The organism is Algoriphagus aquimarinus, assembly GCF_900112005.1.
Taxonomy (GTDB): Bacteria; Bacteroidota; Bacteroidia; order Cytophagales; family Cyclobacteriaceae; genus Algoriphagus; species Algoriphagus aquimarinus.
On record NZ_FOKK01000006.1, the window covers coordinates 1 to 115,343 of the forward strand.

The following is a 115,343-nucleotide window of genomic DNA, read 5'->3' on the forward strand; positions in this document are numbered from 1 at the left end:
TCAAGCCTTACTGGAAAAGTATCAAATCAGCTGTAGCATGACAGAAAGCTATGATCCATACCAAAATGCGGTGGCAGAAAGAGTCAACGGAATACTGAAACATGAATTTATTCTGGGGATCATAATCCATGATTTAGAACTGATGGACAAACTGATAAAAGAGTCTATTTATATTTACAATAATGAAAGACCACATTGGAGTTGTCGGATGGAAACACCAACCAAAATGCACCTGCAAGACAGCATAAAGATTAGAACCTACAAAAAGAAAAATAGCACCGTGTCGAAACCCGATGCTATCTAAATTATCCTTTAAAACTGTAACGCCTATTCAGGACTAGTCACAAAATGAAGTGATTAAAGCTTCTTAATCATTACATTCTTGAAGTACACTAGATCACCGTGATCTTGAAGTGTGATTTGCCCTTTTTTGAAGGTACCCCAATTAGGCATGTTTTTGAATTTACTATCTGCAACCAAAGCTTCCCACTCTGGAGTCCAAAGTGTAGTGCTCACCACAGTAGTACCATTAAGGATAAGGTCAAGTTTTCCATTGTTAGAGATGATCTCAGCAGAATTCCACTCACCATAAGGCTTTACAGTCTCTTCACTACTTACGATCAGGTCATATAGATCTCCAGCTCTATGGCTGATGATTTTAGCGTCCGGATGTCCCTCGTTGTCCAGTACTTGCATTTCTAGGCCTGTATGGTAAGAGCGCTCGTATTCTGGTGCTTCGTGAGTATAGAAAATCAATCCGCTATTTCCATTCTGAGAGATTTTCCAGTCGTATTTCAAATGGAAATTCTCGAACTCCTCGTTGGTAGTGATGTCTCCACCATCTCCCTCTTCCCAGTTGTCTTTGTTGGTAGCATCAAGATAAACTTCGCCGTTCTCGATTTTCCAAGCTTTGCCTACTTCAGCTCCACCGTATTTGTGCCAGTTAGAGAAATCATTGTTCGCAAATAGGTCCGTCCATTCTTCTGCTGGAGCGGCTGCTACTTCTTCCGTTTCCGTTTCGGTTGCTTTTTCACCAGAGCACGAAGCAAGTATACCTGCCAAGGCTGCGATGAGGATATAATTTTTTTTCATCTTACTTATTTTTTCAAAAGGAGTACATAACTCACCATGTCTTTAGCATCTTCCATACTCAATGCTGTATGTGGAGGCATTGGGATCTCGCCCCATACACCAACACCGCCATTGATTACTTTCTCAGCTAGCATAGTGATATTCTCATCTGTAGCTTCGTATTTAGCAGCTACATCTGCATAAGAAGGACCTACTATTTTTCTTTCTACCATGTGGCATGAAGTACAATCAGAGGTTTTAAGTTTTGCAAGACCTTTGATGTAGATAGGATCGTCTTGATACTTTTCTTCAAGACTTATTTCTTTTTCTGGAGCTGCTGGAGTTTCTACAGCTGGAGTTGAAGTGGTTTCGGAAGTTTTATCTCCTCCACCGCAAGCGAATGTAAATCCTGCCAGAGCTACTAAGGCAAGGTTTAAAGGTTTTGTGATTTTCATTAAGTTGGATATTAAAATTGAGTAGTTAGATTCCTAGAATTCTTTTATTGAATTCTTCGTCAGCCCCTCTGCCGGCGAAGTCGTCAAATGCTTTTTCGGTTACATTGATGATGTGAGAAGCAATGAATGGAGCACCTTCTGCAGCTCCTTGCTCAGGATGCTTGATCGCACATTCCCATTCTAAAACGGCCCAGCCATCGTAATCGTACTGCGAAAGTTTGCTAAAAATTCCGCTAAAATCAACTTGGCCATCTCCTAAAGATCTGAAGCGACCAGCTCTCTCGACCCATCCTTGGTATCCGCCATAGACACCTTGCTTTCCTGTTGGATTGAATTCAGCGTCTTTTACGTGGAACATTTTGATTCTTTCGTGGTAAAAATCAATGAATTGCAAGTAATCTAAGCATTGTAATACAAAGTGACTTGGGTCATAAAGGATATTCGCACGCTTGTGGTTATTCACTTTATCTAGAAACATTTCAAATGTCACTCCATCATGCAAATCTTCTCCTGGATGAAGCTCATAACACACGTCTACACCATAATTATCAAATTCGTCTAGAATAGGAGTCCATCTTTTGGCTAATTCAGTAAATCCAGTTTCCACCAAACCTGCTGGTCTTTGTGGCCAAGGATAAACGGTGTGCCACATCAATGCGCCGGAGAAAGTAGCATGTGCAGTTAGTCCCATATTATGGGAAGCTTTTGCCGCATATTTCAACTGCTGCACTGCCCATTCTGTTTTGCCCTGAAGATTTCCTTTTAGGTTATCTGGTGCGAATCCGTCAAATAATTCATTGTATGCAGGATGCACAGCCACTAGTTGGCCTTGGAGGTGAGTGGAAAGTTCAGTGATTTGTAAACCTGCTTCTTCTACAGTGCCCTTGATCTCATCTGCGTAAGTTTTGCTTTCTGCAGCTTTTTGTAAATCAATCATTCGAGCATCCCAAGAAGGGATTTGCACGCCTGCATAGCCAAGATCAGCCATGTAGTTACAAATGTTCTTCAGGTTATTGAAGGGTTCTGTGTCGTCAATAAATTGGGCGAGAAATATCGCCGGTCCTTTAATTGTCTTCATTTTACTTAGGTTAATTTATTAGGTTCAAGAATTTATTTTTCTACTTCGAATGGAGTCCATTTGATATCGGACTCATTACTTTTCAATACATGATCTATGAAAGCCATTCCTCGGATTCCATCTTCTATGCCAGGATAGTCTTCCCATTCTGGCTTTGGCGTCTCACCGGCACGATCTGCATATATACATCTTGCAAAATTTCTATACAAGTTCGCAAATGCTTCTACATATCCCTCAGGATGTCCTGCTGGAGTTCTAGTGTTTTCATTTGCAAGAGAGCCTAAGTAGGCTGAACCGGCTCTGAATATCTGGTCGGGTGCCTCCGGCCAGCGCGCGATAAGTGTGTTATTCAATTCTTGCTGCCATTCCAAACCTCCTTTTTCTCCATAAATCCGGATCCTCAGGTTGTTTTCTGCTCCAGTGTCAGTCTGCGAGGCAGTAAGCACGCCGGAAGCACCATTTTCAAATCGCATCAAGACTACTCCATCATCGTCTATCGGTCTTCCGTCAAGCTTTATATACAGGTCTGCGCAGATAGCAGCCACCTTTTCTCCAGAAACATACTCTGCCAAATGGAATGCATGTGTGCCAATATCTCCCATGCATCCTGCCAAGCCATTTCTCTTTGGGTCAGTTCTCCATTCTGCTTGCTTGTTGTTTTCTGATTCCAAGAGTTTCCAAAGCCAACCCTGAGGATATTCTACATAGACTTTTCTCACTTTTCCGATTTGCCCTTCAGTGATCATTTGCTTGGCTTGCTTGATCATCGGATAGCCAGAGTACGTGTGAGTCAAGAGGAATCTTCTGTCAGAAGCTTTTACGACATGATAAAGCTCTTTTGCCTCAGTGTAATTCAGGGTAAGCGGCTTGTCCAGTGCTACATGAAATCCAGCGTTGAGCGCTTTTACTGTAGGGTCAAAATGCAAATTGTTTGGCGTCACGATCACGACTACGTCCATCCGCTCAGATTCTGGAAGTCCCAGTTCTTTGGCAAACATATCATCGTAATTGGCATAAACTCGAGTAGGATCGAGCATAAGCTCTTTGCCACGTTGTATTGATTTTTCTGGATTTGAACTAAATGCGCCAGCGACCAGCTCAAACATCCCGTCCATCAATGCGCCATTTAAATGGATGGCACCTATAAAAGATCCTGGACCGCCACCAATAAGTCCGATTTTTAGTTTTTGTGTTGCTGACATAGGTTAAAAGACTAGTTACTCAGGAATTAATGCTTGAAATAATTGAAACCAAGCGGAAAATCCTCCGCTCATTGAACGAATAAGAAGAATAATTGATCAACAGCAACATCAAGGTATGAATGGCTAGGTCTATTCTAATTAGAATCCCTTACTTGGTATTCAATTGAACAGCCTAAAATAGGTCAATTTGGCTAAACTTTAAACTTTGGCTACCTCTTAAAAACGAACTCTGCCTTAATCTGATTTTAAATCGATGAATATCAATACCAAGCTCCGACTTTCCTTCATGATGTTTTTAGAGTTTTTTATTTGGAGCTCTTGGTTTGTGACTTTAGGCACTTTTTTAGGAGCTAATCTTATGGCCAACGGACAAGAGGTAGCCTTGGCATTTTCTACACAATCATTTGGGGCAATCATTGCACCCTTTGTCGTTGGACTAATCGCTGATCGCTATTTTCACGCACAGCGAATCTTGGGGGTTATTCATCTCTTGGGAGCTGGGTTGATGTACTTGCTATATACAGCAACAGATTTCGCGGGCTTTTTCCCGATTCTATTAGGGTACATGATTTTATTTATGCCCACACTGGCTTTGGTGAATTCTGTTTCTTTCAATCAAATGACCAATCCAGCTAAAGAGTTTTCTGTCATTCGTGTTTGGGGGACAATTGGCTGGATCACTGCTGGGGTTATAATTAGTTACTTCGCTTGGGATAGTCAAGCGGGGATCAAAGAAGGTTTATTGGAAAACACCTGGATTATGGCAGGTGTAAGTTCTCTGATTTTGGGGCTATATAGTTTTACCCTCCCTGCTACACCTCCTCAAGCCAAATCGTCTGATAAAATCAAGTTGTCCGAAATTCTGGGTTTAGATGCTTTATCCTTACTAAAGCATAAGAATTTCGCGATTTTCTTTATCTCATCTATTTTGATCTGCATTCCTCTGGCTTTTTACTACCAAAATGCCAGCCCGTTTCTAACTGAAATCGGCCTCGAAAAATCAACTGGAAAAATGGCCTTGGGTCAGGTGTCTGAAGTAGTTTTTATGCTTGCTTTGCCTGTATTCTTTTCCAGATTTGGCATCAAAAAGACCTTGATTGTAGCCATGATAGCTTGGGCAGTTCGATATATTTTCTTTGCTTTCGGAGATGCGAATGAAGGAGTATGGATGCTTCTAGTTGGAATAGCACTTCATGGTATCTGTTATGATTTCTTCTTTGTGAGCGGGCAGATCTATACAGACGCACATGCTGGAGCAAAATATAAATCTTCAGCTCAGGGTTTAATTACCTTGGCTACTTATGGCGTAGGAATGCTAATTGGCTTCTGGGCGGCAGGATTAATCTCAGATTATTACACAAATGAAGCTGGCGCCCATCTTTGGAAATCAATTTGGTTGATTCCTTCTGGTATTTCCGTTTTGGTTTTGCTATTTTTCATTTCTCTTTTCAAAAGAGAACAAATAAATTAACCTCAATAACCCCCTCATGACCAAACCTATTGACACTGGAAGAAGAGATTCTTTCAAAAAAGTTTTACTTGGCGGTGCCGCTTTTAGCACGTTATCCTCCTTTGATTTGAAGCAAGAGAAACCATATGCATTGAAAGGGAATATCAATCATGGTGTATGCCACTGGTGTTTTCGTGATTATAGCCTTGAAGATTTCTGTGTAGAAGCTAAGAAGATTGGTATCAAAGGCATTGACCTGATCGGACCAAGTAATTGGCACATTCTGAAAAAGCACGGACTAGACTCCTCTATGTGTAATGGGGCTGAGATCAGTCTTACAGAAGGTTTTGGAGAGGTGAAGTATCATGAGCAATTGATCAAAAATTATACAGAGATGATTCCTAAGGTAGCAGAAGCTGGCTACAAAAACTTGATATGTTTCTCTGGAAACAGAAGAGGAATGGATGATGAGACAGGATTGAAAAACTGTGTGATCGGCCTTGAGAAAATCATTCCTATAGCTGAAAAGCACGGTGTAATCATTCAAATGGAACTTCTTAATAGTCGAGTAAATCACAAAGATTATTTATGTGATATGTCTGCTTTTGGTATTGAGTTGTGTAAGCGCTTGGGGAGTGAGAATTTCAAATTGCTTTACGATATTTATCACATGCAGATCGACGAAGGAGATCTAATCAGAAGTGTACAGGATAATCATCAGTACTTTGGACATTATCACACTGCAGGCAATCCAGGTAGAAATGAGTTGGATGATACACAGGAGATTTATTACCCTGCCTTGATGAAAGCGATTGTCGCTACTGGGTACAAAGGTTATGTTTCACATGAATTCCTACCAAAGTCTGACGATAAAATGGCTGCATTGGCCCAAGGAGTTCAGATCTGTGATGTCTAACTAATTCAAAAACTTAAAAACCATATTTATGGCAAATGAATCATATGACGCAATTGTAGTTGGGTCAGGAATAAGCGGCGGTTGGGCTGCAAAAGAACTAACCGAAAAGGGGCTCAAAGTATTGATGCTGGAAAGAGGCCCTGATGTAAAACACATCAAAGACTATAAAACGGCTACCACCCCTCCATGGGAAGTTCCTCACAGAGGAAGAGATACACAGCAGCAGATTGCTGATCACCCAAATCTAAAAAGAGATTATGTGCTTAATGAGTTGAACCTTGATTGGTGGGCACATGAAGATGAGTCTCCATATGTAGAGGAGAAGCCATTTACATGGTTTAGAGGGTATCAGGTAGGTGGACGTTCTCTACTTTGGGGAAGACAGTCTTACCGCTGGTCTGATATAGATTTCGAAGGAAATGCTAAAGAAGGCGTAGCTGTAGATTGGCCAATCCGCTACAAAGATATTGCTCCTTGGTATTCTTATGTAGAGAAATTCATTGGAGTTTCAGGTTCCAAAGATGGTTTGGATGTACTTCCAGATGGCGAATTTATGCCTCCTATGCCGATGAACTGTGTAGAGGAAGACGGAGCAGCCAAAATCAAAGAACATTATAAAGGTGCTAGAACTTGGACTATTGGTCGTCCGGCAAATATCACTGAGCCACTTCCAGGTAGACCAGGTTGTCAGTACAGAAGCAAGTGTTCCTTGGGTTGCCCATTCGGTGGGTATTTCAGTACGCAAGCGTCTACCTTACCAGCAGCTGAGGCTACAGGTAATTTGACTTTGAGACCTTGGTCTATTGTGAGGAGATTGATTTACGATAAAGACACCAAGAAAGCTACAGGCGTAGAAGTAGTGGATGGGCAAACGAATGAAACGATTGAGTACAATGCGAAAATCGTATTCCTTTGTGCTTCTGCATTTAACTCTACTGCTATTCTGATGCGTACCGCTACAGATGTGTGGCCGGGTGGATTGGGCAGTAGCTCAGGAGAACTTGGACACAACGTAATGGATCACCATTTCCGCTTGGGAGCAAGAGGATCTATGGAAGGTTACGAAGACAAATATTACTTTGGTCGAAGACCAACTGGACTATATATCCCAAGATTCCGAAATGTACACGGAGATAAGAGAGATTACCTACGCGGCTTTGGATATCAAGGTGGAGCTAGTCGTAGTGGCTGGACTCGTGATGTCGCCGAATTGAATTTTGGTGCTCCGATGAAAGATGCACTTACCCAGCCAGGACCATGGGGAATGGGGATAACTGCCTTTGGAGAAATACTTCCTTACCACGAAAATACGATCAAGTTTAGTGATACCGTGGTTGATAAGTGGGGGATGGAAGCATTGGTAATGAATGCTGAGATCAAAGACAATGAAATCAAGATGCGTAAGGATATGATGTCAGATGCAGCAGAGATGTTGGAAGTGGCAGGATTTAAAGATATTCAAGAATACGATGCAGGTTATACTTTCGGACAGGGTATCCACGAAATGGGAACAGCAAGAATGGGTCGCGATCCAAAGACATCTGTTTTGAACGGGAATAACCAAGTCTGGGAAGCGAAAAACGTATTCGTAACTGATGGAGCATGTATGACATCTGCATCGGCTGTGAACCCTTCACTTACTTACATGGCGTTGACGGCAAGAGCAGCAGCTTTTGCAGTAGATGAATTGAATAAGCAAAATCTCTAATCGTAAAAGACAAGACTATGACTATGAATAGAAGAGACGCTTTGAAGAGCGTCATGGTAATGATGGGAGGCACGATGATCGGCGCTACGGCGATTATGACAGGTTGTACTCCCGAAAACCAAATTGAGGGATTAGATTTTGATCCGGATGATATAGCTTTCTTAGACGAATTGGGTGACACGATCATTCCAGAAACTGACACTCCTGGCGCGAAAGCAACCGGTATTGGATCTTTTATGGTAATGATGGTGAAAGACACTTACGACGGAGATAACCAGAAGGAGTTTGTTGATGGCTTGAATAAATTGAGAAAAGACTTCAAATCAGCTAATGGTAAAGACTTCGTAGGTGCGCCTGCTGAAGAGAGATTAGCGTATTTGAATAAGATGAATGAGGAGTTCAAAGCAAGTGGAAAAGACAGAAGTCCTAAGGTGATTAATATGCTAAGAGACTTAACTGTCTTGGGCTATTTCTCATCTGAAATTGGTGCTACTCAAGCATTGAATTATGTGGAAACTCCAGGGAAATTTGACCCTTGTATGCCATACAATAAAGGCGATAAAGCTTACGCGATTTAAGTAACACAACCTATAAAAATAGCCTGCTCCTCCTAGGGGCAGGCTTACCTATTTATGAACAATCAAAGAAGAAAATTTCTCCAGGTAGGAAGTATGCTTGGACTTGGAGCAGCATTGTTTCCTTATGAACTAGCTGCTAGATCTCTTGATAGAGCTAAGCTTTCCAAGTTTGGTTTACAGCTTTACTCAGTAAAAGAGGAAATGGCTAAGGATGCTGCCGGAACGATGCGCAAACTTGCAGGGTTTGGTTACAAGCAATTTGAAGGATTTGATGGTGGAAAAGGTATCCTTTGGGGGATGCAACCAGCAGAATGCAAGAGTTTATTGAGTGAAATCGGAGTTGATTTCATTTCATCTCATGCTAATGTGTTTAAAGATCTGGATGCACAGGCAGAGCAAGCTGCGGCAGTAGGTATGAAATACTTAATCTGTCCGTACATCGGAGCGCAGAAATCTGTGGATGAATGGAAAAAAGTTGCAGATAAATTTAACGCAGCTGGTGAAACATTGAAGTCTCACGGGGTAAAGTTTGCTTACCATAATCACGATTACACCTTCAAGATGCTAGACGGGCAATTGCCTCAGGATATTTTGATGGAAAATACAGATGCTGACTTAGTAGATTTCGAATTGGATATGTATTGGGCATTTGTGGCTGGATACGATCCACTGGAATATATAGCTAGATTCCCAGGTAGATTCAAGCTTTGCCATGTAAAGGATGCTGAAGCTGCTGGATCTAATGCACATGACCGTGGCGTATTACTAGGTTCCGGCGAAATGGCCTATGCTGATATTATCAAGAAGTCTAAGAAATACGGAATGAAGTATTTCGTGGTAGAACAAGAACGATTTGTGGGAACCAACCCTATGGAAGCCGCTGAAAAAAATGCAGCTTACCTAGCTAAATTAAAGGTCTGATTTAAGAATAAGATTTCTTATTTCTGAATAGGATAAAGTACAATGAAAGTGCTAGAATAATCAACAAGGCCACTTCAAATTGAGACCAGATCTGGGAGCGATTAATGATGATATTGGCTTTGTTGATTAATTTTTCGCCTTCTTCCAGCTGTATTTTACTCAAGTTGTCGAGATCTTTTTGAGCAATGCTGATTTTTTGATCATACAGCATAACTTGGCTATTATTAATGCCTGAGGAGTCAGAGTAAAGCAATCCGTAGTTTTTTATCTGAAGGTCATTATCTATGATTGAACTGAAATCGGCTAAAAACTCTGCCTCTTGGTCAGTCAAGTTTGTCTTTTCAAAAGCTCTAACTATTTCAGTAATATTTTTTTCATGTTCAGCGATTTCTTCAATCACTTTGGAGTAATCGTAGTTGATGTTACAATGGTCGACTAACTTTTGAATCCTAAATAGATTCTCTGAAATCCTGAAGATATAGCCCTCTACCACCAAGCGGTCATTGTATACTTCTTTGAAGGTATTGCTTATGTTTTTGAAGGCTTGACGTTCCGTTAGGTTTTTGCCATAAAACAAAAGCAGTAATAGCCCTATAATTACAAGTGCGGTTATTTTCTTTCGTCTCGCTTTGTTGGTATTCATGGAAGTCGTATTAGGGTCTATTTATTTTTATCATTTTAATAATATCTTTTCTACTTCCCAAGAAATCCTCAAACTAAACATGGAAGTTCACGACCAAATGCAATGTATACATGGAAATGTTATCTGTTTTTAATTTTGATAGGGCTTTTTGTCATATACCCTAACGTAGTCCACCTCCATGCGTTGAGGCCAAATGTCTGTGGCTACGCCTTGCAGTCCTCCCCACCCACCTCCGACGGCGATGTTTAGAATCAAATGGAACGGTTGATCAAATGGCCACTCTTTGTAGTCATTTCCTGTGTTTTCAAATGTGAAATAAATGACTCCATCAATTAAGAAGTCGATTTTTTCTTCAGTCCAATCAATTGCATAGGTATGGAACTCCAAGTTGAAATCTGGGACTTGTCTAAAGCCTCCTTTTTGTGTGCCCGCGGTGTGATTGAAGGCTTCCGTATGGACTGTTCCATGGACTTTGCCGGGATCGTATCCCACGTGCTCCATTATGTCTATTTCACCATTTTTCGGCCAACCTCCGTGGAGGTTTTCTTCGGACAGCATCCAGATCGCTGGCCAGGTTCCTCGGCCTTGTGGTAATTTTGCGTTGACTTCTATGTATCCATATTGCCAAGCTGCCTTTCCTCTTGTTAGTAATCGTGCAGAAGTATATCCTTTAGGGTGTGATGCATCAGCATGTGCTTCAATGATTAGTTTACCATTTTCAATTCGGGCATTTTTAAGGTCATTTTGTGAATAATATTCCAATTCATCATTGCCCCAGCCATGGTCACCTACATCGTATGTCCATTTTTCTGGATCAGGTAGACCATCAATTTTGAACTCATCAGACCAGACTAATCGGGCTTCCTGAGCTTTTGAGCAAAGATTTAGGCAAAAGATGAGTAAGGGAATGGCTAGAAATGTCTTCATATTTAGTTCGACTTGGTATATGCTTTGCAAACTACTAGATAGTTAATGTTTAAACTTAAACCACTATTTATTATGGCTAGTAATTTAAAATTAAAAGGAAACTGGAATATCTTGAAAGGAAAGATAAAGGAGAAATATGGAGATCTCACTGATGATGATTTAACATATGTTGAAGGTCAAGAAGATCAACTGCTCGGCAGAATCCAAAAACGAACAGGTGAAGCAGAAGATGCAATCAAGAAAGAGTTCTTTGAGGAGAATTAATTCAGGCATATCAGAATGACATAAAAAAACGGCGCTAGCCGTTTTTTTATGTCTCATTTTTTTAAGATAGGCAAAGTCCTTTTGATAGAATGTTTAAATTTAAGCAAAGAAATAAACCCAATAATAATGGCATATTATCACAGAATGGGAGCTATCCCGCCCAAAAGGCACACACAGTTCCGTCAGCCCGATGACAGTCTTTACAAGGAAGAGGTGGTGAGTTCCAAAGGTTTTTCTGGTATCTACTCCACACTTTATCATATCTATAATCCGAACGAAGTAAAGTCCATAGGTACGCCTAAGCCATTTTCATGGAAGGCTGCCACTGAACATGGATTGAATCAGACACATTTGAAGACTTCCAATGTGGAATTCACTGGGGAAGATTATCTGGCAGCAAGGAGGAATCTCATGATGAATTCTGATGTGATGATGGGGATTTGCTCTCCCAAAAAGCGGAAGATGGATTATTACTTCAAAAATGCTGATGGTGATGAATTGATCTATGTGCACGATGGAGAGGGAGTGATGTATTCTCAATTTGGAAAACTGGAAGTTCATAAGGGTGACTATATCGTGATACCTCGTACGACGATTTACCGTTTTGAATTTGAGGAAGAAGGTCCACTGAGGCTCCTGATAATAGAATCTGTAGGAGCTATAGAGACGGTGAAACGCTATAGAAATGAAGTAGGGCAATTATTGGAGCACTCGCCGTATTGTGAACGGGATATTCGCCCGCCATCTGAGCTACACATAGAAAAAGAAAAGGCTGATTACCTCGTGCAGATCAAAAAACAGGGAATGTTACATCAGTATTCCTATGGCCATAGCCCGCTGGATATTGTAGGTTGGGATGGGTACTTATACCCTTATGCACTTTCGATTTATGATTTTGAGCCGATTACAGGTAGGATTCATCAGCCACCGCCAGTTCATCAGACCTTCCAGGCTTGGGGATTTGTGATTTGTTCATTTGTTCCGAGGCTCTTTGACTACCACCCGCTTTCTATCCCCGCTCCATATAATCATTCCAATATTGATTCGGATGAGGTCTTATACTATGCTGAAGGAGAATTTATGAGCAGAAAAGGGATAGATCGAGGTTCGTTTACGCTTCACATGGGAGGCTTGCCGCATGGTCCGCATCCTGGGACGGTAGAGAAGTCTATTGGTGCCAAAGCAACGGATGAGTATGCAGTCATGTTGGATACCTTCAAGTCACTTCAAATTACGACTGACGCGCTTGAGTACGTGGATGAAAAGTATCCAATGAGTTGGACGGAGTAGCATATATGAATTACGATTTGCGGTGTTATCGAAGGGAAGGTGTGTACTAGTTACTTCCTAGTGATTGGAAATAGAAGCAGTCATAAATGAGATAAAAGCTGTGTTAGTCAAAAGAAAAAGTGAATAAGCGAAAGCACAAAAGCCTCAATCTGTGAAGATCGAGGCTTTTTATTGTTAGGATTAGGATCTTACTTCTTATCAGTAATCTCTAAAATCGGTTGACCAGTAGCTCCACTTGGCAATTTGATGTCAAGCATCATGGAGATCGTAGGTGCTATGTCAGTGACCGTAGCGTATCTTGAGCTAGAGCCTTGAGGCACATGCCATCCGAAGAATACAATTGGAACATTGGTATCATAAGTAAAGCCTGTGCCGTGAGAAGTACCACGAGAGCCTCCACTTAACCAGTTTGGTTCCAGAACAATCAAGACGTTTCCAGAAGCTTTTTGATTGTAGCCCATCTGTAATAACTGTGCCCTTCCTTGTGTGAAATCATTGTTTCGCATTGAAGTCGCAGTGTAGGCTTCTTTGATCCCATTGAATTTCAATAAGAAATGTGCAAGATCATTTTCTAGTGAAACTAGATCTACACCTTTTTCAGTAACTAGTTTTTCGTTGATGAAAATTTGACCGTTTGATACATTTTCTATCCAGTCGCCTTCGCCATATTTCTGAGAAGTATAGCCTTTCAGTTGACCAGTGATATAGCTCATGTTCACATTACCAGCTGGTACATTTTGACTTTCCATATATGTAGCAATATCTGCTACAGCGTGATCGGCAGATAAAAACACCAAGTACTCATCCTTGCCATATTTGTTGTCTAGGAAATCAAGCAATCTTTTGAAATCCTGATCTAGTCTAAGGTACGTGTCCTCAAGTTCTTTGGAAGTTGGTCCAAATCTGTGACCAACGTAATCCGTGGAGGAGAAGCTAAGTGCGAGAAAGTCCGTCTCTCCATTTTCACCTAAGTGCTCACCTTCTATAGCTGCTAGCGCAAAATCTAAAGTCAGTGTATTGCCAAAAGGAGTGGAAGAAATCATCCCCAATCCGCCATTAGTCTCTTGCAATTTGGCAAGGTCATAAGGGAAAGTTGGTGTGTCCTTTCCGGAGAAAGGAGCTTCAAAGTCATTGTTGTCGTCGATGCTTTGAATGTATGAGTCTATTGGATAAAGTGTTTCCCAAGTTTGGTTTAGGTAGGATGCAGCTAGTTTTTTAGCATTGAATTCCTTTGCCCAATCAGGTAGAGATTCGTAGTAATAGGTAGAAGTCATGAACTCTCCATTATCCCCATCATACCAATAGGCATCTCCAAGGTGACCAGCAGGTAAAGCAGCGCCTCTATCTTTAATAGCAACTCCAACTACTTTAGATCTCTGATTGTTAGACATTCTAAGCTCATCTGTGATCGTTGTAGTAAGAAGATTTCTTGGGCTGATTTGACCAGAGTTAACTGTCCCGCCTACGTTGGTCACTGTACTGTCTTCTGCGCAGTATACCGAACCATTCAATTTTCGCACATACCAATCATTTCCAATAATTCCATGTGTGGCTGGGGTAGTGCCAGTATAAACAGACGCATGTCCAGGTCCCGTATAAGTTGGGATATAATTGTAATGACCGTTTTTCATCACAAAACCCTCGTTCATCAAGCGCTTAAACCCACCATCTGTATAGCGGTCATAAAACTTGTTCAGGTACTCATGACGCATTTGATCGACTACAATTCCGACGATTAATTTTGGCTTGTCTTCGTTCTTTTGCGCAAAAAGGTTTCCGAAGGTCAGCAAAAAAAGCAAGGTTATTATTCCAGTTCTCTTCATTATTCTGATAGATTTTTCAGCCCAAATATAAGGATATGCCGCTACCTGTGGATTAAGACTTTGTTAAATGGTCAAAAGAATAGACATTAGATTTCTTGACCTAAAGTTAATTTTATGAAAAAGACAATCTGGACTTTGTTATTGGTGATGTTTTCAATGAGCACATTTGCTCAGTCTTATTTTGAAGATGGACTTTCTTCTGAATGGCATAGCGAAAGAAGAGCCGAATTGAGAAAGCTGATGCCAGCCAATTCTGCTGCTGTATTTTTCAATAATCCTGTGAAAAATCGAACCAATGACGTCGATTTCATCTATCATCCGAACACAGATTTTTTCTACTTCACAGGATTTCGCGAGCCAAATGCTGTGCTGGTCATTTTTAGTGAAAAGAGAGAGGTTAATGGTGGTTTAGCTGATGAACTGATTTTTGTCCAAAACAGAGATCCACGGGCCGAAATGTGGAATGGCAAAAGATTAGGTACAGAAGGAATGGTGGCCAATTTAGGTTTTCAGGAAGCCTTACTCAATTCTGATTTTGCGGCTAAATCAGGCATTAATCTTAAGGATTTCGATAAAATTTTGACGTTTAGCCTTTCAGAAGACATTGAGGGAAGTAGCTCAAATGAGCCGTTGATTCAGATGGTGAATGAATTCAAAACTGCAACAGCCTACCCAGATGCACTCACTGAAGTAAGTGCGCAAGTGTATGAAATGATCAAAAATTCAGATTTGAAATCCTCTGATCGAGTTGTACAAATGTTGAAAAGGTATGAGCGTCAATATCCTGATATGATGGAAGACCCTCTGATAAGTTCTTTTATGAATGCAGCATCACCAGAAAAGAGAATGGTGGTGAAGGAGGAAATTCCAGAACAAAAATTGGATATATCTTCACTTGGAGAAATGATGGGGGTTTTACGTGAGATTAAGACTCCAGAAGAAATCACTTTGCTGAAAAAAGCGGTGAAGATCTCTGCAGTAGGTCAGGTAGAAGTGATGAAAGCGGCAAAAGTTGGGATGACAGAGAGAGAAATACAAGGAGTGCATGAGTTTATCTACAAGCGCTATGGAGCAGAGGAATTAGGCTATCCATCCATAGTAGGTGGTGGAAACAATGGTTGTATTCTTCATTACATAGAGAATGACAAGCGGGATTTGAGTGATCGGTTATTGCTGATGGACTTGGGGGCCGAATGGAGAGGGTACACTGCTGATGTGACCCGTACTATTCCCATCAATGGTAAATTCAATGAAGAAGAAAAGGCTATCTATGATCTAGTCTATCAAGCTCAGGAAGCTGGAATTGCCATTTCAAAACCAGGGACAACTTTCCAGGAGATAGATGCTGCTGGTCGTCAGATAATAAATGATGGACTTGCCAAACTGGGAATTATCAAAAAAGGAGAGGGACATCAGTATTTCCCACATGGCACAAGCCATCATATAGGATTGGATGTACATGATAGAGGAACTCGCAATCCAATACAAGTAGGAATGGTTTTTACGATTGAGCCAGGGATATATATTCCAATTGGATCAGATTGTGATGAAAAATGGTGGGGAATTGCCGTGCGAATTGAGGATGATATTTTGATCACCGAAGAAGGTGCTGTGAATCTCTCAGGAGACGCGCCAAGAACAGTTGCGGCGATCGAGGAAATGATGCGTCTACCGAGTGTGTTGGAGGAGTGGGTGCTGCCTGAGATTGATTAAAAGCGACATGAATTATATGAATTGTTCTCGCGGCGACACGGCGGCGCAGCGTGTTTTTGTTTTGAATATGGAAAAGATTGAGAATGATATTGCTACTTTAATTCTGGATAAAGCATTTCTAATTCATCGGGAATTGGGGCCAGGCTTGCTGGAATCTATTTATGAGCGAGTGTTATTCCATGAATTGAAAAAGTCTGGACTTAATGTTGCAAGTCAAGTATTCATCCCTTTCAAGTGGGATGATATCACTTTTGAAAATGGATTTAGAGCTGATTTAATAGTTGATGATAAGGTGATTGTAGAAATTAAATCAGTTCAAATCATAGCTCCTGTCCATTCTAAGCAATTAATGACCTACTTGCGCCTAACCAAGTTAAAATTAGGTCTCTTGTTGAATTTCAATGAGGCCTTATTAAAAGATGGGATTAAAAGAGTAGCGAACAACTTATAGCATATTCGCAATTATTCGTTGCGCCGCCGCGCCGCCGCGAGATGAAAGATGAAAAAAACATAAAGCTAAGTCTAATCCTTCTTCTTCAAATCACCCCGCTTAATAGACCGAATAAACTGTCCCCATGCGAATGGATCTAGGAGTCTAAGTGTTCTTGGGCCGTAGAGATCCTGGTTTTGGATGGCTTGCCCTTGTTGGAAATATCGGAAGTTTTCATTGCCAGAGGCTGGCATAGATTCAGCCCAGCGAAGAAGCATCTCAGGGCTCATGTTAGCACTTGAGACAGACATTGGATCGGTTACATTCAGCGCAATTACTGCCCGCTTGAATTCCTCTTCAGTTGGATAAGGCATTACTTCGATTTCTGCCAAAGCAATTTCATCCACTTGCATGGTAAGGATTAGGCTAATTCTGTCACTTTCAACTGTATCAGGTATCTTGAACGTTTGTCTTTTCAAGCCTATAAAGCTGAAAACAACGGAATCTCCTTCAAGGACAGGCATGGAGAAATATCCAAATCGCCCAGAACTAGTGCCCCGCCCTTTCGTGGGAACGTAAATATTTACCCCAGCCACAGCATCAGTGCTGTCTGCATTAAGGATAATCCCAGAAAGTTGGATTACTTTTTTTTCTTGCACATCTTGAGCTTTCACTTCAAGAGAGTTAAAAAATATTCCTATTATGAAAAGGAACGAGGCGCTAAGGAGTAATGAATTCTTCACAAATTAAAGGTCTTTACAGAACTGCGGATAAGATTATTTCTGATGCGATATTACCCTAATTTCGGATGATTTTTTATTTTACCCTCATAAACTCCGTTAAAACTTACTAATGCGGCTAAAAAATATCAGTTTAAACTACGGACTTAGAATCTTCAAAGCGTTGTCGGAGGAACCTCGTGTGCGTATTTTTCATTTGCTCATGCTGAATAAAGAGTTGTCGATTTCTGACTTTGAGTTGATACTTGATTTTACCCAGACAAAAACCAGCAGACACTTGATTTACCTTAAAAATGCGGGTTTACTGGGTAGTAGACGGGTGGATCAATGGGTGTTTTACTACATCTTAGAGGAATATCTTGAGATCATCCAGCAGATTTTTAAGTTTATCCAAAAAGACCCAAGTCTTATCAAAGATCAGGTCACTTTCGAAATTCTAAAATCCAATCGCGAACTTGCGATCAATAAAATTCAGAACAATCAGTACCGACGTTAATTTCCCTTGAAAACTTACCAACACCTTTTCTTCGATCTTGATCACACACTTTGGGATTACGATCGAAATGTCCAAGAATCCTTATCCGAACTCTTCCTTCATTATAAGCTTGAAGAGCTCGGAGTTTTATCCTCTCAGCACTTTATAGACTCTTTTTATGCAGTGAATTTCAAGCTTTGGTCTGCTTATGACAAAGGTGAAATGCACAAAGATGAACTTCGGGGAACTCGGTTTCCAAGGATATTTGCCCATGCAGGAATAGTTGATGCAGTAATTCCTGAGGAATTCGAAGGGGATTTTATGCACCGAACTTCAAGCAAACCACATCTTTTTCCACATACCATTGAGATATTGGATTACCTCAAACCAAAATATAAACTCTATGTGATTACAAATGGATTTGATGAAAGTCAGGCAAGGAAAATGTCTTCTTCTGGATTGAGCGATTACTTTGAGTTAGTCGTGACCTCAGAGACCACAGGCCATAAAAAACCTGATCCGAGGATATTTCAGTATGCTATGGAGCAAGCAGGTGCAAGCAAGGAATATAGCTTGATGATAGGGGATAATCCTATCTCTGACATTCAGGGCGCGCACGGAGCTGGCATCGATCAGGTCTTTTTTAATCCGCTCGAAAAAGCAATTGAAATGACACCGACTTATACTATTTCACATTTGAGAGAACTAGAAGACATACTTTAGGGTTCTTTTACTTCATATTCACCTGCCAATAAAACCTTCTGGTTATCTTTGGCCAATACAGAAAATCATAACCCCAGATATTATGCTCAAAGGTTTTTTTAATGTCCCAGCTCCGGTAAATGAGCCGGTGAAAGCTTACGCTCCCGGAAGCTCCGAGAGAAAAGAATTGCAAGCAGCGCTCAAGGAAGCTAGATCTCAGCAAGTTGACGTGCCGATGTATATTGGTTCGGATGAAGTCAGAACTGGCAATACACATAACATGTCTCCTCCGCACGATCATCAGCATGTGCTGGGTCATTTCCACGAAGGTGATGCTTCTCATGTAGAGCAAGCGATTGATGCTGCTATGGGCGCGAAAGAAGCTTGGGAAAACTTAGGTTGGGAGCAAAGAGCAGCGATTTTCTTGAAAGCAGCTGATCTTTTGGCAGGTCCATATCGTGCCAAAATCAATGCGGCAACCATGCTTGGGCAGTCCAAAAATGCGATGCAGGCAGAGATAGATGCGGCATGTGAGTTCATCGATTTCTTGCGCTTTAATGTGCAATACATGACTGAAATCTATGCCCAACAGCCTCCGGTTTCGGGGAACGGCGTTTGGAATAGATTGGAGCAGAGACCACTTGAAGGATTTGTGTTCGCTTTGACTCCGTTCAACTTTACGGCGATCGCAGGTAATCTTCCTACTTCTGCTGCGATGATGGGAAATACCATCGTGTGGAAGCCAGCTTACACGCAGATTTATTCTGCAAATGTGCTGATGCAAGTGTTTAAGGAAGCTGGCGTACCAGCTGGTGTGATCAACTTGATTTACGTAGACGGCCCAACGGCAGGAGACGTGATATTCAAGCATAGAGATTTCGCTGGAATTCACTTTACAGGTTCGACGGGCGTATTTCAGCATATCTGGAAAACAATCGGAACGAACATTCATCAGTACAAATCTTATCCGAGAATCGTCGGTGAGACAGGTGGAAAAGACTTCGTGATCGCTCACAAATCTGCCATTCCTAAAGCTGTAGCGGTAGGACTTTCCCGTGGAGCTTTTGAGTTCCAAGGGCAAAAATGCTCTGCTGCTTCTCGTGCTTATATCCCTTCCAACATTTGGGATGAAGTAAAGGAAGGTTTAGTCGCTGATCTCGCTGATATGAAAATGGGCGGAACGGAAGATTTCACCAATTTCATCAATGCGGTGATTGACGAGAAATCTTTTGATAAAATCGCCAAGTACATAGACAATGCGAAAGCAAATCCTGCGGTGGAAATTATCGCTGGAGGTAATTATGATAAGTCGAAAGGCTACTTCATCGAGCCAACAGTAATCGTGACCCAAGATCCGATGTACACTACCATGTGTGAAGAGATCTTCGGTCCGGTCTTGACAATATATGTGTATGATTCAGAGCGATTCGAAGAGGCGTTGGAATTGGTCGATCAGACTTCTCCGTATGCCTTGACAGGAGCGATATTCTCTCAGGATCGTTATGCTGTGGAATTGGCTACTATAAAGTTAAAAAATGCTGCTGGTAACTTTTATATCAATGATAAGCCAACTGGAGCAGTAGTAGGTCAGCAGCCATTCGGTGGAGCGAGAGCTTCAGGGACGAATGACAAAGCTGGTTCTATGATCAACTTGCTACGTTGGGTTTCTCCACGTACGATCAAAGAAACCTTCGTTTCTCCAGTGGATTACAAATATCCTTTCTTGGAAAGCGACAAGTAATACGAGTGACCTTTGAGGTGTCATTCCGACGACGAAGGAGTAGGGATCTCCTCGAAGGTCTGAAGTAGATACTTAATGAAATAAAACCTTCGAGGAGATTGTTCGCTACTTCGTAGCTCACAAACGCACTTAGAGGTTTTCAAGAGCCTCGGATTTTAATTCGAGGCTCTTTCTTTTTAGCTGTTTGCCAAAGAGAGTTGCCTACATGAACAGAGACTTTTTTCAAAATCTATTCTTAGTATTAAATAAAAAATGCCCCTAATAAGCGTCAAGCTATTGGGGGCATTTTAGTTATTACTGCTTTGTGATTAATATTCTATCCGGCCTTGTATTGTACTCATGCCTTGACCGTTACTTGGGTTGAAGTACCCGCTGACAGTTGCAGTTCCAGTTGCGTTTTCAAACTTCCCAGTTCCACCTACTATTTCCACCTCAGCTTCAAAATTGCTTCTTTCTTCAGAGAAAGAAACCTTGTTTTGTATGTTTTTGAACCATACCGAATTTCCTTTTCCATCTGTAGTAACCGAACTTACCTCATCATTATCTACAATAATGCCTAACGCTTCTAATTGTTCAGAATAAAATTGAGTAACAGAAGCGCCAACAGTTCCTAAACCGTACTCTCCATATGATGCAAATTGGTTTATGAAAGTAGAAGCTTTACCCATATGGCTAGAATTACCGGTTCCGGTACCTGGGAGATAAGCTGGAAAATCATTAGTTGGATTTCCATTTTCATCTACTTGAGCCAATTGATTTGCAAACCGTTCGAAATAATTTTTTTCTACTGATTTTCTGGCATTTAGGTCTGTAGAAGAAGTGGTGTTGACAAGTGCTTCAGACTCTGTGACTTGTTGAATTTGTGCGGGCTCTTCCATAGTGGGTACGCAAGAAGCCATTAAAACTGATCCAGCTAGAGTCATCATGCCTAGCTTTGCGCGCATTGATTTTTTCATATTTTTTTGGGGTTGGGTGTTGATAAAAACATATTGATTTTTAGAATTTACAAGCGTTAATTAGGGTGAACTCAAAACTTATAAATAGTAATTTGCATTTAATACCAATAAAAATGCCAAAAATCAATTAAATGTAATAAAAAATTTGCCTTAGGATCTTTACTTAATAATTACCTATCTTACTTGGTATTCTCAGAATAGTACTATTTTTTTGAAGTTGATGTTTCTTCCATTTCCAATATGAAAAAACCAACTCAATTCCATTCTTTTCCTACACATGTTTAGCATTGCTCTGAAAAATAAGATTGCCAATCTAGGCAGCGATTTATTGTGGATAAGGTTATCTGCAGCGAGAGAAAGTCGAGTTTTTTATTTAGTTTTAGTTATCCTTCTAAAATCTCGTAAATGAAAAATCTGGCGATTGGGAGCCAAAAGGTAAATACTTTTTTGACTTCGAAACAGAGATCGAAGTTGAAAATTGGTTCCTTACTTCCGATGGCCTTTTCATCAACAAACCCGAGCAAAAGTCAGAAGATGCATACGAGTTTTATAAGATTGATTTGAGTGGGTTTGGGGATTGACCTAGATGGTTTTCTTCAACACCATCTATTTAATCTAATAATATCAAATTTCTTGATGAAAAGTAAAAGGCCAGCATTTGCTGGCCTTTTCTTCATTAGCTACTAGCTTATACAGCTCAGTTTACCTGTCCTCTCAATTCACCACCGGGGAATTTGTCTGAATGGACGTTCACATAGGCATTACCTGTTCTGAATGCCTCTCTAAGTATAAACAAATCACCACCGAGTAGTTGTCCAGAGAATTTTATTGGCATGATATCACCTTGTGCATAAAGTCCAGAAACTGGGCCATTCACTTTATCCATTCTGAGCGTAAATACTACGCCACCATTTGCGCCAGCTTTTGCAAAGTGGATATGAGCAAATCTAACGTCAGCAATCCCATCTACATTGACATGGAAAGAGGCTGATCCGCCGTCATTTGAAAAGTTGAATTTAGCAATTCCAGTTCCTGCGGACATTGCTGAAGGCACCTCGTTTGATCCATCAAGTTTAGCTCCATAATTTTTATTGTCATTTGACTGCACCATACTTACTTGACCGCGAAGCTCTCCGCCCGGATTGGTGGAAGTGTGAACGTTTACATAGATCCTACCATCTTCCATTTCTTTAACCAAATCTGAAATTGACATTCCTGCCAATGCTCCAGACAAGTTGGAGGCATCTATCATGCCTTGTGCTATTACGCCATTCTGAATGCCTGTCTGACTTTGTAAATTGACTATCACTCCGCCATTAACTCCCATGGGAGCATTGTGAAGATGGGCAGCGGTTATTCCTGTAGTATTGGCAACTCGAATTTCAAATTTCAATGTGTTTCCATCTATTTGAGTGATCCGAGCAGCTCCTGACCCCGGTGAACTGACCGAAGGATTTTCTTCCGTTCCAATTAGGAATGCGCCAAATTCAGCAAGCTGACCTTTACGCGCATTGGGGTCGGAATCTGCTGCTGCAGTAAAAGTGTTATCATCTGCTGATTGGTTCATCACAGGTGATACGTCTTGCAAGTTCTGGCAGCTGAATGCAACAAAGGCCAAAAAGGCAAGGGACATCAATTTTTGAAAGGAGTTTTTCATAGTATGAAGGTTAAAATTTGTTAATTATTTTAAACACATACGTAATCTCTTACCGTGCTGGATGCTTTTGATTTCCAATTAATTAAAAGTCGAATCAGTCGATTTGAAAGGCCCTAGGAGTTTAAATAAATTGAAATCTTAAATGCTCAGATTTCTCATGTATATGTTGTATTTTTTTTGAAAAAGCAAAGGTTTTAGACTGTGACAGAATGGACTGCCTTTGAGCTAGCCGGAGTTTAAATAAGTAGAGTACTTTTTTGACTTCGAAACAGAGATCGAAGTTGAAAATTGGTTCCTTTCTTCCGATGGGCTTTTCATCAACAAACCCGAGCAAGAATCTGAGGATGAATACGAGTTTTATAAGATTGATTTGAGTGGGTTTGTGGATTGACCTTTGAGATACTATTCCGACGACTAAGGAGAAGGAATCTCCTCGAAGTTCTTGATTTCAGGGGTGTTGGATATAAAAGAAATTAGGTGATATAAAGCCTTTAAAGGCTAATTACGATTCCTAAAGGAAGAACTCAAAGGTTCGCTTTATTTAAAAAAAAAAACTTCGTGGAGATTGTTCGCTACCTTTTAACTCACAATAACACCACAAAGGTTAGAACACAAAAAACGGCTGAATCTCTCCAGCCGCTCGTAAATCGTAAATCAAAAATCTAAGATCATCTAGGTGTGCATCGCGCCATTCACTTGAAGCACTTGTCCAGAGATATAGCTACTCATCTCAGATCCTAGGAACACACATGCATCAGCCACTTCTTCTGGTCGGCCACCACGCTTCATAGGAATTCCGTCTCTCCAGCTTTGTACAGTTTTTTCGTCCAGCACTGCAGTCATCTCAGTTTCGATGAATCCCGGAGCTACAGCATTACATCTGATGTTTCTAGAGCCTAGCTCCAGCGCCACAGATTTGGTGAATCCAATGATCCCTGCTTTGGAAGCTGCGTAGTTTGCCTGGCCGGCATTTCCTTTCACTCCGACTACAGAGGTGATATTGATGATAGAACCAGACTTAGCTTTCATCATGGTTCTGTTCACCGCTTTTACGGTATTGAAGCAGGATTTTAGGTTGATTCCGATTACTTCGTCCCAAGCTTCCTCGGTCATTCTCATCAATAGGTTGTCGCGGGTGATGCCGGCATTATTGATCAAAACATCTAATCCACCAAATTCCGCTACCACAGCAGCGACTAATTCTTCGGCAGCTTTGAAATCCGAAGCATCAGATCTATAGCCCTTGGCTTTGATGCCAAATTCTGCCAATTCAGCTTCTAGCGCTTGGCCTTTTTCCACACTTGACAAAAAAGTAAAAGCGACATTTGCGCCCTCTTGTGCATATCTGATAGCAATTGCTCTTCCGATGCCCTTAGATGCGCCGGTGATCAATGCCGTTTTTCCTGAAAGTAATCCCATGGAGTTTAAAATTTTGTTTGGCCAAAAATAGAAAAAAACCCAAAACTTTTGATTCTAAAATTGATTTCACTTGTCTTTAGATTCCGTGCTTAGTAAATCATTGGTTAAATATTACTTATCTAAAATATAATTTGATGTTTCTGTAAAATTGTAAAATATTGATTGGAATTCACGTGCTCTGATTGCCTAAATCAGGTTTTTAACCTGAAATAGTGATTGAAACCAAATTTTTTTCTGAAGTCAAAAGGCCTATTTTTGCGTTAATCAATTCGTTCTAAAAAACAAGTAATAGATATGTCTTCGACCAAATTTGACGTGATCGTGGTGGGCAGTGGACCAGGTGGCTATGTAGCTGCTATTCGCGCTTCCCAACTCGGCCTAAAGACTGCCGTAGTAGAAGCTGCGGAATTGGGTGGTATTTGTCTTAACTGGGGTTGTATTCCCACCAAAGCTTTATTGAAAAGTGCTCAGGTTTTTGAGTACATCAATCATGCAGCGGACTACGGCATTACCGTTAAGGATGCTAGCGCTGATTTTACCGGCATCGTCAAAAGAAGCCGTGGCGTTGCTGACGGAATGAGTAAGGGGGTTACCTTCCTAATGAAGAAAAATAAGATCGAAGTGATCAAAGGTTGGGGCAAAATCCAGCCAGGTAAAAAAGTAGAAGTTGAAGATGCTGAGGGAAAGAAAACCGTCTATGCTGCCGATAATGTAATTATCGCAACGGGCGCTAGATCTCGTGAACTTCCTTCTATGAAGATCGATAAGAAGAAAATCATCGGTTACCGTGATGCGATGACTTTGGATAAAATGCCTAAGAAAATGGTGGTTGTAGGTTCTGGAGCAATCGGAATCGAGTTCGCCTATTTCTATGCTACCATGGGGACAGAAGTGACTATCGTAGAATTTTTGGATAGAATCGTACCGGTGGAGGACGCTGAAGTTTCCAAGACTTTGGAGAAACTCTACAAAAAAGCAGGTATGACTATCATGACTTCTTCGGAAGTGACTGCGGTAGATACCAAAGGAACAGGTTGCAAAGTGACTGTGAAAACTGCCAAAGGCGAAGAGACTTTAACATGTGATATTGTGCTTTCTGCTGCTGGTGTTGTTTCAAACTTGGAGAATGTAGGATTGGAAGACGTTGGAATCTTAGTAGATAAAGGCAAAATCAAAGTTGACGAGTTTTACAAGACAAACATGCCAGGCTATTATGCTATCGGTGATGTGATTCCTGGTCCAGCTTTGGCTCACGTAGCTTCTGCTGAAGGAATTATCTGTGTGGAGAAAATCGCTGGTAAGAATCCAGATCCTTTGGATTATGGAAATATTCCAGGCTGTACCTATTGCTCTCCTGAGATTGCCTCTGTGGGTATGACAGAAGCAAAAGCTAAGGAAGCAGGCTATGAGTTGAGAATCGGTAAGTTCCCATTCTCTGCATCAGGAAAAGCATCTGCTGCTGGCGCAAAAGACGGTTTTGTGAAACTGGTATTTGATAAGAAATACGGGGAATTGCTAGGTGCGCACATGATAGGAGCCAATGTGACGGAGATGATCGCTGAGATCGTAGCTATCCGCAAACTGGAAACTACTGGTCACGAAATAATCAAAACCGTGCATCCACACCCAACCATGTCAGAAGCGATTATGGAGGCTGCGGCCGCTGCTTATGACGAGGTGATCCACCTTTGATATAAATATTTTGAAAATAAAAGACACAAGACCTAAAACAATTGGTCTTGTGTTTTACTTTTAAGGAAGAATTTTTCAAACCACCGATTTTTGCAGGAAGAACAAATCATCGCCGGACTAAGGGCAAAAGACAGAAAGACCACTGAGTATTTGTACGACAAATACTCCAGAGCTCTCTATGCGGTGATCTCGAGAATCGTATTTGACAAGGATATAGCAGAGGAGGTTTTTCACGATGCCTTTGTTAAAATCACTAAAAAAATAGATCGTTACGATGAGTCAAAAGGCCGTTTATATACATGGATGGCCAATATCTGTCGTAATTCAGCCATTGATAAACTTCGCTCCAAAGAAATTTCACAATCCGGTAAGACCAACACAATAGATGACTTCGTATATGGAATGGAGAGCCAATCAGGCACCCAAGAACATATAGACGGTATCGGAGTGAAGGAACTGATGATCGAACTTAACGAAGATCAAAAGTTCATTGTTGAGTATATCTACTTCAAAGGATATACGCATTCTGAGGTATCGGAGGAATTCGATATTCCTCTTGGTACCGTCAAGTCTAGGGTGAGAGCGGCCATACAAGTGTTGAAAAAAAATGTAGCAAGAATCTAGTGGATATTCAATCATACATATCGTCAGGTAAACTGGAGCTTTTCCTTCTCGGAGAGCTTACAGAGAGGGAGCGCGAGGAAGTCATAGACTTTGCCAAGCGTTATCCTGAAATCCAGCAGGAGTTGGATGATCTGCAGGAGACTATGTTCGCCTTTGATAATATGACTGGTGTAGCGCCATCTCAGGAAGTGAAGGAGAAGATTTTCTCTACCTTAGAAAGTGACTTCATTCTAAAAGAGGCTCCTAAACCAACAGCTATACCAGCTGAGGCTAAAGTAGTGCCGATAAGTAGTCCTTGGAAGCCATTTGCTATCGCAGCGTCTATCGCGGCAATTGTGGCCTCGGGAGCAGCATTTTATTATGCTGGGAAATATGAGGAGAGAAACAATCAGTTTACTGCCTTGCTTCAAGATCAAAGTGTATTGGCTGATAACCTGAATCAGGTGAATCAAGCGTACGATGAAAAAGATTCTCAGCTAAATGAATTTGTAGCTGGAAACTTTAAGCGAGTGGAGATGAGAGGCGAAGGTTTTGATATGCAAAAGGATGCAAAAGTCGATGTGCTGTGGGATCAGAATGCAAGTAAAGTCTATGTAGCTTCCAATAACTTACATGACTTGAGTGAAGAGTTTGATTATCAATTGTGGGCTATTGGAGACAATGGGCCAGTAGGAATTGGTCTGGTGAATTCGGGTGAAAAACTGACGTTGCAGCAAATGGAAGCTGTAGCCCAAGCTGGAGCATTTGCCATCACTATAGAACCTAAAGGCGGATCAAAAGCTCCTACAATGGAGAAATTGGTTGTGCTAGGAGAAGTGGCTTAGAAATTTAAAATGCTATAATTTGTAATGCCTGTTCTGAAAAGAGCAGGCTTTTTTTCGTTTAGTTACTTTAGTATTTTTGAAAACATGATAGGTACATTAAGTAGGATTTGGATTCTAGGGTTTCTAGTTATTTTTAGCTGTAGTCAGGAAGAGAAAAACGATATAGACTTTGCTTTCCAGCTTGAAACTATTTCATTTGAATTGGGTTCTTCAGCTTTTTCGAGTCAGACATCTTTCTTTCTCAATGTTGATTATGAGAGAAATGTACTATTAGTTCTAAATCCTTATTTATATAGTATAGACACTCTAGATTTCAACACGAGTAGTTATAAACTTGGTAACGAGATTGACAGAGATGGCCCGAGTGCTATAATTGGGATAAATTCATTTTTGAATTATTATGACTCAATAGCCTTTTATATGGGCTCTAATTCATTCTATATCGATAGTAAAAGTGAAGGATTGTCTAGTAAGAAATTTTCTCAAGTTGAAGGAGTCGAAGGTAGTTTGCAGAGGATTACTCAAGGTTCTGAATTTGGAAATTGCCTGAGATGTGCTGATAATGAGCAAGTTTTATTGTTTAATTCAATAGAGAAACAGGGAGATTATTATTTTTTGCAAGCAGAAAAACTAGGTCAGATCAACGATGAATTGATCGATTTTGGTTTGTCTGGTGAGTTTGCATCTAATAAAATAGAATTTGCAATCTCAGCGAAAAACAAAGTAGTGAAGGGTCCAGTATCCTATATTCAAAAAATTGGGAATAGATATTTAGTCAGCTGGGACTTTCAAAGCTCTATCCAGTTTTTAAATTTCTCTGGTGAAAATGAATTAGCCATAGCGTTTAATTCAGATTTTTTCCCTAATCGAAAAGGATTTTCTCCAAGAGATCAAAGGATAACAGATCACCAAGACTTTACTGCGAAATCTACTGAGTGGAACAATGATGTCTCATTTGGGCCTATCTATAGAGTCCCTGAATCAGAGAATTATTTCAGGCTTGTCAAAGGAAAAACATCTCATAGAAGTAAACTAGATGGTGGGATTTTTATAGTAATATTTGATTCAGAGTTCAATTTTCTAGCTGAAAAATTAATTAATGCTGATACTCCAGAAATGGGTCTTGAGTATTTTGTTTTAAAGTCGGGTATATATATTAAGAGAGTTACGGATTCAGAAGATTTGTTGAGATATTACAGGTTGATATTTTAGTTTTGAGCATTTCCTGTTAAGTTTCGAATTCAAGCCTGTTCTGAAAAGAGCAGGCTTTTCTCGTTTAAAGAACTATCTATTCTCTGTCAAAAGAAATAGTAGGAAGGAAGAAACCCTAAGTAGAAACTTAGAGTTAAACTTTTTTTAAGCTGCTTTTGAATCTTTATTTTAAAGTGGCAATCCCCAAAATTTAATAGGTTGTATGCCCTTCAGCAACAAAAATCAAAGAATCAAGCATTATGAAGAAACTAGTATTCAGTATTTTATTCTCTTTTTTATCATTGTTTTCCTTTGCTCAATCAGGCCCAGATGAAGATCAATTGGGTGCTTGGTACATGTATTTTTTCAACAAATCCTTCAACAATTCTCAATTTGGGATTCAAGGTGATGTACAATTTAGGCTATGGAGTCCAGTAAGTGATTTGGAACAGTTACTTATCAGGTCTGGTCTTACCTACAGCCCAAAAAACGCTGATATTTTATTCACCTTAGGTTATGCCAATATCACAACTGGGGCATTTGGGGAAGATGATGCGACTGTAATGGAGAATAGGGTTTATCAAGAAGCGCTTTTTCCCACTAAAGTAGGTCGCAATTTTCTCTTCACTCATCGGTTTAGGTATGAGCAAAGATGGGTAGAGTCCCAAGATTTGCGAACCAGGTACAGGTATAATCTTTTTCTTAATGTCCCTTTAAATGGAACTACGTTGGATAAGGGAATTGTCTACCTGGCGATGTATAACGAGATTTTCTTGAATGGTCAACGTGATATTGGTGAGGGAAGGACAGTTGAGATTTTTGATAGAAATAGACTCTATCTCGGTGGAGGCTATGGTTTGCTGTCCAATTTAAGGATACAAGGTGGCTGGATGTTGCAGACTACTGATAACTGGAGCAAAGGCCAATTGCAATTTAGTTTACATCATAAATTATGATCGTGATTTGATCTCAATTTAGTCTGTTCTGAAAAGGGCAGGCTTTTTTCATTTTCAGGAAATAGAGGCATCTTTAGCGCATGGAACTCCAACTCTCAACGCCTGCCTTACTTTTTTCGGCTATTACCCTTTTGATGCTTGCTTTTACCAATCGATTTTTGGCCATAGCAAGCCTGATCCGAGGGTTGCACAAGTCATATTTGGAAGCTCAGGATAAGGAGTCTATCGTCAAGCAAATACATAACCTTCGCATTAGACTTCGTCTGATTAAAAACATGCAACTCTCAGGAGTTTTCAGTTTTTTGCTCTGTGTGATTTGCATGTATTTACTCTTTCATGGCTTTACGGAAGCTGCCAACTGGGTTTTTGTGGGAAGTATGGCCTCTTTGCTGATTGCCTTGGCATTGTCCATGATTGAGATTCAAATATCAACCAGAGCATTGAATCTAGAATTGGGCGACATGGAGCAGATTTACAAAAAGGGGAGTTCTAGCCTCGATTTTATATTCAAAAAAGACTCAAAGAAAGATGAAGAATAAGTTTTTGTGGATTCCGTTTCTACTTTTATTTTTTGGTTCATGTAGCCAAAAACCAGTAGAACAACAGGGAGTTCTAGCGGTTGATTCAGAAGTAGAAACGACCGGGAATCATATCCAATTAAGCAGTGTAGAAGAAGCCAGAGATTTCTATACCTGGACTTCAGATCGTATACCTATGGTCTCAGCACATCGTGGCGGACCATATCCAGGTTTTCCGGAGAATGCTATCGAGACTTTTGCCAATGTGGTGAAATACACACCTACTATTATTGAGTTGGACGTGGCGATGACCAAAGACGGAGTTTTGGTGCTGATGCACGATGATAAACTGGATAGAACGACGACTGGCAGAGGGCTGGTAAGCAATGTAACTTATGCTGATATTCAGACCCTTTTGCTGAAAGATGAAGATGGGAATATTACTGATTTCAAAGTCCCGACCTTGGAAGAAGCTTTGATTTGGTCAAAGGGAAAAGCGCTTTTGACTGTTGATATCAAGCAGTCTGTTCCTTATGAAAAGATCATTGAAGTAGTTCGAAAAACTGAATCTGAAGCTCACGCGGCGTTGATTACTTATTCTTTTGCGTCAGCAAAAAAACTTCATTACATGGCGCCTGAGCTGATGCTTTCAGTGACTATTCGGAATATGGAGGAGATTGAGCGATTTGAGGAATCGGGTATTCCGTGGACTCGGGTGATTGCTTTTACGGGAGTAGCAGAGCGTCCACAAGAATTCAATAAGGCTTTACATGAAAAAGGAGTGTTTACTATTTTGGGCGTTTTGGGTAACCTAGATGGAAGAGCCATTGCTCGCGGAGATCAGTTGTATGCGAGTTTGGTGCAGAAAGGAGCTGATATCCTGGCTACGGATAGACCCATCGAAGCAGCCGCGGCAATCAAGACTTTAGCTCCATCAACCAGTTCTAAATCCAAGTATTTCAAGAAATGATAATTGACTTAAGAAGCGATACCGTCACCAAGCCGACGGCAGGAATGAAGGAAGCGATGTTTTCTGCGGCTGTAGGAGACGATGTTTTTGGCGAAGATCCAACAGTGAATGCACTGGAGGTGAAAGCGGCGAAACTCTTTGGGATGGAAGCGGCTATTTTCTGCCCATCTGGTACGATGACCAATCAGATCGCAATCCGATTGCATACCCGAATTCAGGCGGAGGTTATTTGTCATAAATATTCACATGTATATCTGTATGAGGGCGGCGGAATCATGTCAAATTCTCTGACATCGGTGAAGCTGCTTGAGGGAGATTTGGGGAAAATTACTGCAGATCAGATCAAAGCAGCAATCAATCCGGACGATGTTCATGCTCCTGAGACCACATTGGTTTCTTTGGAAAACACCATGAATAAGGGTGGAGGAAGTATTTATACGCTAGATGAGATCAAACCTATCAAGGAGCTTTGTATAGAAAATGGATTGAAATTACACTTGGATGGAGCAAGATTGTTCAATGCCTTGGCTGAATCTGGAGAAAGCCCAGAAGACTGGGGTGCACAATTCGACACGATTTCGATTTGCCTTAGTAAGGGATTGGGCTGTCCAGTTGGCTCATTACTTCTGGGTTCCAAAGTAGATATCAAGCGCGCGAGAAAAGTCAGAAAGGTCTGGGGTGGAGGAATGCGTCAAGCAGGATTTTTGGCAGCAGCTGGGATTTATGCGCTGGATAATCACCTCAATCGTTTAAAAGAAGATCATTCGAGAGCTAGAGCTTTGGGAGAAATGCTGTTGAAGTTGCCCTTTGTATCAGAAGTTTTTCCCGTAGCGACGAATATTGTGATCGCGAGATTAGAAGGTATTTCTCCGGAAGAATTCATGAATAAGCTCGATGAGCGACAAATTAAATCTGTCAAATTCGGTCCAGACTTGGTGCGATTTGTTACACACCTGGATTTTGGAGATGAGGGGTTGGAGGAGTTTGGGAGTAGAGTTGAACAGATTTCATTTTAGGATAGTTAACAGCAAAGATTCACAGAGATTTATACAGAGTTCGCAAGTGGTAGTGGCGAAGCATTTTTCGCCCAATTTGGATTGATCTGTGGGGACGCACACCGCGGTGATGAAGTGTCTTTCTCGCTTTATGAAGTTAGTTTTTGGAGTGTAAGTATTAAACCTTTGTGAATCTTCTGTACGTTTTAAATATGTATATTCATAAAAATGCAAAAATATGGTGACTCGTGAAAAAGTATTAGAAGCTGTTAAGAATATGCCTCAAGAATTTTCAATCGATGATTTGATGGATAAATTGCTTCTATTGAACAAAATTGAAATAGGATTGGATCAATCCAAAAATGGCGAGACCTTTACGGCTGAGGAAGCTAAAAAGATGATCAAGGAATGGTCAAAGTAAAATGGACTAAGCAGGCTATTGAAAATATTATTTGCCGCTTTCACCCAAATTTGCGACCCAAGTAATTGATCAGTTTTTCTCTAAGGAGAGACTTTTAGCATCTTTTCCAACCGTAGGAAGAGTGGTTCCAGAGTTGAATAATGAAAGTGTCAGGGAAATTATTTACAAGCAATTCAGAATTATTTATGTGGTTTTAGACAATGAATTGATTCACATCATAGCTGTTCATTCAAGCTCAAAACCACTTTCTAATATATCTCTTTTCGGCTAATTTTTTTGGTGACAATCTTTGTCAATTTAGTAGGCACTTCACAAGCTTTACTTTTTGTCTAGTATCTTGCAAGCCTTACTCACGCTAGCAAATGAATAACACCCCTCTTGCAGAACGCATGCGCCCAACCCGATTGGAAGATCTGATCGGACAGGAGCATTTATCTTCGCCCAAGTCATTTTTATTTAAGGCCATCAAAACTGGCAATGTGCCTTCTTTGATCCTTTGGGGGCCTCCGGGCGTTGGAAAAACTACAATAGCCAACATTATCGCGAATGAAATCAAAGCGCCTTTCTATACGCTAAGCGCGATCAGTTCTGGGGTGAAAGATATCCGCGAGGTTATTGAAAAAGCGAAGTTTCAGCAGGGAGTGGTACTTTTTATCGATGAAATTCACCGTTTCAATAAGTCCCAGCAAGATGCTCTTCTGGGAGCAGTGGAAAAGGGAGTGATCCGTCTGATCGGAGCTACTACGGAGAATCCATCCTTTGAAGTCAATGCAGCATTGCTCTCTAGATGTCAGGTTTTTACGCTCAATTCGTTGGGTAAGTCTGAACTTGAGGCCATGGTTCATCAGGCTTTGGAACAGGATATTGAGTTGAAAAAAATCAAAGTTGAGCTCAAAGAAACGGATGCGCTATTGAGGATTTCAGGAGGAGATGGGCGAAAGTTGCTGAATCTGCTGGAAATAGTAGTCGATGGGATCAATGAAGATCCCTGCGTGATCACCGATGAAAAAGTGATGCAGATTGCCCAGCAGAAGGTGGCGCTTTACGATAAATCCGGTGAGCAGCATTACGACATTATTTCAGCTTTTATCAAATCCATCCGAGGTTCTGATCCGAATGCAGCCGTTTATTGGCTGGCTCGGATGATAGAAGGAGGGGAGGATGTAAAGTTTATCGCTAGGCGTTTGGTGATTTTGGCTTCTGAGGATATTGGGAATGCCAATCCGAATGCTTTGCTTTTGGCTACTAATTGCTTTGAGGCAGTCAAGATTATTGGGTATCCTGAGTCAAGGATTATTCTTTCCCAATGCGTGACTTACCTGGCGAGTTCCCAGAAAAGCAACGCCTCTTATATGGCGATTAATCAGGCGCAAGCTCTGGTGCGGGAGAAGGGAGATCTGTCCGTTCCTTTGGCCTTACGCAATGCACCGACTAAGCTGATGAAGGAATTGAATTATGGAAAAGCTTACAAGTATTCCCACGATTTCCCTGGAAATTTCGTTGCTCAGGAGTTTATGCCCGATGAGATCAAAGGTTTAAAACTGTATGATCCAGGAGAAAATGCCAGGGAAAATGAGTTGAGAAGATATCTTAGCTCGAAGTGGCAGGGGAAATATGGGTATTGAGAATTTTCAATTTTCAAATTCAAGTCTCAATTTTCAAATCTTCCAATTTTTCAATCTTCCAATACTAAAACCTATAAACCCTATAAAAATAATAGAGAATTGCATTCCCGATTCAGATTTTTTATATATTTGTCACACTAACTATTGGTATGACACAAGAGCAATATTCTAAGTATTCATTTTTATTGGACCGTACGGCCCGTAAAGTGAAGCAATATGCTCAGCAACAGTTTAAATCAGGAGATTTTGATGTGACTGTTGATCAGTGGTTGGTACTGAAAAACCTTTCTGAAAATGACGTGTTGAGTCAGACTGAACTGGCGAATTTGGTTTTTAAAGACCATCCTACCCTTACGCGTATTATCGATTTGCTTTGCAAAAAGGGATACGTGGAGCGAGTGCCACATCCTCAGGACAGACGTAGTTTTCAATTGCATTTGACTGAGACAGGCATATCCAAAGTCACTTCTCTTCGACCGGAGATACATCATATTAGAGAGAAAGCTTGGGAAAAGTTGAGTCCCCATGATTTCGAAGAGTTCAAACGGATTCTTAATACCATTTATCAAAATCTCAACGGAGAATCTCTAGACCAATAATTAGTTTATCATAAATAAGGGAATTTTTAACCGGGGAAGCACCCCAAATTTTCATACATCATGATCCATACAGACCTTTGTATTATCGGAGCCGGCCCAGTAGGCCTTTTTGCAGTGTTCGAAGCTGGTTTGCTGAAAATGCGCTGTCACCTCATAGATGCCCTACCTCAGGTGGGTGGTCAGCTTTCGGAGATTTATCCGCAAAAGCCTATTTATGATATTCCGGGTTATCCGGAAGTGAATGCACAGGATCTGGTGGACAATCTGATGGAGCAGGCGAAGCCATTTTCTCCGACATTCACCTTAGGTGAGCGTGTAGATCACTTGGACAAGCAGGAAGATGGATCGTTCATCGTGACGACTAGCGACAAAACAAAAGTTCATGCACAGGTGATTATCATCGCTGGTGGTTTGGGCTGTTTTGAGCCTAGAAAGCCAGTGGTAGAGAATTTGGAGCTATTCGAAGGAAAGGGAATTACCTACATGGTGAAGAATCCTGAGACCTTCCGTGATAAGAATGTGATTCTTGCGGGTGGTGGAGATTCCGCTTTGGACTGGACTATATTCCTTTCTAAAGTTGCCAAAAGAGTGACCTTGGTACACAGAAATGAGACTTTCCGTGGAGCCCCTGATTCAGCTTCTAAAGTATTTGACTTGGCTAACCAAGGTAAAATTGATTTGATTCTTTCTGCCAATTTGAAGGAAGTGTCAGGAAACGGCGTATTGGATACGGTGACTTTTATTGATAAAAGCAAAGCTGAGATCAAAATTGAAGCGGATTATCTGATTCCTTTATTCGGTTTGAGTCCAAAACTTGGTCCGATTGCTGACTGGGGATTGAGCATTGATAAAAATGCGATTGAGGTAGATACACGTGATTACTCTACTGGAGTGGATCGAATCTATGCGATCGGAGATATCAATACCTATCCTGGAAAGTTGAAATTAATTCTTTGTGGATTCCACGAAGCGGCGATCATGATGCATTCTGCTTTCAAATATGTGTATCCAGATCAGAAATTGAGCTTCAAATACACAACGGTTAATGGTGTAAATTCATTTTAATACTATTTTTGCAGCATGGTTAATTTCACTGTAGAAGATCAAGAAGGAAATCGTCAAGATTGCGAAGCGCCAGATGACATGGGCTTCAATCTGATGGAAATCCTAAAAGCATACGAATATCCTATTCTAGCTACCTGTGGAGGTATGGCGCTGTGTGGCACTTGTCACATCGAAATACTGGAAGGTAAGGACGAATTAGGTGAAGCCACAGATCCTGAATTGGATCAGTTGGAGAATCTGCCAGAGTACTTTCCTACTTCACGTTTGGCTTGCCAAATCAGAATCGGTGATGTGCTAGATGGCTCAGTGATCAAACTCCGCGGAGAAGATCAGTAAGCGATACAATTTCACAGTTGTCCTGCTTCTCCAGAAGCTGGACTTTCGAATGATCTTACTTACTGTAAATATTCTTAAAGCCACTCAGCAATGGGTGGCTTTTTTGTGATTATTACCCCAAAGTTCTCGATAGTCACGTAAAAAGCACAGTTATCCTGCTTCTCCAGAAGCCGGACTTGTTAAAACTAAAAGATTGCCTTAAAAATTCTTAAAGCTATTTAGTGCTGAGTTGCTTTTGCTATTTTAGAGGGAAATGAAAATTCTACTCACATTAATTATTCTAGTATTGAGCAATCAAGCTTTGGCTTGTAGATGTGCGTTTTCTAGCCCTCCAGACAGGTTTGTTTCGGCTGATTTTGTAGGCCGAATCAGGATTGTGAAAATTTATCCCAACGAAGGAAAAGATAGATCCTACAAGGCAGATGTGGAAATAATCGAGCATTTCAAAGGAGAAAAAATCAAATCAATCTACATCGCTGGACGAAGTGACGGAGGATTGGGCTCCTCCTGCGATGTGTTCTTTCCTGAAGGATCTGACTTATTGGTTTTTGCAAGAAATGATTCTGGTGGCAGGATTTCTTTTGGCATGTGCTCCTTTCCAATTGATTTTGAAATCAATCGAGATACAGATCAGCGTGATTTAGAAAGCATACGAGTTTTAAGTAAGCATGACAGTACGCTTACGTCCAAATATGAACCTATAATATCTTCAAGTTTCACAGAGTTTTTGGAAAGTAAAAAAGGGATAGAGCTAAAAGAACAATACGCACTTTTTGAAGTGGTGCTGGATGATCAGATTAGCCCTTCGGAAGTAAATTTGATAAAAGGATTTACAGCTGAAGTAGATTCAGAAATAGTAGAAGAGCTTTTCAAATCAACATGGCAAATAAGATTTCACAGAAAAGAGGATTCAGTTGAGGGTGCGGTGAAGGTTATTGTTCCAGTCTATTTCCATCCTCCGGAGATGGGAGAAAAGAGTTTTTTAAGCAATTTTGGTTTATAGAGAAAATCTAAGTTTAGATTCTATTCACGAGGATTGAATGTTTATCTTGCCTTCAGTCAAAACACCTTTAATCATGAAAGCCCTCACCTTCCTTTTCTTCCTCCTCCTCCTCCTCCTAATCACCTCCTCCGCTTTTTGCCAAAACCCATTGGACACAAAGGAGGAATCCCAAGAAATAATCAACCTAATCAATTCATATTCCAAAGCTCGGGATACGAAGGACACGGTATTGCTGAAAGAGATCTTGGTGAAGGATGTGGATCAGTTGGTTTCCTCTGGAGTTTGGCGCAAGGGGATCGCGGAAGCAGTGCAAGGAATGATGGAGAGCTCTACCTCAAATCCTGGAGACCGAACCTTGAAGGTAGAGTCTATTCGTTTTCTGGATCCTGATGCGGCTATTGTTGATGCTCGCTATGAGATCAAAAATGCAAATGGGACTGTCAGGAAAATGTGGAGCACCTTTGTCGTGGTGACTGAGACAGAACAGTGGAAAATCTCTGCCATCAGAAATATGCTACCAATAGGGAATTGATGAGCATCTAATTTTTTAAAAGCTACTGACTTTTACATGAGTAGCGATTTTGGTGCTATTTTTTGGTTTAATTTCACCCTGAAGTTTATTTTTCTACACAAATTCATTCAGATAGTACGATTACTTAACCCTAATATTTATGAAGAGAAAATTATTAATCCTGCCGGCACTACTTTTAGCCGGGATGACCTTTGCACAAGAAGTAGATCTTAAAGCAATTGAGAAAATCAAAAAAGAAGGTTTAGAGAACTCTAAGGTTGAAGAGATCGCTTTTCAATTGGTAGACAAAGCTGGTCCGAGATTGACTAATTCAGAAGGTTATGAGCGAGCTGCAGAATATGCTGTTAAGCAACTTTCAGATTGGGGATTGGCGAATTCTAAAACCGAAGCTTGGGGCGAATTTGGCCGTGGCTGGGAAATGGAAAAAAGCTACATCGCGATGACTAAGCCCTATTACATGCCTTTCATTGCGGTTCCAAAAGCTTGGACAGAAAGCACAAAAGGAGAAGTTAGCGGGAAAGTAATTTTCCTTGACATCAAAACTGAAGAGGATTTCGCCAAATACAAAGGCAAATTGAAAGGTGCTATCGTGGCAATAAAGCCTTCAGGTACGCAAGAGCCAACTTATGAGGCAGATGCTGAGCGATATACCGCGGAGCAATTACACGGTATGGAGCATCCTGCACCTAGAGAACCTCGTGGAAATGGAGGTCCTGATAGAGCAGCGGATTTTAGAGCGGCTAGAGCTTTGTCTCAGAAAATCAACGAGTTTATCATTGCAGAAGGTCCTGCTTTGATTGTGAAAGGTGTAAACGGTCGACATGGAACACTATTTACAAGTAGCCCAAGAGACTATGCTAAAGGTACTCCGGTTGGGATTCCAGAATTGGAAACTGCACCTGAAAACGTGAATCTAATGGCTAGATTGAGCGAAAATGGAGTTGTAGTAGAGTTGGAGGCTGAAGTGAAGACTCGTTATAGAAACGATGATTTGCAAGGTTACAATGTAATTGCAGAGATCCCTGGTTCTGATCCTACCTTGAAGTCAGAAATCGTAATGCTTGGTGGTCACTTGGATTCTTGGCATGGTGCTACTGGCGCTACTGATAATGCAGCTGGTTGTATCGTAATGATGGAAGCTGTAAGAATCTTGCAGGCTACTGGCCTTAAGCCAAAGAGAACTGTTCGTATCGCTCTTTGGGGTGGTGAGGAGCAAGGTCTTCATGGCTCTAGAGGTTATGTGAAAAATCACTTAGGAGATCGTGAGACGATGGAATTGTTACCTGAGCATGAGAAAGTTTCTGCTTATTATAATATTGACAACGGTACTGGAAAAGTTCGTGGAATCTACCTTCAAGGAAATGCTGCGGTTGCTCCGATTTTTAACGAGTGGTTTTTGCCTCTTGATGACATAGTAGATGATCGTACGATCACGATCGGAAATACAAGTGGAACAGATCACCAGAGTTTTGATGCCTTGAGCATTCCAGGTTTTCAGTTTATCCAAGATCCTATCGAATACAGAACTCGTACGCACCATACAAACATGGATACATTCGAGCGTTTGGAATTGGATGATTTGAGACAAATGGCGGTAGTGATCGCATCTTTTGTGTACAATACAGCTCAAAGAGATGAATTGCTTCCTAGAAAAGAGTTGCCTAAAAAGCAATAATATAACCAACAATCAATCAAATGAAACCGGATACAAAGTGATTTGTATCCGGTTTTTTATTTATATAAATGGCTCATTTATAGTTTTTTTAGACTTGTATTCGCTTCCGGATCTAGTTAAGTTAGATTCAAGTTTCTTTTCAATAACCATTAATCTAACAACATATGAATTTCAAGAAAATAGCAATGCTTTGCTTTGTGCTTTTGATGGCAGGAATGACTGCTTATGCTCAAAGTGATATTACGGGGAAATGGGCTGCTACGCTAGCTGGGCCTCAAGGTGAGATGGAGTTGATATTTAATTATAAAGTTGACAAGGGAATAGTCACTGGAACAATTGGAAGTCAAATGGGCGAAATTGCGTTGAAAAACGGTAAGATAGAAGGAGAAAAGTTCAGCTATGATTTTGCATTTCAGAACATGACTTTCAAGCATAATGGAGAGCAAATCTCAGAGAATGAAATAGTCGTTAAGTCGGAGCGAGGAGAGATGAAGCTGACTCGCGTAAAGGAATAGTAAATCGTGACTTTTAAATGCCCTATTTTAGCAATCCAATTGCCTAAATAGGGCGTTTATTTTGACCATTAATTAATAGTTATTTTGATCACAGCAGCACCTAAAGCAGTGATGAATTGGAGCGGAGGCAAAGATTCAGCACTTACTTTATACAAATTACAGCAGTCACAAGAATTTGAAATCGCTTGTTTGCTTACGAGCATCAGTCAGAAATGCCAGCGTATTTCTATGCATGGCGTAAGATCGGAGTTGCTGGATGCGCAGGCAAAAAGTATAGGAATTCCGGTGGTGAAAATGGAGGTTCCTGACATGCCATCGATGGAAGTCTATGAAAATACGATGCGGGATACACTTTCTGATTTGAAAAAGAAAGGGATTACCGCCTCGATCTTTGGAGATATTTTCTTGGAAGATCTACGTGAGTATCGCGAGAATAAATTAGCGGAATTAGAGCTGACGGCTGTTTTTCCGCTTTGGAAACAACCCACCGGTAAACTTATTCACGAGTTTTTGGACTTGGGGTTTAAGACCATCACCACCTGTGTGAATGAGAAATACTTGGACAAAAGCTTTGTTGGAAGAGTGATTGACGAAGATTTTCTGAAGGATCTTCCTGCCAATGTAGATCCTTGTGGTGAGCATGGTGAATTCCATACGTTCGTTTTCGATGGGCCTATTTTCAGTAAACCGATTGAGTTTGAAATCGGAGAAAAAGTACTGAGAAAGTATGAGGCTCCAAAGACAGAAGATGACTCCGATCAATGCTTTTCTGATAAGAAAGAAGATCCTGCTAAATACGGGTTTTGGTACTGTGATTTGATTCCTGTGTAGCTAAGCTATTTTTCAATAGCTCCCATTCTGACTCCCAATGTTAGTTCAAGGGATATTTCCTGCCCGATTTCAGCTTCAATTTCTTCCTTAATTTCTTTAAAGTCCTGCTCGTTCAGCGCCTTTTCGGATAGGATAGTGACAGACAGTTTTAAAGGCTGGATCTGGATTACATTTACCTCACGGAGCAAACCATGTGGGATTTCCTTCCCGCTCAATTCTTGGATGATCGTGTTTTCCTCTACCATTTTGTTGAAACTCAAACCCAAAGGCAAAGCAATGACGATCAGAATTCCTAAGCTGATTAGCAGACCACGTTTTGCCAGGCGAAAGGGACTAAATCCAAGCATTAAAAACGTCAAAGATGCTGCCATAACGATTCCTGCCAAGTTGGTTCCAAGTAAGAGCATAGCCCCTCCAAAAACTCCCCAGTCCATCCAGCCAATCCCAATTCCAGCGACTGCCAATGGTGGTACCAAAGCCACAGAGATTGCTACACCTGCCAGAGTTTTGTTGATTTCCTCTTTAGAATAGGCATATGCGCCTGCGATACCAGAGGCCACAGCTATTCCTAAGTCTAAAAGATTTGGGCGGATTCTAGCGGTAATCTGATTATTGAGCACTTCCAAGGGAGTGATCCATGTAATGATTATTGAGAAAATCAACCCAAGTACTATTCCCCAGAATATAGTGATTAGGCTATTCTTTATCAGCAGTCCATCTTGTCGGAGTGCACCCATGGCTAAGGAAATAATTGGTCCCATCAGGGGAGCCAAAATCATCGCACCAATTACTACAGGAGCAGAATCTCCGAAGAGACCAAAAGTAGCAATCATGGTGGACAAAGCCATCAGGACTAAGTAGGTTGAGCTGGTTTGCGAATTTTCTCTTAATAAGGAAAACAGCTCTTTAAATTCCTCGGAAGTGGCATGACGAACCCACGGCAAAAATCTGTGAAGTAATTCTTCTTTTAACTTACCTGTTGGAAGTGAGTTAGCGTTAATTTGTGCTGGACCAACTTTTTTCTCATCCTCCAGCAAATCCTTTCCGGGTAAGATGGCTATAGGCTTCTCTATCAGGTTTATCGTCAACTCTTTTTCTTCACCTTTTTCCCCATCTAGCGCAAAATATATTTGTTCATCCGAAGTGATTTTTACTTCTCTTGTGGAGATATAGCCAACAAAACGCGGTAGGGTACTTCCATGAGTTGGGAAAAATAAGTTTTGAAGACTAAACTGAATCAAAGCAAAGAGGCTTTTGGGAGCTAATACCAACATATGAATTCTGCCATCATCTAACCCAGACTCTTCAATTATTCTTCGAAACACGAAGTTGCTTTCGCATTGAGCTACCACCAAAATGCCCATTGCTGCGGTTTCAATGGTTTTTTCTTCGTCTCCACTGTCTTGATAAGTAATGGTATAAGGCTTAAGTTTTACTCGTCTGAAAAGACTTCCTAATTGAGTTAGCCGTTGTTTAAGACCCTCGAGAAAACTAGAAGAGGTATTGGAATATAGGATACTCATAGAAGTGCCCACGACCAGGGAGTTGAGTACCATCTGCTCGTTTACCTGCATCATATCGATTTCCGGAATCTCTTCAGCTTGTTGTATTTCTTCCCAAGCTTTCTCAAAACTGGAATTTATACCATAGCCCTTCCTTGCCTCAATCATTTCAGGATGTGGCAGCAAAGCTAGTCTTACGCTAATTTCGCCAAAAGATTTTATGAGTTCCTTTATTTGCTTATCGGAAAGTGAACATGCCAAACAGTCATTTTCTGAATAACCTGAAACTTCCAAATCTGCCAAAGAAATGTGCTTATCGGGTTTTGGATTCAGCCTTCCTAGTAGTTCTTCTAGCTTTTCCTGCTCCGTTGCCGGATCATATACAAAAGTGATGTTCTTCATTTTAAGCTTTCAAATGGCTACTAATTTTATTCTGCATGCGTATTCATTTCCCTCAATCGAACTATACAGTGATCCAAAGATCTATAATGGTGATAAATTCCTTTCCAGATATTTCCTTTGCCAACAGTTTTCAGCTCAGGTTGTTTATCTAATCCGCCAGAATACCAGTCGCCATTTTCATGATCGATTTGGTAGGTGTTTGTGTATTCCCAGAGCTTTTCAAATTTGTCATAATAAGCATGAGGATCATTTGGGTAACGCTCCGCCATTAATAGCAAGGCATTCATCCCCTCAGCTTGCGCCCACCAGTTTTTGGTGTCATGTGTGATCCGAAAACCATCTTGGAAATAGTAGCCTTCATCATAAAATCCACCCACGCTTTCATCCCAACCATTTTCCAGCGCATGATCAATCATCTTTTTGGCGATTCGGTGAGTAGTTTTGTCATCTTCCCAGCCTAAAACCTCGGATGCTTCTATCAGCAAAAATCCAGTTTCTACATCGTGGCCAAAGGAAACGTGATCGAGGTTATGATGTGCCAAAATAACCTCTTCGGAAGAATCCGCAAAAGTCACTGGTGACCAATCTGCATATAGGAACAACGTTAAATAGCCTTTTTCAGTCACAATTTGATCTCTGATCAGAAGTAGCATTTCTTCCAATCGATCTTTAACCAGCGGATCTGGCCAAATTTTATAGAGTTCTGTAAAAGCTTCCAGGATGTGGATGGAGCTGTTTTGATCTTTATAACCCAAGTCTGACGTGGATGAAGTCGCTGCCGGTCGTGAAATAGGAATTCCTACGGGGTCTAAGTGTTGATAATATCCTCCGTTTATCGAGTCGTGCGCATGCTTGTCCAGCCAGTGAAATGCTTCTTTGGTAAGTTCCAAAGCTGATTTGTCTCCTGAGGCATCATAGTAAGCGGCTAGTGCAAAAATCCCAAATGCATTTCCATAGGCGGTTTTCATCGGGTCACCAATTTGATTCCCCTGTTTGTCCACCAACCAGTAAAACCCACCGTTTTCGGAATCCCACATTTTATCTCGCAAGAATTCATATCCATGTTTTGCACCAACTTTGTAATAATTGATTTCAGGATATTTGAGTGCAGCTTTTGAATTTGTCCAAACTTGTCGCGATTGCGTCACAATCATTTTTTCCTGGTTGCCTCCAGGTTTGAAATCAAAAGTGAAATTACTTAGAAAGCCTCCATCTACCGTGTCCATTGACATAGGATACCATTTGTCAAGAACTTCGGTCTTGAGATGAGTTTCCATCTGATCGGCTAGGATTTCCTTTTGGCTTAGCTGTGTTTCTTCAGTTTTGGGATTGCATGAAAAAGCGATTGAGAGCAAAATATAGAAAAGCAGATGGGGGTATTTCATAGGTTGGTATTTCGGGCAAAAATATAGGCTTCAAAAAATCAATTTAGACAATTGTGGCTATAATTTATGTGAATGTTAGGCTAGCACTAAATCGAGACTGAATAACAGGAACTGTTTTTCAGTGAGAAATCTCCATAGGATTTTGACATAGAAGAGAGGTGGAAGAATGCAGAATTTTGCAGTCTTCCACCTCTCATTTTTCTTGTCACATATGCTTAGTTAATCCGGTGATATTAGCAATAAGCTGAAGCCTTTATTTGAGCAAGATATCTACTGCACTTGTAACAGCTTCTTCTAATCCATCATGTTGAGATAGATCTTCGCCCCAGAACGAGGCTTCTTTAAGAAGCACCTGAACAGTTTCCTGTGTTGAAGCTAATTCCCAAGCGTCTTGAAACAGCTTCATCACAGCAGGATCATCATTTACAGGGATTTTTTCTCCATTAAATTCACCTTTGTAGAATACTAAAAGCGCTGCAAAAGCAGTAGTAAGGTTGGCTGGCCAAACCCCTTTTTTCTCATGGTAAGCCAGTAAAGAAGGTAGTACTCGCACTTTGAATTTGGAAATGCAGTTCAGGGCGATGGACTTCAACTCATGCACAATGAATGGATTTGCGAAGCGCTCCAACACATCATTTGCGAAAGCTTTCAGCTCATCTTCCTGCATATCAAGTGTAGGAATGATTTCTTCGAAAACCGCCTTTCTTAAAAAGTTACCGATTTCAGGGTTTTCCACAGATTCTCTCACCGTGCGAAGTCCTTTCAAATAAGCGTAAGGAACCATAGCGGTATGACCACCATTTAGAATTCGTACTTTCTGGGTGCGGAATCTCGTCAGGTCATCCACGAATTTCACATTCAATCCAGCTTTGTCTAATGCGAACTCATTTCGGATAGCGTCCCCGCCTTCTATCGCCCAAAAGTGATAAGGTTCAACCATCACAGCCAGCTTGTCTTCATAGCCCAGCTTTTCTTGAATCTCATCAATGTTGCCCTTTGGAAACCCTGGGACGATTCTATCCACCAAGGTGTTGCAGAAAGTGCAGGATGAATCGATCCATTCACTAAAAGCCATCGGCAATTTCCACAGTGTAGAATACTTGTCTATGCAGCTTTTGAGTGCTTCACCGTTTTGCTCAATCAATTCACAAGGAAGAAAAACCAAACCCTTAGATTCGTCTCCACTGAAAGCCTGAAACCGACGATAAAGTAAGGTAGTTAGCTTACCAGGGAAGGTTTGCGCTATAGCTGCGGAGTCTGTATCGTTTGGATTGAACACAATTCCGGCCTCAGTGGTGTTTGATACTACAAATCTCAAATCTGGATTTTCGCCCAATTTGAGATAGTTTGGATAATCTTCAAAAACGTTTGTGATTCCATCGATGCAGGAGATCAGTTGGTATTCCTGAACCAATTCTCCATTTTTCAAGCCTTGTTCAATGACGTGAAACAGGTTGTCCTGATCCTTCATCGTGTCATTTCCAGACTTACTATGAACCTGAACCACATGAATATTCCCATTAAAAACTGCGGCAAGATTTGCTTTCTCCACCATCCAATCGGTAAATCCTCGCAAGAAATTACCATTTCCGAATTGAAGAATTTTAACAGGCTTAGGCTGGATGTTGAAGTCAGATTTTGAAAGAGTTTTCATAGTATGATGGATTCGGGAATACTGATTAAGAGTTATTAGTGGAGGATTTCCGAATAATAAGTTCTGGTTTTAATATTGTTTTCTTAGCTACAGACGAGGCCGAGTCGGCATTTAATAATTCGAAAAAAGATTCAGCAGTTATTTTCCCCATGGGGATACTCTTCTGATCTACGGTAGTGATAGGAGGTTCCGTGAAAGAAGTGAAAGGTTCATTACCAAACCCAGCGATTTTCACCTGCGCTGGAACCTTGTATCCATTTTCTTTGAGCACTTGCAAGGCTCCCATGATAGAATAGTCTGACGAAGAAAAAACTCCGTCAAAATCAATTTTGCTGTCTATGATTTCCTGCATTATTCTTCGCCCATCTTCCAGTTGAAGATTGCTGAATATGATCAGGTTTGGGTCTACCTCTAGACCATTATCCTTGAGCGCGTCTTCGTAGCCTCTTCTTCTTTCATGGTAAATATTGATCCGAGGATTGCTGGTGAAATGCACTATTCGCTTGCAGCCATTTTTAATCAAATGGTCTACCGTCTGGTATGCTCCGTAATGATCGTCAATGACTACCTGACTCACTTCAAGAGCATTTGTGATTCGATCAAAAAGCACCAACGGAATACCTTTTTCCAAAACTTTTTTGAAGTGATCCACATTTTCAGTGGTTTTGGCTATGGATGCAATGATGCCATCCACACGAGCATTTAGCAGTGCTTCTACAGTCTGTACTTCTTTCTCAAAATCGTCATAAGACTGAGAAATAATGATTTTGTAATTGAGACTGTTTGCTAATTCTTCGATTCCCCGAATTACAGAAGAGAAGAAGTTTCTATTCGCGGTAGGAACAATAACTCCTATGAGTCTGCTTTTTCCGCTTCGCAAAGCTGAAGCAATGTGATTAGGCTGATAATTGATTTGTTTGGCAACTTTCAGGACCTTTTTTTTGGTGGCATCTGAAATTCTGGGATTATCATTCAATGCCCGGGATACTGTGGATGCGGTGATATTTAGCTTTAAAGCAATATCATGAATAGTTGCTCTATCTTTTTTCATTGCCAAAAGGTTAGAATGGGTTGGGGGTTAGGTCTAGCAAAAAGAAGTTATTTCTCACCAGCAGGCTTGCCTATAGTGGCTAATATACCTCCATCGACATATATAATCTGGCCATTGACAAAATTACTAGCTTCACTTGCCAGAAAAACTACTGTGCCTCCAAGGTCGTCTGGATCTCCCCATCTTCCTGCAGGAGTTCTGTTCACGATAAAGTCGTTGAAAGGATGACCATCCACTCGGATGGGAGCTGTCTGCTCTGTGGCAAAATAACCAGGACCAATTCCATTTACTTGAATGTTGTATTTGGCCCATTCGGTAGCAAGGTTACGAGTAAGCATTTTCAGTCCACCTTTGGCAGCCGCATAGGCACTGACGGTATTTCTTCCTAGCTCACTCATCATAGAGCAAATATTGATGATCTTTCCCTGCTGATTTTTCACCATTGTTTTGGCTACTCGTTGTGACACGATAAAAGGGGATACCAAATCCAAATCCACTACCTGGCGAAATTCTTCAGGATCCATTTCCAGCGCAGGAACGCGTTTGATCATCCCGGCATTATTCACTAGAATGTGGATGTCACCTACTTCTTTTTCAATTTTATCGATAGCTTCATTGACAGCCTTGGCATCACTCACATCAAATAAATATCCATGTGCAGTGATACCCTCGGCAGCGTAAGATTCAAGAGCTGCAATCATTTTCTCAGGAGTATGTCCATTGACTACTAAGGTTGCTCCCTGATGCGCAAGAGCTTTAGCCATTGCCATTCCTAGGCCATGAGTAGCGCCTGTGACTAGCGCTACTTTTCCAGCCAGTTCAAAATTTGGTTTCATGTGCAGTTATCTAATGTTTTTTTATAACCGTGTAGAATTTACTTTATCTCAATTCAGAAGGCTTGACAGAGTCCATATCTCCGTAATCCATGTTTTCACCAGCCATTCCCCAGATAAAAGTGTAATTGGATGTGCCAGCTCCACTGTGAATGGACCATGCTGGAGAGATAATCGCCTGATGGTTTTTTAGAAAAATATGACGTGTTTCATCTGGTTGTCCCATAAAATGAGAGACTACATTGCCTTCTCGAAGATCGAAATAGAAATAAGCCTCCATTCTGCGATCGTGGGTGTGGGCAGGCATGGTATTCCAGACGGATCCAGGTTTCAATTCGGTCATTCCCATTTGTAGTTGACAGGTATCTACCACGGAATTAACCAAAAGTTTATAGATCGTTCTATGATTGGAGTTTTCCAAAGAACCAAGAGTTACTATCTCAGCATCGGCTTGCGTGATTTTGCGTGTAGGGTAAGATGTGTGAGCTGGAGCCGAGTTGAAGTATAGTAAAGTCTCTCCATCAGTGGAAGGATGAAATACCACGTTCTTAATTCCCTTGCCTAAATAAAGCGCTTCTTTATGTCCTAACGTGACGACTTCTCCATCTACATCAATTGTGGTCGAAGCTCCTACGTTGATTATTCCTATTTCCCTGCGGTCAAGAAAATTCTCAGCTTTCAATTGAGCTATAGTTTCCAGCTTCAGCGATTGATCAACAGGGTGTATTCCCCCGACAATCAATCGGTCTTCCATCGTGTATGTTCCTGTGATCTGATTAGGAACGAAAATTTCGTTTATTAAAAATTTATCCCTGATTTCTGTCGTTGCGTAGCTTTTAAAATCTTCAGGATGTGAGGAATAGCGCGTATCTATTTTAATACTCATGTTTTTTCAATGTAATCGTTTGCGCAATATAGTATTTTATTGCTAAAATTTCCTTCAGGCTAATATATTGTATATGGTAAAATCACTGTGTTTTAATTTGTATTTCGGTTCAATTAATTTATAATCCATCGGGATTTTAATTTATGTAAGAGAATATTTTTTTATTACTTACGAACTTTTTAATATGCAATCGATTGCTCAAAATATTTTCATTTAAGTAATTTACTTGAAGGTAGAATTTTTGATGCAATTGTTTATTGAGGCTTTTAAATGAGCTCTTACTTCATGATAAACATTCAAAATATGAATCTAACCCTACGCAAAGCTGTTTATTCACTCCTAGTATTTTCTTATGTTTTGCCATCTTTTGCGCAGCAAAGTCTGGAAAGCATGTTTGATAAGAAAGACTTCAAATCTGCTTCTGATGTCACTATTGGAAATGGAGCCTCTGAGTCATCCATAAAATTGAAATAAGATGAAAAAAGTCCCTTTATTGTTACTCACATTATTAACTCTCGGTTTGATTTCTTTTCAACAAGCCGAACGTGAAATCACTTTTTTCCTAGTTGGTGATTCCACGATGGCGGATAAGCCTTACGTTGGAAGCAATCCTGAGAAAGGCTGGGGGCAAGTTTTTCCGTTGTATTTCAAAGAAGGTATCCGCTTCGAAAATCATGCTGTTAATGGCAGAAGCACGAAGAGTTTCCGTGCTGAAGGACGCTGGGATGTGGTGATGGATCGAATCAAGCCAGGTGATTATGTCATTGTAGAGTTTGGTCATAATGACCAGAAGATCAATGCTGAAGATCGGTATGCATTTGCGGATTCGACTTACCGTGATAATCTTGTGAGGTATGTCGTAGAAGTAAGAGAGAAAGGAGGGAAGCCAGTTTTGGCAACTCCGATTTCCAGAAGGAGTTTCGATGAAAACGGAGTGCTCACAGATACCCACGGTCGGTATTCTGAGGTGGTTCGCGAGGTAGCTACTGAAATGCATGTCCCACTATTCGATCTTCATGCTAAAACGATAGGAATGATAGAGCAATTTGGCCTAGAGAAATCCAAGGAGCTGTTTCTGCATTATCGTCCTGGGAATTATTCCCAATTTCCCGAAGGAAGAGAAGATAATACACATCTCTCGCCAACGGGTGCTTTCAAAGTGTGTGATTTGGCGGTAGTAGAGTTAAAGAGAGAATTGCCAGAGTTGGTTAAGTTTCTAAAAGACTAATTTAAAAAAGAATTAAAACATGAAATTTGAACATTTTGCGCTCAACGTGAGCGATGCGCCTGCAGCGGCTATTTGGTATGAAGAGCATCTCGGTTTGAAAGTTGTCAAGAAAATGACAGAATCACCCTTCATGACATTTCTGGCAGATGATAGTGGGACGGTTATGATAGAGATTTACTCTAATCCAAAAGGAGAAACGTTGGACTTTGCGGCTTTACACCCACTAGCTGTTCACCTGGCCTTGGTGTCAGAAGATCCAAATGCGGATAGAGATCGCTTGGTCAATGCTGGAGCAAAAGTGATTTCTGATGATATTTTGCCTGATGGTTCACATTTGGTAATGGTGAAAGACCCTTGGGGCTTGGCTTTGCAATTGTGTAAGCGAGCTGTACCGATGATTTGATTATGGGAGTCGTTGGAGCTGTCGAAGTGTTTCAATGGTTGTAGAGTCTGTTTAGCTAAATACTTTTTTGCAAATCGGGCAAAAGTTGATCATTGATTTTATCTTAGGGGATATCACGCTTTAATACCCAGTTTTTCAATGATTGATCTTTACATTCCTTTTGAGCAAATCAGCGCCACGCTGAAGGAAATACTACTTAAGTATGGATTTGCAGAAGAGCGGGCCCAGCGATGTGCAGTTCTTTTTGCCAAGGCTGATTTGGACGGCGTGCGCTCACATGGTGCAAACCGATTCTTCCTGTTCCTAGACTTTATCAAAAAAGGCTTGGTGAATCCTGAAAAGGAACCTGTCGCTTTGAGCCAACTTGCCATGTTTGAGCGATGGGATGGTCAGGAAGGAGTTGGGAATCTCAATGCAGATTTCGCTATGAATCGAGCTATTCAGCTTTCCAAAGAATTTGGGATTAGCTGTGTGACCTTGCAAAATACCAATCACTGGATGCGTGGCGGAAACTTCGGTTGGCAAGCCGTGGAGGAGGGGTGCATCGGCATTTGCTTTACCAATACCATTCCCAATATGCCAGCTTGGGGTGGTAGTGAACCTAAAATCGGTAACAATCCGCTTGTAATCGCAATTCCCCGAGCAAAAGGGCCAGTGGTTTTGGATATGGCTTTCACACAGTTTGCTTACGGGAAGCTAAGCATAGCTAAAGATAAAGGCGAGCAAATGGCCTATGAAGCAGGATTTGACGATGAGGGGAATCTGACCAAAGATCCTGGGACAGTGATCAACAATCATCTTGGATTACCGATCGGCTTATGGAAAGGCTCAGGGCTGAGCATGGTTTTGGATTTGCTCGCAGCCGTGCTATCTGGCGGAAATGCTTCTTTCGAAGTTGGGAAATCCGGACATGAAAGCGCTGTCTCTCAGGTTTTTCTTTGCTTTGATCCAAATAAACTCGAACTCACTGACTGGATAGAAACTAAATCGGATGCTTTAATTGAAGACCTGAAAAGCTCCTCAACTTTTGGAGAGAAATCGGTTCGCTACCCAGGAGAGAATACCTTAGAAACCCGAAATAAAAATCTTAAAAATGGAGTGCCGATCTCAGATAAACTTTGGGCTGAACTTCAAACTGAATTGAACTCATGAGGAAATTAAAAATTGGAATTGTAGGAACTGGTGCGATCACAGGAAAGCATGCAGATGCAATCAGTGAAATTGAAAATGCTGAATTGGTCGCACTTTGTAGCAGTTCGTCAGAGCGAGCAAAAGCTGCTAAGGAGAAATTTGGCATTGATACCTATTCGGATCTCTCTGCTTTTTTGACTCATCCAGAGCTGGACATTGTCTGTATTTGCACTGCCAGTGGACATCATATGGAAGCGGGCTTATTGGCGGCGAAAGCTGGTAAGCACTTGTTGATAGAGAAGCCAATTGAAATCAATCTAAACAGGGCAGATCAATTAATTGATGCCTGTGAGGAAAACGGTGTGAGGCTCGGAGTTATTTTTCAGAATAGATTTTCGGCTGATTATCTCAAGCTCAAAGCTGCAGTAAGAGAAGGTAAATTCGGGAAACTTCTGATGGGAAATGCGCATGTGAATTGGTATAGAGCTCCGGAATATTACAGCAACAGCCCGTGGAAAGGTACGCTGGAAGGAGATGGAGGCGGAGCATTTATGAATCAAGGCATTCATACGTTTGATCTTTTGCTGGATATCATGGGTGAGGTGAAATCAGTTTTTGCAAAGGTGAAAACCGCACTGCATCCTATAGAAGGCGAGGATTTGGGTGCTGCTCTTGTGACATTTGAAAATAAAGCCTTGGGAAATATCACTGCTTCTACCGCTCTATATCCAGGCTTGCCAGAGCGCTTAGAGATTTTTGGGAAAAATGGGTCTGCTGTATTGGAGGCAGGAAAGTTGATCCATTGGAGTGTTCAAGGTGAGCAAAGCGAGCCAATTATAGCTGACACCAATACGGGTTCAGGTGCTGCAGATCCGATGGCAATTGGCCATGCACTTCACAAAGCCCAATGGGAGCATTATTTGAATGCGATCGAAAAAAATGAGCCAGTTTTGGTAGAAGGAAAAATGGCTCGAAAATCAGTCGAGCTGATCCGAGCCATTTATAGATCTTCAGAACTAGAGAAGGAAGTCGAACTGCCTTTCTTAGATCATATTTAAAGCGAAACTCCTCTTTTCCAAGGAATAAAATCATCTTGTCCAAGTTTCATTGCTTTGGATTTTTCTTCTCCACTGGCGACTTTGATTACTTTTTCCAAGATTTCTTCGCCCATTTGCTGTATGTTTTTCTCTCCAGAGATTACAAAACCTGTATTGATATCGATGATATCAGGCATGCGTTCGGCTAGTTTGTGATTAGAGGAAACTTTGATCACAGGTGTCACAGGATTTCCGGTAGGAGTGCCTAAGCCAGTGGTGAAAAGAATCACATTTGCTCCAGCTCCAGCCATAGCTGTTGTGCTTTCTACGTCATTTCCAGGAGTGCAAAGTAAATTCAAACCTGGAGTGTTCACGTATTCGCCATAATCTAGCACATCAGTTACTGGAGAAGTGCCACCTTTTTTGGCAGCGCCTGAGGACTTCATTGCATCCGTGATCAGTCCATCTTTAATATTTCCAGGGCTTGGATTCATGTCAAATCCAGATCCTGACGCTTCTGCTGCTGCGGCATATAGACGCATCAAAGAAGAGAAGCGCTCTGCTTTTTCGTCAGAAACGCAACGGTTGATCAATTCTTGTTCTACGCCACAAAGTTCGGGGAACTCAGATAAAATAGCTGTTCCGCCCAAGGCTACTACCAGATCAGCGGCATACCCTACGGCTGGATTTGCAGAGATTCCAGAGAACCCATCCGAGCCACCACATTCTAGACCAACGACTAATTTGCTCAGAGGAGCGGATTCTCGCGATTGTGTATTAGCTTCAGCCATACCCACAAAGGTTTCTTTGATCGCTCTGGTGAGCATTTGTTGTTCAGTTCCTTCTACTTGTTGTTCTAGGATGATCAATGGCTTTTTGAAGTCAGGATTGATGAGGCGAAGCTTTTCTTCCATGAAAGAAGACTGCGCATTTTGACAGCCCAAACTTAAAATCGTTGCTCCCGCTACATTCGGATTGTTGATATAGCCGGCGATAAGTGCACAAAGTGCCTGAGAATCCGTTCTCGTACCACCGCAGCCTACTTGGTGATTAAGGAATTTTATTCCGTCTATGTTTTCAAAAAGTCGATCTTCAGTCTTCTCTACGAGCGTTTCTACAGAAACCGTGTCAAAGGATCTGCTTTGACCTGACTTATATAGACTAGCCATTTCTCTCACCATTTTCTTAAATGGATTTGGCTTACCGAAACCAAGTTCTTCGATAAAAGCGTCTTTAATGATGTCTACGTTTCTATTTTCGCAAAACACCATAGGGATAACCAACCAATAATTCCCCGTTCCCACCTGACCATCTGGTCGGTGAAAGCCCATAAAAGTTTTGTCCTTGAATTTGCTGATATCTGGAGCGTCCCACAGGTAATCACCTGTTTTTTCACCAAAATCCTCCGCCTCATGCGTAACATTTTGGGTGCTAAGAACACCTCCAGAAGATATAGTTGAAAGCGCTTTTCCTACAATTCCCCCATACATAAAGACCTGAGCGCCTTTGATTAAGTCATTTATTGCGAACTTATGCTTGGCAGGAACATCATCTTTTAGGATTATGTCATTTCCTGAAAAACTAATGTTTTCTCCTGCTTTTAGGTCTTGTAAGGCTACTAAAACATTGTCTTTTGGATGAATTTGTAATGTTTTATGGTTCATAGGAATTAATTATTAAATTGTGCAACCGATTGCGCAAAGTACGATTTTCTGGTTAGTATTGCGAAGGGGATTCTTAGATTTAAAAATCTCCGTGGAATTCGTCAATAGGAGTTTTTGAAAGATGATTTTAAAATTTGCTTTCATGAAAGGAATAGGAAAGGTATTTTAAGATTTGAATATGCTAAAATCATTCAAAGATAAGTTTCTAAAAATTGAATTTCCCCTAAGAAAACATGATTTGGCAAAAGGAATAGTATGAACTCATAAATCGATTCCGTAATTCTTCGAAAAACACAGCATAGAAAGGGCTATTATTGTTATTAGCTTTCAATTTTCATTAAACCCATGAATAAAAACAAACTCTTTTTTCTCTCCATCCTAGTTCTCGTCTTCTCGTTTTCTTCCTGTCAGGGGCCTTCCTCCAAGCGGATCATTAAACTTGGTCACGGACTTGGGGTGACCCATCCAGTGCATGAGGCCATGCTTTATTTGGCCAAAAAAGTGGAGGAAAAATCTGGTGGTGAAATGATCGTAAAGATCTATCCTAACCAACAATTAGGTTCTGAGCGCGAACTGGTGGAACTACTTCAAATCGGAAGCTTGGGTATGACGAAAGTGTCATCTGCAGCATTGGAAGGTTTTGCTCCTACCATGCAGGTTTTTGGAATGCCTTATCTTTTCCGTGACGATGCGCATCAACTGTCTGTTTTGCAAGGTGAAATAGGCAAGAAGCTTTTGTTAGATCCTGAGAAGTACTTGCTACGTGGTCTTTGTTATTATGATTCAGGCAAAAGAAGCTTTTACACAAAGGACAAACCTGTAGAGACGCCGGCTGATCTTGCTGGTTTGAAGATCCGAGTGATGGAAAGTAATACAGCTTCCAATATGGTGAAAAGCCTAGGAGGCTCTCCAACACCAGTTTCTTATGGTGAACTTTATACTGCTTTGCAGCAAGGAATCGTCGATGGTGCTGAGAATAATGCGCCGAGTCTTTATACTTCCAAGCACTACGAAGTGTGCAAGTATTACAGTATAGATGAGCACACGGCATTGCCGGATGTGATGATCGTAAGTACCAAAGTATGGGAAAGCCTCAACGAGCAACAGCAAAAATGGCTACAAGAGGCGGCTGATGAATCTGCAACCTATGAGTATAAAATCTGGGCTGAGGCTACCGAAGAAGCTTTAAATGAAATGCAAAAAGCAGGAGTGATGATATCTTATCCCGACAAAGAGCCATTTCGTCAAGCTGTAGAGTCTATGTACTCAGACCTAAAAGTTCAACAGCCAGAAATCTATAAAATTGTGGAGGAAATCCGCGCTGTAAAATAATAATTAACCCAACGAATTAAACCTATGTTTTCACCCCATACCAAGTTAAACCTGGATAAATGGATTGCCCATCTCTTGGTCATCTTGATGGCACTGATGGTGCTCAATGTGACCTGGCAGGTTACTTCTCGTTATGTTTTTCAAAGCCCAAGTTCGTTCACCGACGAATTGTCCCGATATATGCTAATCTGGGTAGGGATGCTGGGAGCTGCCTATGTCGCAGGTAAAAATGAACATTTAGCCATTGATATTCTCTTGACTAAACTGGGAGAAAAAGCACAGGATAAATTAATGATTTTAATTAACTGCTGTGTATTGACCTTTGCTCTTATAGTAATGGTGATCGGTGGATCTAACCTTGTTTACCTAACTTTTATTTTGGAACAGAAATCAGCTGTGCTGCAGATTCCTCTGGCATGCATCTACGCAATCATCCCTTTTAGCGGGTTACTGGTGATTTACTACCAGGTTGTAGCAATAAAATTTTTGACAAGTATTAAAGCTACTGTGTAATGGAGATTTTAAGCGTATTAATATTAGTGCTATCCTTTCTTTTCTTTTTAGGGATTGGAGTGCCTGTGGCTTGGAGTCTTGGACTTTCAAGTATGCTGACCTTAATGGTTACAGTCCAAACTATGCCTGCAATTACCACAATCGCTCAGCGAATGGGGACGGGATTGGATAGCTTTTCCCTGTTGGCAATTCCCTTCTTTATTCTCGCAGGAGAATTGATGAACCGGGGAGGTATCGCCAATCGTTTGATTGAGTTTGCGAAAGCATTGACAGGTAGGATGCGAGGTGGTTTGCTTCATGTCAATATCATTGCAGCCATGCTTATGGGGGCGATTGCAGGTTCTGCAGTAGCCGCGGCATCTTCTATGGGAGGGATTTTGGGGAAAAGAATGGAGAAAGAAGGCTATCCTAAAGAATTGGGAGCAGCAGTGAATATTACTTCCTCTACTACTGGATTGATCATTCCTCCATCTAACGTGTTGATCGTTTACTCTCTTGCTTCAGGTGGGGTTTCTGTGGCGGCGTTGTTCGTTGCAGGTTATTTGCCAGGATTGTTAGTCGGTGGATTGTTGATGATAACAGCTGCAATTATGGTTAGAGTTCATAAGCTGCCAGAAGGAGAAGGATCTTCTTTTAAGTTGATATTAAAAACATTTTGGGAGGCAGTTCCAAGTTTATTTTTATTAATTGTAGTGATTGGAGGGATTATAGGAGGAGTATTTACGGCTACAGAAGCTTCAGCTATTGCAGTGGTTTATTCCTTGGTTCTTTCGATGATCTATAGAGAATTGAAAGTAAAAGATTTGCCATCTGTATTGCTAAAATCTGCAGAAACTACCGCAGTGGTAATGCTTTTGATCGCAACTTCCATGGCCATGTCTTGGGTGATGTCCAGCGAGGAAATTCCTCAAAACATCTCCAATGCCTTACTAGGCTTGAGTGACAACATTTTTGTGATCTTGATTATGATCAATTTACTTCTGCTAGTTGTAGGTGTCTTTATGGACATGACTCCAGCGGTATTGATATTTACCCCGATCTTCTTGCCAGTTGTGACTGCTTTAGGAGTTGATCCTGTTCACTTCGGTATCATGATGGTACTTAATCTTTGTATAGGACTTTGTACGCCGCCAGTAGGTTCTATTCTCTTTATTGGAGTTGGGGTGGCAAATACAACGATACAAAAAGTCATGAAACCCATGTTGCCCTTCTATTTTGCGATGGTCTTGGCCTTGATTCTGATCATGCTTTTCCCAGAGATTTCACTTTGGCTACCAAGAGTATTTGGAGTTTAAAAAATTGTAGAGTGTAAGATGTAGGATGACCGATGAAAAGAATTCAAAAACGGCAGTTTCACTACTGTCGTTTTTTTGTTTTAGCCCGTTTTGATCTCTAGATGAAGATTTCCGTAAATTGAGCTAAGAATCTTTGTCTCTAAAAAACAAAACAATGGACTCTATTATTGTAAATCCTAAAAATGGGAAGGAGCTTAAGTTTGTTGCCGAACTTTTGGAAAAGCTTGGTGTGAGTAACGAGATTTTTTCATTTAATAAAAAGGAAGATTTAGAAATACTTCTAGATGCCTTTGAAGCTCAGCAAAAAAAATATGATGATGAGGTTCCCGAAGAATATTACCAGGTTCTAGATGGGAGAAGGGCAGAATATCTAAAAGGGAATTCTAAGTCAAGCTCTTGGGAAGAAGTCAAAGCTAGGGTGATTGGAAAGATTAAATGATATATTCCCTTGAAGTACTTAATTCTGCTGAAATTGAAATTTCAGATGCATTCATCTGTTACGAAGAGAAAGTTGCAGGGCTAGGTCAAAGGTTTTAGGGGCTGTTGAAAGTGCATTAAATCTAATCGTAAAAGCTCCTGAACTATATCAATTTAGGGAAATGCCATTCAGGAGTTGTCCGCTAAAAGGATTTCCATACTTAATATTCTATGCAATTGAAGACGAGGTCATTGTAGTCTATTCTATTTTTAATACCGCCCAAGATCCTGCGAAATGGCCATGGAATAAGTAATAGAATTAATTTCTGCTTTTTGAAATCTTTGGTAATAATCTAAGTTCCCCTTAACCGACATCCGACATCCGACATCCGACATCCGACATCGGACATCCGACATCCGAAATCCGAAAACCGACAACTGACAACTGACAACGCACAACTCACACCCGGCATCGGTCACCCAACACCCGACATCCTCCTACCTCTCCACTTCCTTCAAATTCTCAATCTTCTTATTTCTCAAGAAACCATTGATGTCCTCGAAGTGCTCTTTCACTCGCTTGTTGCCAAATTCAAATACTTTGGTCACCAATCCATCCAAGAAGTCTCTATCGTGAGATACGATGATTAGGGTGCCGTCAAAAGCTTTCAGCGCATCCTTGATGATATCCTTGGTCTTCATGTCCAAGTGATTGGTAGGCTCATCGAGAATCAGCAAGTTCACTGGCTCTAGCAGTAGCTTGATCATTGCCAGACGAGTTTTTTCTCCACCAGAAAGTACTTTTACCTTCTTGTTGATATCATCTCCTTTGAACATAAATGCTCCCAAAATATCCTTCACTTTGGTACGAGCTTCACCTACAGCGATGTAATCGATAGTTTCAAAAATCGTCAAGTTCTCGTCTAAAAGAGAAGCTTGGTTCTGAGCGAAATACCCGATCATAGAATTGTGACCCAGCTCGCATTTACCGTCAAAATCAATCTCGCCCATAATCGCTTTGATCATAGTTGATTTACCTTCACCGTTTTTACCGACAAAAGAAACTTTCTGACCACGCTCGATGGTCATGGAAGCATTCTTGAAGACTACATGCTCATCGTATTTCTTACTCATGTCTTCGACGATCACTGGATAGTTACCAGATCTCGGGGAAGGAGGGAAACGAAGCTTCAAGGCCGAGCTATCCACTTCATCCACTTCTATGATATCCATTTTCTCCAGCATTTTCACGCGGGATTGTACTTGAAGTGTTTTGGAGTAAGTGCCTTTGAAACGGTCAATAAACCCTTGAATATCTGCTATGACAGCCTGCTGCTCGTCGTATTGTTTCTGCTGCTGCTCACGACGCTCTCTTCGAAGTTCTAAGTAATGGCTATACTTAGCTTTGTAGTCGTACATGCGGCCCATAGTCAACTCAATAGTCCGCGTGGTGATATTGTCCACAAAGGCTCTATCGTGAGAAATCACTACTACTGCTTTGGCTTTATTCAATAAAAAATCTTCCAGCCATTGAATCGATTCAATATCCAGGTGATTGGTTGGCTCATCCAGAAGAATCAAATCAGGCTTTTGCAAAAGGATCTTTGCCAGCTCAATTCTCATTCTCCAGCCTCCTGAAAACTCGGAAGTTGAACGAGTTAAATCAGCTCTTTCGAAACCAAGTCCAAGCAAAACCTTTTCGACTTCAGCCTCATAGTTTACTTCCTCAATGGCGTAAAACTTCTCGCTCAACTCAGAAACTTGCTCGATCAGTTTGTAATACTCATCCGATTCGTAATCAGTCCTCACGGTCAATTCCTCATTGATTCGCTCGATCTCTGTCTTCATGTTCAGATAGCTGGCGAACGCTTTGGAGGTTTCGTCCATCACTGAGCAATCATCCGCAGTCAGCAAGTGCTGTGGGAGGTATGCCACCACAAAATCCTTTGGAGCAGAAACAGAACCTGAACTCGGCTTGGTCTGACCAGCAATGATCTTCAGAAGCGTGGATTTACCGGCACCGTTTTTACCCATAAGGGCGATCTTGTCGGTTTCGTTGATGGCAAAGGAAATATTACTAAAGAGTGTGGAACCGCTGTGAATGACGGCGACATTATCTACTGAAATCATAAGTATTGGAAGTGAAGCGGCAAAGGTAAGAAATTGAAGATTGAAAAATTGGAAGATTGAAAAATTGCCTTTCTGTCAGGAATTGAAATGTGAACATCATTGACCTTAATAGGGGAAAGATGCTTTGTTGGTAGTATATATGCACTTTTTTTTCTAGAAAGGGCGAAAACCATTTTGCCTGTGGTAATGGATATATTAATATAAAAAGGCTTCCAAGTGTGATTTAGAAGCCTTTTGTTACGGATCGTATGAGTTTTTCTTAACTAAGAAATAGGTAATATGCGATGAAGGTTGTCAGTAGCGAGATGCCAAAGCTCAATGAAATGATCTTTGGATAATTCGTCACCCATTGTCCTTTTTTGGAGTTTCCTTCTATAACCAACTGTCGATTTGGTCTTACTATCTCTTGTACAAGTGCAAGGCAGCCTAGAAAGTAAATAGATAATATTAAGACGAAACTTGCAGCGATTTCCATGACATTTCAATGTTGAATCTCAAATTTAACAGCTATTCTAAAGGAACCTTTTGAAAAATAGAAACTTAACAATTTGATAATGAGCAAAAAAAAAGGTGATTCCTCAGAATCACCTTTTGATTAGTCTTTTGAAGCTTATCTGATAGCAATGATGTCAGCTGGACCGGATGGATCATTTGTAGCAGTTCCTCCATTACGTGGAGTACCCCAGATCAACAACCCACATACGTGTGGTGATGCCATGGAAGTTCCGCTATAGCTAGCATAGCCACCTGGTACGGTAGAAAGTACTCCTACTCCCGGAGCAGCAAAATCTATAGGAGGATTACCAAAGTTAGAGAAAGAGGCAAACTTGTCATTGATATCTATGGCAGAAACCGTATAAATGTTTCCTCCGTTAGCTCTAGCAGGGGAGTGATTATTTGCATCATCTGACTCATTTCCAGCAGCAAGTGCAACTTTTACTCCAGCTCCGCCTAATGCAACAACTGCAGCGTCTAATGCTGAGGATACAGGGCCGCCTAAACTCATGTTAGCTACGTCACCTGAATTTGCATTTGCTGTAACAAAATCAACACCGGCAATAACCCCTGAATAAGATCCAGAACCTCTAGAATCCAATACTTTCACTGGCACTACAGTCACGCCAGCAGCCACACCAATTACACCGATTGAATTATCAATTGCTCCGATAGTTCCTGATACGTGTGTTCCGTGACCATTTCCGTCACTTGAAAGATCAGAGTCTTTTCCTTTAGTAAATGCATTAAATCCTGCATTGACATTTACATTAAGGTCTGGGTGGGAAGAGTCAATTCCTGAATCGATGATATAAGCCTTTTTCGAGCCTGAATAAGTCGCTCCTCCCCCTACTCTGGTAATGCCGTAAGGAGTTTCCTGACTAGCAGATCCTCCTCCTCCGCCATTTCCTGGTCCTTTGCCTGGAGGTGGAGCTAAAGCAATAATACGATCTGGTTCAATTCCTTTTACGGAAGGGTCTTTAGAGATGGATTCGAGTTGCTCCTCAGAAAGAGTGACAGCGAAACCTTGAATGGAATTCCCGTACACATAAGTCAAGTTTTCTTCGGCTACTCTATACTTTGCCAAAAGCGCTGAACTTGTTTTACGCATAGCATCTTGGGTTGCACTGTAAGACAAGTCTTTCCGGAAATTTATTTCCGAGGGTTGAAAAGTAATAATGTACTGTCCAGGGATAATATCACCTGATTGGTATTTTACAAATTCTACAGAATCTCCGGTAATTGGCGATTCAGCTTCCTGCTGACAGGAGAAAACAAGAGAAGCTAGGAGGACTCCTGCGCATAGTACAGGTTTTTTCCAAAGTTGATTTGGGTTGGTCATAAGTAAGTGGTTATAGATTGTTATAGTCTTGATCCTAAGTGGTCAAGAAGTTTAATATCCTTATATAAACCGTAAATTCCAAAATACTTATTGGATTATGGGCAAAAAAAAAGCCCCGAATATCGGGGCTTAAAGATTATTTAAGGATGGGAGATTCTATCATTTTCCCTGTCCTAATTTTCTTGTCAAGTGTATTAGCGACTTCCTCTCGATCTATTTTCATGAACCTTCCTGAAGAAGGGACACCTGTGATTTGCTCAATAGCTTTTCTGAGCATTATCTCATTTACATCCCCCAATGATTTAAGTCTCTCAGTATTTTCATTGACAGCAATGTTTGGTGTGAATCCAGTACTGTAATCCGATTGATCCAAGCTATTGAAGCTTTGAGTTACGATCGGTAGCAAGCCATAAGCATTGTCAGGGTTTTTTTCATCTTCAATTGCTATTGAGCCTACATTTTTACCGTAAGTGACAGCACCTATTAGGAAAACATCCATGTAAGGCTTAAGTCCATTGATAATTAACTCCGAAGCTGACGCTGTTCCACCGGAGGTTAGGACATAGAGACGGCTACCGTTTAAGGTATTGCCAAGGTTTTGAGCTTTATTCAAAAATGCAGTTTTCACGCTGCTCAAAGCTGGTATTTCTGATGCCAGTAAATTGTTGTATTTAGTTTTCGAGAAAATGTCTGAGCTAGTAACTCCAGGGGCGATCAAGCTGGCTAGATTTACTGCGGAAGAAACATATCCACCACCATTGTAGCGTAGATCCAATACTAAATTGTTGATATTTTCTGCCTTCAATTTGGCAAATATTGCATCCATCTCCTTGTCATACTTTGTATTGTCCGAAGCAGTTCCCGGCGCAAAGAAGTTGTAAATCACGTATCCGATTTTTTGGTTATTTATCGTGTATACAGTGTCAAGGAAATTAGGGTCTTCCGGAAATTCTACTGGTGTAATCGAAATTTCATCTCTCGCTATATAGGCTCCGCTTTCTTCGTTGTATCGCAGAGGTTTAATAGTGTGTGTTGTTTCAGTTTCACCGAGAAGCTCTCTATAATTATTTACTGTAATCTGTTTTCCGTTAATAGCTACAATTGCATCACCACGTTTTAAATCTTTAGAAGCCGCGGGACTGTTTTTCTTAACATAAATCACTTCCGCATAGACATCGTCTGAATCAGTGACTCTGTACAATTTGAATTCGTATCCTGGATCCAAAGAAATCCCGCTAAGCGAGTTTATCAATTCTTGATAATCAGGATAGATCACCGAAAAACGATCTGTAGGAGTGTAGAGTAAGGACTTGAAATAATCCGATGGATCTGAAGTCGCTGCGATTGGTGTGCCTAGATTAAGCCTCCAGTAGTAAACTTCATCCATCACCTCATAAATCCAATTGTTGATTTCTTCTTCCAGCGTGAGTTCAGCGTCTATAACAGGATCTTTATCATCATCTTTGTTACAGCTCCAAAGTAATCCACTCAGGATTACAAAGAAGAAAGCTCTTGAAAGTAGGGTAGATTTCATATTTGGGAAGTTTGGATAATTACAAACGTAGCATTTGCAATTCCGGTTGATTAAGATTAGAAATATTAATAAGTAGAACCATAAGACACGTCATGCGTCTGACTGTCTTGTAGTTCTCCATTTTCGCATTTCAACACGCGATAAGGATACTTACGTAGTAAATCATAATTATGGGTTGCCATCAATATCGCAGTTCCCTTTTTATTAATCTCTTGGAAAAGCTTGAAGATGCCATCTGCTACATCTGGATCTAGATTTCCGGTAGGCTCATCAGCTAGTAAAATAGAAGGCTCGTTGAGTAAAGCTCTCGCGATTACCACACGTTGTTGTTCTCCACCAGATAATTGATGAGGCATTTTGCTTGATGCATTATTCAGTCCTACTAGAAGTAGGACTTCAGCCATTCTTTCGTTTATTTTTGATTTGTCTGTCCAGCCGGTCGCTCTCATGACAAATGCTAGGTTTTCAGCTACAGAACGATCATTAAATAGCTGGAAATCCTGAAAAATGATTCCTATTTTCCTTCTTAGAAAGGGGATTTCTTTAATCTTAATTTTTTCCAGATTAAATCCCGCAACTTCAGCACTTCCACTTCTAAGCTCAAGGTCTGCATAGAGTGTTTTTAATAAGGAGCTTTTTCCACTACCAGTTCTTCCGATTAAGAATACAAATTCGTGCTGCTCTACCGAAAAGTTGACATTGGTGAGGATAGGGTCTATTCCCTGAAAGATCGTCGCTTGGTTTACCTGAAGTACAGGCTGAGTACTGAAGTCCATTCTTATAATTCTAATTTTTGCAATTTCCCAAAAGGAAGACCTTTGATTAACGCTTCAAGTTCTTCTTCCTTTCCTTCTAGACCAAATTTCTCTATTTTTTTCAAGGGTCTATCGGCCCTGAAATAGGCAACCAACACAAAGTTTTCATCTCTGATTTGTATGTAATCAGGGATTTTCGCTTTGCCTTTTACTTTGATAATATACATAGGGGGAATTAAAAAAAGACCGACTAGAGCCGGTCTTTCATTTGTTATTTTCCAGCTGCCTTCGCGTGATCTGCCAAAAATGTTGCCAAACCAGACTCAGTAAGCGGATGGTTTAATAAACCTGTGATTACTTTCAATGGACAAGTCACTACATCGGCGCCAACTTCAGCGCATTTCAACAGGTGCATGGTGTGTCTTACTGACGCAGCGAGTACTTCAGTTTCGAATCCGTAATTGCCATAAATATGAACGATCTGAGCGATTAGATCCATGCCATCAAATGCGATATCATCTAATCTACCGATGAAAGGAGATACATAAGACGCTCCAGCTTTTGCCGCCAAAAGAGCTTGGCCTGCAGAGAAAATTAGCGTACAGTTAGTACGGATACCCTCATTGCTGAAATATTTAAGTGCTTTCACACCGTCTTTGATCATCGGGATTTTCACCACGATTTTGTCATCTATTTTAGCAAGCTCTTTTCCTTCTCTGATCATACCTTCGTAATCTGTTGAGATTACTTCAGCACTAACTTTATCATCTACGATGTCACAGATCGCTTTGTAGTGAGCTCTTACTTTTTCGTCTCCACTGATACCTTCTTTGGCCATTAGAGAAGGATTGGTTGTTACACCGTCTAAAACACCTAGGTCATAAGCTTCACGAATGTCATCTAGGTTGGCTGTGTCAATAAAGAATTTCATGTTTGAATTGTTTAATAGGTATGGAAACCTCTTTTCTCAGGTTTTGTTATCCTGTCTTTCTTTAAAAACAGGGTAAAAGCCATTTAAAAAGGATGATTCCAAATGGATTTGATTGTGAAAACAAAGTTAGAAGATTAATCAAGATTTTGAACCTGATTGGAGTGTCTTGGGAAAAAACATGAAGAATTAACACTTCACAAGTTAGTAGGTGAGTGTGATGAGAAAAAATTGTAAGTAGTTAGAGGTAAGCTGTAAGTGGTTTTTTGAATAGCTCTCACCCAGTGCCTTTCTGCTACTAGTAGGCTTGAAAGTGCCAGCAAAGATCAAATTCGATGAGCAAATGCTAATTTGATGAAGTCAGTAGTGCTAGCTTAAATGGGGTGAAGTCAGGATTTATGGAGTTAGGTCCCTTATGGTTAACAGAATTCCATAAAAAATAGGGAAAAAAAAGAAGCGGCATCGCACCGCTCAACCACCTACCCTTGCTTCCTTCCGGACCTGGGGGATTCAGCAGGAGCTGGTCGTGCCGCCGGGACAAAAGTAAGGAGAAAATCATTCTTTACAATAATCTTACTCAGGATTGCAGAATCAGCCGCTTTTAGCGCTGACAGTGAGGAACATTAATTTCTGAAAGATTCAATTTTCAATGATCAAATTCAATTTTCAAGTATGGCAATGTGCAACTGAAATGAAGATTTGTTTTTATTACCCATAGAAAGCCGCAGAAAGCACTTGCTGATTTTCGCGGATTTCAAATTGGATAGGGCAAAGGATTTGCGGAGATCTGCGATAGTTATCTCCGAAAGTTTGCGGGAAACTTACTTCGTTTTCGCAAGATGCATCTGGAATTCCAGGACATTACAATGGATGAATTCATCCTCGGCAAGATCTTCAAAAATTTCCTCGTCAAATTCCATTTCTGTTTTTTCTATTTTTCCGTCAGGATGAACAATCAATTCAATTCCTGTTAGTGTGTCAGGGTTCACTTGAACCAAAACTTGGTAATCGTCGAAAATTCGTTTGAAATATTGTGAAAATGCTTTAGCCATGGCCTTTTTATTAAGTTTTTTCAAAATTATACTGAAAAAATTGAAAAGATGTTTTGTCCTTAGCAATCCGTTTCTAAATTTGCTCTCACTCTTATGAAAACAATCGCAAACAAATACTGGTGGCACGCTTACTCTTTCCAAAAGGAAGTTTAGAAAGCCCCTGCATTTAATTTTGCGTTACGACATAGTATAAAAGGCTTACTGGATTTCCGGTAAGCCTTTTTTCATTATAAAAATCAACAAAATGACTCAAGTGAAATTCCCTATACTAACTACCTACCGGAAGAGATTGGCAGATACAATCACGCCAGTAAGTATTTACCTACAGATCAGAGATCGCTTCGCCAATCCAATTTTACTTGAGAGTTCAGACTACCATGGTCATGAAAACAGTTATTCCTATATCTGTTTTAATCCTCTGGCTTCCTTCACTTTCAATAATGGTAAAGTGGTCGAAAATCTCCCTTCTGGCAAAAAAGAGTCGTATGAAGTGAGCTCTGATCAAAAGCTAATGCAATGCTTGCGTGCTTTCGGAAGCAAGTTTGACGTAGCTCCTGATAATTTCAAATTCAGTTCAAATGGCCTTTTTGGGTACATCCAATACGATACGGTAGCCTATTTTGAAGATATCAACCTAAAGAATACTATTCCTACAGATGTACCGATGATGCAATATTCGGTCTACCAAAATGTAATCGTGGTAGATCACTATAAAAATGAATTGCATCTGCTGGAGCACAGAGTGGCTGGAGCGGAAAATGTGGAAAGAATGGAGGAGATCGAGCGTCTACTTACCAATAAGAACATTCCTAGTTACTCCTTTCAACGTATAGGTGAAGAAGAATCAAATTACACTGACGAGGAATTCTTAAAGATTTTGAATCAGGGTCGTGAGCATTGTTTCAAAGGAGATGTCTTCCAGATTGTCCTTTCACGGAGATTTAGTACGGCTTTCAAAGGAGATGAATTCAATGTGTATCGTGCGCTTAGATCTGTCAATCCATCTCCTTATTTATTCTATTTCGACTATGGCTCCTTCAAGGTTTTTGGAAGTTCACCAGAAGCTCAGATTGTGGTGAAGGATAAAAAAGCAACGATTTATCCTATTGCTGGTACTTTTCGCAGAACTGGCAATGACCTAGAAGATGCGAAGCTTGCCAGACAGCTCTACGATGACCCTAAAGAAAACTCAGAGCATGTGATGCTGGTAGATCTGGCGAGAAATGACCTGAGCAGATCTTCTGAAAAAGTTAGCGTGGATGTTTTCAAAGAGATTCAATACTATTCACACGTAATTCATTTGGTTTCCAAAGTGACTGGGGAATTGCCAGAGAACACCAATCCACTTCAGTTGGTAGCAGACACATTTCCTGCAGGGACACTTTCGGGAGCTCCCAAATACAGAGCGATGGAATTGATCGATGAGTTGGAGAATATCTCGAGAACGTTTTATGGTGGAGCTATCGGCTATTTGGGATTCAATGGAGATTTCAATCACGCGATTCTGATCCGTTCCTTTGTCTCTGAAAACAATCAACTCAGATTCCAGGCAGGGGCAGGGGTTGTTGCCAAATCTACCATCCCGTCCGAACTACAGGAAGTCGCCAATAAGTTGGAAGCGCTGAGAGTTGCACTTAGGGCGGCGGAAGCCATCTGATTGGAAAATTGCAAGATTTTAATATTGAAAAATTATGGCAAAATATAAGCGGTTTGAAGATTTACCCGTTTGGCAACACGCTATCAGAATAGGGGTGAGAATATATCAACTAGTGGAGTCAGAAAAATTAGCTAAAGACTATCGTGCCAAAGATCAATTATTAGGGTCTGCAATTTCGGTTTCAAATAATATAGCGGAAGGTTTTGAATACAATCGAAATCGCCAGTTTATCCGCTATTTAGAAATATCAAAAGGATCTGCGGGAGAGCTCCGTAGCCAGTTGTTTTTGTTGCTTTCTGCAGGAAAAATAGATGAAAAGACTTACCAAGAAATCTACCTGAATTAATTGACATGTCAAGTGAATTAATAGGTTTAATCAAATACCTAAATGAATTTGAAGATAGAAAAAGGAAAGGAGGGTAACTCTGGATAATCTTTCAATTTTCCAATATTCTAATCTTTCAATCTTCAACTATTTCAATTAATTAAAATGAAAATACTCGTCCTCGATAATTACGATTCCTTTACGTACAACCTGGTTTATATCGTCCGCCAACTTGGCTATGGAGCAGACATGGATGTCTTTCGAAATGACAAGATCAGCTTGGAGGATGTGGGGAACTACGATAAAATCATACTCTCGCCTGGACCAGGTGTCCCGGAAGATGCGGGTATTATGCCCGAGCTTTTGAAAAAATATGCAGCTACCAAGTCTATCCTAGGCGTTTGTCTTGGACATCAAGCCATCGGCGAAGCTTTTGGTGGTGGGCTGACTAACCTTTCGGAAGTGCTGCATGGTGTGGCGTCTACGGTTAAAGTAGAAGAAGACTTGCTTTTCAAAGACGTTCCCGATACTTTTAGTATTGGCCGTTATCACTCTTGGGTTATCAATGAGAACACCCTCTCTCCAGACCTGGAAGTGATCGCACGGACACCGGATAAGCAGATCATGGCGATTCGACACAAAAAATACGATGTACGTGGATTGCAATTTCACCCGGAAAGCATTCTAACTGAAAATGGAGTCCAGATTATCAAAAACTGGATGGAGAGCTAATAAATAGGATCACCCAAACGATACCCCCAACCAGGAAATGAGCTTAAGAAATTTTTCATTAACAGATCAAGTTAAGATGAGAACTGCTTTTAAGTGCATTATATCTGACCTAAAAAATCAAAAGACAAACAGATGAAAGAAATATTAAACCATCTCATCGAGCACCGAACGCTTAGCCGAGAAGATGCCCGTGAGGTATTGAAAAACATCACTGCAGGCATCTATAATCAGAGTCAAATCGCGGCCTTTATGACTGTGTATATGATGCGAAGTATTACTGTGGAGGAGCTTTCGGGTTTTCGAGATGCGATGCTGGAGCGCTGCATACCTGTGGAAATAGCGGAATATGATGCTATGGATCTTTGTGGCACTGGCGGAGATGGTAAAGACACGTTTAACATATCTACCCTTTCATCTTTTGTAGTAGCCGCAGTTGGTCAGAATGTGGCCAAGCACGGTAATACAGGTGTTTCATCAATTTGTGGATCTTCAAATCTGCTGGCATACTTTGGTTATGAGTTTACCAGTGATATGGACAAAATCCGTCAAAGCCTTGATGAAGTTGGGATATGCTTCCTGCATGCGCCTCTTTTTCATCCGGCAATGAAACATGTGGGGCCGATCCGTAAAGACTTAGGTGTTAAAACCTTTTTCAATATGCTTGGTCCAATGGTAAATCCTAGCTCGCCGAGTAAACAATTAGTGGGTGTGTTTAGTCTGGAGCTTGCAAGACTCTATGGTTATCTGTATCAGGAAATGCAAGGTAGATTCTCTATACTTCATGCCTTGGATGGGTACGATGAGATTTCCCTTACAGGTGATTTCAAAATGATTTCCAATGAAGGAGAGAAAGTTTTAAAGCCAGAGAATTTGGGTCTGGAAAAGCTAAAAGCAGAGTCAATTAAAGGTGGAGACACTATTCAAGAATCCGCTAAAATATTTGAAAATATATTGAAGGGGAAAGGCACTAAGAGCCAAAACGCTGTGGTGTTGGCCAATTCAGCTGCGGCTTTAGTGACTGCAGAAGAAGGACTTTCTTTTCCGGCTGCTGTCGCAAAAGCTGAAGAAGCATTGCTTTCTGGCAAAGCGTTAAGTGTATTTGAAGGTCTTGTCAATCCTAAAACCAGTGTTTCTTTAGCATAAAATCATATGAATATTCTAGATAAAATTATTGCTCAAAAGCATATCGAAGTAGCCGAGAGAAGCAGTTTGGTTCCAGTGAAACTTTTGGAAAAAAGCCCCTTTTTTGAAGGGAAAGCAGTTTCCATGAAAAAGTATGTGTGTGATCCAGAGAAGTCAGGAATTATCTCGGAATTCAAAAGAAAGTCACCTTCCAAAGGATTAATCAATGGTTCTGCGTCTGTGGAAGCGGTAAGTATTGGCTACATGCAGGCTGGAGCTTCAGCCTTATCGATTTTGACGGACACAGATTTCTTCGGAGGCAGTAATGCAGATCTGAAGGATGCGCGAAAGTTCAACTTTTGTCCGATTCTCAGAAAGGATTTTGTGGTGGATGAATACCAAATTCTCGAAGCAAAATCTATAGGAGCTGACTGTATTCTATTAATCGCAGCAGCTTTGGAACCAGCTAGACTGAAAGAATTGGCTGCTTTCGCAAAAAGCCTTGGGCTGGAAGTATTAATGGAAGTGCATGATGGCGAGGAATTGGAACGAAGTCTTTGTGATGATTTGGATCTCGTAGGAGTGAACAATCGTAACCTGAAGACTTTCGACGTATCACTGGATATTTCTATGGAATTGGTGGATCGCATTCCTTCAGATTTTGTGAAAATATCTGAATCTGGAATCTCCTCGCCTGAGACTTTGGTGACGCTGAAAAAAGCAGGTTTCGATGGTTTCTTGATCGGTGAAAATTTCATGAAATCTGCTCGTCCTGAACAAGCAGCTTACACTTTTATCAAAGAGTATAAGAAGTTGCTGGCGAAAGAAACAGCGCTGAACAACTCCTGATCTATTGAAAAACTAAAAAGATGCAAATCAAAGTCTGTGGCATGCGTGAGCGGGAGAATATCCTAGCACTGGAGCGGGAAATTGCTCCGGATTGGATGGGGTTAATTTTCTATCCCAAGTCTGCTCGATTTGTGCCTAACGCAGAATCTTTGCCAAAGACAAACCTTCAGAAGGTTGGCGTGTTTGTCAATGAAAGTGAAGAAGAGATACTGAAGAGGGTTGATGAATATGGGCTTTCAGCGATTCAATTGCATGGCAAAGAGTCGGTGGAGTTTGTAGAAGCTTTGGCACAGTCAACAGATAAGGAAATCTGGAAAGTCATTTCTGTGAAAGACACGATTGAGTGGGATTTATTGAGAGGATATTTGCCTTTTATTGACAAATTTCTTTTCGATACAGCCACAATCGCGCATGGAGGTTCTGGGAAGAAATTTGATTGGCAAGTTTTGGAATCCTATCCATTCGAAAAGGGTTTTTTGCTCAGTGGAGGATTGGATGAGTCATGTGCCGACGAAGTTTTGGCCTTGGCTGCAAAAGTACCACAGCTAGCAGGGGTGGATTTGAACTCCAAGTTTGAGTTCGAGCCAGCATTGAAGAATATTGAAAAACTGAAGAGTTTTAAGAAAAGGTTACTTGGTCAGGAAGAAAAACCAACAACCGATAACTAACAATAAGAGATGATCAAAGTAGATGAAAAGGGTTTTTACGGCAAGTTTGGTGGAGCTTACATCCCCGAAATGCTGCATCCAAATGTCGAAGAACTGAAAGAAAACTACGAGGCCATCATGGCTTCACAGGAATTTCAGGATGAATTCAGAGGTTTGCTGAAAGACTACGTGGGCAGACCTACACCGCTGTATTTTGCTTCCCGACTTTCGGAAAAGCATGGTGCTAAAATCTATCTTAAGCGTGAGGATCTTTGTCACACTGGTGCGCATAAGGTGAACAATACCATTGGGCAGATCATCCTAGCAAAGAAGCTTGGTAAAAAGCGGATTATTGCTGAGACCGGAGCTGGTCAGCATGGCGTGGCTACGGCGACTGTTTGTGCGTTGATGGGCATGGAGTGCACTGTTTATATGGGAGAGATTGATATAGCACGTCAGCATCCCAATGTGGAACGGATGAAGATTTTGGGAGCAAAAGTTGTTCCTGCTACTTCAGGCTCGAAGACGCTCAAAGATGCGACCAACGAAGCCATGCGTGCTTGGATCAATAATCCTGTGGATACGCATTACATCATCGGTTCGGTGGTGGGGCCACATCCTTATCCAGAGATGGTAGCGAGATTTCAATCCGTGATTTCGGAGGAAATGAAATGGCAACTAAAAGAAAAAGAAGGTAGAGAAAACCCGGATATCGTGATTGCCTGCGTAGGCGGCGGATCAAATGCTGCGGGTGCTTTTTATCATTATTATAATACACCGGAAGTTCGTTTGGTGGCTGCGGAAGCGGCTGGTTTGGGCGTCTTATCTGGGAAATCTGCTGCTACAACTGCGCTGGGAACTCCAGGTATTTTGCATGGATCGAAGACTATCCTGATGCAAACAGAAGATGGGCAAGTCGTCGAGCCACATTCTATTTCCGCAGGTTTGGACTATCCTGGAATTGGGCCAGTTCATGCCCATTTATTCGATGTGGGAAGAGGGGAATTTGTGGCTGTAGAGGATAAGGATGCCATGGCAGCGGGAATTGAACTCAGTCAATTGGAAGGAATTATTCCAGCGATAGAATCTGCTCATGCGCTCCATGCATTGAACATGATAGAATACTCCAAAGAAGATGTGATTGTGATCAACCTTTCCGGTAGAGGAGATAAGGATTTGGATACTTATATTAAGTGGGGAGGATATTGAGGAAGTATGATTTAAGAAATACGATATACGAGGCCTTTTGAACCTCGATCGTAATTGTTATGCTTAGACCTCATAGAGAATTAATTTTGAATGTTTGCCTTTAATATTTTGAAAAATGACGAATGATGAACGTCGAATTTTGAATAATGAAGTAGACATCCTAGTTCAAATAAATAATCCTGCAGGGATTAAACTTTGAATAACCATGAGTGTAACCCATGGACAATTTGGTAATTATGTTTAAGCAACCCTGAAGGGGTTGAACTATTTATATTTCAATTAAATAATATCGAGTGCTGAACGTCGAATACTAAATAATGAAGTCAGGCATCCTCTAAATAGAAATGACGATTGAAAAGGCAAGAAACTTAAACGCTAGAGGGAGCCTCGTAAATCGTACTTCGTAAATCGTAAATACAAATGAACCGAATACATACCTTATTTGATACCAAAAAAGCTCGCGTGCTGTCGATCTACTTTACGGCTGGATTTCCTGAGCTAGAAGACACACTTCCTATTATGGAGGCTATTCAGGCGGGAGGAGCAGATATCATCGAGATTGGAGTGCCTTATTCTGACCCTATCGCTGATGGACCGACGATTCAGGATAGCAATATGATTGCTTTGGAAAATGGGATAAGCCTGAAAAAGATATTTGAACAGCTCAAAGGATTTCGTGCTAAAATTCATATTCCTGTAGTGATGATGGGCTATTTGAACCCAATCATGCAGTACGGCATGGAGGCTTTTTGTAAGAAGTGCCAAGAGGTAGGAGTGGATGGCTTGATCTTGCCTGACCTTCCTATGCAGCAATATCAGGATGACTACAAGGAGCTTTTTGAGCAGTATGGCTTGGTGAATACCTTCTTGATTTCTCCACAAACTACTGAAAAGAGAATACGCCAAATCGATGAAAACACCAGCGGATTCATCTACATGGTTTCCTCCCACGGTGTCACCGGTGCCAAAGCTGGAATCACGGACGAGCAAGTAGCCTATTTCGAAAGAGTGCAGGCAATGAATTTGAGAAACCCACGATTAATAGGTTTTGGGATTTCCGATGCTGAAACTTTCACCAAAGCCTCCGAAAATAGCAATGGCGCCATCATTGGATCTGCTTTCATCAAGACCGTGAAAGATTCTAAAAACCTGAGCGAAGACATTCAGAAATACATTCAATCAGTCATTAATTGAAAAATTTTCCTCAGCCAAACCTATCCATTCACAAAATGGCTCAACTCTAAGTTCAGCCTCGTAATTCGTAGTTCATAAATCGTAATTAAAAATGATCATCCAACTTCAACCCGATATTTCCGACAGCCAAAAAGACAAATTGATCCTTGAGGTCAATGGAGTAGGCTATAAAACCACAGAAGTAAAAACCCAATTGGGCTCCTATCTGATTGGTATCGGTAAAAAGGAATTCGATATTCGTAAAATCGGCCAAATGGACGGTATTATCGATATTCACATCGTCTCTGACGAGTACAAGTTGGTGTCCAAAAAGTGGAAAGCCAAGCCAACTTCCGTGGATTTGGGCGACGGGATTTTCATCAAAGAAGGAGAAATGGCAGTGATCACCGGGCCTTGCTCCATAGAGACGGAAGAGCAAATCCGTGCTGTGGTGGCGCACTGTGTAGAGAATGATATCAAGATGATGCGTGGTGGCGTATTCAAACCTAGAAGTAGCCCGTATGCTTTCCGTGGCTTGGGATTGGAAGGCTTAAAGCTATGGCATAAAATCGCCAGCGAAGCTGGAATTAAGATAGTTACCGAAGTGATGCAAACTTCCCAAATTGAAGAAATGTATCCGTACGTGGATGTCTATCAAGTGGGCGCTAGAAATTCCCAAAACTTCAACTTGCTAGATGAACTCGGGAAAGTAGATAAAGCAGTGATGATCAAGCGTGGGATTTCCGGTACGATCGAAGAACTTTTGCAATCCGCTGAATATGTGTTCTCAGGAGGAAATGAGAATCTGATTCTTTGCGAAAGAGGAATCAGAACCTATGAAAGAGCTTCCAGAAATACCTTGGATCTAAATGCTATTCCGATTTTGAAAGCGAAATCACACCTACCGGTGATCGTGGATCCTTCGCATGGGATAGGTATTCGTGCCTATGTGCCTCAGATGGCACTAGCAGGTGTGATGTCCGGAGCAGACGGGATTATCTATGAATCTCATGAAGTCCCGGAGAAAGCTTATTCCGATGGACAGCAGACGCTTGACTTTGCGCAAAGCGCAAGACTTGCAGGTTGGATCAGAGAGAGCTTCGAGATGCGAAAAGGATTTGATTTGTTATAAAGAAACAAGAAAGCCAGTGGAGACACTGGCTTTCTTGTTAGTTATTAGTATACTCTTCCTTAAGTTTCATTAATAAAATTATGGGATTGTCTTCTGGCTCGACTGGTCCAACTCCATTGATTTCAATGGTTTTTCCTTCATTTGTGTATGCTGGCAAAACAATGTCAACTAAGTAGTTGCCGTGAAGAACCTCATGATTAATGCCCCAAAAATAGGAGCTTAGATAAATTTTTTCTGGGTAATTGGTCAGATCGTTAACAATATCTCTAGTATGAAAAATTGCGTTGTTTGAGAAGTTCAGGTAATGGTGAGTTTTATTCGCTCCGTTTTCTTTAAAGTAGTACGAGAATGCCTGGATTTTTGAAGTATTGATATTTAAAACAGGGAAAGTAGCAATATCTTCTGTGTTATTTAAATATCTCATCTGCTCTTCAGTACTCTTAAATCTGATCGAACTATCTAGTTGGTACTTACCAAAATCCACAGTTAATATTGGGTGTGCCCTATTATTTAAAAGCTGAAAAAATGTATTGCTATACATAATTGATGCAAAGATCTCCCCTTTTTCATTGGTAGTAAGACTTTCAGTATTTGGAGAGAAATTACTTCCATTTGTAATGATTTTTTTCTTGAAAAGGGCAACTTCATTCGTGAAGTCTTTTATTACTATTATGTCTGCGTTGGATTCCTCATTGTTGATCGTATTGTCTATTTGCTGGGTTGAGAAATAGAAAGTATTGGAATTCTTCTCTTTTTGCCAAGAATTTGATGTAGGAACTGAGAATCTATTTACTTCTTGGAGGTTGAACGAAATGTTTGAAAACCTGAGAAGACGTGATTTACTCCCTCTAAAATCGAGGATTTCAATGAACTCCTCCTTGTCGTCTACCCGGAATTTGTCTAGGTGACTGTATTCCTCGGGGCCTTCTCCTTTCTTGTCCAATTTGGTTATATACTTACCTTTTTTATCAAAAAGAAATATAATCTGCTGGTCATAGTCTCTTACGTATATGTATTTGTTTTTAATTATGATCTCACCAACCCTGCTCATAAGAGATTCTTCACTCGTTTCTAATTTGATATATTCCATACTATCTACCATTTCTGATAGTAAGATTGAAGGAGTGGCATTAGTGGGATTTAAGAAAAGTGTATCCTTTTTTTGGGTTTCTTTACTAGAACAACCCAACATCAAAATAGCTGTAGTTAAGATGAAGAGCGGGCAGAAAAGATGTCTTGTATTAGCCATTTTAGAAAAAATAGTCTCATTTAAAATAAAAGCTAATAATTAGTTAAGTGAAATAAAATTTTTTAAAATATTAAAACGCGTGGTTCTCTTTTATAGGACTTGGCTGGTTAGCTTAATTCAGTCTGTTATGTTGCTTTATTAGGGAGAAAGGAACTCAACTTTATAATTATCGGATTGTCGTCTTTTCGGTACTTATCAATTCAGGAATTTGGTTAAGATCATATCTATAAACTTCCTGCTTTTCCGTCAATCCATAAAGCATGTTGTTCTCTGGATCAACATCAAATTTCATTAGCTTCTCCTGTGTGGTAAGTTTAATTATGGGATTTCCTTCCCAGTCAATTACATGGATTACAGCGGGGCTGTCTCCAGTTGCCCATTTTTTTCTGCTAAAATTGGCATATAGTCCAAAGAGAAAATTATTTGATTCTTTCAGATCAGCATAATACTCTTGTTTGAATGGCATGAGTGTCCGGGACGCATCAATCAATGAAGTAGTTTTTTTACTTACGGAAATCGCAAATGATTTTTCAGGATTATCCAGATCATAGATATTCAATTGATCTGCAAACATCATCGCTCCTGCATATTTGAGTTCAGGCTTACTGAATATTGTATATGTAGCTAATAGATAAGTGTCTCCATGGTCTTTAAGACTTGATGTCAGTGTTTTGTCGTTTCGGACGATCTTTTTGTCTTTCCAATTATAAATTGAATAGTGCTGATTTATGTTGATGAAGTCCATATTGTCAACAAATGCCTGCTCTTCATCTATTTGATAGGCTCGATAAATTTCAGTCAGTTCACCTAGGGGAATAGTGTCTTGAAAAAGATCTTTCCCTTGAAGAAAAGATTGTGTAAGGTTGTAGTGAAATATGCCCTGCCTTGCTTTGTGATAAAATGATATTAATAAATCACTGTTTTTTGTTGCGGCTGAAAGAGGCATTAGTATATTTTCAAATTCATTCGGGCCTTCTCCTTTGGCAATAAAACTTTTGACCCAATTATAATCTTTGGTTGATACTGCATAATAAAGGGTATCGAGAGCAGGAGTAGTAAATACCATGAATGTGTCTACAATGAAGATGTTGTCGGCAGCGAAAACTTCAATTGGCAACAATTCTCCAACTAGCTCCACAGACTTTTCAAATTCTATCAATCTTGGCTGGTTACCCATGAAAATGGGTGGTGCATCAGTATTTCTACAGCTGGAAAGTAGAACTAAAAGGAAAAGCATGTAAAAAGTTGATTTCATATTATTTGAAAATTAATAAAAGGTTTAAATCATTGATTTATAGTACTATCAAGATAGGGGGTTGAAAAAGTTATTACGAAAAAATGTGACGAGATGGAGGATTCGAGTGGCGAATTTTTCTTTAACAAAAAGCAATAACATAGTAAAAGCTACAACTTTCACTTAAAAATCAGCAAACTCAAATTTTATAATTATCGGATTATCGTCCTTTTCGGTATTTATCAAATCAGGATTGTGCTCTTTGATGAACTTAGAGTTATTCCAATAACTTGTAAGCTTTTCTGGTTTGTACAATCCAGTTATCCCGCTTTCTGTCAATTGAAGTTGGTATAAGTATTTATTGAAAGTAGAATTATCCAGGAAAAAATATTCATCATTTCCCTTTTGATAGAGCATGTTTTTAATCTTTCTTTCAAAAAACAGGGTAGCCAAGATGAACCTATTGTTTTCATTATAGTTAAAAAATGAAACTGAGGATTTTCCCACCTCGGTTCCGAAAGTTTCTTCTATAACTTCTATTGGAGTATCGTCATTTAAGTAGGAGTAATCAGGTGTGTGTATTCCAAAATCCCAAGTTCGTTTAAGTGTCAGTCCATCTGCTGATATACTGTATATTTCATTCGTAAAAGGAGTGCAGAAAAGTGCTTCGTCATTTGCTCTAATCAAAGGATTGTCAAGGATTTGCATGAAATTTCTTTCGAATATCGAGGTGTTTGATTTTGATTTATGAATCAATTTTCCTTTGTCTCGAGAAAGTATTACAAAATTTCCTTCTGGTCTAGTATCGATACTGTATAAGGCAATTAGGTTTTCTGAGACTATTCCCATGTTTTGGACACTTAAGATATTAGGGATAGGTACCGTTTCGATATATTCACCTTTTTTGGTGTAAACATTGATTTCACCGTCGGGAGAAAGGAGTTCAAGGTTGTCTGTAAATGGGTTCAAGAGTATATCGACAACCCTTCCATATTCTCCAGGACCACTTCCTTGTTTATTTATTCTATACAGGAATTTACCGTTCTCATCAAAAACTAAGATAGAGGCTTGACTCTTATCGAAAATAAAAAACTCATTTTCTGATTCGATCAGTTTATCGATTTCAACAATCAGCGATTCCGTAATAGTCTCAAGTGGGATTATTTTGGCTTTTTTAAAGATCTTACCGACCTCTGGCTTTTGGTCAGCATTTACATCTATAGTTATGATTTTAAAAGAACTCTCATCAGAAGATGCGACGTCCTTGCTCCCACAAGCAAAAAAGAGAATAGTAAAAAGTAAGATGGAGTTTCTCATAAAATGACTTTAAAAGAGAATAATAGTTTAGTCCAATAATATGCAAAACTTTTAATTCCCTAAAACTCTTTATAACTCATTTTTTAATTACCACCATTTTTTTGTCTACCCAGATCATTTTATGCGCATTTGACATCTATTTATGTGATTTTGAATAAAAAGAATGATTCCAGGAGGAAAGCTCAATTACTACGATGAAGCTCCTCCTGGAAATTAAAAAATTTTGTTTGGTATTTTTAGCGCGGCATTTCTGCTTCTTCCATTACCGCTGCTGCTTGCTGTAATTCCATGAGCGCAAGTGTCAAAGGAGTGCTATCCCAATAGCCATAGGCTTTTACGATTTTTCCATCTACAAACTGGGACGTGATATGTATTGGCATTTCAAAAGTTTCGCCACTTGCTGCGATTGTCCCTTTCCATAAACCCCAGAAATTTACCCATGTTTCCCCTTCATCTGTCTCTACCATCTCAAGCTCTTCTTTATCTCGTACGAATGAGTAAGAGGATAGTGGCTCAATTGACAGTTTTTGGCCAGCGATGATTTCTTGGATAGAGGAAGGATTATTTTCTGTAGTATTAAAAAATATGGTCGCTCCATCTGCATAGTGAGCTGCATATTCATCCCATTCTCCATTGACATAATTTCCGATTATGGATTTGACAGTGTCTATCTCCGGTGACTGTTGTGTATAGCGGGATTTGGTAGTGCATCCAATTGTGAGTAGGAGCAATCCAAGGAAAAATACATTTTTCATAAGTGTAGTATATAAAATGTGAAACTTCAGAATTGTCTTTAATCCTAGTAAGTTGTACTTCTTCAAGCATTGTTAAAAATGAATTGGTATGAACGTATGCTATTACTGTCCGGTCTACCGAAAATATTTCCCAGAGGTTATTTTAAATACAAAAAATTGATCTTCAAGTCTATCTTATTACTACATTTAGAGATGAGGAATTTTTTTTTCGTAAGTATTTTTTTGATTTCCACCGCAGGGTTTGCGCAAATCCAAGTGGTAAATGGATTTTTCCAATATCAAGAGGTCTTTGTAGAAACTGATGATTTTCAATCGGATTACCTTGAGAAATTGGAAAATGCTACCTCAGAAATGCAAAGAGATTCTATTCTTAGATTGAAAGTTTTAAATGATCTGGGGTACTATTATCATACCCGAAATCTCAATTTAGCACTGGAATACATAGTGCAGGGTTTAGAAGAGGCTAGAGCATTAGGAGATGAGTATTGGGAAGGCAAACTGATGGTTTCTCAAGGAGCTGTATTGCTCCGAATGGAGGAGTTGGAGTTGGCGGAGTATGTATTGAACGAAGCTATTCTCAAAATTCCAGAGAGCGAATCTTGGTTATTGTATACCAACTTGGGATATGTATACGAGCGAAAAGGAATGCTCGGAGAAGCTTTTGTCTACGCTTCTAAAACACTTAAGATCGGAGAAAAGTATGGAGACGCTAAAGCTGTCGCTATGGCGTATTCAGACATGAGTAACCTTTTTTGGAAGCAAGGTAAGTTTGACGCGGCGTTGAATTACGGGCTGAAATCACTCGAGATATTTGAAGAAAGGGGACTCAAGGATCTGGATTATGACTTTACGCTGCATTTAGTCGGGCAGTACATGGTCGATTTGGATAGGCCAAAGGATGCGTTGGAGTACTTCCAGCATTCCGTGCAATTGGGAGAGCGCTATGGTTTTTATAATAATCTGAGCGATACTTTTATTGCACTCGCCAATCTACAGTCTAAAATGGAGAACTATTCGGAAGCGAATATCTCAGGTTTAGAAGCACTTCGGTATGCAGAGTTGCTCGATAATGAATTTATGATTATGCGTTCATATTTGGCTTTGGGAAAAGTTAGTAATGCGTCGAGAGATTTCTTAAGGGCATCCAATTATTTGGAGACTAGTATTATTGAAGCAACTGAGAACTTTGGTGATAAATTTTATTTGAGTTTGGTCTATGAGGAGTTGAGTAAAGCGTATGAGGGGTCCGGATCATTTCAACAAGCACTTATTGCAACAAGGAAATCTGATCAACTCCGGAGGGATGTTTTTACTGCGGAGGCTGAGGAGCAAATATCCTTGATGCAGACGCAGATGGAAGTAGCCCAAAAGGAAAATACCATTAAACTTCAGGAGGCTGACTTGAGCAGAAAAAGGATTCTAGAGGTATTCTATCTGACACTTGCTGGAACTCTAGTCGTCTTTTTATTTCTGCTTTATAGAGTCTTCTTACGCAAAAAGAAGTACAGCACATTGTTGGAAAAGAAGAATGAGGAGAAAGAATTTCTTCTGAAGGAAATACACCATCGCGTAAAAAACAATCTAGAAACAATCTCAAGCTTGCTTACGCTTCAGATTGCTAAAATTGATGATCCAAAGTTCAAGCAAGTGATGGAGGAAACTTATACCAGAGTGCAAAGCATGGGAATGATTCACCTTAGTTTGTACAAAGAAGGAAACTTAAAACAAGTAGAGATGAAAGCATTTTTTGAAGCCTTAGGTAGATTTATCTTGGATACTTTTGATGCAGAAGATAGGATTGATTTTTCTACAGAAATGAGCTCTTTGGAATTGGACGTGGATGTAGCTATTCCAATTGGGCTCATAGTAAATGAACTGATATCCAATTCTCTCAAATATGCTTTCCCTCAACAGGATTCAGGTCAAATTTGTGTTAGCTTGAATGAACGAAATGGCAATCTTATCTTGAAAGTTTCTGACAATGGCGTCGGGATCATGGAAAATTCCACGACAAAGGGTACTGGCTTTGGTAGCGAGTTAATTAGTCTACTAACACGTCAATTGGATGGGGAAATGACCTTGGTGAATAACTCAGGAACTGCATTTTCTTTTGAATTTTTACTTAATAGAGCAGCATGAGTGCAACTAGAATTCTGATTGTAGAGGATGATATGATAATTGCAGCGAATATCAGCTTGCAGTTAAGTAATCTTGGTTATGAAGTCACTGGAATAGAGACCAAAGCAGAAGAGGCAGTGCATCATGCACTGGAGACTAAGCCGGATATTATTTTGATGGATATTCAGCTGAAAGGGAAATCCAGTGGGATTGATGCTGCACATGAAATACATAAGTTTCTCGATATTCCATTGATATTCCTGACTGCAAACGAGGATGATGCTACTTTTCAAAAAGCTAAAGAGACACACCCTTTTGCTTTTATTTCCAAGCCTTTTACCAAGCAGAATCTAGAAAGAACAATAGCTTTGGTAGAAGAAAGGATTAAGGAAAGCCCTACAGATATTTCCTCAATGGAATCATCAGTAACTGCTCATGAGGACAGGATTTTTATAAGAAATCAAAATAGGTTGATCAAGATTATGCTTGAGGATATTCTTTGGGTGGAGGCCGAAAGGAATTATTGTAAAATTATCACTGCTCAACAGTCGTATCTTATAGTAAGTCCTCTGAATAAGCTTTGTGAAAAAATAGACCAAAGGTTATTTATTCGAATTCACAGATCCTTTATGGTCAACTTCTCAAAACTTGATGCTGTGGCAGATTCTCATGTAGAGCTCAATGGGAGACTTATTCCTATAGGAAAGCAATACAAAGACGAACTCTATAGCTTGATGAAAAAGGTTTGATTTTTTTGGTTGAAAAATAACGTGTCAGTCCTGCGCTGAATGATGATAGATGTTAAAAGTTTCTGGCTGATGCACACCTATGTTCTTAGGAACTTGATTAAACTGGCTAATTTGTTTAGAGGAAGAGCTTAGCTAATGTGGCTTATCGATACCTAAGTTGAAAAACAAATTTTGATTCCTTATCTGAACTCAGATGCATTCTTTCAATAGATGGGATTTTCCTATTGTTGAGATAGTAGAATTTTTCAATGACTTCTTGCTCGCTCCAGTACCAAGCTTGATTACCTGAGTTGCCTGAAAAAGTGATGGTGGAAGGTGTACTCATTAGGTCATTCTTGATTTGATCCATGTAGATCATTTCCATGGTGTTGAGGTCTACCTGCAAATACCCATTCTTTTTCTTAAACCTAATTGAAAATAAGAACTCTGTATCAGAAAGTTTTACGCCATTTGATAGATTGTAAAAGTTCTCAAAAGTATTAGCGAAACGAAGTTTTTCCAATGGCTCCATATTCGCCAGTACATTTACATCGATGAATTGATTGTTGAAATCCATTTCCAGTTTTTCTAAGTTTTGATTTCTGTATATCCAGATATATGGATAAAAGGGGTTGTAGAAAACAAAGGATGAATCATTGATAGGGATGAAAAAGTTGGTTCCGGAAAAGACTAGTTGGGTGCTTAGTTCTTCTGATGGAATAAGGGTGTTTATATAATCCATTTGATGTGAGTAATGGACAAGCCTTCCTTCTTCGGCATCTTCTCCTTGCCTCAATAAAAAAATACCTGCCTGATTAATCAAAAAGTTATTGCTAGGAATTGGAACATCCATTTCACCAAGAGTCTCTAATTCTAATGAGAAGCGTAAAATTTTTTTACGAAAGCCATCAAGAACATAAACTGTGTCTTTGTATACAGAGAAGTCACTAATTTGACTCAAACCCATAGGTCCTTCTCCAATGTCATCCCGATAAGCTAGCTGAACTCCTGTCTGGTCAAACACGCGCAGGGATTTCATTAAGTTGAAATCAGAGATCAAAATATGAGAATCTGTAGTCACTAACTTATCAATCGAACCAATAGGCTCGTCACTTTGGAGAAGATTGGGTGAAATGGAGCTAAAGTATTTGGATAGCTGAATAGGAGTGGATGATTTTCTTAGACGTATTTCAGTTGATTTTTCTTTGTTCGAAGAACAGGAAATGATGAATAGTATTAGAAAAAATAAGGATAGGTTTTTCATATGAAATAATACGAATTGATTTAAAATCTCCATTAGGAACTTATGGCAGAAGATTAATCCAAGGGTGGTAAACACCTCCAATGTTAATATACCTGTAAAAAATCACTTCTGCTTTTCAATAAGTGTTAAATAGTTGGATCCAACTTCTGGATAAGTTGGTCAGCAGTCTTTGTTGAAAAAAATAACCCAGTCTGTATCAGGCAGACTGGGGTTGAATTTAAGCATTTGATTGAATCAATTAGCCGATTTATGATCTAGCTCTAGGCCTACAGAAGTTCTAGGCTTAAATCCAGGCCACTCTTTCTTTTCTGCATTTTCATCAACTACTAAATAGGATTTAAAGTCTTCTTTTCCTTTCAAGTGAACGCCTAGAAATGCAGTGACAAAGTGCTGGTTGATGTTATTCATTCTACGCATATCCCATACAGAATCTCCATATCTCAAATATTCGTCTATGCTTAAGTTCTTCTCAAGAGCTTCTGCTGGCGCAGGGTTTGGCGCTACATTGTGCCTAGCATTAATGTAGGTAAGCAGGTATCTGTCTGAGTTGACGGCCCCTTCATAAATAGCTTTAGTGCCATTTTCGTATCCAGAGATATCATCCAAACTTCCTGCTATAAAGAGGGAAGGGATTTTGATGCCGGCTAAGCCTTCTGCATTCCAAACGCCACGTTGCATGCCCCATGGGGCAAAAGCTACGATAACCTTGATTCTAGGATCTATGGATGCCTCAAACTCTGGGTTTCCCATAGTTCGCTTTAGTAAGGCTTTGCTTCCACTGGACATAGAGCCAAATAATTGAGCTGCCTGAGGACTGTATCCTGCACCAGCCACATTAACTGCCCCATAGCCACCCATAGAATAACCGATCAAAGCGGTGTTGTCCGAGTCTACTAAATTCTTTAAAAAGGTATCGTTCTGTTGTGAAAGTCTTGCCATTTCATCGAGAACAAAGAGATCATCAAGCGACCTGTTTAGAAGGGTGCTTTGGAATCCACCAGCGTCTCTAAAAGTTGCTTCTGTGTGATCTATTGCCACTACTACATAGCCTTTGGAAGCAAGGTTCTCTGTGAGGTAAGTCATCAAATACCTAGAACCTGTGTATCCATGAGACACGATCACCAATGGAAAAGAACCATCCGCGGTGACAGGTTTTGCATTTCTTGTTGCTCTACCGAGAAAAGTGAAAGGAATAAGAGGTCTGGTAGGTGAACCATTTTGGCCCATTACTTCATCATAAGAAATCAAATCTGTAGAACCTGCTGCTGCAGGATACCAGATTTCTACTTTCAATGGTCGATTGTAAAGTGAATCTGCACCTTTACCATAATTAAGAATGTCGAGCTGATTTTTATTAACTAAATCCATGGTCTGTACACCCACAGCGTACTCGCCTCGAGCTGCCAATTCCGGTGCGTCAGGCAAAGGATCTCCGTACACAAAGGGATTGGTGGGGGACTGTCCAAAGCTAATGGATAAAGTACTAATGAAAAGGATGGATGATAGAATCGATACTAGGAGTCGGTTTTTAATCATTTGGGGTCTTTGTTTAGGTTTACTGCTTCAAGATAAGAAATCCTTTCCTAAACCGTGATCAGTGTACACAAAGACCATTTTATGTGGTTTGATTTCGGTGGTTGATACTAGATATTTTGATTTATCTTCAACCCATGATCACATTCACGCGCACAGATTCTTCTAATCCTGATTTTATAGCTCTGGTAAAGTTGCTGGATGCCTATCTAGCAGAGAAGGACGGACGGGAGCATGACTTTTACAACCAATTCAATACGATTGTAAAGTTAAATAACGTGGTAGTTTGCTCTGAAAATGGAGCTCCTGTAGCTTGTGGCGCGATCAAGGAATTTGATGAGGATACTATGGAAGTGAAGCGCATGTTTACCAAGCCTGAGGCTAGGGGAAAGGGTTTTGCTTCCCATGTATTGACTCACTTGGAAGAGTGGGCTGCCGAACTAGGCTATAAAAATTGTGTGCTCGAAACTGGCAAAAGGCAGGTAGAAGCTGTAGCCCTATATAAAAACAAAGGCTATTCCATCATCCCGAATTATGCGCAATACATAGGGATTGAGAATAGCGTATGTTTTCGAAAAGAGTTGAAATGAGTTGTTTCCCGAAGATTGGCGCAGATAACTTACGCGGATCTTCTTAAAGATTCGTGAATTGTGTTGGATGATCGAAATTAAAATCTGAGAGAATCTGCGTGTTTTTTCAGCGTATATCTGCAGGAAATAAATCACTATCCTAACCCAAATCAGTGATTTACTTCAAAATCTTGATTCCCACTGCTTCTACCCCAGGTAATTGATCCTGTCGCATGTACTGCAAGAGCGTGATGCTTTTGGTGTTCTGATCAAATAGAAAAGGAAGTGTGTCGTAGCGTGTGTACGAATTACCAAATCCCTCTCCCAGAGGTTCGCCTGACTTCGGATCAAACAGCGTGATGTTTATCAGTTTATTGTCCAAAATCAGACCTGCCGAATCCTTAGAGATGATTCTCATGTAGCAGTTGGAAAAGGAATAATCCTCATTAAACTTCACTGCCACCAGATCCGGTGTATTGATCAGCTCTACCTCCTGAAGATCAAAAATAAGGCTGTCTGTGACGCCCCAATTTTGATTTGGCAAGCTTTTAAAATCCTCGTAAATGCGCCCGTCTGTGCAGGCTCCACTTACGAGGATTAGTAATATAAGTAGGCAGTAATTTACCTTATTCATTCCCAGGTTTATTTGGATTAGGCCCTTGGTTTTTTCTTGGAGGGAATCTTTTCTTTCCCTGTGGTTTTGGAGCAGCATCTCCTGCATTAGCATTCCCGGTGTTCCCTTCAGTAGGTTTTGCCTTTTGCACATTTTGCCTTTTTGGCGCTTGATTTTGTGCTTTTGCTTGCTGCGGCTGAGGTGCTGCTGGAGTCTGTCCTGTATTCGCATCAGGATTTCTCGGCTTATTTCTGTTTTTGTTATTTCTACGCTTTTTCGGCTGCTCTCCCGCAGGTTTCGGGTTTTGAGGAGCATTCTGTTTCGCCTCAGACTGAGCTGGTTTTGGAGCCGGTCTATTTGGATTCTGTTGGTTACGGTTTTCCCCAGCAGTCCTGTTTTGTGGACGTGGCTTTTTCTTACGCTTTGGACTAGTGTTGGCAAACTTCTTATCCAAAAGCTCCAATTCCCGAGTAGACTTAGCTGCTAGATCTTCGATCTCAGAAGCTTCGTTATAGGTAAGTGTAAAGACTTTAATGCCTTTCTCATTCAGTGCCTGAATCTCTTTCACTCGCTCGCAAGTGATGCTATGCCAGTCGTTGTCGTTATTGTAGCTGAACCACATCAGTTTACGGAAGATATCCGTTTTCTGAAGTTTGGCTGGGCCAGATTCAGTTTGAAGTGGGCGCTCCACGGCAGGGATATCTTTGATCGCATCCATGTAGGTGTCCAACTCGTAGTTTAGACAGCATTTTAGCCTTCCACACTGACCACTCAGTTTTCCTGGATTCAGGGAGAGATTCTGATATCTGGCAGCAGAAGTACTTACATTTTTGAAATCAACGAGCCAGGTAGAACAGCAAAGTTCTCGACCACAAACTCCTATTCCTCCAAGTCTACCAGCTTCCTGACGAAGACTAATTTGTCGCATTTCTACACGGATTCTGAATTCTCCCGCCAGTGCTTTGATCAATTCACGGAAATCAACCCGATCATCGGCAGAGTAATAGAATGTAGCTTTAGAATTATCTGCCTGATATTCGATATCAGACATTTTCATTTTAAGCCCAAATTCATCTACAATCTGACGACATCTATAGAGCGTAGGGATCTCTCTATTCTGAGCTTCACCCCATTTTTCCATGTCTTTTTGATTGGCGACACGGTATATTCTCAGGATTTCATCGTCATCCCTGATTTTTCTTTTCTGCATTTGCAGACGAACAAGTTCGCCCTGCAGCGACACATAGCCGATGTGATGTCCGTTTGGGACGTCCACGACTACTGGATCACCAGTATTTAAGGCAAGAAAATCTACATTTCGGTAGTACTCTTTTCTTCCTCCTTTGAATTTTATTTCGACAATATCAAAGTTGTCCACCTCGGGAATTCCCATGTGAGATAGCCAATCAAAGACATTCATTTTATTACAATCACTCGTCCCGCAACTGCCGTTACTTTGGCAGCCTCCGGTTCCTCCTGAGGAGGTTGAGCATGTGCTACATCCAGACATAATATATAGACAGGGGCAAAGCCCTGGTTAGTTTTGGGTTTAATTACATTAAGTTCAGAATATCCATTCCGATATCCTTGCGGTAATAAGCCTGGTCCCAAGTGATTCCTTTTACAGTTGTGAAAGCGTTGCTCAGCGCTTCTTGCAAAGATTCACCTCTACCGGTCACGGCTATTACCCGACCACCTTGGTTGACTAATTCACCTTTGTCATTTCTACCGGTGCCAGCATGAAAAATCTCTGCGCCTACGACTGATTCTGGAAGGGAAATAACCTTTCCTTTTTCATAAGAACCAGGATATCCGCCACTCACCATTACTACTGTAGTGGCATAATCAGGAGAGATTTTCAATTCGTAAGAATCCAGCGTTCCGGTGCCAATGCCATGAAGTAAGTCTAAGAAATCACTTTCAATTCTAGGTAACACAGCCTCTGTTTCCGGATCACCCATGCGAACATTGTACTCAATCACTTGTGGTTCTCCATCGTTATTCATTAGGCCAATGAATAAGAATCCTTTGTATGGTATATTTTCTTTTGCGAGGCCTTCTACTGTAGGCTTCACTACCTTTTCTTCCACTTTGGCCATGAAGGCTTCATCTGCGAAAATCACAGGGCTTACAGCTCCCATTCCTCCGGTATTCAGTCCTGTATCGCCTTCTCCGATGCGTTTATAGTCTTTCGCCTCCGGCAAAATCTTATAGTTTTTCCCATCAGTAGCCACAAATACAGAAAGCTCAATTCCCGTAAGAAATTCTTCAATCACTACCTTGGAAGATGCTTCGCCGAATTTTTTATCTAAAAGCATTTCCTTCAAAGAAGCTTTGGCTTCCTCCAGTGTCAAGCAGATCAGTACGCCTTTTCCAGCGGCAAGTCCATCTGCTTTCAATACGATAGGAAGATTTTGTTTGTCCAAATAAGCTAAGCCTGCATCCAGTTGAGCGGCCGTGAAGGTCTCATAGGCTGCTGTTGGGACGTTGTTCCGCTGCATAAATCGCTTAGAAAAGTCCTTGCTTCCTTCTAGAGTAGCACCAAGTTGAGATGGTCCTACTACTGGGATTTCGGCAGTTTCTGGTTGTGCCAATAGGTAATCAACGATTCCTTTGACCAAAGGCTCTTCTGGGCCTACGACTACTAGACCTATATTTTCGGATGTGATAAAATCTCGGATTGCATCAAAATCAGTGATGCTGATATTGACATTGGTAGCTATGTTTTCTGTGCCAGCATTACCTGGAGCTACATATAATTGGGTACAATTGTTACTTTGTACGATCTTCCAAGCGAAAGCATGTTCTCTGCCTCCACTTCCTAATAAGAGTATATTCATTGACTCAGTTCAAGTTAATTAGCATGCTCAGAGATGAATTTGATTCGGTAGACTCGCAATTCGTCTTCTGCAAAATCTTCATCCTCCAATTCTTCTAAGGCTGCTTTAATCTGATCACTCGTAGCGTTCATGAAATAATCGTGGAGCATATCCTCCCGATCTTCATCCATGATACTCTCTATGTAGTAATCTATATTTAGTTTAGTTCCGCTATAAATGATCTGCTCTATTTCGTGAAGAAGATCACTTACACTCATGTTGAGGTTTTCGGCGACCTCATCCAGACCAATCTTGCGGTCGATTTGCTGGATTATTGAAATTTTCACTTTAGATCTCGTCCCTGATGATTTGACTACAACATCAGAAGCAGTTTCGATCTCATTCTCCTCCACGTAATTCGAGATCAACTTCAAGAATGAAGACCCGAATTTAACGACTTTTCCCATACCAACTCCTATGATTTGAGCTAGCTCCTCACGTGTAGTTGGATATACGGTTGCCATTTCTTCCAAAGACGGATCCTGAAAGATGACATAAGGAGGAAGACCTTTGGAACGGGCTACTTTTTTACGTTCTGCTTTCAGCAGTTCAAATAGCTTTTCATCATATGCGATGCCTGCACTGATAACTAATTCAGCCTGTCCTGTCTGTACCTCTGCTGCGAAATCATGATCATTATATAGACCGATTTCAAAAGGAGATTCAAGGAAATCCTTGCCTTTAGGAGTGATTTTCAGGACACCATAACTTTCAATGTCCTTTTCAAGCATATTCAGAATCATCACCTGACGGATTACACCTATCCAGGTTTTCTCTGTGCTATCTTTTCCTTTTCCGTAGACTGGAAGTTTGTCGTGCGAATAACTCGATACGTAATCAGTTGACTCGCCTAAGATTACCTTCACTAAATGCTCAAGGCCAAAGCGCTCGTTGGTTTGCTGAGCTGCCTCTAAAACAATGCTGACCATGTCCATTCCTTCGAAAGTCTCTCGAGCTCTCTTACAGTTGTCACAGAAGCCACAATCATCGTTCATCGTCTCGCCGAAGTAATTCAAGATGAATTTTCTTCTACAAACGCCCGTTTCAGCAAATGCTGCCATTTCCTGCAGGAGGATTCTAGCATTTTCTCGCTCGGTGACTGGTTTGTCTTTGTTGAACTTGTCCAGTTTTACGATGTCTTCATATCGGTAAAACATAAGGCAATGCCCTTCTAGTCCATCACGTCCCGCACGACCAGTTTCCTGATAGTATCCTTCCAAAGATTTTGGCACATCGTAATGAATCACATATCGCACATCAGGCTTGTCAATTCCCATCCCAAATGCAATCGTAGCTACGATTACATCAAGTTCTTCATTGAGGAAATCATCCTGAGTCTTAATTCTAACTGAGGAATCCAGACCGGCATGATAAGGGGCTGCATTGACTTGATTCACTTTGAGAAGCTGGGCAATTTCCTCTACTTTTTTGCGGCTGAGGCAATAGATGATTCCAGACTTTCCTTTGTGTCCTTTGATGAATTTGATCAAATCCTTCTTTGAGTCATTCTTTACTTTGGGACGAATCTCATAGAAAAGATTGGTTCTGTTAAAGGAAGACTTAAATAAGTCTGCCTCTTCCATCTGAAGGTTGCGCTGTATGTCTTGCTGCACTTTTGGAGTGGCAGTAGCTGTGAGTGCAATGATTGGTAAATTAGGTGCTATCTGAGCAATTATTGATTTGATTCTTCTGTACTCAGGACGGAAATCATGTCCCCATTCGGAGATACAATGTGCTTCATCAATGGCTACAAAACTCAGTTCTACAGATTTGAGAAACTCGACATTTTCCTCCTTCGTCAAAGACTCCGGAGCGACGTATAGTAGTTTCGTCTTTTTACTACGAACTTCACTTTTGACGCGTGCTGCCTCAGATTTATTCAGGGTTGAGTTCAGGAAATGGGCATTTATTCCCAAGGCCTGCAACTGATCTACCTGATTTTTCATCAAAGCAATTAAAGGAGAAATGACTATAGCTGTCCCATCCTTGATTACGGCGGGTAATTGATAGCACAAAGATTTGCCAGCGCCCGTAGGCATTATGACGAATGTATTTCGTTTGTTAAGCAAGTTATCGACGATCAATTCCTGATTTCCTCGGAACTGACTGAATCCAAAGATTTTTTTAAGATCTGCTTTTACTTTTTCTTCCACTTGTTAGGGGGCTAAAAGGGTAACTAAAGCCTGTAAACAGGAATGATTTATTACATTTATACCCAGGTTCAAAACTAGTTATAAACGCAGGTAAAATTGAATTTAGCTAAAAATATTAGAAAAACAGCCACGAGAGTATTGCAAAACGAGGCGCAGGCAGTGTTAAATCTTGTTGATTTTTTAGATAGTGATTTTGAAGCCTGTGTTGAGCATATTTTGGTTTCCAAAGGCAGGGTGGTAATTACGGGTGTTGGAAAAAGTGCACTTATAGCCAATAAGATTGTGGCTACGCTTAATTCGACGGGTACTCCAGCTCTTTTTATGCACGCTGCAGACGCTATTCATGGAGATCTTGGGATGATATTGGAAGATGATATTGTCATCTGCATCTCCAAAAGTGGTAGCACGCCAGAGATCAAAGTATTGGTCCCTCTACTCAAAAAACTTGGTTCCAAGCTCGTGGCTTTGGTGAGTAATCCTAAAAGTTACCTTGCTGAGCAGGCTGATTTTGTATTGAATGCCAGTATAGGGGAAGAAGCATGTCCTCATAATTTGGCTCCCACCACGAGTACCACAGCCCATATGGCGCTTGGAGATGCTTTGGCAGTTTGCTTACTCGAGGCTAGAGGTTTTACCTCTGAGGATTTTGCCAAATACCATCCTGGTGGTTCTTTGGGCAAGCAGTTGTATCTTAGAGTGGGAGATGTGTTGGGAGGAAATGAAATTCCAGTCGTTACTGAAAATGCGGGATTAGCTGAGGTAATTCTTGAAATATCGGGGAAAAGACTAGGAGCTACGTCAGTAATTGATTCAGAAGGAAATTTAAAAGGAATTATCACTGATGGAGATTTACGAAGAATGCTGCAAAAATCGCTTGACATTCATTTGCTCAAGGCGTCTGACATCATGACTATAAACCCCAAATCCATTTCAACCCAAGAATACGCCATTCGTGCACTGAATATGATGCGAAATCATAATATCACTCAACTAGTGGCGATGAATGGGGATAAAATCGCAGGTTTTGTCCATATTCATGAATTGATGAAAGAAGGAATTGTTTAATTTTTGACATGCACGATAAACCCTATATTCTTATAATGGCCGGAGGTATTGGCTCTAGATTTTGGCCTTATAGCCGAAGGAAGAGGCCAAAACAATTTTTGGATATACTAGGAACAGGTCGTACACTCTTGCAAATGACGTTTGATCGATTTGCAGATATTGCCGAGCCTGAGCAGTTTGTTGTCATTACTTATAGAAAATACCTTCCGCTAGTTAAAGAGCAATTACCGGAATTGAAGGATCATCAGATTCTTACCGAGCCTATGCGGAAAAATACAGCGAGCTGTATTGCCTATGCCACGTACAGAATCCATTCGTTGGACCCAGAAGCTACTATAATAGTTACTCCTGCTGATCACCTGATTCTTCAGGAAAGGAAATTCACTCGTACTTTAAGTAAGGCTGTTGAAGAAGCGCAGGAGGGGAAGTTAATCACTCTCGGTATACAGCCAAATAGGCCAGAAACTGGTTATGGGTATATTCAATATATAGAAAAGCCTGGAGCACTCGCTTTTAGAGTAAAGACCTTCACTGAAAAACCCAACTCAAAACTTGCAAAAACCTTTTTGGAAAGTGGTGACTTTGTATGGAATTCAGGAATGTTTGTTTGGCAAGCCAAGAGTCTTATTCATGCCTTTGAAAAGCATATGCCGGATATGGCAGAGGTTTTTGAAGAGGGAAAGGGTATATATGGGACTGATAAAGAGGCTGAATTTGTGTCACGTGCCTATACTCAATTGAAAAATATATCCATAGACTACGGAGTAATGGAAAAGTCAAATCATGTGTATGTGATTCTAGGTGATTTTGGCTGGTCAGATTTGGGTTCTTGGAATAGCTTGTATGATCTGAGAGAGAAGGATGAAAATAACAATGTGGTAGATGCAAACGCAATTCTCTACGATACTGAAAACAGCTACATTAAAGTAGATAGTGGTAAATTAGTGGTCGTACAGGGTCTCGATAATTACTTGGTGAATGAGACAGATAATGTGCTGCTAATCTGCAAACTAGACGCAGAGAAGAAGTTCCGTGAGTTTGTTTCCAATGCCAAAAAGAAAGGCGAGGATTTTATCTGATTTTTATCAAAAAAATGTAGTTAGGTTTACCCAGATGAGCTATCCCGCTTCTCCAGAAGCAAGATATGATTTTGATTTTCTTAGTTAATGTAAAAGCTGAGATTTACCCCAGTCGATTGATTACATCTTCGAAGAGCTGTTCGTTTACTACGGCCACACCACCCAAAAGGCCTACATCTTCACCTAATTGATAAAGTACGAGTTGTGATTTTTCGCGTGACTTGGCCATGCTGTAGATATTCAAGGCCTGTTGAATCGGAGTGATCAAGTATTGATTGGCTTCGGCTACAGACCCACCGATGATGATCAACTCAGGGTTGAGCACTTGGATCAGCATGGAGATTCCTCTTCCAAGATCCAAGCCAGCTTCGGATAGAATGGTGATCGCTCGCTGGTCACCAGACAAAGCGGCTTCTACCACAAGACTAGGCTCTATACTGCTTTCCTGGTTTCTCGCCATTCGAGCTAGTATGCTGTCTTTATCTAGCTTGATAGCTTCCTCCGCCATTTTGACGATAGCCGTTCCGGAGGCTACAGCCTCCAAACATCCTTTTTTGCCGCAAATACAGGTGACATCTCTGGATTCGAAAATAGGAGAGTGGCTAAACTCGCCCGCGAAACCAGATCCGCCTTGGTAAAGTTTGCCGTCTATGATGATACCAAGTCCGATTCCCCAACCTATGAAGAGTCCAAGGACATTCTTGTAATGATGATCAGTAGCGAATTTGAATTCCGCTAAGGTCATGGCGCGGGCATCATTTTCCAGGAATATTTTTTTAGAAAATCTTGTTTCCAGGTTTTCAAGAAGCGTGTTTTTGCCAAATCTCAGGTAAGTATAATTTACTCCCCCGATGGAATCGGTTAAGCCAGGCATGGAGAATCCTATGGCAATTACTTTCTCCTGAGGAATTCCAGTTTTGATGAGGTACGCTTCGATTAGCTCACAGATATGGTCAAAAGTCTCCTTCTCGTTATCTAAGCTAATTTTATGGCTTTCTTTTTCTGTTTCAATAGTTTGATTGCAGGAATAGAGCGCGAGGTTCATGTTGAACTTTGAAAGGTCGACAGACAACACGTAGAATGCATCGGGTGCAAGTCTGTACAGATCAGGTTTCCTGCCGCCTTGGGATTCGGCACGTCCCTGTTTGATTACTTCGCCACTTGTCATCAGGTCTCCCAATAGTGAATTGACTGTCGGTAAGGATATTCCTACTTCAGCACAGATCTCACTTGCAGTGTTGGCGCCTTTGGCGTAGAGGTTCTTAATAATCTTAATTTTGTTGAGGTAGCTTTTGATTTCTACCACTCCGTCCATTTTATCGATTACCTGTTGAGGGTTTATTAGATGCATAGGTTCAAGTTGAGCTTGAATTACGGTAATTTTTAATTTTCAAAAAATACTTTTCAAAAAAAATAAGGTAACCGAAGCCTATTTGTTGAGATATCGAGTAATAATTAGATGTTTATGACCTGTTTTGATAAAATAATTTGAATTCAAAGAGATTAATGAGGACTTTATATTATAAATGAAATAAGTATTTTTGAGAAACGTATCACTGAAAACAATATGAATTTAATAGACATTGATGCCGATCTGGGCAAAGCAGAGGTATTCAGAAAAGTTGAAGACTTTTTGACTGAAAAAGGGTTTAGGATTTCTAAGGTAGATCAGACCAGGCCTTGGGGCGGTTTTTTTGTGCTGGATGAAAGTCAGATTCGGGAATTTAGAGCTATGTTTTTTGAGGATGTTACGCTTTCAGAAGAGCAACTAGAACAGAAGCTAAGCCCTAAATTTTTATTGGTGGCACCTGGAGCTCGTCTTTCTTGGCAGTATCATTTCCGAAGAGCAGAGCTTTGGAAGTTGATTAACGGCGTGTCGGGAATTGTAAGGAGCGAAACTGATGAACTTGGGGAAATGAAACAAATGCAGCTAAGTGAGACAGTGTCATTGAAACAAGGAGAACGTCACCGTCTGGTTGGTTTGGACACTTGGGGTATAGTAGCTGAAATATGGATGCACGTGGACCCAGAAAATCCTTCCAATGAAGATGATATTGTGAGGGTGGAAGATGACTATTCTAGAAAATAAAAAAAAAGCTCGGGTTTAGCCCGAGCTTAAAAAGATTAATGCTTGTCGTCTGTAGCTCAATCACCCTTAAATAAACTAATCAGTTAAAAAAAAATTCTACAAGACTAGCTGAAACAGTGATTGAATATACTTGTAATTATCTGAAAATCAAAATACTGCGTTTAAAAAGTGATTTTTGTAACATGAAACGCTTTTTACGCTAAGTCAATCTTTTTGGCGATCTCTTCAGCTTCAGCTGCCAGACGGTCTGCTTCCTTCCTATTTACTTGCGATGCTTTGTGCACTTCCGCTAATTTTTTGGAATAAGCTTCCTGTAGTTTTTCCTTTTCTGATTTCTTATTAAATAATCCGAACATAAGAGTTTTAGGAGAATAACCTGTGAGGTAATAGAATTGTTATGGGTTAGTTGAAATTGAGAAGGCTACTAATGGATTCTTCTTGGATCTCATCGTCTTTATAATTGATTAAATCTTCCAGTCGTCCAGCTGGATTATAGTATCTCCAAGGCCCTTCTTTTCTTCCATCTTTCATTTGACCTTCAGATGCTTTTCTGCCATTTTCATGGTAGAAAAGCCAAGTTCCACCAGCTTTTCCGGAGTTGTAATTGCCTTCTGACTCCTTCTTACCATTGACATAGTAAGTGATTCTAGTCCCATTACCATCTTTCAGAGTGCCTTTGTCCAAAGTTTTAGTTCCGTCATAAGTTTTGTAATCACTTATATTCATGAGGCGGCCATTGTCCCAAAATTCTTCTTGAGTAAGCTGCTTATTGTCATAGAAAAGTCCCCAGATTCCATTTTCGAATCCGATGTTATAGCTTCCTACAGATTTCAGTTGACCTCCATCGTAGTAATAAACCCACTGGCCATTTTCAAGACCGAGTGTATATTCGCCTTCAGCTACTAAGATTCCGATTTTGTTGAAATATTTCCAAAGGCCAGTTTTGAGGTCATTTCTATATTCACCGACTGAGTAGATTTCTCCATCAGGGAAAAAGCTTTTCCATATCCCTGTTTTCATTCCAGTTTGATATTTCCCTGATACAGAGACTTCTCCTGTGCTGTGATATTCTACATAATCACCTACTGGAACCCCTAATTCGTAAGTTTTACGTTTAGCAACTGCCTTGTTTGGATAGTATTCTTCCCAAGTTCCTACCGCTATACCATTCTCATATCTTTCTATTCTTGCAAGCCTTTGATTTTCGTAGAAATACCTCCAAGTGCCAATCCGCTTACCATTTGCATCGAAAAACTCCTCCGATTCTTTCGCTTTGGTGCCTGGGAAATAGCGTATCCATTCGCCTATTTTTTTGCCATTTTTATAAGTCCCTTCTTCGACCACTAGATTTGGATAGGTTAGTCTTTTGAAGGATCCGTCCAGTTCCCCTCCTTTATATACCGCCTCAGTGATTAATACTCCTTCTTGATCGTATTCTAAAAAAGGACCTTCTCTTACTCCATTGACATAAAACTCTCTAACGGCGAGCTCTCCGAATGCATAATACTGTAACCATTGACCAGTTTTTTTGCTGTTTTCATACTGACCTTCTATAGAGATTTGGTTTGGATCAATGTAATCTGGAACACCAGTTCTGCCAAAATATTCTATGTATTTCCCTACAATAACTGAATCCTTAAAAACCATTTCTTTCTTCAAAGCCCCTTCAGCATCGTATAATTTGGAAGTGCCAAAAAGTATCCCATCTCTGTATTCTGCTACCGCCTTTCTTTTACCATCGGGATAAAAACTGCTCCAAGTACCTTCTCGTTTCCCATTTTTAAAGGTGCCTTCAGTGAGTAAAGTATTAGTTTTTGGATTGTAATATTTCCATAAACCTTCTCTTGTTACATTGGTAAGAACTCCAGTTGCCATCAGTGTTGAGTCCGAATTGTATTGGCGAACTATAGCACTTTCTTGCGCAAACAGTGGAGTGCTAAGAAGGATTAATGCGATTAGGATGTATTTCATATGATTATATTTATTTCTTAGCGGCAATATGTAATCTCTCATACCTGATAATCATCTTGGTGTGGGATGCATGATGTATGATCAGTTTCATATGGCTTTGTTTCGAATTGATTCAGGGGGAAAACTGAATCTGTCAAAAAGAGAATCTGAATAGTGTACGAATGTTCTCGATTCCTGTTTAAAAATAAGTTAATTCCAGCTTTATCTCATTTTTTAGGATAATAAGAATATCAATTTTTTTAGTTCATCCATAATCTCGTCTTCAATAGTAGTTTTTTCTCCTGAGATCTGAATGCATTTATGCCATTGATAGAAGGTTGATTTCTCAAAATCACTGACTGTAGGAGAATTTGTAAATGCATTGTTGAGAAGGATCTCTGGATAATCCCAAGGACTGGAAGATTGATCAAATACCCATTTGTTTTCGGATAGTTCCTGAAAAGGTGCTTTTGGGTTGTTTTTTCCAATTTGGACAAAAAGAAAAAGGCCATGTCCAAACCAGTTTAATATGCGGATGTTAAGACCGTTAGTTAAATCAAAGTCCCTGATAATATCCAATACCTGGTAGGGATATCCTAAGAGATCATTTCCCTTCGAAAGTTTTACTCCTCGACTTCGGCTATGAATGTCTTGTAATTTTTCAGGTTCGAATGAATTGCCAACTTCGGCGAGTATCTCCCAAAACTTAGCTTTAAGTCTATTTTGGCGTGGTATTATATCCTGGTCAAGCCAAAGATCAAGATCTAAATAATTGGATTCTTCAGCCATTTACCATTGGAGAAGGGCGGAAGCCCAAGTGAATCCTGAGCCGAATGCTGCAAGGCAAATTAAATCACCTTCCTTAATTCTACCTTGTTCCCAAGCTTCGCTTAGTGCAATTGGAATCGTAGCGGCAGTTGTATTTCCTTTGGTCATGATATTGTTAAATACCTTTTCGTCAGGAAGGCCTAGCTGCTTCTGAATATATTGACTGATTCTGAGGTTAGCCTGATGTGGAACGAGTAAATCTATAGCAGATTGTTCGAGCTGATTTGCATCTAGTGCCTCCTTGATTACTTCCATAAATCTCACTACTGCATGCTTGAAAACAGTGTTTCCATTCATTTTTAAGAAGAAACTTCCCGACTCTATCAGTTCTGGAGAAAGTCGTACTTCCCGGCTACTTCCTGGGTCTTTACAATACAATTCCTCTGCATGCTCGCCTTGAGAATGAAGATGTGTAGTTAGAATCCCAGGTTGATCTGATTCTACGGCTCCAAGAACTGCCGCACCAGCGCCATCTGCGAAAATCACGGAGCTTGAACGTCCTTCGTCGCTTTTGTCCAAAGCAGATGACTGAATCTCAGCTCCGACAACGAGTATTTTTTTGTACATCCCAGTTTTGATAAACTGATCTGCAATAGATAAGGCGTAGATAAAACCGGAACAGGCATTACGAATGTCGAGCGCACCTATTGTGCCCATGCCCAATTCCCGCTGAAGCAAAACTCCATTTCCAGGTATGAAATAGTCAGGCGTGATGGTGGCAAAAACTATGAAGTCGATCTCTGAAGCTTGTACTCCAGCTCTTTTCATTGCCATTTCAGAGGCATTTTTAGACATACTTGTCACTGTGTCCACTCCCGGAGTAAACCAGTGCCTAGATTCGATCCCAGTTCTTTCGACGATCCACTCATTATTGGTGTTCATCATTTCTGAGAGTTCATTGTTAGTCACAGTTCGTTCTGGCACATAGTGCCCAACTCCTAGGATTCTAGATTTTTGCATGTCAATTTGGGTTGTCTTAAAATTGACTCCCAATATCGCTAGTTCAATTTACTCTAGCAAAAAGGGAAATGATAAGCCGCAGAATTAACCGAAGAGGGTGTAATTGCCATGCTGATCCATAGGGGAAGTTTTGCGGATGATGGCTGGGCTATCATTTTGTACGGAATTCACTAAAGGTGAAACAGTAAAGCCCATCATGGAATCCGCCGAATAAGGCTTGAGTAAGGATAAAAGATCCTCTTCTTCCGTGTATTTATCTAACCATTTTTTTTCTGCATCCCGGTCTAGAATTACAGGCATTCTGTCATGGATTTCAGAAACAACTTTATTAGGAGTTGTAGTAAGTATCAAAAAAGTATGTTGAGTTTCGCCATTTACAGACTCATATTCCTCCCATATTCCTGCAAAAGAGAACAGTTCATCTTCGCGTAAAGTAAATCTATAAGGGACCGAGGTTTTTTTGCCAAGACGCTTCCATTCGTAGAATCCATCAGCTGGGATAATGCAGCGTCGCTGCCTGAAAGCGGTCTTAAACGATATTTTTTCATTTACTGTCTCCGCTTTAGCATTGATCAGCTTTTGTGCTACAGGTCTGTTTTTTCCAAATTCCGGCGTAATGCCCCAGTAGAAGTAAGAAAAGCCTTTAGGGCTTTGGGATGTAATCACAGGAACCAACTGAGTGGGAGCGATATTGTAACGAGGTTTTAAATCGGTAAACATTTCTGCCTGAAATCGTTCTTCGAGTTCTTCTTTACTTTTGCTTAAGGAATATCGTCCACACATAATTTTATATTGCTGTAATTGGCAGGAAGTTAGAGAACAGCGCTTATAAATTCAACTGCTCTTTGCTCCGAATAATAGGGTTTGTCGGAATTTGCCGGGCTGAACCCTACATGTCCACCATGTTTTGGGAACTCGAAATAGACCTGATCCAGTGTTTTAGCAAGCTTGACAGGAAAGCATCTTTCGCTTAAAAAAGGGTCATTATGCGCATTTAGGACTAATGTGGGGAGTTTGATCTGATCCAAAAAGTATAAGGAAGAATTCACTTCGTAATATTCTTCAGCATCAGCAAAGCCATGAAGAGGGCCAGTGAAAAAATCATCGAAATCAGCCAAAGTTTTAATGTTTCTTAGCGTTTCCACAGGAATTTGACCTGGATGTGCATTGGATTTCTCTATAACTTTCTTTTTTAGGCTTCGTAAAAAGCGTTTAGAGTATAGTGTGTTTTCCGTTTCAGATATTTTTTTGGAGGAACTTCCCAAGTGTAATGGGACCGATATACCCACTCCTCTATGGATTTTTGAAAGGCTATTTCCTTTTTCCCCTAGGTATTTTAGTGTCAGGTTTCCTCCCAAGCTAAAACCAACTAGATTTATTTCATCATAAGAATTGTAGGCATGCTTCACTACCAGGTCTAGATCATAGGTGGCTCCAGAGTGATAGAAAATTACCTGTTTGTTCATTTCATCACTACAGCTTCTAAAGTTCCAGGTTAGTACGTCGTAGCCATTTTGCAGGAAGGAATTCACCATTCCAAGCATATATGCTCGAGTGCTATTACCTTCCAATCCGTGACTGATAATGACTAATTTATGCTTTTCTTGGCGATACCAGTCCAGATCAAGAAAGTCTCCGTCACTAGTTGAAATTCTCTCTTTAACGGGATTAGGTACACTGACTCTTCTAAAAAGTGAGGGGTAAATTGTCTCTAAGTGTCCGCTAAACAGCCACTTGGGTCTGGTGTAAGTACTGTTTTCTAATAAAGGCATATCAGGGAGATATGGTTTGAAAGCTGAAATGCTTGGGGAAATTACTAGTTTTAAATTTGATTAAAGCCATTATAAAAACTATTTTTGGACACTTTAAAAACGAATTAGCGCGGAATAACCTATGGCCGAAATAATAAGAATGCCTAAAATGAGCGACACCATGGAAGAGGGTGTGATTGCTGCATGGTTGAAAAAAGTTGGAGATTCTGTGAAACCAGGTGATATCCTGGCTGAAGTAGAGACTGACAAAGCAACGATGGAGCTTGAATCCTACGACGAGGGTGTGCTTTTATATATTGGAGTTAAAGAAAAAGATGCTGTACCAGTAAATGGTGTGATCGCTGTGATCGGAGAGAAGGGTGAGGAATACCAACACCTACTTGATGGTGGCGATGCTCCAGCAGCAGATAAGAAAGAAGAAGCTCCAAAGGCTGAAGAGAAGAAGGCTGAGCCAGCCAAATCTGAAGCTCCAGCAGAAAAAATTGATGTTTCAAACATCAATGCTATCGTAATCACGATGCCTAAGATGTCGGATACCATGCAAGAGGGAACGATTGCGACTTGGTTGAAGAAGGTCGGTGATGACGTCAAGTCTGGAGAAATCATCGCTGAAGTAGAAACTGATAAAGCAACTATGGAGCTGGAGTCTTATGATGACGGTACCTTGCTATATATAGGTGTGGAAGCTGGAGATGCTGTGGCAGTAGATGGAGTAATCGCTGTGATCGGTGAAAAAGGAGCAGATTTCGAGACGCTTTTGAAAGCTCAAAAATCTGAATATTCTGAAGCACCGGCCGAGGCTAACCCTGAACCAGCTGCTGAAGCCAAGAAAGAAGAAGCTCCTAAAGCTTCATCTGCGCCAGCTGCAAGTAGCGCTTCTGCGACTACCGCTGATGGTGACAGATTGAAAGCATCTCCTTTGGCTAAGAAAATGGCTGAAGATAAAGGAATAGATATCCGTGCCGTGAATGGCTCTGGAGAAAATGGAAGAATCGTGAAGAGAGATGTAGAGAACTTTGTTCCTGCCGCTGCTCCTCAAGCCGGCGCTTCTGCAGGCACTGCTGCTCCAGGTGTTGGAGTGGAGAGCTTCAAAGAAGAGAAGGTTTCTCAGATGAGAAAAGTGATTGCGAAGAGACTTGCGGAAAGCAAGTTTGGCGCACCACACTTCTACGTGACCATGGAAATCAACATGGACAAAGCGATGGAAGCTAGAAAAAGCATGAATGAAATCTCTCCTGTGAAGATTTCCTTTAACGATATGGTGATCAAAGCGACAGCATCAGCTTTGCGTCAGCATCCTAAAGTGAACTCTAGCTGGTTAGGCGACAAGATCAGATATAACGACCATATCCATATCGGAATGGCAGTAGCAGTGGATGAGGGATTGTTGGTTCCAGTGATCAGATTTGCTGATAGCCTTTCACTTTCTCAGATTTCTACTCAGGCGAAAAGCCTAGGGGGTAGAGCAAAAACAAAAGAACTACAGCCGAAGGATTGGGAAGGAAATACCTTCACGATCTCTAATTTGGGAATGTTCGGAGTGGACGAGTTCACTGCGATCATCAACCCGCCAGATGCATGTATCCTAGCAGTAGGAGGTATCAAAGAAACTGTAATCGTCAAAGATGGCCAGATGAAAATCGGTAATCTGATGAAGGTGACTTTGTCTTGTGATCACAGAGTGGTAGATGGTTCTATAGGAGCTGCCTTCTTGATTACCTTGAAAAGCTTACTCGAAGATCCAGTCAGAATACTGGTTTAAGAATATATTAAACTGCCAAAAAGTCCTGATTTCAGGACTTTTTGTTTTTTGTACGTTTATTGGTAAGTATCCACCACACAATAACCAAGCACATGACAAAAATTAAATCAACAACCGTAGTTGCGATTAGGCATAATGGAGAAGTAGTGATAGGAGCAGATGGTCAGGCAACTTTAGGAAATACAATAGCGAAAAGCAGCGTAAAGAAATTGAGAGTTTTGCAGGGAGGTAAGATTGTCACTGGCTTTGCTGGTTCTACAGCAGATGCTTTTACACTTTTAGAGAAATTCGAAGAGAAGCTTGGTGCTTTTGGTAACAATATGAAGCGTTCCGCAGTGGAGTTAGCTAAAGAGTGGAGAACAGATCGTATGCTTTCCAAATTGGAAGCGATGATGATCGTAGCTGACAAAGATGATATCTTGATTATCTCTGGAAATGGCGACGTGATCGAACCAGACATGGAGATCGCTACGATTGGATCTGGAAGTATGTATGCGCAGTCTGCCGCTCGAGCGATGAAGCAATTTGCGCCACATATGACTGCTGAAGAAATGGTAAGAGAAAGTCTCAATATCGCAGCTGATATTTGTATCTATACCAACCACAACTTGGTAATTGACAGAGTAACAGGCTAATTCATAGAAAAATCATAATACCGACCGAAGCTAGTCCCTTCGGTTTTTTTTATTTTTTAGCCACAGAGTGCACGGAGGATTACACAGAGGGGCACAGCTTTTAGTGTTATTTAATTTTAGATTGGGCTGAAAGCCCTAGATACCATAGTCCAGCTTGTAGGGCTGGGGTCAATGAAAGTGTATAAGTGCTTGAGCTCTGGAAGAGAGGAATAGAAATTTTGTCCGATCAATGTGGTTCAAGCCTGGCTTCTGCAGACAGGTCTTCAGACTTGGACCGATGAAAGTGCAGTCTTCAGACTGTCTATCGTGATTGATGGAGGAATATTCTTGCCTAAATTGATCATTGCTATTCTTCAAGGGAGCTATCAAGATTTACACCGATCACTTTTCATCTTACCTATGTTTAAATAGCCCTCAGTCACAAATGTTTTTCGTCTTTTTCTAAACCTGTTGTGGCACTTGGCTGTTACTCATTTATATAAAGAGATGCTATGGAAACTACCACTGTTAAGAAAACTACGAAGAAGGATTACAGGAAGCTGATTCTGGAAGGCTTCAAAGATCATGTACTTGAGCATGGTGATTTGCCAAAGTCGGTATTCAAGTTTGCCAAGGATTTGAAAATGAAAGAGGAGGATTTTTATACTTACTTCACTTCTTTCGAAGCGATAAAGTCCACGATATTGGTTGATATTTTTGAGGAAACTCTAGCTGATATCAGCAAGCAAGGAGTCTTTGAAGGCTATTCTGCCCGGGAAAAATTCCTTAGCTTTTTGTTCACTTGGATAGAAGTGTTGAAAAAGAACAGGTCCTATCTGCTGAGTTTATATGAAAGCAAAGCGAAGTCCTTCGTGACTTTGCCAAAGGAATCTGCCGAATTCAAGGAGAAGTTTAAAGCCTTTGCCAACGAGATAATTTTGGAAGGTAAAGAGACTGAAGAAATCGCTACTCGACCTGTGATCTCAGATCGATACGATGAAGCACTTTGGATACAAGTCGGATTTGTGTTCAGGTATTGGCTTGATGATAGATCCCCAAGATTCGAAAAAACTGACGCGGCAATAGAAAAGTCAGTGAATCTAGGATTTGACCTGATGGGAAAAAGTGCGTTGGATTCATTTCTTGACTTCGCAAAATTCATGTATCAGTCTAAATAAACCATGATAGATAACTTAGACGAGCAACAGGCAATCCCTGTCTCGAAAGTGCAACGTGCTGCCAAATTCATCTCTACAGGAGCAAAAGTAGGAGGGAATTACGTGAAGCATTACGCCAAAAAAATGGTGAATCCTGGGATGGATAAGGAGGAGCTTCACATGAATAATGCTACGGATATTTATTCTTCCCTTAGCCAGCTGAAAGGTTCTGCGCTGAAAGTGGCTCAGATGATGTCCATGGACAAGAATCTTTTGCCAAGAGCCTATCAGGATAAATTTACCATGGCGCAGTATTCGGCACCTCCTTTATCTTACCCTTTGGTGGTAAAGACTTTCCAGAAATATTTCAGCAAAACGCCAGATCAGGTCTTTGATACATTTACCCGATCAGCTGTGAATGCAGCTTCTATTGGACAGGTTCATCAAGCTACTTTGGGGGATAAAACCTTGGCAGTGAAAATCCAATATCCTGGAATTGCTGATTCAGTCAGTTCGGATTTGAGACTCGTGCGCCCTTTTGCTTTGCGTTTATTGAATATGAATGAAAAGGAACTGGACCATTACATGTCCGAAGTGGAGGAGAAGCTTCTCGAGGAAACGGATTATGTGTTGGAAGTACGCCGATCTAGAGAGATTTCGGGGGAATGTAGTCATATCCCAAATTTGAAATTCCCTACTTATTACGATGAACTCAGTGCAGAGCGGATCATCACGATGGATTGGATCGAAGGAGCGCATATGAAGGAATGGCTGGAAACCAATCCAAGTCAGAGGTCAAGAAATCAGATTGGTCAGGCACTTTGGGATTTTTACCATCATCAGGTTCATAATCTCAAGACGGTACATGCCGATCCACATCCTGGGAATTTCATTATTCAGGAAAATGATCAATTGGGGATCATAGATTTCGGCTGTGTGAAAGTGATTCCAGAGGACTTCTATCAAGGCTATTTTGCATTGATCAAAAAGAATTTGTTGATCAATAGCAATGAGTTGGATCAGGTGTTCTTTGATCTGGAATTCATCTCGGACAAGGACTCGCCGGATGAGCAGGAGTATTTCAAATCTGTCTTTAAAGAGATGATTTCTCTTTTAGGAAAGCCTTTCCATGTAGAGAAGTTTGACTTTTCGGATGACGGGTTCTTCGAGCGAATTTTCGAATTAGGGGATCGTGTTTCTAATGATAAGCAATTCAAAAAGTCTAATCAGGCACGTGGATCTAAGCATGGGCTTTATGTGAACAGAACCTATTTTGGTTTGTATAATCTGCTAAATCAGCTACAGGCCGAAGTGGTGACTACGAAGCCGGAGTGGTTGGAGTGATTATATTGATGGAAGACGGATGACCGATGACCGAAGTTTGGGCCATTTTGGATTTTGACATTTCCTGTTTTAGTTTAACTTTAATAACATGGGACAAGTTATAATACCTTCACTAAAAGTCATTGAGAATGATTTGGAGTACCAAACTTCTCTTGAATTGATAAAAGGTTTAATAAATAGTGGAGTGGAGGCAAACTCAGATGAGGAGAATTATCTGGAAGTTCTTTCCATATTGATAGAGAAATATGAAGAGGATAAAGGATATAAAGTAGATAACTCCACTGCTGATTCTATTGAAGTTTTAAGCTACTACCTTTCAGAAAATGGCTTGCAACAAAAGGATCTTGTACCAGTTTTAGGCCCAGCCAGCAGAGTCTCCGAAATAATGAATCGAAAAAGGAGACTAAGTCTAAAGCAAATCAAAAACCTGAATCAAGCTTATCATATTCCAGTAGCATTACTGCTAGATTAAATCAAAAAAAGGGAAGCAAAACGCTCCCCTTTTTTTTATTGGTTTATTTTCCTGAGTAAGTGACCCGATAGATAACGCCAGCCATATCGTCGGAAATCAATAGACTTCCGTCTTTCATCTCCTGCACATCGACAGGACGTCCCCAGGCTTCCTGAGCTTCCTCATCCAACCATCCTGAAGCAAACACTTTTTCTCCTGAGGCCTTAGATCCATCTACATTCAAAGAGCTAAGAACATACCCGGATTTCTTACTACGGTTCCAAGAGCCATGCTTAGCGATAATCACTTGGTTTCGGTATTCAGAAGGGAACATGTCACCTTCATAGAACCTCATTCCTAATGGAGCTACGTGAGCACCTAGTTTTGCAGCAGGAGCGATATAATCACTTTGGACTCCACCTTTACCGCCAAACTCAGGGTCTTTCACACTTCCTTCATGCCAGTATGGGTAACCAAAGTGCTGACCAGCTTCAGTGATATGATTCAACTCACAATTTGGCACATCGTCTCCCATCATGTCACGGCCATTGTCTGTAAACCACATATCACCGGTTTTCGGATCCCAGTCGAATCCCACAGAGTTTCTCACGCCATGCGCTACTATCTCTGGAGTTGGGTTTGGAGAGTCCACATCCAAGCGTGTGATGGATGCAAAGATTTCATTCTCTGACTCACAGATATTGCAGGGTGCACCAACTGGCACATAAAGCTTTCCGTCAGGACCAAAGGCAATGAATTTCCAGCCATGATGATTTTCTGTAGGATAGCCATCGTAGACCACCTCAAAGGTTGGGTTGTTCAGATTGTTCTTGATGTCTTTGAATCGAATGATTCTACTTACCTCGGCGACATAGAGATCGCCACCTTTATAGGCAACCCCGTTTGGCATTTGCAGATCTTCAGCTAGGGTGTATTTAGTGTCAGCTTTTCCGTCACCATCTTCATCAATGACTGCATAGACGTGTCCTTCCTGTCTACTTCCCACGAAAACAATCCCGTCTTCAGAGATTGTCATCTCGCGGGCATTCGGAATGTCTGCTGCCCACACTTCTATTTTGAAATTTTCGGGAAGCTTGATTTTGTCAAGTTTTACATCTGCTTTTGCATCACTGATATTTCTCTTATTTGCACTGTTAGGTGTTTTAATGTTCTGAGCATCAGCTTTTTGATTTTGTCCACAACCGAAAGTAAATAGGGTGATTCCGATTCCTAAAGCGACAGATATCTTGGATAAATATTTCATAATTGGTTGTTTCATTTGTATACTAAGTTAAGAAACATTCAGAATGTTTGGGTTTGAAAAGGTTATGAGCAGGTTAATGGTTAATTTTGCGGAATGTTATCGATTTCCAACCTTTCTTACTTCATCGGAGGGCGTCCACTCTACGAAAATGCCAATTTACACATCAAGCCTAAAGACAAGATTGGCCTTGTAGGTCAAAACGGTACAGGTAAGTCCACCTTATTGAAAATTATCAATGGAGATTTTCAGCCTAGTTCTGGAGAAGTCCAAAAGGCGAAGGACTGTACCATCGGATTTTTGAATCAGGATTTACTTTCCTATCAGTCTGACGATAGTATTTTGAATGTGGCTTTGGCAGCTTTCAAGGAAACTTTGGAGCTTCAGGATGAGATCGATGAAATCTTGAAAAAGATGGAAACCGATTACTCTGATGAAATTATCAATAGACTGGCCTTTCTCCAGGAAAGATTTGAAGCTAACGAGGGCTATACGATCAAAGCGAAGGCTGAGGAAGTACTAGAAGGAATAGGTTTCAAGTCTGCGGATTTGAATAAGCCGCTCCGGACTTTTTCCGGAGGGTGGAGAATGCGTGTGATGCTTGCCAAGCTTTTGCTTGAAAAGCCATCTCTACTCATGCTCGATGAGCCTACCAACCACTTGGATCTTCCTTCCATCGAATGGGTGGAGAACTACATGAAGAACTACGAAGGTGCTGTCATCGTTGTTTCCCACGATCAGACTTTTTTGGATAATTGCATCAGTAGCACCGTAGAAGTAGCGAGTAATTCTCTGACGCTTTATTCTGGTAACTATTCCTTTTATAAGGAAGAAAAAGTGGAGAGGATGGAAATCCAGCAGAACGCTTACGAGAATCAGCAGCAGATGATCAAGCAAACGGAGAAGTTTATCGAGCGTTTCCGTGCAAAGGCAACTAAGTCCAATCAGGTTCAGTCAAGAATTAAAGCCTTGGATAGACTCGATCGTGTGCATGAAGTCGTAAGTGATGAGGTTTCTGTCAATTTCAAATTCAAATTCACCAAGCAGTCAGGTCGTGATGTGATCACACTTGATAATATCTCTAAGGCTTACGGAGATAATGTGATTTTGAAAAATACCACTGCCCGAATCGAACGAGGTGATAAAATCGCTTTGATTGGAGCAAATGGAAAGGGTAAATCTACTTTGCTTAGAATCATAGATGGTTCTGAGAAAAATATACCAGGAAGATCTGAAGGCTATAATGTTGTCAAATCTTTCTTTGCGCAGCATCAGCTAGAGGCATTGACGCTGGATAATGAGATTATTCAGGAAATGGCTCAAGCAGGAAGTGCTAAGTCGGAAATGGAGCTTCGTGGCGTACTAGGATGCTTTTTGTTTACAAATGAAGAAGTATTCAAAAAGATCAAGGTGCTTTCTGGAGGTGAAAAATCCAGAGTTGCTTTGGCAAAAACTCTGATCTCAGAATCTAACTTTTTGCTACTCGATGAGCCTACCAATCACCTGGACTTTCAGTCGGTGAATATTTTGATTCAAGCGCTTCAGCAGTATGAAGGGACTTTTGTGACAGTATCTCACGATAGACACTTCATCCGAGGCGTAGCAAACAAGATCTGGTACATAGAGAATCATGAGATCAAGGAATATCTTGGTACTTACGCAGAGTATGAGGCTTGGCGCGAAAAGCAAGCTCCGGTAATTGAAGTTCAAGCGGTTCAAAAAGCTGAGAAAAAGGAGCAGCCAAAAGCGAAGGCTCCAGTAAATAATCCTGAGGCACAGCAGGCTAAGAAAGACTTGAGGAAACTTGAGGAAGAATTGGAGCGTGTGGAGAAGGAAGTGGAAAAGTTGGAAGAGAAGAAATTAGGTTTGGAGCGCAAAATGGCTGATCCAGAATTGTATTCCCGTGAAGTAGAAGCTCAGGAAATTCAGGAAAATTATCAAGGGCTTCAAGCCAATCTAAAAGCTTCCAATGAACAATGGGAAGTATTGGTAGACAAAATTTCCAGCCTACAGGAAGTCCTTTCCTAGTAAATTTTAGATTTGGTCTTCATTTTGCCTATTTTTCAGAATGAAGACCAAATTCCTTTTGTTAAGTTTTTTGCTGGCTAGCTCAGCTGTTTTCTCACTTTTTGCGCAGCAACTGGAAGACAAAGTTTATAAGGATCACATTCAGTCTGTGCGTTTGTTTCCTGAAGGAGCTACCATTGACGCATCCTTAAATGCTCCAATTACCTCGCTTCAATCAGCCACACCTCTCGTGTTGTTGTTTGATGATTTGGCTTTTGATCCACAGTTATACACTGCCAAATTGATTCATTGTGATGCAGATTGGCAAAAGTCTCAGCTGAAGGACAATGATTTTCTGCGCACTTTCAATGAGTTTAATGTTCAGAATTATGATTATTCAGTCAATACTCGTATTCCCTATATTCATTATCAATTCGAACTGCCTGCTGTCACCAAATCGGGGAATTATATAGTAAAAGTTTATAGCCAACGGGATGAATCAGATGTGATTTTGACCAAGCGATTTATGATTTATGAGGAGGTTTTTAATGTGGGAGCATCGATTGTTCCTCCTTCACAAACGGCTGCACGGAGAAATTCTCAGCAGATAAATCTCGTAGTGAATTATTCGGCAGGGGAGGTGACCAATCCAGACGGGCAGATCAAGGTGGTAATCCGTCAAAATCAACGCTGGGACAATGCGAAGTTTTTGTCTAAGCCTACGTTTATGAATGAGAGCTCGAAGATACTTAGGTACGAGTCCTTCGATGGGGGAAATACCTTTGATGCTGGCAATGAATTTCGATTTGTTGACTTGAGATTCATTCGGGCAAATGGCGTAAACATAGCTAATATGCGCGTGGAGCCAGATGTAATATTCGCGGATGGAAATATTAATAAGCCTAGACCTGAGACCGCGTATTCTCAGTATTTGGATCTGAATGGGCAATATTTGGTGGAAACCAAAGATCGGCCAGGCGGAAATATGGAGGTAGAAAGTGAATATATGCTGATGACTTTTAGATTAGCTATAGAGCCAACTTCCGAACCTATTTACCTGATTGGTTCTTTGACGAATTGGGGGAAAGCAGCAGAAGCGAAAATGGAATGGGATCCAAAAATGGGAGTTTACACTACATCGCTTTTGGTAAAGCAAGGTTGGTATGATTACCAATATGCATTTTTAGTGGACGGTAAGTTCGATCCACAATCCTTTGAAGGGAGTTATTTTGAAACTGAGAATGAATACGAGGTGATGGTTTACTTCAGGAATCTAGGATCTCGTTATGATCAGCTTGTTGGGTATGTTTACCTGCAACCGAATAGGAGGAGGTTGTAGTTTTTTAAACCGCAGTGCACTCGGAGGAAAACGCAGATCGCACAGTTTGTTTTTTTGGATATAAGGGCTGAACATAAGGTTATTTAGCCATCTCGATAGGGCTGGGATTAAAGAATCAAATTCAATCTATAGCTCTGAAGGAGCGGAATAGCATTTTTGTCTAAGTTTGTGTTGCTATTTCGAATTTACCAATGACAAATTCTTCCTAGAAACTAGAATTATTTTTAGAAATATAAATCCAAAGGGAAGAGCTTGTTCCGCATGGGGCGGAAGGGGTTTTGGGTGCAGCAAACAACTAACAACCGGTATGCAACAACCAATAACTAATCTTAAATCGACTCCCCGTGCTGTGAGATATCCAATCCCACTTCTTCGTATTCTTCCCGTACTCGTAGCGTCACAAACTTGTTCAACAGATAGAAAATCGCATAAGCCATACCAAAGGAGAAAATGGATACGCCTACCAATACGAGCATATGGGAGCCAAAAATTGACCAACCACCATGGAGAAGGCTAGAGCCCTCTTTGCCTGCAAAAATTGCTGTCAGGATCATTCCCATGATTCCGCCTATGCCGTGACAAGCAAAAACATCTAAGGTGTCATCTATTTTCTTCAAAAACTTGGCATTCATAGCCAGGTTAGAAACGATCGCACCGGCTGCGCCAAAGAAGAAACTTTCAGGAACTGTGATGTATCCAGCAGCCGGAGTGATGACTACAAGTCCTACTACCGCACCGATACAGGCTTGCAAAGCGGAGATTTTCCTTCCCTGAATCCTATCAAATAAAACCCATGTCATCATCGCAGTGGCTGAGCTTATAGTAGTTGTCGCAAAAGCTAAGGCTGCAGTGGCATTTGCGCCAAAGGATGAACCGGCATTGAATCCAAACCAGCCAAACCATAGCATTCCTGTGCCCAACAGAACATAAGTGATATTCGAAGGTTCGTGGTGAGGTTTGTTTCTTTTTCCTAGAAAAATAGCACCTGCCAGTGAAGCAAAACCTGCGCTGATATGAACAACTGTGCCTCCGGCAAAATCAAGTAAACCGAAATAAGAGCCGATTAGTCCGTTAGGATGCCAAACCATATGTGCGAGTGGGGCATAGACGAATATGCAGAAGATACCGATAAAGAATAGGTAGCCTATAAATCTAACGCGCTCCGCGAAAGAACCCGTGATGATTGCAGGTGTGATCACTGCGAATTTCATCTGAAATAAGGCGAAAAGGATAAAAGGAATAGTGGGGCCTAATGTTTTGTGAGGCAATTCAGCGACTTGATCAAAGAATAGGTATTGAAATGGATTTCCAAAAAGACCGTATTTCACTCCATCAATGGTGATGCCAATAGGATCTCCAAAAGCAATACTGAAACCGACTACCACCCAAAGCATGGTCACAACTCCAAGTGAAATGAAACTTTGAAGCATGGTGGAAATGAGGTTTTTCTTACCTACCATTCCTCCGTAAAACAAGGAAAGTCCGGGAGTCATCAGTAAAACCAAACAGGATGCAGTGAGCAACCAGGCAATATCAGCGTAGGCTAATTGATCTTCCGTACCAAAGTTTTCAAGTATAGGCTGGCTGTGTTTCCAAAATAAGCCCACAACTGGAGCCGCAATAGTAATTAGAAAAGCTACTTTCCATTTAAACTTCATTCCACTTTTTTCCATGCCTCAAAAGTAAAACAATAAATGTTTTATTCTGTATTATTTAATTATTACAGAATTTAAAATCATACAAGTTGTTAAAATGATCGTAAAGTAGCGAGTTCGTAAAAACCTGTATGCTTTTCTAAGGTAGTATAAAACAGACTTTTACTCAGCAATTTCCCCATAGGTCAAGCTATCATGAGTCTCAATGAATTTTTTTTCCTATCCAGATACTCGCTGTCTGAATTATTCCTGAAATATATGACTTCACCTCCTCTAGACTTAAAACCCACGGACACCGAGCTTGTCGAGGTACTCAAAGAATATAATTTGTTTTGTGGTAGGATTCCGTGTAGTCATATTTTTTAATCATTTCTCCACATTTGGGACTGCCTGAGTAACTCCTATCGAATGGCTTCTTGACAGATTCTAACTCATTTAGATTCTATTACTACGTCAAGCTCCAAAAACCACCTTCACCTTCTCTGAACTTAGTTTTATCACCCATTCATCTTGAGGATTGACTGCGGTATTCCATAGGAAAAGTGATCGGAGAGATTTGATTTCGGCAAGTGCTTCCAAACCGGATGAGCTGACCATGGTTCCGTTTAGATTTAAGACTTCCAGTCGGGAAAGGTTCTTCAAAGCTGAAATTCCGGCATTTGAGATCGGGTTATTTTCGATGCGCAGCCTTTGGATATTGGAAAACTGAGCGATGAGGTTCAAATCAGAATCCTGAATCCCCGTTTCTGCCAAACTCAACCAATAAATATGGTCTTTGATGGGCAATAGTGTTTTCAAAAGTTCGGAGACTTGGCCCGTTGCAACCTCCGATGGTAAGACTATATCCAAAGCGCCTGTTTCTTGGGATAGAACTCTGACCCGAAACCCTATTTTCTCCAAAAGCATAAGTTGAACAGTATCAATACGCACTGCAAGCATTTTTTCTGCCCCAAAAATATTGAGTCTAGGTTTTGCCCATTTTATCAGATCTTCATCTGCTTCAAGTATTGAAATCTCCGGATCTGCCTTCCCTTTCTCTATCCACCACCTGATCCATTGTATTTCTTCCTCTGTCAGTGGCTTTTTCCCTTCGGAAGGCATAAAGTCGTCGTGGTCTTCAGGTAGTGTTACCCTTCGGATCAATTCACTTTTTTCACCATCCAAAGAAATAATTACCGGTCCATTTTCTCCTCCTTTGACCAAAGTTTCATAGGAAACCATATTCAATTCTCCCTTGGATTTTCCAGGTCGGTGACAGCTTTGACATTTGCTTCTCAGAATTGGCTGAATCACATCGGTAAATACCTCAGCCTCCTCCATCGTAGCCAAAACGCGACCTTTGCTCTCATCTTGCATTCCCGAAAAAGGGGCATAAGCAGTCAGGTAATCTTCTCCATGTGTGAGGCTTCCTCCAAAATGTCCCGTGACAGAAAGCGTAAGAATAAGAAATCCCAAAATTGAATAATTGAGTTTTTTGGAAATTTTATCTTCGTTTTTATTCACCCACCAGGCAATTCCAGCTAGTAAAACTGTGGTCCATCCTGCAATCAAATGAATATCCAAAAGTTCCCCTTCATATCCTCCGGATCGGGAAAGAAGAAACCCTAACAATGCCGCGACCAAGGCGCTAATCGTTCCCAAAAGCAATGCAAAGCTGACCGCCTCATGTAAAGCCGGTTTTTTCCCTAAAACCACATACCCTTTCAATAAAACAGCAATAATCAAAAAACCAATTGGAAGATGAACCCAAAGGGGATGAAAGCGTCCGATGAACGTGATGATATCTTGTGTCATATTCCGATCATTCTAGGTTAAAATCCCCTTGACCACATGACCTTCTACGTCGGTCAACCTAAATCTTCGACCCTGATGCTTATAGGTGAGTCTTTCGTGATCGATCCCAAACAAATGTAAAATCGTAGCCTGCAAATCATGCACATGAACAGGGTCTTTAACCACATTATAACCAAAATCGTCAGTTTCTCCGTAGGAAAAACCTGGCTTCACGCCAGCTCCGCACATCCATTTGGTAAAGCATCTAGGGTGATGATCCCTTCCATAATTATCAGGAGAAAGAGTGCCCTGGCTGTAAACTGTCCTGCCAAATTCGCCACCCCAAACGACCAAAGTATCTTCCAATAGGCCCCGCTGCTTTAGGTCTTTGATCAGTGCTGCGTTAGCTTGGTCAGTTTTCTCGCATTGGTTTTTTATTCCATTGGGTAGATTGCCGTGATGATCCCATCCCTGATGATATAGCTGGACAAATTTGACATCCTGCTCGATGAGTTTTCTAGCCAATAGGCAGTTGGCGGCATAGGTACCAGGATCACGGCTCTCTTCCCCATACATCTCATACACCCAGTCAGGCTCCTTGGACATATCAGTCACATCAGGTACCGAGGTCTGCATTCTGAAGGCCATTTCATATTGTGCAATCCGGGCGCTGATCTCGGGATCACCATACGTGTCATACTGCACTTCATTCAATGATTTGAGGTAATCCAGCATCTCGCGTCGGTCCTCTCCATCGTAATTTTCAGGATTTCCGAGATAAAGGACAGGGTCTTTTCCGGACCGAAACTGTATTCCTTGGTATTGGGAAGGCAGAAACCCATTTCCCCATAGTCTGGAGTATAGCGGTTGGTCCTGCACAGCATCTTTAGATACCAATACAATAAAGGAAGGCAGGTTTTGATTGTCCGAACCTAGGCCATAGCTCAGCCAGGAACCCATAGAAGGGCGGCCTGGAAGCTGATGACCAGTCTGAAAAAAAGTAATGGCAGGATCATGGTTGATCTGACTTGTCTGCATGCTTTTGATAAAGCAAAGCTCATCCACTATCTCAGCAGTATGTGGCATCAACTCACTCACCCAAGTCCTGCTTTGTCCATATTGGTTAAATTTGAATGCTGATGAGGTCATGGGAAAAGAACTTTGATCCGCACTCATCCCAGTGAGGCGCTGCCCATCTCTCACCGAAGCGGGGAGCTCCTGCCCGTGGAGGTCAACTAACTTTGGTTTGTAATCATACAAATCCAGCTGGGAAGGTCCGCCGGCTTGAAACAGATAAATAATGCGCTTAGCCTTGGGCATAAAATGTGGCAACCCTTCTAATCCATTCGCCGATTCGGAAAGCATAGGAGGAGTTTCAGGATTAGCAGCCAAAATCTTTTCCATACCCATCAATGAACCCAGAGCCAAGGAACCAATGCCCAAGGAAGTTTTAGTCAAAAACCTCCTTCTATCCATCTT

110 protein-coding genes and 1 other RNA gene (1 of these 111 running past the window's edge) are annotated in these 115,343 nt (G+C 40.8%); 64 read left to right on the forward strand and 47 right to left on the reverse strand.

Annotated features, from left to right (window positions below; genetic code table 11):
* A partial coding sequence (locus tag BM291_RS09150) for an integrase core domain-containing protein (RefSeq protein WP_139229067.1) occupies positions 1–304 on the forward strand: 304 nt, incomplete at its 5' end.
* 53 nt (positions 305–357) lie between these two features.
* Here BM291_RS09150 and BM291_RS09155 read toward each other — a convergent pair.
* The 4 genes from BM291_RS09155 to BM291_RS09170 are packed head-to-tail and all read right to left on the reverse strand — an operon-like array spanning position 358 to position 3,806.
* Positions 358–1,092, reverse strand: a complete 735-nt coding sequence (locus tag BM291_RS09155; RefSeq protein WP_092896547.1) for a 3-keto-disaccharide hydrolase — start codon at positions 1,090–1,092, stop codon at positions 358–360.
* A gap of 5 nt (positions 1,093–1,097) precedes the next feature.
* Positions 1,098–1,526 carry a c-type cytochrome gene (locus BM291_RS09160; RefSeq protein WP_092896549.1) on the reverse strand — a complete coding sequence of 143 codons (429 nt, stop codon included), beginning with the start codon at positions 1,524–1,526 and terminating at the stop codon, positions 1,098–1,100.
* A gap of 25 nt (positions 1,527–1,551) precedes the next feature.
* Positions 1,552–2,604 (reverse strand): sugar phosphate isomerase/epimerase family protein, encoded by a 1,053-nt coding sequence (locus tag BM291_RS09165; RefSeq protein WP_092896551.1) that lies wholly within the window; start codon positions 2,602–2,604, stop codon positions 1,552–1,554.
* 32 nt (positions 2,605–2,636) lie between these two features.
* Positions 2,637–3,806 (reverse strand): Gfo/Idh/MocA family protein, encoded by a 1,170-nt coding sequence (locus BM291_RS09170; RefSeq protein WP_092896553.1) that lies wholly within the window; start codon positions 3,804–3,806, stop codon positions 2,637–2,639.
* Positions 3,807–4,059: 253 nt separating this feature from the next.
* Between BM291_RS09170 and BM291_RS09175 the strand changes: the two genes are divergently transcribed.
* Genes BM291_RS09175 through BM291_RS09195 form a run of 5 tightly spaced genes read left to right on the forward strand, consistent with a single transcriptional unit; the run spans position 4,060 to position 9,379 of the window.
* Entirely contained in the window at positions 4,060–5,277 is a 1,218-nt protein-coding gene (locus BM291_RS09175) for a nucleoside permease (protein ID WP_092896555.1), read from the forward strand.
* Between the two features lie 16 nt (positions 5,278–5,293).
* A complete protein-coding gene (locus BM291_RS09180) occupies positions 5,294–6,172 on the forward strand; it encodes a hydroxypyruvate isomerase family protein (RefSeq protein ID WP_092896557.1) in 879 nt (292 codons plus the stop codon).
* A 28-nt stretch (positions 6,173–6,200) separates the two neighbouring features.
* Positions 6,201–7,880 (forward strand): GMC oxidoreductase, encoded by a 1,680-nt coding sequence (locus BM291_RS09185; protein ID WP_092896559.1) that lies wholly within the window; start codon positions 6,201–6,203, stop codon positions 7,878–7,880.
* A 17-nt stretch (positions 7,881–7,897) separates the two neighbouring features.
* Entirely contained in the window at positions 7,898–8,458 is a 561-nt protein-coding gene (locus tag BM291_RS09190; RefSeq protein WP_092896561.1) for a gluconate 2-dehydrogenase subunit 3 family protein, read from the forward strand.
* 54 nt (positions 8,459–8,512) lie between these two features.
* Positions 8,513–9,379: a sugar phosphate isomerase/epimerase family protein gene (locus tag BM291_RS09195; protein ID WP_092896563.1), complete on the forward strand. Its 867-nt coding sequence runs from the start codon at positions 8,513–8,515 to the stop codon at positions 9,377–9,379.
* A gap of 1 nt (position 9,380) precedes the next feature.
* Here BM291_RS09195 and BM291_RS09200 read toward each other — a convergent pair whose 3' ends face one another.
* Positions 9,381–10,022 carry an MCP four helix bundle domain-containing protein gene (locus tag BM291_RS09200; RefSeq protein WP_092896565.1) on the reverse strand — a complete coding sequence of 214 codons (642 nt, stop codon included), beginning with the start codon at positions 10,020–10,022 and terminating at the stop codon, positions 9,381–9,383.
* A 129-nt stretch (positions 10,023–10,151) separates the two neighbouring features.
* Positions 10,152–10,949 carry a glycoside hydrolase family 16 protein gene (locus BM291_RS09205; RefSeq protein ID WP_092896567.1) on the reverse strand — a complete coding sequence of 266 codons (798 nt, stop codon included), beginning with the start codon at positions 10,947–10,949 and terminating at the stop codon, positions 10,152–10,154.
* Between the two features lie 72 nt (positions 10,950–11,021).
* Between BM291_RS09205 and BM291_RS09210 the strand changes: the two genes are divergently transcribed.
* Positions 11,022–11,213 (forward strand): CsbD family protein, encoded by a 192-nt coding sequence (locus BM291_RS09210; protein WP_092897079.1) that lies wholly within the window; start codon positions 11,022–11,024, stop codon positions 11,211–11,213.
* Between the two features lie 126 nt (positions 11,214–11,339).
* Positions 11,340–12,503 carry a homogentisate 1,2-dioxygenase gene (locus BM291_RS09215; protein WP_092896569.1) on the forward strand — a complete coding sequence of 388 codons (1,164 nt, stop codon included), beginning with the start codon at positions 11,340–11,342 and terminating at the stop codon, positions 12,501–12,503.
* 188 nt (positions 12,504–12,691) lie between these two features.
* On the opposite strand, the gene pafA is transcribed toward BM291_RS09215, so the two are convergent.
* Positions 12,692–14,326, reverse strand: a complete 1,635-nt coding sequence (gene pafA, locus BM291_RS09220; protein WP_092896571.1) for an alkaline phosphatase PafA — start codon at positions 14,324–14,326, stop codon at positions 12,692–12,694.
* A 114-nt stretch (positions 14,327–14,440) separates the two neighbouring features.
* Here pafA and BM291_RS09225 point away from each other — a divergent pair, with 114 nt between their 5' ends.
* A complete protein-coding gene (locus tag BM291_RS09225) occupies positions 14,441–16,039 on the forward strand; it encodes an aminopeptidase P family protein (RefSeq protein WP_092896573.1) in 1,599 nt (532 codons plus the stop codon).
* 7 nt (positions 16,040–16,046) lie between these two features.
* On the forward strand, positions 16,047–16,490 hold the full coding sequence (locus BM291_RS09230) for a GxxExxY protein (protein ID WP_317045651.1): 444 nt from the start codon (positions 16,047–16,049) through the stop codon (positions 16,488–16,490).
* Positions 16,491–16,561: 71 nt separating this feature from the next.
* On the opposite strand, the gene BM291_RS09235 is transcribed toward BM291_RS09230, so the two are convergent.
* Positions 16,562–17,143 carry a carboxypeptidase-like regulatory domain-containing protein gene (locus BM291_RS09235; RefSeq protein WP_245786817.1) on the reverse strand — a complete coding sequence of 194 codons (582 nt, stop codon included), beginning with the start codon at positions 17,141–17,143 and terminating at the stop codon, positions 16,562–16,564.
* A gap of 178 nt (positions 17,144–17,321) precedes the next feature.
* Between BM291_RS09235 and BM291_RS09240 the strand changes: the two genes are divergently transcribed.
* From BM291_RS09240 to pruA, 3 genes are all read left to right on the forward strand, one after another.
* Positions 17,322–17,705: an ArsR/SmtB family transcription factor gene (locus BM291_RS09240; protein WP_092896579.1), complete on the forward strand. Its 384-nt coding sequence runs from the start codon at positions 17,322–17,324 to the stop codon at positions 17,703–17,705.
* Positions 17,706–17,711: 6 nt separating this feature from the next.
* Positions 17,712–18,407 carry a YjjG family noncanonical pyrimidine nucleotidase gene (locus BM291_RS09245; protein WP_092896581.1) on the forward strand — a complete coding sequence of 232 codons (696 nt, stop codon included), beginning with the start codon at positions 17,712–17,714 and terminating at the stop codon, positions 18,405–18,407.
* Positions 18,408–18,489: 82 nt separating this feature from the next.
* A complete protein-coding gene (pruA, locus tag BM291_RS09250; RefSeq protein ID WP_092896583.1) occupies positions 18,490–20,127 on the forward strand; it encodes an L-glutamate gamma-semialdehyde dehydrogenase in 1,638 nt (545 codons plus the stop codon).
* A 308-nt stretch (positions 20,128–20,435) separates the two neighbouring features.
* On the opposite strand, the gene BM291_RS09255 is transcribed toward pruA, so the two are convergent.
* The 3 genes from BM291_RS09255 to fabG form a co-directional block, all read right to left on the reverse strand.
* Positions 20,436–21,083 carry a hypothetical protein gene (locus BM291_RS09255; RefSeq protein WP_092896585.1) on the reverse strand — a complete coding sequence of 216 codons (648 nt, stop codon included), beginning with the start codon at positions 21,081–21,083 and terminating at the stop codon, positions 20,436–20,438.
* Between the two features lie 697 nt (positions 21,084–21,780).
* Positions 21,781–22,740, reverse strand: a complete 960-nt coding sequence (locus BM291_RS09260) for a CHRD domain-containing protein (protein WP_092896587.1) — start codon at positions 22,738–22,740, stop codon at positions 21,781–21,783.
* Between the two features lie 672 nt (positions 22,741–23,412).
* Positions 23,413–24,159 carry a 3-oxoacyl-[acyl-carrier-protein] reductase gene (fabG, locus tag BM291_RS09265; RefSeq protein ID WP_092896589.1) on the reverse strand — a complete coding sequence of 249 codons (747 nt, stop codon included), beginning with the start codon at positions 24,157–24,159 and terminating at the stop codon, positions 23,413–23,415.
* A gap of 294 nt (positions 24,160–24,453) precedes the next feature.
* Here fabG and lpdA point away from each other — a divergent pair, with 294 nt between their 5' ends.
* The 19 genes from lpdA to BM291_RS09360 all read left to right on the forward strand — a co-directional run bounded on the left by lpdA (position 24,454) and on the right by BM291_RS09360 (position 40,531).
* On the forward strand, positions 24,454–25,851 hold the full coding sequence (gene lpdA, locus BM291_RS09270) for a dihydrolipoyl dehydrogenase (protein WP_092896591.1): 1,398 nt from the start codon (positions 24,454–24,456) through the stop codon (positions 25,849–25,851).
* Positions 25,852–25,941: 90 nt separating this feature from the next.
* Positions 25,942–26,475, forward strand: coding sequence for an RNA polymerase sigma factor (locus BM291_RS09275; protein WP_092896593.1), 534 nt, complete (start codon positions 25,942–25,944; stop codon positions 26,473–26,475).
* Positions 26,475–27,299: an anti-sigma factor gene (locus BM291_RS09280; protein ID WP_092896595.1), complete on the forward strand. Its 825-nt coding sequence runs from the start codon at positions 26,475–26,477 to the stop codon at positions 27,297–27,299. Before BM291_RS09275 ends, BM291_RS09280 begins: the two co-directional genes overlap by 1 nt.
* 390 nt (positions 27,300–27,689) lie before the next feature.
* Entirely contained in the window at positions 27,690–28,511 is an 822-nt protein-coding gene (locus BM291_RS09285; RefSeq protein ID WP_175499672.1) for a DUF4221 family protein, read from the forward strand.
* A 239-nt stretch (positions 28,512–28,750) separates the two neighbouring features.
* Positions 28,751–29,446, forward strand: coding sequence for a DUF2490 domain-containing protein (locus tag BM291_RS09290; protein ID WP_092896600.1), 696 nt, complete (start codon positions 28,751–28,753; stop codon positions 29,444–29,446).
* Between the two features lie 80 nt (positions 29,447–29,526).
* Positions 29,527–29,985, forward strand: coding sequence for a DUF2721 domain-containing protein (locus BM291_RS09295; protein ID WP_092896602.1), 459 nt, complete (start codon positions 29,527–29,529; stop codon positions 29,983–29,985).
* The gene (locus BM291_RS09300) at positions 29,975–30,934 is read left to right on the forward strand and encodes a glycerophosphodiester phosphodiesterase family protein (RefSeq protein ID WP_092896603.1); all 960 of its coding nucleotides are present in this window, start codon (positions 29,975–29,977) and stop codon (positions 30,932–30,934) included. The genes BM291_RS09295 and BM291_RS09300 overlap by 11 nt, the downstream gene beginning before the upstream one ends.
* Entirely contained in the window at positions 30,931–31,950 is a 1,020-nt protein-coding gene (locus tag BM291_RS09305) for a threonine aldolase family protein (protein ID WP_092896605.1), read from the forward strand. The genes BM291_RS09300 and BM291_RS09305 overlap by 4 nt, the downstream gene beginning before the upstream one ends.
* A gap of 217 nt (positions 31,951–32,167) precedes the next feature.
* A complete protein-coding gene (locus BM291_RS09310) occupies positions 32,168–32,350 on the forward strand; it encodes a hypothetical protein (protein WP_092896607.1) in 183 nt (60 codons plus the stop codon).
* A 31-nt stretch (positions 32,351–32,381) separates the two neighbouring features.
* Positions 32,382–32,621, forward strand: a complete 240-nt coding sequence (locus tag BM291_RS09315; RefSeq protein ID WP_245786818.1) for a type II toxin-antitoxin system RelE/ParE family toxin — start codon at positions 32,382–32,384, stop codon at positions 32,619–32,621.
* Between the two features lie 91 nt (positions 32,622–32,712).
* On the forward strand, positions 32,713–33,975 hold the full coding sequence (locus tag BM291_RS09320; protein ID WP_092896609.1) for a replication-associated recombination protein A: 1,263 nt from the start codon (positions 32,713–32,715) through the stop codon (positions 33,973–33,975).
* 149 nt (positions 33,976–34,124) lie between these two features.
* Entirely contained in the window at positions 34,125–34,574 is a 450-nt protein-coding gene (locus BM291_RS09325) for a MarR family winged helix-turn-helix transcriptional regulator (RefSeq protein WP_092896611.1), read from the forward strand.
* 60 nt (positions 34,575–34,634) lie between these two features.
* Positions 34,635–35,639: an NAD(P)/FAD-dependent oxidoreductase gene (locus BM291_RS09330; protein ID WP_092896613.1), complete on the forward strand. Its 1,005-nt coding sequence runs from the start codon at positions 34,635–34,637 to the stop codon at positions 35,637–35,639.
* A gap of 15 nt (positions 35,640–35,654) precedes the next feature.
* Positions 35,655–35,975 carry a 2Fe-2S iron-sulfur cluster-binding protein gene (locus tag BM291_RS09335; protein ID WP_092896615.1) on the forward strand — a complete coding sequence of 107 codons (321 nt, stop codon included), beginning with the start codon at positions 35,655–35,657 and terminating at the stop codon, positions 35,973–35,975.
* A gap of 253 nt (positions 35,976–36,228) precedes the next feature.
* A complete protein-coding gene (locus BM291_RS09340; protein ID WP_092896617.1) occupies positions 36,229–36,978 on the forward strand; it encodes a hypothetical protein in 750 nt (249 codons plus the stop codon).
* Between the two features lie 73 nt (positions 36,979–37,051).
* Positions 37,052–37,510: a YybH family protein gene (locus BM291_RS09345; RefSeq protein ID WP_092897081.1), complete on the forward strand. Its 459-nt coding sequence runs from the start codon at positions 37,052–37,054 to the stop codon at positions 37,508–37,510.
* 139 nt (positions 37,511–37,649) lie between these two features.
* Positions 37,650–39,185, forward strand: coding sequence for a M20/M25/M40 family metallo-hydrolase (locus BM291_RS09350; protein ID WP_092896619.1), 1,536 nt, complete (start codon positions 37,650–37,652; stop codon positions 39,183–39,185).
* Positions 39,186–39,349: 164 nt separating this feature from the next.
* Positions 39,350–39,700, forward strand: a complete 351-nt coding sequence (locus BM291_RS09355) for a hypothetical protein (protein ID WP_092896621.1) — start codon at positions 39,350–39,352, stop codon at positions 39,698–39,700.
* Positions 39,701–39,784: 84 nt separating this feature from the next.
* Positions 39,785–40,531 (forward strand): Dph6-related ATP pyrophosphatase, encoded by a 747-nt coding sequence (locus BM291_RS09360; RefSeq protein WP_245786819.1) that lies wholly within the window; start codon positions 39,785–39,787, stop codon positions 40,529–40,531.
* A gap of 5 nt (positions 40,532–40,536) precedes the next feature.
* Here BM291_RS09360 and BM291_RS09365 read toward each other — a convergent pair whose 3' ends face one another.
* The 6 genes from BM291_RS09365 to kduI form a co-directional block, all read right to left on the reverse strand.
* Positions 40,537–42,435: a TIGR00341 family protein gene (locus tag BM291_RS09365; RefSeq protein ID WP_092896623.1), complete on the reverse strand. Its 1,899-nt coding sequence runs from the start codon at positions 42,433–42,435 to the stop codon at positions 40,537–40,539.
* A 26-nt stretch (positions 42,436–42,461) separates the two neighbouring features.
* The gene (locus BM291_RS09370; RefSeq protein WP_092896625.1) at positions 42,462–43,820 is read right to left on the reverse strand and encodes an AGE family epimerase/isomerase; all 1,359 of its coding nucleotides are present in this window, start codon (positions 43,818–43,820) and stop codon (positions 42,462–42,464) included.
* Between the two features lie 253 nt (positions 43,821–44,073).
* Positions 44,074–45,474, reverse strand: coding sequence for a tagaturonate reductase (locus tag BM291_RS09375; RefSeq protein ID WP_092896627.1), 1,401 nt, complete (start codon positions 45,472–45,474; stop codon positions 44,074–44,076).
* 25 nt (positions 45,475–45,499) lie between these two features.
* A complete protein-coding gene (locus BM291_RS09380; RefSeq protein ID WP_092896629.1) occupies positions 45,500–46,525 on the reverse strand; it encodes a LacI family DNA-binding transcriptional regulator in 1,026 nt (341 codons plus the stop codon).
* A 47-nt stretch (positions 46,526–46,572) separates the two neighbouring features.
* Positions 46,573–47,361 (reverse strand): gluconate 5-dehydrogenase, encoded by a 789-nt coding sequence (locus tag BM291_RS09385; RefSeq protein ID WP_092896631.1) that lies wholly within the window; start codon positions 47,359–47,361, stop codon positions 46,573–46,575.
* 43 nt (positions 47,362–47,404) lie between these two features.
* Positions 47,405–48,244, reverse strand: a complete 840-nt coding sequence (gene kduI, locus BM291_RS09390; RefSeq protein WP_092896633.1) for a 5-dehydro-4-deoxy-D-glucuronate isomerase — start codon at positions 48,242–48,244, stop codon at positions 47,405–47,407.
* A gap of 303 nt (positions 48,245–48,547) precedes the next feature.
* Here kduI and BM291_RS22040 point away from each other — a divergent pair, with 303 nt between their 5' ends.
* The 5 genes from BM291_RS22040 (at position 48,548) to BM291_RS09415 (ending at position 52,064) form a co-directional block, all read left to right on the forward strand.
* Complete coding sequence (locus BM291_RS22040) at positions 48,548–48,718, forward strand: hypothetical protein (RefSeq protein WP_175499673.1); 171 nt, start codon at positions 48,548–48,550, stop codon at positions 48,716–48,718.
* Position 48,719: 1 nt separating this feature from the next.
* The gene (locus BM291_RS09400) at positions 48,720–49,472 is read left to right on the forward strand and encodes a rhamnogalacturonan acetylesterase (RefSeq protein ID WP_092896637.1); all 753 of its coding nucleotides are present in this window, start codon (positions 48,720–48,722) and stop codon (positions 49,470–49,472) included.
* A gap of 19 nt (positions 49,473–49,491) precedes the next feature.
* Positions 49,492–49,875, forward strand: coding sequence for a VOC family protein (locus BM291_RS09405; protein WP_092896639.1), 384 nt, complete (start codon positions 49,492–49,494; stop codon positions 49,873–49,875).
* Positions 49,876–50,013: 138 nt separating this feature from the next.
* The gene (yiaK, locus tag BM291_RS09410) at positions 50,014–51,027 is read left to right on the forward strand and encodes a 3-dehydro-L-gulonate 2-dehydrogenase (RefSeq protein WP_092896641.1); all 1,014 of its coding nucleotides are present in this window, start codon (positions 50,014–50,016) and stop codon (positions 51,025–51,027) included.
* Entirely contained in the window at positions 51,024–52,064 is a 1,041-nt protein-coding gene (locus tag BM291_RS09415; RefSeq protein WP_092896642.1) for a Gfo/Idh/MocA family protein, read from the forward strand. Before yiaK ends, BM291_RS09415 begins: the two co-directional genes overlap by 4 nt.
* Here the strand turns inward: BM291_RS09415 and BM291_RS09420 are convergent.
* Positions 52,061–53,707, reverse strand: coding sequence for a UxaA family hydrolase (locus BM291_RS09420; protein ID WP_092896645.1), 1,647 nt, complete (start codon positions 53,705–53,707; stop codon positions 52,061–52,063). The genes BM291_RS09415 and BM291_RS09420 overlap by 4 nt on opposite strands.
* Positions 53,708–54,052: 345 nt before the next feature.
* Here BM291_RS09420 and BM291_RS09425 point away from each other — a divergent pair, with 345 nt between their 5' ends.
* From BM291_RS09425 to BM291_RS22515, 5 genes are all read left to right on the forward strand, one after another.
* Positions 54,053–55,039: a TRAP transporter substrate-binding protein gene (locus tag BM291_RS09425; RefSeq protein WP_092896647.1), complete on the forward strand. Its 987-nt coding sequence runs from the start codon at positions 54,053–54,055 to the stop codon at positions 55,037–55,039.
* A 24-nt stretch (positions 55,040–55,063) separates the two neighbouring features.
* Positions 55,064–55,552, forward strand: coding sequence for a TRAP transporter small permease (locus BM291_RS09430; RefSeq protein WP_092896649.1), 489 nt, complete (start codon positions 55,064–55,066; stop codon positions 55,550–55,552).
* Positions 55,552–56,847, forward strand: a complete 1,296-nt coding sequence (locus BM291_RS09435; protein WP_092896651.1) for a TRAP transporter large permease — start codon at positions 55,552–55,554, stop codon at positions 56,845–56,847. Before BM291_RS09430 ends, BM291_RS09435 begins: the two co-directional genes overlap by 1 nt.
* A gap of 133 nt (positions 56,848–56,980) precedes the next feature.
* The gene (locus BM291_RS09440) at positions 56,981–57,286 is read left to right on the forward strand and encodes an addiction module protein (protein ID WP_139229069.1); all 306 of its coding nucleotides are present in this window, start codon (positions 56,981–56,983) and stop codon (positions 57,284–57,286) included.
* Between the two features lie 55 nt (positions 57,287–57,341).
* Positions 57,342–57,578 (forward strand): type II toxin-antitoxin system RelE/ParE family toxin, encoded by a 237-nt coding sequence (locus tag BM291_RS22515; RefSeq protein WP_394333449.1) that lies wholly within the window; start codon positions 57,342–57,344, stop codon positions 57,576–57,578.
* A gap of 184 nt (positions 57,579–57,762) precedes the next feature.
* Here the strand turns inward: BM291_RS22515 and BM291_RS09450 are convergent, their stop codons facing one another.
* The 8 genes from BM291_RS09450 to BM291_RS09490 all read right to left on the reverse strand — a co-directional run bounded on the left by BM291_RS09450 (position 57,763) and on the right by BM291_RS09490 (position 65,500).
* A complete protein-coding gene (locus BM291_RS09450) occupies positions 57,763–59,394 on the reverse strand; it encodes an ABC-F family ATP-binding cassette domain-containing protein (RefSeq protein ID WP_092896657.1) in 1,632 nt (543 codons plus the stop codon).
* A gap of 610 nt (positions 59,395–60,004) precedes the next feature.
* Positions 60,005–61,231 (reverse strand): S8 family peptidase, encoded by a 1,227-nt coding sequence (locus tag BM291_RS09460; RefSeq protein WP_092896661.1) that lies wholly within the window; start codon positions 61,229–61,231, stop codon positions 60,005–60,007.
* A gap of 136 nt (positions 61,232–61,367) precedes the next feature.
* Complete coding sequence (locus tag BM291_RS09465) at positions 61,368–62,765, reverse strand: S41 family peptidase (protein WP_092896663.1); 1,398 nt, start codon at positions 62,763–62,765, stop codon at positions 61,368–61,370.
* Positions 62,766–62,830: 65 nt separating this feature from the next.
* Positions 62,831–63,541 (reverse strand): cell division ATP-binding protein FtsE, encoded by a 711-nt coding sequence (locus BM291_RS09470; protein WP_092896665.1) that lies wholly within the window; start codon positions 63,539–63,541, stop codon positions 62,831–62,833.
* A 2-nt stretch (positions 63,542–63,543) separates the two neighbouring features.
* Positions 63,544–63,747 (reverse strand): fructose-6-phosphate aldolase, encoded by a 204-nt coding sequence (locus BM291_RS09475; protein ID WP_092896667.1) that lies wholly within the window; start codon positions 63,745–63,747, stop codon positions 63,544–63,546.
* Between the two features lie 44 nt (positions 63,748–63,791).
* The gene (gene fsa / locus BM291_RS09480) at positions 63,792–64,451 is read right to left on the reverse strand and encodes a fructose-6-phosphate aldolase (protein ID WP_092896669.1); all 660 of its coding nucleotides are present in this window, start codon (positions 64,449–64,451) and stop codon (positions 63,792–63,794) included.
* 447 nt (positions 64,452–64,898) lie between these two features.
* Positions 64,899–64,984, reverse strand: an RNA gene (ffs, locus tag BM291_RS09485) — signal recognition particle sRNA small type.
* A 285-nt stretch (positions 64,985–65,269) separates the two neighbouring features.
* Positions 65,270–65,500, reverse strand: coding sequence for a hypothetical protein (locus BM291_RS09490; protein WP_092896671.1), 231 nt, complete (start codon positions 65,498–65,500; stop codon positions 65,270–65,272).
* 244 nt (positions 65,501–65,744) lie between these two features.
* Between BM291_RS09490 and BM291_RS09495 the strand changes: the two genes are divergently transcribed.
* From BM291_RS09495 to aroF, 9 genes are all read left to right on the forward strand, one after another.
* Positions 65,745–67,157, forward strand: coding sequence for an anthranilate synthase component I family protein (locus BM291_RS09495; RefSeq protein WP_092896673.1), 1,413 nt, complete (start codon positions 65,745–65,747; stop codon positions 67,155–67,157).
* Positions 67,158–67,191: 34 nt separating this feature from the next.
* A complete protein-coding gene (locus BM291_RS09500) occupies positions 67,192–67,503 on the forward strand; it encodes a four helix bundle protein (RefSeq protein WP_245786820.1) in 312 nt (103 codons plus the stop codon).
* 144 nt (positions 67,504–67,647) lie between these two features.
* Complete coding sequence (locus tag BM291_RS09505; RefSeq protein ID WP_092896675.1) at positions 67,648–68,214, forward strand: anthranilate synthase component II; 567 nt, start codon at positions 67,648–67,650, stop codon at positions 68,212–68,214.
* Between the two features lie 132 nt (positions 68,215–68,346).
* Positions 68,347–69,357 carry an anthranilate phosphoribosyltransferase gene (gene trpD / locus BM291_RS09510; protein ID WP_092896677.1) on the forward strand — a complete coding sequence of 337 codons (1,011 nt, stop codon included), beginning with the start codon at positions 68,347–68,349 and terminating at the stop codon, positions 69,355–69,357.
* Positions 69,358–69,363: 6 nt separating this feature from the next.
* Positions 69,364–70,185 (forward strand): indole-3-glycerol phosphate synthase TrpC, encoded by an 822-nt coding sequence (trpC, locus tag BM291_RS09515; protein WP_092896679.1) that lies wholly within the window; start codon positions 69,364–69,366, stop codon positions 70,183–70,185.
* 20 nt (positions 70,186–70,205) lie between these two features.
* Entirely contained in the window at positions 70,206–70,853 is a 648-nt protein-coding gene (locus BM291_RS09520; RefSeq protein WP_092896681.1) for a phosphoribosylanthranilate isomerase, read from the forward strand.
* 9 nt (positions 70,854–70,862) lie between these two features.
* Entirely contained in the window at positions 70,863–72,041 is a 1,179-nt protein-coding gene (gene trpB, locus BM291_RS09525; protein ID WP_092896683.1) for a tryptophan synthase subunit beta, read from the forward strand.
* 420 nt (positions 72,042–72,461) lie between these two features.
* Positions 72,462–73,235, forward strand: coding sequence for a tryptophan synthase subunit alpha (gene trpA / locus BM291_RS09530; protein ID WP_092896685.1), 774 nt, complete (start codon positions 72,462–72,464; stop codon positions 73,233–73,235).
* Between the two features lie 91 nt (positions 73,236–73,326).
* Complete coding sequence (gene aroF / locus BM291_RS09535; RefSeq protein WP_092896687.1) at positions 73,327–74,346, forward strand: 3-deoxy-7-phosphoheptulonate synthase; 1,020 nt, start codon at positions 73,327–73,329, stop codon at positions 74,344–74,346.
* A gap of 37 nt (positions 74,347–74,383) precedes the next feature.
* On the opposite strand, the gene BM291_RS09540 is transcribed toward aroF, so the two are convergent.
* The 4 genes from BM291_RS09540 to BM291_RS09555 form a co-directional block, all read right to left on the reverse strand.
* Positions 74,384–75,595: a 6-bladed beta-propeller gene (locus BM291_RS09540; RefSeq protein WP_092896689.1), complete on the reverse strand. Its 1,212-nt coding sequence runs from the start codon at positions 75,593–75,595 to the stop codon at positions 74,384–74,386.
* Between the two features lie 166 nt (positions 75,596–75,761).
* Positions 75,762–76,850: a TolB-like 6-bladed beta-propeller domain-containing protein gene (locus BM291_RS09545; protein WP_092896691.1), complete on the reverse strand. Its 1,089-nt coding sequence runs from the start codon at positions 76,848–76,850 to the stop codon at positions 75,762–75,764.
* 162 nt (positions 76,851–77,012) lie between these two features.
* Complete coding sequence (locus tag BM291_RS09550) at positions 77,013–78,146, reverse strand: 6-bladed beta-propeller (protein ID WP_092896693.1); 1,134 nt, start codon at positions 78,144–78,146, stop codon at positions 77,013–77,015.
* Between the two features lie 236 nt (positions 78,147–78,382).
* Complete coding sequence (locus BM291_RS09555; protein WP_092896695.1) at positions 78,383–78,901, reverse strand: nuclear transport factor 2-like protein; 519 nt, start codon at positions 78,899–78,901, stop codon at positions 78,383–78,385.
* A 192-nt stretch (positions 78,902–79,093) separates the two neighbouring features.
* Here BM291_RS09555 and BM291_RS09560 point away from each other — a divergent pair, with 192 nt between their 5' ends.
* Complete coding sequence (locus BM291_RS09560) at positions 79,094–81,040, forward strand: tetratricopeptide repeat protein (protein ID WP_092896697.1); 1,947 nt, start codon at positions 79,094–79,096, stop codon at positions 81,038–81,040.
* Positions 81,037–81,768, forward strand: a complete 732-nt coding sequence (locus BM291_RS09565; RefSeq protein WP_092896699.1) for a LytR/AlgR family response regulator transcription factor — start codon at positions 81,037–81,039, stop codon at positions 81,766–81,768. Before BM291_RS09560 ends, BM291_RS09565 begins: the two co-directional genes overlap by 4 nt.
* 142 nt (positions 81,769–81,910) lie before the next feature.
* Here the strand turns inward: BM291_RS09565 and BM291_RS09570 are convergent, their stop codons facing one another.
* Positions 81,911–83,011 (reverse strand): hypothetical protein, encoded by a 1,101-nt coding sequence (locus BM291_RS09570; protein ID WP_092896701.1) that lies wholly within the window; start codon positions 83,009–83,011, stop codon positions 81,911–81,913.
* A gap of 234 nt (positions 83,012–83,245) precedes the next feature.
* Positions 83,246–84,547: an alpha/beta hydrolase family protein gene (locus tag BM291_RS09575; RefSeq protein ID WP_092896703.1), complete on the reverse strand. Its 1,302-nt coding sequence runs from the start codon at positions 84,545–84,547 to the stop codon at positions 83,246–83,248.
* Between the two features lie 134 nt (positions 84,548–84,681).
* Between BM291_RS09575 and BM291_RS09580 the strand changes: the two genes are divergently transcribed.
* Complete coding sequence (locus tag BM291_RS09580; protein WP_092896705.1) at positions 84,682–85,134, forward strand: GNAT family N-acetyltransferase; 453 nt, start codon at positions 84,682–84,684, stop codon at positions 85,132–85,134.
* Positions 85,135–85,291: 157 nt separating this feature from the next.
* On the opposite strand, the gene BM291_RS09585 is transcribed toward BM291_RS09580, so the two are convergent.
* The 4 genes from BM291_RS09585 to recQ form a co-directional block, all read right to left on the reverse strand.
* The gene (locus BM291_RS09585; protein ID WP_175499674.1) at positions 85,292–85,747 is read right to left on the reverse strand and encodes a gliding motility lipoprotein GldH; all 456 of its coding nucleotides are present in this window, start codon (positions 85,745–85,747) and stop codon (positions 85,292–85,294) included.
* Positions 85,740–87,146: a regulatory iron-sulfur-containing complex subunit RicT gene (gene ricT, locus BM291_RS09590; RefSeq protein WP_092896709.1), complete on the reverse strand. Its 1,407-nt coding sequence runs from the start codon at positions 87,144–87,146 to the stop codon at positions 85,740–85,742. The genes BM291_RS09585 and ricT overlap by 8 nt, the downstream gene beginning before the upstream one ends.
* Positions 87,147–87,279: 133 nt before the next feature.
* Entirely contained in the window at positions 87,280–88,566 is a 1,287-nt protein-coding gene (gene purD / locus BM291_RS09595) for a phosphoribosylamine--glycine ligase (protein ID WP_092896711.1), read from the reverse strand.
* 14 nt (positions 88,567–88,580) lie between these two features.
* Positions 88,581–90,758, reverse strand: a complete 2,178-nt coding sequence (gene recQ, locus BM291_RS09600) for a DNA helicase RecQ (protein ID WP_092896713.1) — start codon at positions 90,756–90,758, stop codon at positions 88,581–88,583.
* 96 nt (positions 90,759–90,854) lie between these two features.
* On the opposite strand from recQ, the gene BM291_RS09605 reads away from it, so the two are divergent.
* A complete protein-coding gene (locus BM291_RS09605; RefSeq protein ID WP_092896715.1) occupies positions 90,855–91,823 on the forward strand; it encodes a KpsF/GutQ family sugar-phosphate isomerase in 969 nt (322 codons plus the stop codon).
* Positions 91,824–91,831: 8 nt separating this feature from the next.
* Positions 91,832–92,902, forward strand: coding sequence for a mannose-1-phosphate guanylyltransferase (locus tag BM291_RS09610; protein WP_092896717.1), 1,071 nt, complete (start codon positions 91,832–91,834; stop codon positions 92,900–92,902).
* A gap of 103 nt (positions 92,903–93,005) precedes the next feature.
* Here BM291_RS09610 and BM291_RS09615 read toward each other — a convergent pair whose 3' ends face one another.
* Positions 93,006–94,253, reverse strand: coding sequence for an ROK family transcriptional regulator (locus BM291_RS09615; RefSeq protein WP_092896352.1), 1,248 nt, complete (start codon positions 94,251–94,253; stop codon positions 93,006–93,008).
* Positions 94,254–94,469: 216 nt separating this feature from the next.
* Between BM291_RS09615 and BM291_RS09620 the strand changes: the two genes are divergently transcribed.
* Positions 94,470–94,991, forward strand: a complete 522-nt coding sequence (locus tag BM291_RS09620; protein WP_092896719.1) for a cupin domain-containing protein — start codon at positions 94,470–94,472, stop codon at positions 94,989–94,991.
* Positions 94,992–95,185: 194 nt separating this feature from the next.
* On the opposite strand, the gene BM291_RS21900 is transcribed toward BM291_RS09620, so the two are convergent.
* The 6 genes from BM291_RS21900 to BM291_RS09645 all read right to left on the reverse strand — a co-directional run bounded on the left by BM291_RS21900 (position 95,186) and on the right by BM291_RS09645 (position 100,501).
* On the reverse strand, positions 95,186–95,347 hold the full coding sequence (locus BM291_RS21900; RefSeq protein ID WP_139229072.1) for a Lacal_2735 family protein: 162 nt from the start codon (positions 95,345–95,347) through the stop codon (positions 95,186–95,188).
* A 46-nt stretch (positions 95,348–95,393) separates the two neighbouring features.
* Positions 95,394–96,962 (reverse strand): toxin-antitoxin system YwqK family antitoxin, encoded by a 1,569-nt coding sequence (locus tag BM291_RS09625; RefSeq protein ID WP_092896721.1) that lies wholly within the window; start codon positions 96,960–96,962, stop codon positions 95,394–95,396.
* A gap of 213 nt (positions 96,963–97,175) precedes the next feature.
* Positions 97,176–97,730 carry a hypothetical protein gene (locus BM291_RS09630; RefSeq protein WP_092896723.1) on the reverse strand — a complete coding sequence of 185 codons (555 nt, stop codon included), beginning with the start codon at positions 97,728–97,730 and terminating at the stop codon, positions 97,176–97,178.
* Positions 97,731–98,729 carry a 3-oxoacyl-ACP synthase III family protein gene (locus tag BM291_RS09635; protein WP_092896725.1) on the reverse strand — a complete coding sequence of 333 codons (999 nt, stop codon included), beginning with the start codon at positions 98,727–98,729 and terminating at the stop codon, positions 97,731–97,733.
* An 84-nt stretch (positions 98,730–98,813) separates the two neighbouring features.
* Positions 98,814–99,512, reverse strand: coding sequence for an SOS response-associated peptidase (locus BM291_RS09640; protein ID WP_092896727.1), 699 nt, complete (start codon positions 99,510–99,512; stop codon positions 98,814–98,816).
* Between the two features lie 29 nt (positions 99,513–99,541).
* Positions 99,542–100,501 (reverse strand): YheT family hydrolase, encoded by a 960-nt coding sequence (locus tag BM291_RS09645; RefSeq protein WP_092896729.1) that lies wholly within the window; start codon positions 100,499–100,501, stop codon positions 99,542–99,544.
* Positions 100,502–100,622: 121 nt separating this feature from the next.
* Here BM291_RS09645 and BM291_RS09650 point away from each other — a divergent pair, with 121 nt between their 5' ends.
* The 5 genes from BM291_RS09650 (at position 100,623) to BM291_RS09675 (ending at position 105,850) form a co-directional block, all read left to right on the forward strand.
* Positions 100,623–102,263, forward strand: a complete 1,641-nt coding sequence (locus tag BM291_RS09650) for a pyruvate dehydrogenase complex dihydrolipoamide acetyltransferase (RefSeq protein ID WP_092896730.1) — start codon at positions 100,623–100,625, stop codon at positions 102,261–102,263.
* A gap of 92 nt (positions 102,264–102,355) precedes the next feature.
* Positions 102,356–102,898: an ATP-dependent protease subunit HslV gene (gene hslV, locus BM291_RS09655; RefSeq protein WP_092896731.1), complete on the forward strand. Its 543-nt coding sequence runs from the start codon at positions 102,356–102,358 to the stop codon at positions 102,896–102,898.
* A gap of 491 nt (positions 102,899–103,389) precedes the next feature.
* The gene (locus tag BM291_RS09665) at positions 103,390–104,055 is read left to right on the forward strand and encodes a TetR/AcrR family transcriptional regulator (RefSeq protein WP_092896733.1); all 666 of its coding nucleotides are present in this window, start codon (positions 103,390–103,392) and stop codon (positions 104,053–104,055) included.
* 3 nt (positions 104,056–104,058) lie between these two features.
* Positions 104,059–105,378, forward strand: a complete 1,320-nt coding sequence (locus BM291_RS09670; RefSeq protein ID WP_092896734.1) for an ABC1 kinase family protein — start codon at positions 104,059–104,061, stop codon at positions 105,376–105,378.
* Between the two features lie 88 nt (positions 105,379–105,466).
* Positions 105,467–105,850 carry a helix-turn-helix domain-containing protein gene (locus tag BM291_RS09675; protein ID WP_092896735.1) on the forward strand — a complete coding sequence of 128 codons (384 nt, stop codon included), beginning with the start codon at positions 105,467–105,469 and terminating at the stop codon, positions 105,848–105,850.
* Positions 105,851–105,893: 43 nt separating this feature from the next.
* Here the strand turns inward: BM291_RS09675 and BM291_RS09680 are convergent, their stop codons facing one another.
* On the reverse strand, positions 105,894–107,108 hold the full coding sequence (locus BM291_RS09680; protein ID WP_245786821.1) for a PQQ-dependent sugar dehydrogenase: 1,215 nt from the start codon (positions 107,106–107,108) through the stop codon (positions 105,894–105,896).
* A 78-nt stretch (positions 107,109–107,186) separates the two neighbouring features.
* Between BM291_RS09680 and abc-f the strand changes: the two genes are divergently transcribed.
* Positions 107,187–109,118, forward strand: a complete 1,932-nt coding sequence (abc-f, locus tag BM291_RS09685; RefSeq protein ID WP_092896736.1) for a ribosomal protection-like ABC-F family protein — start codon at positions 107,187–107,189, stop codon at positions 109,116–109,118.
* Positions 109,119–109,158: 40 nt separating this feature from the next.
* Entirely contained in the window at positions 109,159–110,436 is a 1,278-nt protein-coding gene (locus BM291_RS09690; protein WP_092896737.1) for a type IX secretion system plug protein, read from the forward strand.
* Positions 110,437–110,765: 329 nt separating this feature from the next.
* Here BM291_RS09690 and BM291_RS09695 read toward each other — a convergent pair whose 3' ends face one another.
* From BM291_RS09695 to BM291_RS09705, 3 genes are all read right to left on the reverse strand, one after another.
* Positions 110,766–112,094, reverse strand: coding sequence for an ammonium transporter (locus tag BM291_RS09695; RefSeq protein WP_092897087.1), 1,329 nt, complete (start codon positions 112,092–112,094; stop codon positions 110,766–110,768).
* Between the two features lie 450 nt (positions 112,095–112,544).
* Positions 112,545–113,885 (reverse strand): DUF2231 domain-containing protein, encoded by a 1,341-nt coding sequence (locus tag BM291_RS09700; RefSeq protein WP_092896738.1) that lies wholly within the window; start codon positions 113,883–113,885, stop codon positions 112,545–112,547.
* 12 nt (positions 113,886–113,897) lie between these two features.
* Positions 113,898–115,343, reverse strand: the 3' portion of a protein-coding gene (locus BM291_RS09705; RefSeq protein WP_092896739.1) for a DUF1501 domain-containing protein. It continues 63 nt past the right edge of the window; 1,446 of the gene's 1,509 nt are visible here — the last part of the coding sequence; its start codon lies off the right edge, out of view; its stop codon occupies positions 113,898–113,900.

Bases quoted from the DNA above. Each gene is read 5' to 3' on its own strand.
- BM291_RS09700 (WP_092896738.1), bottom strand. From the start codon at position 113,885: ATGACACAAGATATCATCACGTTCATCGGACGCTTTCATCCCCTTTGG.
- fabG (WP_092896589.1), bottom strand. From the start codon at position 24,159: ATGGGATTACTTTCAGGAAAAACGGCATTGATCACCGGCGCATCTAAG.
- trpA (WP_092896685.1), top strand. From the start codon at position 72,462: ATGAACCGAATACATACCTTATTTGATACCAAAAAAGCTCGCGTGCTG.
- BM291_RS09580 (WP_092896705.1), top strand. From the start codon at position 84,682: ATGATCACATTCACGCGCACAGATTCTTCTAATCCTGATTTTATAGCT.
- BM291_RS09615 (WP_092896352.1), bottom strand. From the start codon at position 94,253: ATGCATCTAATAAACCCTCAACAGGTAATCGATAAAATGGACGGAGTG.
- BM291_RS09475 (WP_092896667.1), bottom strand. From the start codon at position 63,747: ATGTATATTATCAAAGTAAAAGGCAAAGCGAAAATCCCTGATTACATA.
- BM291_RS09365 (WP_092896623.1), bottom strand. From the start codon at position 42,435: ATGAAGAACATCACTTTTGTATATGATCCGGCAACGGAGCAGGAAAAG.
- BM291_RS09495 (WP_092896673.1), top strand. From the start codon at position 65,745: ATGACTCAAGTGAAATTCCCTATACTAACTACCTACCGGAAGAGATTG.
- BM291_RS09545 (WP_092896691.1), bottom strand. From the start codon at position 76,850: ATGAAATCAACTTTTTACATGCTTTTCCTTTTAGTTCTACTTTCCAGC.
- kduI (WP_092896633.1), bottom strand. From the start codon at position 48,244: ATGAGTATTAAAATAGATACGCGCTATTCCTCACATCCTGAAGATTTT.
- BM291_RS09625 (WP_092896721.1), bottom strand. From the start codon at position 96,962: ATGAAATACATCCTAATCGCATTAATCCTTCTTAGCACTCCACTGTTT.
- BM291_RS09175 (WP_092896555.1), top strand. From the start codon at position 4,060: ATGAATATCAATACCAAGCTCCGACTTTCCTTCATGATGTTTTTAGAG.
- BM291_RS09180 (WP_092896557.1), top strand. From the start codon at position 5,294: ATGACCAAACCTATTGACACTGGAAGAAGAGATTCTTTCAAAAAAGTT.
- BM291_RS09210 (WP_092897079.1), top strand. From the start codon at position 11,022: ATGGCTAGTAATTTAAAATTAAAAGGAAACTGGAATATCTTGAAAGGA.
- BM291_RS09505 (WP_092896675.1), top strand. From the start codon at position 67,648: ATGAAAATACTCGTCCTCGATAATTACGATTCCTTTACGTACAACCTG.
- ricT (WP_092896709.1), bottom strand. From the start codon at position 87,146: ATGAATGTCTTTGATTGGCTATCTCACATGGGAATTCCCGAGGTGGAC.
- BM291_RS09230 (WP_317045651.1), top strand. From the start codon at position 16,047: ATGAATTATATGAATTGTTCTCGCGGCGACACGGCGGCGCAGCGTGTT.
- BM291_RS09345 (WP_092897081.1), top strand. From the start codon at position 37,052: ATGAAAGCCCTCACCTTCCTTTTCTTCCTCCTCCTCCTCCTCCTAATC.
- BM291_RS09320 (WP_092896609.1), top strand. From the start codon at position 32,713: ATGAATAACACCCCTCTTGCAGAACGCATGCGCCCAACCCGATTGGAA.
- BM291_RS09295 (WP_092896602.1), top strand. From the start codon at position 29,527: ATGGAACTCCAACTCTCAACGCCTGCCTTACTTTTTTCGGCTATTACC.
- BM291_RS09375 (WP_092896627.1), bottom strand. From the start codon at position 45,474: ATGAAAACTCTTTCAAAATCTGACTTCAACATCCAGCCTAAGCCTGTT.
- BM291_RS09645 (WP_092896729.1), bottom strand. From the start codon at position 100,501: ATGCCTTTATTAGAAAACAGTACTTACACCAGACCCAAGTGGCTGTTT.
- BM291_RS09200 (WP_092896565.1), bottom strand. From the start codon at position 10,022: ATGAATACCAACAAAGCGAGACGAAAGAAAATAACCGCACTTGTAATT.
- BM291_RS09350 (WP_092896619.1), top strand. From the start codon at position 37,650: ATGAAGAGAAAATTATTAATCCTGCCGGCACTACTTTTAGCCGGGATG.
- BM291_RS09565 (WP_092896699.1), top strand. From the start codon at position 81,037: ATGAGTGCAACTAGAATTCTGATTGTAGAGGATGATATGATAATTGCA.
- BM291_RS09160 (WP_092896549.1), bottom strand. From the start codon at position 1,526: ATGAAAATCACAAAACCTTTAAACCTTGCCTTAGTAGCTCTGGCAGGA.
- trpC (WP_092896679.1), top strand. From the start codon at position 69,364: ATGAATATTCTAGATAAAATTATTGCTCAAAAGCATATCGAAGTAGCC.
- BM291_RS09340 (WP_092896617.1), top strand. From the start codon at position 36,229: ATGAAAATTCTACTCACATTAATTATTCTAGTATTGAGCAATCAAGCT.
- BM291_RS09470 (WP_092896665.1), bottom strand. From the start codon at position 63,541: ATGGACTTCAGTACTCAGCCTGTACTTCAGGTAAACCAAGCGACGATC.
- BM291_RS09425 (WP_092896647.1), top strand. From the start codon at position 54,053: ATGAATAAAAACAAACTCTTTTTTCTCTCCATCCTAGTTCTCGTCTTC.
- BM291_RS09630 (WP_092896723.1), bottom strand. From the start codon at position 97,730: ATGGCTGAAGAATCCAATTATTTAGATCTTGATCTTTGGCTTGACCAG.
- BM291_RS09310 (WP_092896607.1), top strand. From the start codon at position 32,168: ATGGTGACTCGTGAAAAAGTATTAGAAGCTGTTAAGAATATGCCTCAA.
- BM291_RS09185 (WP_092896559.1), top strand. From the start codon at position 6,201: ATGGCAAATGAATCATATGACGCAATTGTAGTTGGGTCAGGAATAAGC.
- pruA (WP_092896583.1), top strand. From the start codon at position 18,490: ATGCTCAAAGGTTTTTTTAATGTCCCAGCTCCGGTAAATGAGCCGGTG.
- BM291_RS09325 (WP_092896611.1), top strand. From the start codon at position 34,125: ATGACACAAGAGCAATATTCTAAGTATTCATTTTTATTGGACCGTACG.
- BM291_RS09385 (WP_092896631.1), bottom strand. From the start codon at position 47,361: ATGAAACCAAATTTTGAACTGGCTGGAAAAGTAGCGCTAGTCACAGGC.
- BM291_RS22040 (WP_175499673.1), top strand. From the start codon at position 48,548: ATGAATCTAACCCTACGCAAAGCTGTTTATTCACTCCTAGTATTTTCT.
- hslV (WP_092896731.1), top strand. From the start codon at position 102,356: ATGACAAAAATTAAATCAACAACCGTAGTTGCGATTAGGCATAATGGA.
- BM291_RS09575 (WP_092896703.1), bottom strand. From the start codon at position 84,547: ATGATTAAAAACCGACTCCTAGTATCGATTCTATCATCCATCCTTTTC.
- BM291_RS09355 (WP_092896621.1), top strand. From the start codon at position 39,350: ATGAATTTCAAGAAAATAGCAATGCTTTGCTTTGTGCTTTTGATGGCA.
- BM291_RS09225 (WP_092896573.1), top strand. From the start codon at position 14,441: ATGAAAAAGACAATCTGGACTTTGTTATTGGTGATGTTTTCAATGAGC.
- lpdA (WP_092896591.1), top strand. From the start codon at position 24,454: ATGTCTTCGACCAAATTTGACGTGATCGTGGTGGGCAGTGGACCAGGT.
- BM291_RS09405 (WP_092896639.1), top strand. From the start codon at position 49,492: ATGAAATTTGAACATTTTGCGCTCAACGTGAGCGATGCGCCTGCAGCG.
- BM291_RS09155 (WP_092896547.1), bottom strand. From the start codon at position 1,092: ATGAAAAAAAATTATATCCTCATCGCAGCCTTGGCAGGTATACTTGCT.
- pafA (WP_092896571.1), bottom strand. From the start codon at position 14,326: ATGAAGAGAACTGGAATAATAACCTTGCTTTTTTTGCTGACCTTCGGA.
- BM291_RS09370 (WP_092896625.1), bottom strand. From the start codon at position 43,820: ATGAAATACCCCCATCTGCTTTTCTATATTTTGCTCTCAATCGCTTTT.
- BM291_RS09680 (WP_245786821.1), bottom strand. From the start codon at position 107,108: ATGAAACAACCAATTATGAAATATTTATCCAAGATATCTGTCGCTTTA.
- BM291_RS09450 (WP_092896657.1), bottom strand. From the start codon at position 59,394: ATGATTTCAGTAGATAATGTCGCCGTCATTCACAGCGGTTCCACACTC.
- BM291_RS09650 (WP_092896730.1), top strand. From the start codon at position 100,623: ATGGCCGAAATAATAAGAATGCCTAAAATGAGCGACACCATGGAAGAG.
- BM291_RS09540 (WP_092896689.1), bottom strand. From the start codon at position 75,595: ATGGCTAATACAAGACATCTTTTCTGCCCGCTCTTCATCTTAACTACA.
- BM291_RS09335 (WP_092896615.1), top strand. From the start codon at position 35,655: ATGGTTAATTTCACTGTAGAAGATCAAGAAGGAAATCGTCAAGATTGC.
- BM291_RS09255 (WP_092896585.1), bottom strand. From the start codon at position 21,083: ATGAAAAAATCAATGCGCGCAAAGCTAGGCATGATGACTCTAGCTGGA.
- BM291_RS09415 (WP_092896642.1), top strand. From the start codon at position 51,024: ATGAGGAAATTAAAAATTGGAATTGTAGGAACTGGTGCGATCACAGGA.
- BM291_RS09435 (WP_092896651.1), top strand. From the start codon at position 55,552: ATGGAGATTTTAAGCGTATTAATATTAGTGCTATCCTTTCTTTTCTTT.
- BM291_RS09190 (WP_092896561.1), top strand. From the start codon at position 7,898: ATGACTATGAATAGAAGAGACGCTTTGAAGAGCGTCATGGTAATGATG.
- BM291_RS09400 (WP_092896637.1), top strand. From the start codon at position 48,720: ATGAAAAAAGTCCCTTTATTGTTACTCACATTATTAACTCTCGGTTTG.
- BM291_RS09520 (WP_092896681.1), top strand. From the start codon at position 70,206: ATGCAAATCAAAGTCTGTGGCATGCGTGAGCGGGAGAATATCCTAGCA.
- BM291_RS09465 (WP_092896663.1), bottom strand. From the start codon at position 62,765: ATGAAATCTACCCTACTTTCAAGAGCTTTCTTCTTTGTAATCCTGAGT.
- BM291_RS09170 (WP_092896553.1), bottom strand. From the start codon at position 3,806: ATGTCAGCAACACAAAAACTAAAAATCGGACTTATTGGTGGCGGTCCA.
- BM291_RS09560 (WP_092896697.1), top strand. From the start codon at position 79,094: ATGAGGAATTTTTTTTTCGTAAGTATTTTTTTGATTTCCACCGCAGGG.
- BM291_RS09290 (WP_092896600.1), top strand. From the start codon at position 28,751: ATGAAGAAACTAGTATTCAGTATTTTATTCTCTTTTTTATCATTGTTT.
- BM291_RS09420 (WP_092896645.1), bottom strand. From the start codon at position 53,707: ATGAACCATAAAACATTACAAATTCATCCAAAAGACAATGTTTTAGTA.
- BM291_RS09165 (WP_092896551.1), bottom strand. From the start codon at position 2,604: ATGAAGACAATTAAAGGACCGGCGATATTTCTCGCCCAATTTATTGAC.
- purD (WP_092896711.1), bottom strand. From the start codon at position 88,566: ATGAATATACTCTTATTAGGAAGTGGAGGCAGAGAACATGCTTTCGCT.
- BM291_RS09555 (WP_092896695.1), bottom strand. From the start codon at position 78,901: ATGAAAAATGTATTTTTCCTTGGATTGCTCCTACTCACAATTGGATGC.
- BM291_RS09240 (WP_092896579.1), top strand. From the start codon at position 17,322: ATGCGGCTAAAAAATATCAGTTTAAACTACGGACTTAGAATCTTCAAA.
- BM291_RS09330 (WP_092896613.1), top strand. From the start codon at position 34,635: ATGATCCATACAGACCTTTGTATTATCGGAGCCGGCCCAGTAGGCCTT.
- BM291_RS09610 (WP_092896717.1), top strand. From the start codon at position 91,832: ATGCACGATAAACCCTATATTCTTATAATGGCCGGAGGTATTGGCTCT.
- BM291_RS09695 (WP_092897087.1), bottom strand. From the start codon at position 112,094: ATGAAGTTTAAATGGAAAGTAGCTTTTCTAATTACTATTGCGGCTCCA.
- trpD (WP_092896677.1), top strand. From the start codon at position 68,347: ATGAAAGAAATATTAAACCATCTCATCGAGCACCGAACGCTTAGCCGA.
- BM291_RS09665 (WP_092896733.1), top strand. From the start codon at position 103,390: ATGGAAACTACCACTGTTAAGAAAACTACGAAGAAGGATTACAGGAAG.
- BM291_RS09500 (WP_245786820.1), top strand. From the start codon at position 67,192: ATGGCAAAATATAAGCGGTTTGAAGATTTACCCGTTTGGCAACACGCT.
- BM291_RS09195 (WP_092896563.1), top strand. From the start codon at position 8,513: ATGAACAATCAAAGAAGAAAATTTCTCCAGGTAGGAAGTATGCTTGGA.
- BM291_RS09585 (WP_175499674.1), bottom strand. From the start codon at position 85,747: ATGAATAAGGTAAATTACTGCCTACTTATATTACTAATCCTCGTAAGT.
- BM291_RS09300 (WP_092896603.1), top strand. From the start codon at position 29,975: ATGAAGAATAAGTTTTTGTGGATTCCGTTTCTACTTTTATTTTTTGGT.
- BM291_RS09380 (WP_092896629.1), bottom strand. From the start codon at position 46,525: ATGAAAAAAGATAGAGCAACTATTCATGATATTGCTTTAAAGCTAAAT.
- BM291_RS09570 (WP_092896701.1), bottom strand. From the start codon at position 83,011: ATGAAAAACCTATCCTTATTTTTTCTAATACTATTCATCATTTCCTGT.
- abc-f (WP_092896736.1), top strand. From the start codon at position 107,187: ATGTTATCGATTTCCAACCTTTCTTACTTCATCGGAGGGCGTCCACTC.
- trpB (WP_092896683.1), top strand. From the start codon at position 70,863: ATGATCAAAGTAGATGAAAAGGGTTTTTACGGCAAGTTTGGTGGAGCT.
- BM291_RS09675 (WP_092896735.1), top strand. From the start codon at position 105,467: ATGGGACAAGTTATAATACCTTCACTAAAAGTCATTGAGAATGATTTG.
- BM291_RS09620 (WP_092896719.1), top strand. From the start codon at position 94,470: ATGAATTTAATAGACATTGATGCCGATCTGGGCAAAGCAGAGGTATTC.
- BM291_RS21900 (WP_139229072.1), bottom strand. From the start codon at position 95,347: ATGTTCGGATTATTTAATAAGAAATCAGAAAAGGAAAAACTACAGGAA.
- BM291_RS09305 (WP_092896605.1), top strand. From the start codon at position 30,931: ATGATAATTGACTTAAGAAGCGATACCGTCACCAAGCCGACGGCAGGA.
- BM291_RS09260 (WP_092896587.1), bottom strand. From the start codon at position 22,740: ATGAAAAACTCCTTTCAAAAATTGATGTCCCTTGCCTTTTTGGCCTTT.
- BM291_RS09690 (WP_092896737.1), top strand. From the start codon at position 109,159: ATGAAGACCAAATTCCTTTTGTTAAGTTTTTTGCTGGCTAGCTCAGCT.
- yiaK (WP_092896641.1), top strand. From the start codon at position 50,014: ATGATTGATCTTTACATTCCTTTTGAGCAAATCAGCGCCACGCTGAAG.
- BM291_RS09430 (WP_092896649.1), top strand. From the start codon at position 55,064: ATGTTTTCACCCCATACCAAGTTAAACCTGGATAAATGGATTGCCCAT.
- BM291_RS09205 (WP_092896567.1), bottom strand. From the start codon at position 10,949: ATGAAGACATTTCTAGCCATTCCCTTACTCATCTTTTGCCTAAATCTT.
- BM291_RS09215 (WP_092896569.1), top strand. From the start codon at position 11,340: ATGGCATATTATCACAGAATGGGAGCTATCCCGCCCAAAAGGCACACA.
- BM291_RS09640 (WP_092896727.1), bottom strand. From the start codon at position 99,512: ATGTGTGGACGATATTCCTTAAGCAAAAGTAAAGAAGAACTCGAAGAA.
- BM291_RS09490 (WP_092896671.1), bottom strand. From the start codon at position 65,500: ATGGCTAAAGCATTTTCACAATATTTCAAACGAATTTTCGACGATTAC.
- BM291_RS09670 (WP_092896734.1), top strand. From the start codon at position 104,059: ATGATAGATAACTTAGACGAGCAACAGGCAATCCCTGTCTCGAAAGTG.
- BM291_RS09550 (WP_092896693.1), bottom strand. From the start codon at position 78,146: ATGAGAAACTCCATCTTACTTTTTACTATTCTCTTTTTTGCTTGTGGG.
- BM291_RS09635 (WP_092896725.1), bottom strand. From the start codon at position 98,729: ATGCAAAAATCTAGAATCCTAGGAGTTGGGCACTATGTGCCAGAACGA.
- BM291_RS09460 (WP_092896661.1), bottom strand. From the start codon at position 61,231: ATGACCAACCCAAATCAACTTTGGAAAAAACCTGTACTATGCGCAGGA.
- aroF (WP_092896687.1), top strand. From the start codon at position 73,327: ATGATCATCCAACTTCAACCCGATATTTCCGACAGCCAAAAAGACAAA.
- fsa (WP_092896669.1), bottom strand. From the start codon at position 64,451: ATGAAATTCTTTATTGACACAGCCAACCTAGATGACATTCGTGAAGCT.